Consider the following 113,842-nt stretch of genomic DNA (forward strand, 5'->3'; position numbering starts at 1 on the left):
TATCGCATTTGGTATGATGCGCCCCGCTTTACGCAATAACGATTCAGGCCATGGTGGGATTCCCGAGCGGCCAAAGGGAGCAGACTGTAAATCTGCCGTCACAGACTTCGAAGGTTCGAATCCTTCTCCCACCACCATCTGAATCTGCATTCGCGTAAGCCAGCCATATCCCAGGTGGGATTCCCGAGCGGCCAAAGGGAGCAGACTGTAAATCTGCCGTCACAGACTTCGAAGGTTCGAATCCTTCTCCCACCACCATCTCATGTAGTGCACCCTTTTCGCATACCGACATCTTATTCTCCTGTTCTGCGGGGGAGAGGGATGAGAACCTTCGATTAAGGTTCGGGTCGAGCTTTGCGAGACAACGCGCTTCAGCGCGGCCCGCAGGGTGAGGCGCAACGCGCCGAATTATCCTTCTCCCACCACCATCTCATATAGTGCACCCTTTTCGCATACCGACATCTTATTCTCCTGTTCTGCGGGGGAGAGGGATGAAAACCTTCGATTAAGGTTCGGGTCGAGCTTTGCGAGACAACGCGCTTCAGCGCGGCCCGCAGGGTGAGGCGCAACGCGCCGAATTATCCTTCTCCCACCACCATCTTCTGTAAAACACCCTATTTGCTTTCCGACATCTTTGTCTCCTGATATTTCGGGGAGAGGGATGAGAATCTTCGATCCGGCTTCCGTTATCCCTGCCCTTTCCTTTCTGCTGTAATTCTCCGCCTGTTCCGCCATGACTTTTTCAGCAAAAATCGCTACCATCTTCGCCCATCACTTGCTGAACAATGGTCGAACTCATGAAATTTGTTTCATTTAACATCAACGGCTTGCGTGCCCGTCCGCATCAGCTTCAGGCGCTCGTCGAACAGCATCAGCCCGATGTTATCGGTCTGCAGGAAACCAAAGTCCATGACGACATGTTCCCGCTGGAAGAGGTATCAAAGCTCGGCTATCACGTCTTCTATCACGGGCAGAAGGGCCACTACGGCGTCGCGTTGCTGACCAAAGCGCAGCCAGTCTCTGTCAGCCGTGGCTTCCCGGGTGATGACGAGGAGGCCCAGCGCCGCCTGATCACCGCTGAACTTCCCAGCCCGATAGGCGATATCACGGTCATCAACGGCTACTTCCCGCAGGGTGAAAGTCGCGACCACCCCACCAAGTTCCCTGCCAAAGAGAAGTTCTACCGCGATCTGCAGCGTCTGCTGACCGAGGATCTGCCTGCCGATAAGCCGGTGCTGATTATGGGGGATATGAATATCAGCAGCACCGACCTGGATATCGGTATCGGTGAGGAGAGCCGCAAGCGCTGGCTGCGCACCGGCAAGTGCTCTTTCCTGCCGGAAGAGCGTGAGTGGATGGACCGTTTGCTGGGCTGGGGTCTGGTGGATACGTGGCGTGAGCAGAATCCGGCGGTCGCCGATCGCTTCTCCTGGTTCGACTACCGGTCTAAAGGCTTCGATGACAACCGCGGACTGCGCATCGACCTGCTGCTGGCCAGCAAAAACCTGGCCGCGCACTGCGTGGAGAGCGGCATCGACTATGAGATCCGGCGCATGGAGAAGCCGTCTGACCACGCGCCTGTCTGGTCAACTTTCCGCTTTTAAGTAACGGTCGCGTGGCCGAACGCCACGCGATGATTATTTCACAATCTTCCAGATCAGATTGTTGGTACCCAGCGATTGCTCATCACGGGCACACTGCAGCAACACGCCTTCCGATTTCACCACCGCGCCTTCTGTATAGTTACGGTTTTCGAAGATGCAGCAGCGCAGACAGTCCGGCTGACGACGCTCTGCCTGCGTCCAGGCTTCCGGCGGCAGATCCACCACCACATCCGTGTTCGTCCCATTATTACCTGGTGGCATCGACTGATAACGGCCGTTAGCCTGCGCCAGCCCGCTCGCCAGCGACAGGGCCACGACCACTAAAACTGAATAACGCCTCATTCCGTCTCCTTTACTTTACGCCTGGTTTTGCGCACCGGACGTTTCTGTCCGGTGGACGGTAATCCCCGAAATGCATGCGCCGCAGGCTGCTGTCGCGCCTGCTGAATCAGGCCGGTCAGGGTCTGAACCAGCGGCTGCATAAAATCATCATAGCGGCACGCCTTTTCACTGATGCGCGTCAGTGTCGATTCCCACTGCGCCGTCATATCGGGACGCGCTGCCAGATCGGGCAGGGAGTGAATCAGGGCGCGTCCGGCCTCAGTTGAGTGGATATAACGCCCCTTTTTCACCAGGAAGCTACGACGAAACAGGAGTTCGATGATCCCCGCGCGTGTGGCTTCCGTTCCTAAACCATCGGTCGCACGCAGCACTTTCTTTAATTCTTTATCCTGAACGAAACGCGCGATGCCGGTCATCGCAGAGAGAATGGTGGCGTCGGTAAACGGCCGCGGCGGCTGAGTCTGCTTCGCCACTACTTCACCCCGCTCGCACAAGAGCTCATCCCCTTTGGCCACCACCGGCAGCGGCATCCCATCGTTCTCCTCATCCCGCTCTTTGTTGCCCAGCAGCGCGCGCCAGCCCGCCTCCGCCAGAAAACGCGCTTTCGCCACGAATTTTCCGCCCGCGATATCAAGATCGATGACACATTTGCGGAACACCGCATCCGGGCAGAACTGCATCAGATACTGCCGCGCCACCAGCGCATAAATCTGCTGTTCGTTTTCGGTGAGTTTTACCGCGCCGGATCGGGCGGTCGGAATAATGGCGTGGTGGGCATCCACCTTTTTATCATCCCAGCAGCGGTTCCGGCGATCGGCATCGAAATCGGCTGGCGGTGTTAGGGCAGACTGGTGCGACTGAATCGCCTTTAACACCGCATGACGGCCGGCAAAATGCTCTTCCGGCAGATAGCGGCTGTCCGAACGCGGATAGGTGATCAGTTTGTGGGTTTCATACAGGCGCTGACAGGTATCCAGCACCGTCTGCGCGCTAAGTCCGTAGCGTTTTGCCGCCTCAATCTGCAGGCTGGACAGCGAGAATGGCAGCGGCGCCACCTCATTTTCCCGCTTATCGCTGTAGGCAGAGACGATCGCAGGCTGGCCGGTAATGCGCGCCACCACATGGTCGGCCAGCGCCCGTTTCAGCAGACGACCCTCTTCATCCTGCCAGGGTTCACAGGCTTCGCTGGGGATCCAGCTGGCGACAAACCGGACACCCTCCGGCGTCACGATATGCGCTTTCACTTCAAAGTAATCTTTTGGCACGAAGTTCTCGATCTCTTCATCGCGCCGCACCACCAGTCCCAGCACTGGCGTCTGAACACGTCCCACCGACAGCACCCCGTCATAGCCCGCATTGCGGCCCAGCAATGTCCAGGCGCGGGTCATATTGATGCCGTAGAGCCAGTCTGCTCGGGCTCGCGCCAGCGCAGAGACGCAGAGCGGTATGAACTCGCGGTTTTCACGCAGCCGGTTAACGGCCCGGTCCACCGCCTGCGGGTTGAGATCGTTGATCAGACAGCGCTGCACCTTGCTGCGCTTTTCAGCCGACAGATTCAGGTAGTCGAGCACCTCATCCACCAGCAACTGCCCTTCCCGATCCGGGTCACCGGCATGTACCACTTCCGTGGCCTGCGCCAGTAATCCTTCGACCACTTTCAGCTGTTTTACCACTGAAGGGCGCGGCTGTAGCCGCCATTTCTCCGGGATGATCGGCAGATCGGCCAGCGACCAGCGCGCATAACGGCTGTCATAACTGTCAGGTTGCGCCTGCTCCAGAAGATGCCCCACACACCAGGTGACAATCTGATCGTTACCGCAGGCAATAAAGCCCTCACCGCGTCGATGCGGTTTTGGCAGCACATCTGCAATAGCACGCCCAAGGCTCGGTTTTTCCGCAATAAACAAACGCATTGAATCAGGTAATCCTTAACATCAGGGGTTACTCAGCGATAACCGGTTATCCACTGTCGGTTTGAATCCTGGCGCTATGTTAGCCTGGCAGGGACGCGGGTGTAAGCATGACGCACGGCCTTAGCGATCGTTCGCACAGGAACCGTGCAAACGGCAGGGGCAGACATCGTCCCTGCCGTTTGCTGCGGGCAGGTCAGAAGTAACGAACGAACGGCGCGGTGTCGGGCGGAAGAACCGTGGTGCTGGATTTCAGTTGCGGGGTCCCGAGATAGAGGAAGCCGACAATGGCATCCTGTTCGCGGCAACCGAACCCCTGTCGTACCCGCTCATCCTCGGTCCAGATACCGCTGCGCCAGATACCGTTAAAGCCCTGAGCGACCGCCGCCATCTGCATGGCCATAACGGCACAACTGGCAGAGGCAATCTGTTCCCAGCGCGGCACTTTGTGGTGCGCTTCGCAATGGGCCACGACCGTGATTATCATGGGCGCGCGGAACGGCGACTGACTCGCCTTGTTAATCCCCTTCTCATCCAGCTGTTGATCGCGTGCGGCCTGCTCCAGCAGCTGGCTCATCCGATCGCGTCCTTCGCCCTCGACAATAATAAAACGCCAGGGTTGCAGCGTGCCGTGGTCCGGGGCGCGCATACCTGCCCGCAGGATATTCTCCAGTGCGTCGCCCGCCGGGGCCGGTTCCGTCAGGCGTGAAGCCGAACGTCGGTTGACCAGTAACTCCAGTGCGTCCATGTTTCTCTCCCGATCTCTGTAATGTTGCCATTATCCTGGCACAGGCAGATTTTTTGTAACAGTACGCAGTGATTTCCTGCTGACTTTTAACACGCTGCTCTTTAGGATGAGCTCGTCGGGGAAGCCCGGGCCGCGCGGCGGCCACTTCCTGCTACATGAATATGGAGAGTCGGATGCGCACATTGTGGCGAATAATTGCAGGTCTGTTCCGCTGGAGCTGGCGGGTACTGAATTTTATCAGGGAATTCATTCTGAATATCTTCCTGATTTTTTTGATTGTGATAGGTGTCGGGATCTGGCTGCAGGTCAGCGGTTCCGGCGGCAGTTCAGCGCCGATTCAGCAGGGCGCGCTGAAGGTTGACCTCAGTGGTGTGCTGGTCGATAAACCCTCGGTCAGCAATCGCCTGAGTAAAATCGGTCGTCAGCTGCTGGGTGCCAGCAGCGACCGTCTGCAGGAAAATTCGCTGTTTGATGTGGTCGATGCGATCCGTCAGGCCAAAGATGACAGCAATATCAAAGGTATGGTGCTCGACCTGCGTGAGTTTGCCGGTGGCGATCAGCCATCGCTGCAATACGTTGGCAAGGCGCTGCGTGAATTCCGCGACAGCGGCAAGCCGATTTATGCCCTGGGCGACAGCTACAGCCAGGCGCAGTACTATCTTGCCAGCTACGCTACCCGCATCTATCTGTCGCCGCAGGGCACGGTCGATCTGCACGGTTTCGCCACCAACGGCCTCTACTACAAGACGCTGCTGGAGAAGCTGAAAGTCACCTCGCACGTCTTCCGCGTCGGCACATACAAGTCGGCGGTAGAGCCTTTCCTGCGTGACGATATGTCTCCGGCTGCACGGGATGCCGACAGCCGCTGGATCGGTCAGCTCTGGCAGAACTACCTGAATACGGTCGCGGCTAACCGCCAGATTACGCCGGAGCAGCTCTTCCCGGGCGCGGCGGCGATCATTGCCGGACTGAACGCGGTAAATGGGGATACGGCGCAGTATGCGCTGGATAACAAGCTGGTCGATGTGCTGGGGTCGCGTGCGTCGGCCGATCAGGCGCTTATCAAGACTTTTGGCCTGGATAAGCAGAGCAACGATTATCGCAGCGTCAGCATCTATGACTATCCGGTGAAACAGGCCGCCACGCAGCAGGATGGCAACATCGCGGTGGTGATGGCCAGCGGTGCCATCATGGATGGCGAAGAGACGCCGGGCAATGTCGGTGGCGACACCACGGCGGCACAGATCCGCGACGCGCGTCTCGATCCTAAGATCAAGGCGATTATTCTGCGCGTCAACAGCCCGGGCGGCAGCGTCACCGCGTCGGAAGCCATCCGCGAAGAGCTGGCGGCGGCGCAGGCAGCAGGCAAGCCTATCGTGGTGTCGATGGGCGGGATGGCCGCCTCCGGCGGTTACTGGATCTCCACGCCCGCCAGCTACATTGTGGCAAACCCCAGCACGCTGACCGGTTCGATTGGTATCTTTGGCGTGATCAATACGCTGGAGAACAGCCTGGACAGCATTGGTGTTCACACCGATGGTGTGGCGACCTCGCCGCTGGCGGATATCTCCACCACCAAAGCCCTGCCGCCGGAAGTTCAGCAGCTGATGCAGCTGACCATCGAAAATGGTTATCGCAACTTTGTCGGCCTGGTAGCGAAATCGCGTCATAAAACGCCGGAGCAGATTGATGCGATCGCGCAGGGCCACGTCTGGACCGGCAGCGATGCCAAAGCCAACGGTCTGGTCGATGCGCTGGGTGACTTCGATGATGCCGTGAAGAAAGCGGGCGAGCTGGCGAAAGTAAGTAAGCCACAGCTGAGCTGGTATCAGGATGACCCGAGCTTCCTGGATATGATGCTGGGTCAGATGAACGCCTCTGTACAGGCTATTCTGCCGGATACGCTGAAAGCCTGGCTGCCTGCACCGATGCTGGATGTGATGAGCGCGATGAAAGCGCAGCCGGGTTTCTCAGATCATCTGAACGATCCTCAGAACCGTTACGCCTTCTGCCTGAACTGCGGCGAAGTGCGATAAACCTTGCAGCCCGGCCGCTGGTCGGGCTGCTTTTCCCCGCTATTCCCCTTATACTGCGCCTTTTATGGCGAGTCTGAGTTCTCTAATGCAAAAGAAAAACATCTACGTAGCCTACACGGGCGGGACCATCGGTATGCAGCGTTCGGCGCAGGGCTATATTCCGGTCTCCGGACATCTGCAGGAGCAGCTGGCAAACATGCCAGAGTTCCATCGCCCCGAGATGCCTGATTTCACCATTCATGAATATCAGCCGCTGATCGACTCCTCCGATATGACGCCGCAGGACTGGCAGTCCATCGCCGAAGATATCCGGCAGAATTACGATCGCTATGATGGCTTTGTGATTCTGCACGGCACTGACACCATGGCGTTTACCGCTTCTGCGCTCTCTTTTATGCTGGAAAACCTGGCCAAGCCGGTGATCGTGACCGGTTCGCAGATCCCCCTGGCGGAGCTGCGCTCAGACGGTCAGCAGAATCTGCTGAACTCCCTCTATGTCGCTGCCAATTACCCGATCAACGAAGTGTCGCTGTTCTTCAACAACACGCTCTATCGCGGTAACCGGACCACCAAGGCGCACGCCGACGGCTTCAACGCCTTCGCTTCCCCTAACCTCTCCGCACTGCTGGAAGCGGGCATTCATATTCGCCGCCTGAATACGCCGCCCGCCCCGGCCGGCCAGGGTGAGCTGAAAGTGCATACCATTACGCCACAGCCGATCGGTGTCGTCACCATCTATCCGGGGATCTCCGCAGATGTCGTGCGTAACTTCCTGCGCCAGCCCGTTAAGGCGCTGATCCTGCGCTCCTATGGCGTCGGCAATGCGCCACAGAACAAAGAGTTTCTGGCGGAACTTCAGCAGGCCAGTGAGCGTGGCATTGTGGTGGTCAACCTGACCCAGTGTATCTCTGGCAAAGTGAACATGGGCGGATATGCCACCGGCAATGCGCTGGAACATGCCGGGGTGATCAGCGGATTTGATCTGACGGTGGAAGCCGCGCTGACCAAGCTACACTTTTTACTGAGTCAGGATCTCTCTGCCGATCAAATTCGCGCGAAGATGCAGCAGAACCTGCGTGGCGAACTGACTGAAGACTGACACGGAGCGACATGTAATGAAGCGGGCTCTTATCATTATTGATATTCAGAACGATTTCTGCCCGGGCGGCCCGATGGCTGTCCATGAGGGGGACCACACCGTTGAGGTGGCGAATCGTTACGCGCGGATGTTCCATGAGCAGGGTGAGTGCGTGCTGGCCTTACAGGACTGGCATCCGGCCAATCACGGCAGCTTTGCCTCCGTCTCCGGCGAGCCGGTCTACACGCTGGGCGAATTAAACGGTCTGGCTCAGATCTGGTGGCCCGATCATGGCGTTCAGGGATCGGCTGGCGCAGATTTCCATCCGGGTCTGGATCGCTCGCTGTTTGATGCCACGTTCCATAAAGGTCAGGATCAGGATGTCGACAGCTACAGTGCCTTTTTTGACAATGGCCATCGCCGCAAAACCGAGCTGGACAGCTGGCTGCGCGAGCGCGGGATTACCCATCTGGTGATGCTGGGTCTGGCGACCGATTACTGTGTGAAGTACAGCGTGCTGGATGCGCTGGAACTGGGGTATCACGTTGAGGTGGTTAAAGAGGGCTGCCGTGGCGTCAATCTGAATCCGGAAGACAGCGAGATTGCTTTTGCGCAGATGACCGCCCAGGGGGCCATTCTGATCTGATAAAAAAGCTGGCAGGAGGCCAGCTTTTTTTTCGCCATCAGTGCAGATGGATTCGGGTCACGTCGGAGTCGATACCGAACTCTTCCTTCAGCTCTTTTTTCGACTTCATGACCATCTCACCGCCCTTGCCAATAGTCATATGCTGGGGCGTATCGTTGTGCCTGGCCTGCCACATCATCACCAGCTGCAGGCAGTTGTCGCGCTGCTCCTGCGTCAGGGCCACGCCATCCGGCCATTTACCAATCTCAACCGCCGTGGCCAGCCGCTGGTAAACTTCCGGCGTCATCGACGCAAGCATTGCTTCGAGTTGCTCCTTCATTATTTTACCCTTTGGTCTGAACGCCTTGCTCATCGGTGAAATTCAGCGAGGCGGAGTTGACACAGTAGCGCTCGCCGGTCGGTTGCGGACCGTCCGGGAAAACATGCCCCAGATGCGCATCACAGCTGCCACAGCGGATTTCGACGCGCTGCATGCCATGGGAGTTATCTTCGATATAGCGAATCGCATCGTCACTGACCGGCTGGTAAAAGCTCGGCCAGCCACAGCCTGAATCATATTTGGTTTCTGAGAGGAACAGAGGCGCCTCGCAGACCAGGCAGTGATAGATCCCTTCCTGCTTGTTGTGCAGCAGTGCGCCGCTGTAAGGCGGTTCCGTTCCGCGATGCTGAGTCACGTAACGCTGCATTTCGGTCAGCTGCGCAATTTTTGCTTCGGGTGCGGTGTCTTTAGCCATTTTAAGATTCCGGGAAGTGCCATTCTGAAAAATTCGACTATTATTCTAACAAATGATCAACATAACCCGGGTCTTTTTTTGTGCTCACCCTTTCACGTCGTCGTCCGCTACGCGGATTTGTGACTTCGATCACCTTTTCTCCGGAGCATCCCTATATATTCGGCGATTGATTCAACGAAGCGCGATATCATTGGCGGCGCGCAAGCGGTTGCGCATCGAATAATTCCTCTCAGGCGAATTGATTTGTCGCAACAATTGACACGATTCCGCTTGACGCCTGGTAAGGTTTTTGTAATTTTACAGGCAACCTTTTATTCACTAACAAATAGCTGGTGGAATATATGACTATCAAAGTAGGTATCAACGGTTTTGGCCGTATCGGTCGCATCGTTTTCCGTGCTGCTCAGAAACGTTCTGACATCGAAATCGTTGCTATCAACGACCTGCTGGACGCGGATTACATGGCGTACATGCTGAAGTATGACTCTACTCACGGTCGTTTCGACGGCACCGTAGAAGTTCAGGATGGCGCACTGGTTGTGAACGGTAAGAAAATCCGTGTTACCGCTGAGAAAGATCCAGCCAACCTGAAGTGGGATGAAGTGGGCGTTGACGTTGTTGCTGAAGCAACCGGTATCTTCCTGACCGACGAAACCGCGCGTAAACACATCACCGCAGGTGCCAAGAAAGTCGTTCTGACCGGTCCATCTAAAGATGACACCCCAATGTTTGTTCGTGGTGCAAACTTCGACAAATATGAAGGCCAGGATATCGTTTCTAACGCATCCTGCACCACTAACTGCCTGGCTCCACTGGCAAAAGTAATCAACGACAAGTTTGGTATCGTTGAAGGTCTGATGACCACTGTTCACGCGACCACCGCAACGCAGAAAACCGTTGATGGCCCGTCTCACAAAGACTGGCGCGGCGGCCGCGGCGCATCGCAGAACATCATCCCTTCATCAACCGGCGCAGCGAAAGCAGTAGGTAAAGTCCTGCCAGAGCTGAACGGCAAGCTGACCGGTATGGCTTTCCGCGTTCCTACTCCTAACGTTTCCGTTGTTGACCTGACCGTGCGTCTGGAAAAAGCGGCCTCTTACAAAGAGATCTGTGCAGCTATCAAAGCAGCAGCAGAAGGCGAGATGAAAGACGTGCTGGGCTATGTTGAAGATGACGTGGTTTCCACCGACTTCAACGGCGAAGTACTGACTTCCGTATTTGATGCTAAAGCAGGTATCGCGCTGAACGACAACTTTGTGAAACTGGTTTCCTGGTACGACAACGAAACTGGCTACTCAAACAAAGTTCTCGACCTGATTGCACTGGTTTCTGCTAAATAAGGCAGCCAGACATCATTGAGAATAAGGGCGACTTCGGTCGCCCTTTTTTTGATCCGTACAGGAAGGAATCGCACATGCAAGACAAACTGTTTTCTCTGCCGGTGGTCACGCAGATCTCCCCTTACCTTTCGCAGCGTCAGGCTGGCGACCTGCCGACGATTGTGGTGAGCCATCCCAGGGTCCGGGCAGCCATTACGCTGCAGGGCGCGCATCTCATCGCCTGGCAGCCCAGCGGTGAAAAACCGGTGCTCTGGCTGAGCGACAGGAGCCTGTTCGCGCCGGGTAAGGCAATTCGCGGCGGAGTGCCAATCTGCTGGCCGTGGTTTGGCCCGGCAGGTGAACCAGCGCACGGCTTTGCCCGCACCCAGCCGTGGAAACTGACGGCTCACGATGAAAATGAAGAGGGTGTGATGCTGACGCTGGTGCTGGAGAGCAATCCCCAGACCCTGAAACTCTGGCCGTATGATTTCACCCTGATTGCCCGCTTCCGTCTGGGTCAGCATTGCGAAATCGAGCTGGAAGCCTATGGCGACTTCGAAGCGACAGCGGCGCTGCACAGCTACTTCACCGTCAGCGATATTCAGGGCGTTGAGGTCTCCGGGCTGGGCGACAGCTTCATCGATAAAGTCAATGATGGGCAGGTGGGCAGCAGCGACGGCAGACAGCGTTATCCGGGCAGAGTTGACCGCATCTTTACCGCTCCGCAGGATTGCACCGTCATCAATGACACCGAGGGTCAGCGCCAGATCGAAGTTTACCATCATCATCACAGTGACGTTGTCACCTGGAACCCGGGTGTGGAGCTCTCCTGCAGCATGGCCGACATGGCAAATGAAGGCTATAAAACTATGGTCTGTGTGGAAACCGCGCGTATCAGCAAGCCGTTGCGTAGTGCGGGTGAAAAACCGGCCCGGCTGGCCACCACCTTCCGCCTGAAGAAGAAAGCCGCAGCCAGCGATAAAGCAGGCAGCTAAACTATATCCAGCGGCACCCTGTGCTGCGGTGCTGGCCAGACACGATCGATGCTGGCCAGCTCCTCATCCGTCAGTATCACCCCCAGTGCCGCCGCATTGTCCTGAACGTGAGCGACTGAGCTGGCTTTGGGAATGGCGATCACCCCCTGCTGCCGAACGACCCAGGCCAGCAGGAGTTGCGCCACGCTGATGTCCTTTTGCTGTGCAATCTGCGTCAGACATGGATTGCTAAACAGCGATTCACGCAAGCGGCCTGCCTGAGCCAGCGGGCAATAGGCCATGACCGGCATCCCGCGCTGTTGACAGGCTGGCAACAGGTCAGACTCAATCCCGCGTGACGCGAGATGATAAAGCACCTGATTCGTCGCGCACTGATTGCCGTCAGGCTCATCCCACAGTTCCGCCATATCCTCATTATCGAAGTTCGAGACGCCCCAGTAACGGATCTTGCCCTGCTGCTGCAGGCGCTCCATGGCGCGCAGTGTCTCTTCCAGTGGAATGTTGCCTCGCCAGTGCAGCAGATAGAGGTCGAGGTAATCCGTCTGCAGGCGACGCAGACTGCGCTCGCAGGCGTCGATGGCATCCACTTCACCCGCGTTCCACGGATAGACCTTAGAGACCAGCAGCGCCTGCTCGCGACGTCCGCGCAGCGCCTCGCCGACCACCTCTTCAGCGCCGCCGTCCGCATACATTTCAGCGGTATCGATAAGCCGCAGTCCGCAATCAATCCCGGCCTGCAATGCCGTGATTTCAGCGGCACGCTGCGAGGCGGTTTCGCCCATATACCAGGTGCCCTGCCCAATCACCGGCAGCGCGTCGAATCCGGCAAAATTAATCGTGTTTCGCATTCTGCCCTCCCGCCCCATCACGAGGCCCCATAAAAGAACAGAGGGCCGTAAATGCCCTCTTTTAGTGCGTTATCAGAAGCTGTAGCTGACGCCCGTCCAGAGGGTCGCCTGCCCGCTCTTGTCGATCATCGGGCTGTCTTTGATTTCGCTGTCGAAGCGGGTATAGCGTCCGGTAATGCCGATGTTCCACTGTGTTGCAATCTGATAGCTGGCAGTCAGCTCAACATAAGGCGACCAGCTGTCATCCGGATTGTAGCGGCTGATACCGGTACGGGCGCTTTCATGTCCTGAAACGCCATAGTAGTAGCGGTTCTGATTGGCGCTGTTCCACATCGCACCGATACCCGGCGTCAGGCTGAAGTCGCCCAGCTGGAAACGATAGAGGTAAGTGAGGTCCCAGATCATGCCGTTGCTGTTGTTCAGGACATCACCCAGTAAGGCGGTGCGGAGAATCCCCCACTCTGCGGTGTGACGATAAGTCAGGCCGCCCATCAGCGTCATGCGGCGCTTATCCAGTCCTTTCATGTCACCCAGATCGTTGTCACTGGGTTTGTACTCCTGCGGCGAACCCAGCAGCGTCAGCGACAGCTGGTCCTGGGGATCCTTCCAGAGGTAGTAACCGCCCTGCAGGCTGCGAAACCAGAAGTTTTCGCCCTCATAGTTGATCACCGGAACCGGAAGATAACGGTCCTGACCACCACGATAAGGTGACTCAGCGTAGATGACTGATGCGCCCACAGAAAGCGGAGCGGCATTTGCCTGCGGCATCAGTAAATAACAGGGCAGAAGAGCAACAAGCGTCTTAAATTTGAATTGGTTCACAATTTATTCATTCCATAAATATAACAATCAAACAGGAAGTCTAACGGTTTTTCGCGGCTGGATTAACTTATATCGAAATCCTTTAAGGCGCTCACCAGATAAAGTGGCATTAAAGGTTAAAAACACGTTAAGTTAAAGCATCACCGATATGAACTCATCTCACAACAAACCAAATTACTTTTGAACACTCACCTTTTCACCCCAACTCATGGAGGAAATTTCCTAGAAGCCATCTACAGTTAGAAGTAACAGCAGAGATTTTGACCGAGCAGAGTAACCACAAACGTTGTGTATACCGATAAAAAAGATCAGGTTGGCATAAGGGTTGCTGTACTCAACAAAGAATATCTTCCGGGAGCTGCTACAAGCCTCTAATTACGCTCCTTACCTGTGCTAAAAACGAAAGGACGGGCATCGCTATGAATATATTCGATCACTATCGTCAGCGTTATGAAGCGGCCAAGGACGAAGAGTTCACACTGCAGGAATTTCTTGCCATCTGTAAGCAGGATCGCAGTGCATACGCCAACGCGGCAGAACGACTGTTAATGGCTATCGGTGAGCCGGTAATGGTCGACACTGCCCAGGAGCCACGCCTTTCCAGAATCTTTTCCAACCGTGTGATGGGACGCTATCCGGCGTTCGAGGAGTTCTACGGCATGGAGGAAGCGATTGAGCAGATCGTCTCCTACCTGAAACATGCCGCCCAGGGACTGGAAGAGAAGAAACAGATCCTCTATCTGCTGGGCCCGGTGGGTGGCGGTAAATCCTCCCTGGCGGAACGGCTGAAGTCGCTGATGCAGCGGGTGCCGATCTATGTGCTCAGTGCCGACGGCGAGCGCAGCCCGGTGAACGACCATCCGCTTTGCCTGTTCAACCCCCAGGAAGATGCGCATATTCTTGAAAAAGAGTATGGCGTGCCGCGTCGTTACCTGGGCACGATTATGTCGCCGTGGGCGGCGAAGCGCCTGCACGATTTCGGTGGCGATATTTCACGCTTCAAGGTGGTCAAGGTCTGGCCGTCGATTCTGGAGCAGCTGGCGATCGCCAAAACCGAACCGGGCGATGAGAACAACCAGGATATCTCTGCGCTGGTCGGCAAAGTGGACATCCGCAAGCTGGAAAATCATGCCCAGAACGACCCCGATGCCTACGGATACTCCGGTGCGCTCTGCCGCGCTAACCAGGGCATCATGGAATTCGTCGAGATGTTCAAAGCCCCTATCAAGGTGCTTCATCCGTTACTGACGGCGACTCAGGAGGGGAACTACAACGGAACCGAGGGGATCTCGGCGCTGCCGTTTAACGGCATTATTCTGGCGCACTCCAACGAATCTGAGTGGGTTACGTTCCGCAATAACAAGAATAATGAGGCGTTCCTGGACCGCGTCTACATTGTTAAAGTGCCTTACTGCCTGCGGGTCTCTGAAGAGATCAAAATTTACGACAAGCTGCTTGCCCACAGTGAGCTGGCGACCTCGCCCTGCGCACCCGGCACGCTGGAAACATTGGCACGCTTCTCTATCCTGTCGCGTCTGAAAGATCCTGAGAACTCCAGCATCTACTCCAAAATGCGGGTTTATGATGGGGAAAGCCTGAAAGACACGGATCCCAAAGCGAAATCCTGGCAGGAGTACCACGATTACGCCGGTGTGGATGAGGGGATGAACGGTCTTTCCACCCGCTTTGCCTTTAAGATCCTGTCGCGTGTATTTAACTTCGATCACGCGGAGGTGGCGGCTAACCCGGTGCATCTGTTCTACGTGCTGGAGCAGCAGATTGAACGCGAGCAGTTCCCGCAGGAGCAGGCAGAGAAGTACCTTGAGCATCTTAAAGGCTACCTGATCCCCAAATATGCGGAGTTCATCGGCAAAGAGATTCAGACTGCCTATCTGGAATCTTACTCTGAATATGGTCAGAACATCTTTGACCGCTATGTCACCTATGCCGACTTCTGGATTCAGGATCAGGAGTATCGCGATCCCGATACCGGACAGCTGTTTGACCGTGAGTCGCTTAACGCGGAACTGGAGAAAATCGAGAAGCCAGCCGGCATCAGTAATCCTAAAGATTTCCGTAACGAGATCGTTAACTTTGTGCTGCGCGCACGGGCACATAACAACGGTCGCAATCCGAACTGGACCAGTTACGAGAAACTGCGCACCGTGATTGAGAAGAAAATGTTCTCTAACACGGAAGAGTTGCTGCCGGTCATCTCGTTCAACACCAAGACCTCGACGGATGAGCAGAAAAAACATGATGATTTTGTCGATCGCATGATGGAAAAAGGCTATACCCGCAAGCAGGTTCGTCTGCTCTGCGAATGGTATCTGCGTGTGCGTAAATCGTCCTGATCAGAGTCTGTAAGCTTGCCGGTAAGTGATACCGGTCTGAAAGGTCGGGTTCGCCCGGCCTGCTTACAATGTAGTTTGGGGGAATACCATGGCCTATTTCATCGATCGCCGGCTTAACGGCAAAAACAAGAGCGCGGTTAACCGCCAGCGATTCTTGCGCCGCTACAAGTCTCAAATCAAGCAGTCGATTTCCGAGGCCATCAATAAACGCTCGGTGACCGACGTAAGCAGCGGTGAGTCTGTCTCGATCCCTATCGACGACATTAACGAGCCGATTTTTCATCAGGGCCGCGGCGGCAATCGCCATCGGGTCCATCCGGGCAATGACCATTTCGTTCAGAATGACCGCGTAGAGCGTCCGCAGGGTGGCGGCGGTGGCGGCGGCAGCGGCCAGGGCAACGCCAGTCAGGATGGTGAGGGTCAGGACGAATTTGTCTTTCAGATTTCCAAAGATGAGTATCTGGATCTGCTGTTCGAAGATCTGGCGCTGCCTAACCTGCGCCGCAACCAGCATCGCCAGATGAATGAGTACAAGACCCACCGTGCCGGTTTTACCTCGAATGGCGTGCCGGCCAACATCAGCGTCGTGCGTTCGCTGCAGAACTCGCTGGCGCGGCGTACCGCGATGACGGCGGGTAAACGCCGGATGCTGCATGAACTGGAAGAGACGTTGCAGGAAGTGCAGAAAAGCGAACCGGCCCGGCTGCTGGAGGAGGAGCGGCTGCGCAAAGAGATTGCCGAGCTGCGGGCGCGCATCGACCGGGTGCCCTTTATCGACACTTTCGATCTGCGCTACAAGAACTTCGAGAAACGCCCGGAGCCCTCCAGCCAGGCCGTAATGTTCTGTCTGATGGACGTTTCCGGCTCTATGGATCAGGCCACCAAGGATATGGCAAAACGCTTTTATATCCTGCTCTACCTGTTCCTGAGCCGCACCTACAAAAACGTGGATGTGGTTTATATCCGCCATCACACTCAGGCGAAAGAGGTGGATGAACAGGAGTTCTTCTATTCGCAGGAAACCGGCGGCACCATCGTCTCCAGTGCCCTGAAGCTGATGGATGAGGTGGTCAAAGAGCGTTATGACCCGGCGCAGTGGAATATCTATGCTGCTCAGGCGTCCGATGGCGATAACTGGGCCGACGATTCACCACTCTGCCATGAAATCCTGGCGAAGCAGATTCTGCCGGTGGTGCGTTACTACAGTTACATTGAGATCACCCGTCGCGCACATCAGACGCTGTGGCGCGAATATGAACATCTGCAGGCGACGTTCGATAACTTTGCGATTGAACATATTCGTGAGCCGGAAGATATCTATCCGGTATTTCGTTCGCTGTTTCATAAGCAGGCAACGGAGGCCTGACGCTGCAGAAGCGCTGAAACGCCTCACGGCGCGATCCGGGTCTGTGTGCACTGTGCGAAAACGTCATTTCTGGCGGCCGGATGCGGGCGATCTGAGCTCCGTGCTGCGTTGCTGAAGACAAAAGCGTCTCTCGCTTTGACAGGCTGTATCCCCTGAGCCGGTTTATCACCGGCTTTTTTTATCAGCCGAATAACCTGTTAAAACAGTCTCTTTTCCTCCACTTGCCTGCCAACCCCCTCATTCTTCACATTAATCTGATACCGCAATGGGTTAAGCAATTCGTATAATACGCATTTTCACAATGACAACTCCTTGATAAAACATTATCTTTCAGAGATAGCATGGATATTTGTCACCAGTTGCGCCTTCGCACTGTCATATCTCAGGAGACCGGGTTTGAACCACACTATTGTCTACAGTCTGTTTATCATCGGTTCCGTGCTGGTAGCATCGAGTATTTTGCTAAGTTCCTTCTCTTCCCGGCTGGGGATCCCGATTCTGGTGATCTTCCTCGCGCTGGGTATGCTGACCGGGGTGGATGGCATCGGCGGTATCGCCTTCGATAACTACCCGGCAGCCTATCTGATCTCAAACCTGGCGCTGGCCATCATCCTGCTGGATGGCGGAATGCGCACCAAAGCCAGCTCGTTTAAGGTGGCGCTCGGCCCGGCACTGTCGCTGGCGACCGTCGGCGTGATGATTACCGCCGGTCTGACGGGTGTAGTGGCCGCCTGGCTGTTTAACCTCGATATGATGCAGGGCTTCCTGATCGGCGCGATTATCGGCTCCACCGATGCCGCCGCCGTCTTTTCACTGCTGGGTGACAAAGGGCTGAATGAACGTGTCAGCTCCACTCTGGAGATTGAATCGGGCAGTAATGACCCGATGGCGGTCTTTCTGACCATCACCCTGATCGAGATGATCGAGCAGGGCCGCAGCGGCCTCGACTGGATGTTCTTGGTACATCTGGTGCAGCAGTTCGGTCTGGGTATCGTGCTGGGTCTGGGTGGCGGCTGGGCGCTGCAGCAGCTCATTAACCGCATCAGCCTTGCCGGGGGGCTCTATCCGCTGCTGGCGTTGAGCGGCGGGATACTGGTGTTCGCCCTGACAACGGTGTTAGAGGGCAGCGGCATTCTCGCTGTCTATCTGTGCGGCTTTCTGCTGGGCAACAGCCCGATTCGCAACCGTCACGGCATCCTGCAGACCTTTGACGGGATGGCGTGGCTCAGTCAGATTGGCATGTTCATCGTGCTGGGGCTGCTGGTGACGCCGTCCGATCTCTGGCACATCGCCCTGCCCGCGATGATCCTTTCGCTGTGGCTGATTCTGGTGGCGCGTCCGCTGTCGGTCTTTATCGGCCTGCTGCCGTTCCGCAGCTTCACCACCCGCGAACGGTTCTTTATCAGCTGGGTCGGCTTGCGCGGCGCGGTGCCGATCATTCTGGCGGTATTCCCGATGATGGCCGGATTAGAGAATGCCTCGCTCTATTTTAATATCGCCTTCTTTGTGGTGCTGGTCTCCCTGATGCTGCAGGGTACCTCGCTGGGCTTTGCTGCCAAAAAAGCCAAAGTGGTGGTGCCGCCGACCGCCTCGCCCATCAGCCGGATCGGTCTGGATATCCATCCGGAGAATCCGTGGGAGCAGTTTGTCTATCAGCTCAGCGCAGACAAGTGGTGTGTGGGCGCGGCCCTGCGCGATCTGCAGATGCCACGAGAAACCCGCATCGCCGCCCTGTTCCGTGACAATGTGCTGATGCACCCCAATGGCGGCACGCGGCTTAAAGAGAACGACGTGATCTGCGTCATCGGTCGTGAGCGCGACCTGCCTGCGCTGGGCAAGATGTTCAGTCAGACGCCGCCGGTTTCACTCGACCAGCGCTTCTTCGGCGACTTTATTCTGGATGCAGAGGCGCGTCTGCGTGACGTTGCGCAGATCTACGGCCTTGAGCTGGATGAGAGCACCAACGATCAGCAGTCGCTGGGGCAACTGGTGCTGGCGATGCTGGGCGGCGCGCCGGTCGTCGGCGACCAGGTTGAGTGGAATCAGCTGACGTGGACCGTTGCGGAGAAAGAGGATAACCGCATCGTTAAGATTGGTGTCCGTCCGGCTGAAGAGAAGGAATAATCCTAATCATTCAGTGACGTTATTTTCTGCTGATACGCTAAGCTTAATGCTCTGTGTCAGTAAAAAACGGGAGAAATGAATGGGACACGTCGTTAAAATTGGTCGTTATGAGATTGTTGATGCCGATCTTGACGGTGAGAACACCGACACCGTCAGTATCCCCTGCCATACCAATCCCGGCTTAATTACCCAACTCGACGGATGGGATCGCGATACCAGCGTGCCAGCCTGGATTGATGGGGAACCGGTGGATCTGCAAATCGGTCATTATGATAAACAGCAGGACCGCTGGATTTTAAAAAAACCTGCCTGAATTTTTTCATTACCGCCAGTCTGAAGTACTGGCGGTAATTCCTAAAAAGCGTCTTAAACGGTTTGGTTATAATTGACTGCACTCTTATTTTATCTCAATTAATCATCAGCTTAGCCATTTAAAACTTTAATCACTTTCGCGGTTTTCAGATTTTTTCCGTATTAACTCTGTCAAATATCTCCTGCATACTCATTCTCAATGCTGCAACATTTCGTGAGTACCATCACGCTTTAATCGTTATCTTTTTGCAGCTGTACTGGCTTGACTGACTGCACCAGCCTGAAAATGACTTTTTGAATTTTCAGCAGCCCACTCCTGAGCGCGTACCTGATTCTGATCAGGCCATCTTTTACTTAAGAAAGAGAGCAGGTTTTATGGCAAGTACATTGATAATGAATAGCCCGAGCCGCTCGTGGAGCGGCACGCGCAAAAATATCATCGTGAAATTCGCCCTGAGTTTTTCCGATCTGATTGCACTTAATCTGGCTTTGTTTTTATCTGCCGCCACAATACAGGGTATTTGGGGCGAGCTGGACACCTTTATTCCCCCGCATCAGATTGAATATCGTTTTATCGCGCAGTTTATTATGTCGGTGCTCTGTACCGGCTGGTTCTGGGTCCGTCTGCGCCATTACACCTACCGCAAACCTTTCTGGTTTGAGCTGAAAGAGATCGTCAAAACCTTATTTGTTTTCTCACTGCTCGACCTCGCGCTGATTGCCTTCTCGAAGTGGGACTTCTCGCGCATGGTGTGGGTCTTCAGCTGGACTTATGCGCTGCTGCTGCTGCCGCTGATGCGGGCGATGGTCAAACGCGCCATCAACAAGGCGGGCCAGTGGCAGAAAGAGACGATCATCATCGGTTCCGGCCGTAACGCCACCGAAGCCTATGCGGCGCTGCAGAGTGAAGAGATTCTGGGCTACAACGTGCAGGCGTTTATCTCGGTGGATGATGTTCCAGCTGAACAGAGTGTCAATGGCGTACCGGTGATCACCTGGAAAGATATTAACTGGCAGACCATCGACCGTGACAACGTGCAGTTTATCGTGGCCATGGAGTATGAGCAGCAGCCGATGCGCGACCGCTGGCTGAAGTTCCTCTCGAAGATGAACTGCCGATCGGTCTCCGTGATCCCGACGCTGCGCGGCGTGCCACTTTATGGCACCGACATGTCATTTATTTTCAGCCATGAAGTGATGATCCTGCGCGTCAGCAATAATCTGGCGAAGCACTCTTCTCGTTTCATGAAGCGCGCCTTTGATATCGTGGTGGCGTCGATGCTGCTGCTGTTCCTCGCTCCTGTCTTCGCCCTGCTCTGCTTTATGGTGAAGCGGGATGGCGGCAATGCGATCTATGGTCATGAGCGTGTCGGTCAGAACGGCAAAAAATTTAAGTGCCTGAAGTTCCGTTCGATGGTGACCAACTCCAGAGAAGTGCTGGAGAAGCTGCTGGCGACCAGCGAAGAGGCGCGCAGAGAGTGGGACAAAGACTTCAAACTGAAGAACGATCCGCGTATTACCGCCATTGGTGGATTCCTGCGTAAAACCAGCCTTGATGAGTTGCCGCAGCTGTGGAACGTTATTCGCGGTGAGATGAGCCTGGTCGGCCCGCGTCCGGTGATTGAAGCGGAGCTGGAGCGTTATGCCGGTGACGTGGATTATTACCTGATGGCTAAACCGGGCATGACAGGACTCTGGCAGGTAAGCGGACGAAACGACATCGACTACGATACCCGGGTCTATTTTGACTCCTGGTATGTGAAGAACTGGGCGCTCTGGACCGACGTCGCCATTCTGTTTAAAACCGCCGGTGTGGTGCTGCGCCGCGACGGTGCCTACTGAGTCTGACCCAGCGATGCCTGTTTACGGCAGGCATCGCACTTTCCGCACCCCTTTCCTCTATCTTTTTTGCCCCTGAATCATTACCCTTTGCGATCGTTTTTTAACAGACCGTTTACCCTCTGGTTGTTATGCAAAAATTTACTCTGCTTTTATTAAGCCTGGTGCTGCTGGCACCTTTAGGCATCGATCTCTATTTGCCCACGCTGCCGCAAATCGCGGTCGGGCTGAATACGCCGGTTACCCTGGTGCAGACCACCATTCCCCTGTTCCTGCTGGTGATGGGGCTGGGACAACTGGTCACCGGTCCGCTGGTGGATAACTACGGCCGTAAGCCGATCGCGCTGCTGGGCCTGGCGCTCTACATTACCGGCAGCGCCATCGCGGCAACCGCCACCTCTTTCCCGCTGTTTGTCATCGCCCGCCTGGTGCAGGGCTGTGGCGTCTGCTGCAGCGCGGTTGTGGCCTTCAGCGGCGTGCGTGACCGGCTCAGCGGGGATGATGCGGCCCGTGCCTATGGCTTTCTGAATGGTGCGCTGAATATCGTTCCGGCCCTGGCGCCGCTGCTGGGGGGCCTGCTGGCCAGCGCCTTCGACTGGCGCGCGCCCTTCTGGTTCCTCTGTGGCTACGGCGCGCTGATTACGCTGCTGGTGCTGATCTGGCTGCCGGAGACCCGCCCGGCGGATACCCTGCGCGTCAAAGGGTTGCCGGTTAAACAGTATGCCGCGATCCTGCGTCAGCCCCGCTTTCTGGCGTTTGCCTTTGCCAATGCCGGCGCCCTGGGTATGGTGCTGACCTATGTATCGCTGGCACCGCAGGTGTTGATGAGCGAAGGTGGCCTGACCCCAATCCAGTTCTCCTTTGCGTTTGGCGCGAACGGCTTCTGGATCATGTTTGTCAGCATGTTCGTCAACAAAGCGATTCGTAAAGCGGGACGCCCGTTCTGTCTGGCGATGGGTTTCCTGACCATGCTGCTGGGCGCGCTGCTGCTGGTGGCCGGTATGCAGATCTTTCCGGCCGCGCTGCAGACCCACTGGGCGCTCTATATGTTCCCGGTCGCCGTGGCGGTGGCCGGACTGGCCTTTACCGTGGGGCCTGCCACCAGCTATGCGCTGGAACCGTATCAGCAGCAGGCGGGCGTTGCGTCGGCCCTGCAGGGCTTTATTCAGATGGCAGGGGGTGCGGCAGGCAGCCTGATTATCGTGGCGCTGCCGGTGGCAGAGAAGCTCTCACTGAGCCTGATGATGCTGGTGGGTGCAGCGCTGGCGTTCATCGCCTGGCGCTGCAGCAGGAAGATGCGCGGCACGCTGACCGCGCTTAAATAGCCGTTACCGGCACGCGGGGGGCGAGCGCGCACATCAGCTCGTACCCTACCGTTCCGGCCGCTTTGGCGACCTGATCGATTTTGACCTGCTCGCCCCACAGCTCGACGGCAGAGCCGATGCCCGCCTGAGGACAGGGGGTCAGGTCCACCGTAATCATATCCATGGAAACCGCGCCCACCACCTGGGTCATCACGCCATCCACGCAGACGGGGGTGCCGGTTGGCGCATGACGCGGATAGCCGTCGGCGTAGCCACAGGCGACGACACCGATTCGCTGGGCACTGCTGGCCCGGTAGCGGTAGCCGTAGCCGACGCCATCACCCGCCTGAAGCTGCTGCACCGCGATAATCTCGCTGCTCAGGGTCATCACCGGCTGCAGGCCGCTGCCCGCGATATCCTGCCAGTCGCCGCTGGGCGAGGCCCCATAAAGCACGATGCCAGGGCGAATCCAGTCATAGTGCGCTTCAGGGTGCCACAGGGTACAGGCGGAGTTGGAGAGAGAACGCGGGCAGTTCAGCCCTTCGGCCGCCTGCTCAATGCGCTGCAGCGGGGCAATCAGCCCCTCGGGATTCTCCGCATCGGCAAAGTGTGCCATCAGCGTCATCTCACCCACGTTATTCAGCGCGCGCAGCTTCTGCCATGCGTTACTGACCTGTTCCGGGCGGAAGCCCAGTCGGTTCATGCCGCTGTTAACCTTGAGATAGATATCCACGGGCGCAGAGAGCCTGGCCGCGGCCAGCGCGTTGATCTGCCAGTTGCTGTGAACACTGGTTGTCAGGCGATAGCGGTCGATCAGCTGCAGATCGTCGGGATGAAAAAAGCCCTCCAGCAGCAGAATCGGTTTTTTCCAGCCCTGCTCACGCAGCTGTATCGCCTCTTCCATATTAAGCAACGCAAAGCCGTCGGTGGCAGACAACGCTTCGCGCACGCGATCTATGCCGTGGCCGTAGGCATTCGCTTTGACCACTGACCAGACGCGGGATGCGGGGGCTGCCTGGCGCACAATCGTCAGGTTATGACGTAACGCCTGCTGGTTAATGGTCGCGACAATCGGACGTGACATCTTCCTCTCCCTGAATACTTAACGAGTTGCGTTAGCGTTACGCAGCGGGGATGACGCCGCCGCGAAGCCGGGTAAGTAGCGGAACACCGCCAGGTCATCGGCAGCGATGGCGGGTTTTTTACCGGAGATGAGATCGGCCAGCAGCTGACCCGATCCACACGCCATTGTCCAGCCCAGCGTACCGTGACCGGTATTCAGGTAGAGGTTAGAGATGGGCGTGGCACCTACGATTGGCGTTCCGTCTGGCGTCATCGGGCGCAGGCCGGTCCAGAAACTCGCCTGTGCGACATGACCGCCTTCAGGATAGAGATCACTGACGACCATCTCCAGCGTTTCCCGCCGCGCTTCGGTGAGTCTGGTGTTAAAACCAACAATTTCCGCCATTCCCCCTACGCGGATGCGATCGTCGAAGCGGGTTACCGCCACTTTGTAGGTCTCATCCAGGATGGTTGACACTGGCGCCGCATCCGGGTTTTTAATCGGAATGGTCAGCGAGTAGCCTTTCAGCGGATAGACCGGAATGTCGATGACATTCTTCAGCAGCGCAGTCGAGTAGGAGCCAAACGCCACCACGTAGCTGTCTGCTTTAACGATCTCGTCGCCGCACTTCACGCCATAGATGCGGTTGCCATCGCGCAGCAGGTGGTCAACGGTGGTGTTATAGCGGAAGATCACGCCCGCCTCTTCGGCCATCTTCGCCAGCCGCTGTGTAAAGAGCTGGCAGTCGCCGGTTTCATCGTTAGGCAGGCGCAAGCCGCCCGTGAGCTTATGCCGGGTCGCCGCCAGCGCCGGTTCAACGCGCGACAGCTCGTGCGCCTCTAACAGCTCATAGGGCACGCCCGCATCACGCAGCACGGCAATATCCTTGCTGGCGCTGTCGAACTGCTGCTGGGTGCGGAAGAGCTGCAGCGTGCCGCCCTGACGGCCCTCATAGGCGATGCCGGTTTCACTGCGCAACGCTTTCAGGCAGTCACGGCTGTATTCGGCGATCCGCACCATCCGGCTTTTGTTCTGCTGATAGTGGTTGATGTCGCAGTTGCGCAGCATGTGCCACATCCACTCCAGCTGGAAACTGCTGCCATCCAGCCGGATAGCCAGCGGCGCATGACGCTGGAACATCCATTTCACCGCCTTCAGGGGTACGCCGGGGGCCGCCCAGGGGGCCGCATAGCCCGGTGAGATCTGTCCGGCATTACCCGCACTGGTTTCCATCGCCGCCGCAGGCTGACGATCGATAACGGTAACCTGATGTCCGGCACGGGCCAGATACCAGGCGCTGGCCACACCGACTACCCCACTTCCAAGAATGACAACGTGCATAGCTCCCCCACCCGACCTCTAAAAGCATAATTCACTGTTCAAATGATGATAACCAGCGGATTAACACAGCGGATATCACCCCGGAATTTCATCTTCTATTTCACATCTTTTTTACTTTTCAGGTAACTGAAATCTTATGGCACGGCTCATTTCAGCAATTTATGCGTCTTAATCCTTAAATGCAGAAATAAATGACAACAAACGCAGTGAAATCTGCCTGTTTCAGGAGAATCCTTCAACCCCATACATTCTGCTTATAAACAGGATGATATTCCGTGATCGGCGCCATAGCCCGGATGAAAAACGGTTAAATATGCCTTTGCTTCTATCTGAATGATTTTGTGCCAAAGATTTCGTTTGAGTTCGCATTTCGGATAGGCGACAGTGGGCTATCATTGTTGTGTTCGCCTAGTTTTTTTGGGTTCCCTTTTTCAGGACGAAGCCTTAAATAACCAGAACGGGTTGTCTCTCGGGTCAGCCGGTTTGCAAACAAGAGGTGCGCTATGACGATAATCTTTGACGAAGCCATCAGAGACAGCAAACGACTCAACGACGGACCAGACTGGACATTCGAACTGCTGGATGTCTATTTAGCCGAGATCGACCGGGTCGCAAAACTCTACCGGCTGGATACCTACCCGCACCAGATCGAAGTCATTACCTCTGAACAGATGATGGATGCCTATTCCAGCGTAGGTATGCCGATCAACTACTCTCACTGGTCATTCGGTAAAAAGTTTATCGAGACCGAGCAGCGTTACAAACATGGGCAGCAGGGCCTGGCCTATGAAATCGTCATTAACTCCAATCCCTGCATCGCCTATCTGATGGAAGAGAACACCATGACCATGCAGGCGCTGGTGATGGCGCATGCCTGCTACGGTCACAACTCATTCTTTAAAAATAACTATCTGTTCCGCAGCTGGACTGACGCCGGATCGATCGTTGACTACCTGCTGTTTGCGAAAAATTACATCAGCGACTGCGAAGAGCGCTACGGCGTTGAAGAGGTCGAACGCCTGCTCGACTCCTGTCACGCCTTAATGAATTATGGCGTCGATCGCTATAAACGCCCGCAGAAAATCTCTCTGCAGGAGGAGAAGGCGCGGCAGAAGAGCCGTGAAGAGTATCTGCAGAGTCAGGTAAATACGCTCTGGCGCACGCTGCCGCGCCGTGAGAAAGAGGCGGTGCCCTTTGAAGCTGCGCGCTATCCCTCTGAGCCGCAGGAAAACCTGCTCTACTTTATGGAGAAAAACGCCCCGCTGCTGGAGCCGTGGCAGCGCGAGATCCTGCGCATCGTGCGCAAGGTCAGCCAGTATTTCTATCCCCAGAAACAGACTCAGGTGATGAACGAGGGCTGGGCCACCTTCTGGCACTACACCATTCTTAATCACCTCTACGATGAGGGTAAAGTGTCGGAACGCTTTATGATGGAGTTCCTGCACAGCCACACCAACGTCGTTTATCAGCCGCCCTATAACAGTCAGTGGTACAACGGCATCAATCCTTACGCATTAGGCTTTGCCATGATGCAGGACATCAAGCGTATCTGTCAGTCGCCGACGGAAGAGGATCGCTACTGGTTCCCGGATATCGCCGGATCCGACTGGCTGGAAACGCTGCATTTCGCCATGCGCGAGTTCAAGGATGAGAGCTTCATCAGTCAGTTCCTCTCGCCGAAGGTGATGCGCGATTTCCGTCTCTTCACCGTACTGGACGATGACCGCAATAACTACCTTGAAATCGCCGCGATCCACGATGAGGCAGGCTACCGGGCCATTCGCCAGCAGCTCTCGGCCCAGTACAACCTGAGTAATCTGGAACCCAATATTCAGGTCTATAACGTCGATCTGCGTGGCGACCGCTCACTGACGCTGCGCTATGTGCCGCAGGGCCGCACGCCGCTGGATAAGAGCCGTCGCGAAGTGCTGAAGCATGTTCATCGCCTGTGGGGATTTGATGTGATACTCGAACAGCAGAATGAGGATGGCAGCGTCGAGCTGCTGGACCGCAATCCGCCACGCGGCGTTGCACTCTGAAGAGATAAAAAAAACCGGACGCGAAGTCCGGTTTTTTTTAACGTTTGTTGCCGAGATCGTCAGGCAGGTTCTTCTGCATGCTGTGCCAGATCTCACCGCTGCGGCGGCCATAGTTACGCACCACCTCAACAATCTCATCCTGCCCTGGCGAGGTGTCGCACAGCGCCAGCAGCTTCAGATAGAAATCACGCGCCACCTGTCGGGCTTCAGGGTTGGAAAAGTAGTGGCGACCCACGCGCGTATAGAGACCTTTCAGCCCATTCAGGATCAGGCCGTAAATCGGGTTGCCTGAGGCAAAGGCCAGGCCCCGGAAGACCCGATAGTCGAGTTCAGTATAGGCATCCGCCTGGTCGGCGACTGCGCTGACCGTTTCCAGCACTTCACGCGCTTTATCGGGATGGTGGCGCAGGGCCCGGCTGATAAAGATCGATGAAATGTTACTGCGCACCGACAGCAGGTTGTCGATCAGCACCGGCACGCTGTCGTGATCGAGACGGGCCAGGGTTTCCAGGATGTTCAGCCCGGACGTTTCCCAGAAGTCGTTTACCCGCGTTGGCTTACCGTGCTGGATCGTAAGCCAGCCATCGCGCGCCAGGCGCTGCAGCACTTCACGCAGTGTGGTGCGCGTCACCCCAATCAATTCAGAAAGCTCACGCTCAGCAGGAAGAATCGACCCGGGCGGAAAGCGACTGTTCCAGATGCTTTCAATAATATACTCTTCAGCAAATCCCGCTGGACTCTGAGCCTTTATAACCATAGCAATGTGTTCTCGTTGCTTTTCTAATCATGATGGGCACTCATCATACCAGACGCCCTATAGCGGATATAGCCTGCGTCACCATTAAAACCGGGCGCGGGCGCATATTTCAGACTGGCCGTCAGCCAGCGCGACGGCCAATGGCGGCGGCCTTGCTGGCTGCCGCGCGCCGCCTGTCGCCACCAGTGAATGTCCGCTTCGGCCTTTGCGGCGTCTCCCCCTGTAACCTGCGCTGGATCAGCATCAGGTTATGTTTACACACGATTTTTCCCTGGCTGTGGCTGGTTTGCCTGCGCTTTTGGTTTACACTGCGTGGCATTCACGTTTACAGGGAATGCAATATGTTGAGATATCTGAATCGCTGCTCACGCGGTCGCGGTGCCTGGTTATTACTGGCCCTGACTGCGCTGGCGCTGGAGTTGGCGGCGCTCTTTTTTCAGCACGTCATGGGTCTGAAACCCTGCGTGATGTGCATCTATGAGCGGAATGCGCTGTTCGGAGTGCTGGGCGCGGGGCTGGCGGGGGCGATTGCGCCGAAATCGCCGTTGCGCCTGGGGGCGCTGGCGCTCTGGATCTACAGCGCCTGGGAAGGTCTGCGCCTCGCTTATGAACACACCATGATTCAGCTGCATCCAAATCCTTTTACCACCTGCGATTTTGCGGCCCGCTTTCCCGGTTTTCTGCCGCTCGACAGGTGGCTGCCGTCGGTCTTTCTGGCCAGCGGTGACTGCGCAGAACGCAGCTGGACGTTTCTGACGCTGAGTATGCCGCAGTGGATGATTGTAGTGTTTGCCGGCTATCTGCTGGTGGCGGCGCTGGTCCTGATTGCGCAGCCCTTCAGACCGAAACAGCGCGACCTCTTTGGCCGCTGACAGAAAAAAGGCTGCCCGAGGCAGCCTTTTTTTCATCCTTCCGCGTTTACGACACTCAGCCGTTGCGGTCGGGCCGATCAATGATGTGATCTTCCCAGTCGCGCACTTCACTTTCCCGCACCGCGATATAACGCACCGAAATGCGCTGGGCATGCATAGCGCTTTTCGAACCGGCACGCAGCGGATGCCAGGCCGGAAGCGGTTTGCCCTCGCCCAGCAGCCGGTAAGCACAGGTGCGCGGCAGCCAGTCAAAAGTGGTCAGATTTTCGCGGGTGAGCTTGATGCAATCCTCTTCTAACTCGAAGCGGCGCTCATAGTTGCGGCACTGGCAGCTTTTGATGTTGAGCTGATTACAGGCGACGTTGGTGAAGTAGATCTCATCCGTGTCGGCGTCCTGTAACTTGTTCAGGCAACACTGACCGCAACCATCACACAAGGATTCCCACTCCTCATCGCTCATTTGTGCCAGGCGTTTGTGTTGCCAGAAAGGGGTATCAGTCATGATGATTGTCCGGGTTGTGCCTGAAACGCACCTTATAAAGCCTCTGCCGCAGTGATGCAAGTGTTTAGAGTACGCGTGTGCTGATGCCGTGGCCCGCTAATGAGACCTCCAGCTGATCCCCGGAACGCATCGGGCCGACCCCTTCCGGCGTGCCGGTCAGGATCACATCGCCGGCGCGCAGCGTAAAGTAGTGGCTCATATGAGCAATCAGCGGCAGGATTTTATGGATCATATCCGCAGTGGTGCCCTGCTGGCGGACCTCGCCGTTAACCAGCAACTTAAGCTCACTGTTCTGCGGGTCACCACTGAACCCGGCGGCCGGAATAAACCCGGAGATGGGACAGGCATTATCAAAGCCTTTGGACTTCTCCCACGGCTGACCCGCTTTTTTCAGTCCGGCCTGCAGGTCCCGCAGCGTCAGATCCAGCGCCACACCATAACCTGCGATAGCCTGAGCCACATGCGCTTCGGTAGCCTGCTTCAGGGTGGCACCGATCAGCACCGCCAGTTCTACTTCATGGTGAACGTCGCCAAAGCCGTCGGGAATCGAGAGCGGCTGGCGCAGATCACACAGCGCAGTTTCCGGTTTAATGAAGATAACGGGTTCAGTCGGCGTTGCACTGCCCATCTCTTTAATGTGTTTTGCGTAGTTACTGCCGACGCAAACCACTTTGCTGACCGGAAAATCTATCAGAGCGCCTTGCCAGTTCCGATGCTGATACATGCTCATCCCCTGTTCAGGTTAGGTGTGATGCCAGCGTTGCTGGCGGATTGATGTTTGCCTGTGAGCTGATCGAAATGCCAGCCTCATGGCGTGATAATAAGATCCTTTTAACGGTCCGGGGGGTAGAATTTGTCAATAAGCGTAAACAGGGGCGCATAATCGCTGAAGTTTCGACCAATCCGGGAGGGAATTCAGGCGAAAAATTTAAGAAGCGGAGAAAACAGATAAGCTGCGCCGTCTATTTTGCGCAGCCTTAAAGTCATATTATCCTGGCAGCATCGCGCTGAGAGGATTTATATTTACAGATGAATCTGAGTTAAACTTTTTTATCAGCCTGTAAATGAATTTTTAGCAGACTTTCGATTGGTGGAGGAAGCTGTAAATAATAGCCCTGTTCACTCAATCCCTGCTTAACTTTATTGATATCCGCATTAGCCAGTCTGTCGCGGCCCTCCAGCTTCAACACCATTGCCAGCTGGGGCTTGCCAAATCCTTTCAGCAACGCTTCAGGAACGCGCGAAAAATCGTCCTTTTTTTCAACATAGAGATAAGTCTGGTCACGTAACGGGCTTCTGTAGATCACACAAAACATATTTTTTACTCGAATTAACCGGCGTTGAGGCTTGTCTGAATATAGCTGTAACTATAACATGCTTGCAGAACTTCGAATATTCACCGTAAGCGCATAAACGATGATTTTATCATCGCCTGGCTGACGGTAGTGAAAACAGGACTGAGTCGGGACTGATGTCGCAAACGCCAATCGAATTTAAAGGTAGCAGTTTCACCCTGTCTGTCGTCCATCTGCATCACCATGACCCTGTGGTGATCCGCAAGGCACTCCAGGACAAGATTGACCAGGCGCCAGATTTCCTGAAGAACGCTCCGGTGGTGCTTAACGTCGCCACACTGAGTGCAGATGTTAACTGGAAGCAGCTACAGCAGGCGATTCTTGCCACCGGTTTACGCATTGTCGGCGTGAGCGGCTGTAAAGATGATGCCCTGAAACGCATTATCGTCCGGGCCGGCCTGCCGGTACTGGCTGAAGGTAAAGAGGCCCGGCCGCGCAGTGAAGCGCCCGCCCCTGCGCCTGCACCGGTTCCTGAACCCCAGCCTGTGATGGCTGAAGCCGTCGCCGCCAAAACCCGCATCGTGAATACCCCGGTGCGCTCAGGCCAGCAGATTTATGCGCGTGACGCTGACTTAATCGTCACCAGCAGCGTCAGCGCCGGGGCCGAACTGGTCGCCGATGGCAACATTCATATTTATGGCATGATGCGCGGCCGTGCGCTGGCAGGCGCCAGCGGTGACCGCAACTGCCAGATTTTCTGTACCCATCTGGCCGCCGAGCTGGTCTCGATTGCCGGGGAGTACTGGATCATGGATCAGATCCCGCAAGAATTTTTTGGTAAAGCTGCGCGCCTGTGCCTGCAGGATGGCGCGCTGACTATCCAGACACTTAATTAGGCCCCTTTTCTTTTGTTAAGGAAATCAACATTTATGGCACGCATTATTGTAGTTACATCCGGTAAAGGGGGCGTTGGTAAGACCACGTCAAGCGCGGCCATCGCCACCGGTTTAGCGCAGAAAGGCAAAAAGACGGTTGTGATCGACTTTGATATCGGTCTGCGTAACCTGGATCTGATCATGGGCTGTGAACGCCGTGTGGTCTATGACTTCGTTAACGTCATCCAGGGCGATGCCACGCTGAACCAGGCACTGATTCGCGACAAACGCACTGAGCAGCTCTACATCCTGCCTGCGTCACAGACCCGCGATAAAGATGCGCTGACCCGTGAAGGTGTTGAAAAAGTCCTGAACGACTTAGCCGCAATGGAGTTCGATTTCATCGTCTGCGACTCACCGGCGGGTATCGAAACCGGTGCGCTGATGGCGCTCTACTTTGCCGATGAAGCCATCATTACCACCAACCCGGAAGTCTCCTCTGTTCGCGACTCCGACCGTATTCTGGGCATCATCTCATCTAAATCCCGTCGCGCTGAAAACAGTCAGGAGCCGGTAAAAGAGCATCTGCTGCTGACCCGTTATAATCCTGGCCGCGTAAGCCGTGGCGACATGCTGAGCATGGAAGATGTGCTGGAGATCCTGCGCATTCCGCTGGTCGGTGTGATCCCTGAAGATCAGTCAGTCTTGCGCGCCTCTAACCAGGGCGAGCCGGTGATCCTTGACAGTGAGTCAGATGCTGGCAAAGCCTATGCCGATACCGTTGAACGGTTGCTCGGTGAAGTTCGTCCCTTCCGCTTTATCGAAGAAGAGAAGAAGGGTTTCCTGAAACGCCTGTTCGGGGGATAAACCATGGCATTACTTGATTTCTTTTTATCCCGGAAGAAGAACACTGCCAATATAGCCAAGGAAAGGCTGCAGATTATCGTGGCAGAACGGAGAAGGGGCGACAGTGAGCCCCACTATCTTCCGCAACTTAAGCGCGACATTCTGGAAGTGATTTGCAGATATGTAAAGATTGACCCGGAAATGGTGACGGTGCAGCTGGATCAGAAAGGGGATGATATCTCCATTCTGGAGCTGAACGTCACGCTGCCGGAAACGGATGACGTGACGAAATGACGCTGACCGTTTCCTGAATTTCCCCTGCGCTCTGGCAGGGGAAATTTTATCGGTCAGACATCCGCCAGAATGGCATCAATGCCAGGCTTCAACAGTTCGCCCCGCCATCCGGTGAGTAACTCCGGCTGACGTCCCTGTGGCTTCAGGCCCCAGTGCTGGCTGAGAACCTGATTGATCTGACGGCGTGACGCCAGCAGTTCCTGACTGAACCCACTCTGCTCACTCACCTGCTGCACCAGTGCTTTTACTGCTTTAAACACCTGCTTATAGTGCGGATGATCGATCAGATTACCCAGCGGTGCGGGTAATTCACTCTCGTCCAGCGCCGCAGCGTCGGCGACCAGCGCCACCAGCGTTTTGCCGTGGAAACGAATCTCATGTCCCGACAGCCCCAGATGGTCCAGCTCGCCCAGTGAGCCAGGCATAAAGCGGGCGACCTTCCAGAGATGCTCTTCGCGCACCACAAAATTGACCGCCATATCCTTTTCACGCGCCAGCTTCAGACGCCAGGCCGCCAGCCGCTGTAATGCCGCCAGCTGACGGGGGCGCAGCTGCCAGGCATTGGTGATATCCCGCCAGGCATCATCCGGTACAACCGTGTCGAGACGGCGCTGACAGAGGTTTTCGCACTCGCTGAGCGCCGCTGCCATATTACCGGCAGCCTCAGTATTCGCCATCAGTTGACGGGCAATCGGCAGCAGATAGTGGACATCTGCTGCTGCATAGGCGCACTGACGCTCGGTCAGCGGACGCGCCAGCCAGTCTGTGCGTGATTCACTTTTATCAAGCTCAACCTGGGTGAAATGGGCCACCATGGCGGCAAAACCCCATGAGAGTGGCTGGCCGGAGAAGGCTGCCAGAATCTGGGTGTCGATCATCGGCGTCGGCAGAACGCCGAAGCGGTGCAGGAAAACTTCCAGATCTTCCCCGCCGGCATGCAGGAATTTGGTGACGCGCGTATCCGTTAAGAGTTCGATAAAGGGTGACCAGTCACGGATATTCAGCGGATCAATCAGCACCAGTTGCTGATCGTCAAACAACTGGATCAGACCCAGCTGAGGATAGTAAGTGCGGGTACGGACAAATTCGGTATCCAGTGCCACCGCCGCGTGCTGGCGCGCTTTCTGACACACGTCTGCCAGTTGATCATCCTGGTCGATAAGGGAATAGTTCACGTCTGATTTTCACCGCAGCCAACAACGCGCGGCGCTCCATGTTAAACACAATAAAAACGCCGGACATGCCGGCGTTCAACCTCAATTCAGTCCTGCTTCAGCGCCCGGACTTTGCCTCGTCGCGCAGTTCACGTCGCAGTATCTTGCCAACGTTGGTTTTAGGCAATTCATCCCGGAACTCGATGATCTTCGGCACTTTGTAACCGGTCAGCTGACGGCGACAGTGGTCGAGCACCTCCTCTTTTGTCAGCGAGGGATCTTTTCTGACGATGCAGACTTTCACCGCTTCGCCCGAGAGATCGCTGGGCACGCCAATCGCCGCCGCTTCACGTACTTTAGGATGTTGCATCAGCACATCTTCGATCTCATTCGGGTAGACATTAAAGCCTGACACCAGAATCATATCTTTTTTGCGGTCGACGATGCGAATAAAGCCTTCCTCATCAACGGTAACAATATCACCGCTGTGGAGCCAGCCATTTTTCAGCACCTCGGCCGTGGCCTCGGGGTGCTGCCAGTAACCCAGCATCACCTGCGGACCGCGGATGCAGAGCTCGCCCGGTTCACCCGGTGGCACCTCATTACCGGCATCATCCAGAATCAGGACATCGGTAGAAGGCACCGGCAGGCCGATACTGCCGGTGTGACAGCTGATGTCATAGGGATTGACCGACACCAGCGGCGAACACTCGGTCAGGCCATAACCCTCCAACAGATAGTGCCCGGTGAGCTTTTCCCAGCGCTCAGCCACCACTTTCTGCACCGCCATTCCGCCGCCCGCAGAGAGACGCAGCGTGGAAAAATCGAGTTTATTAAACTGCTCATCGTTGAGGAGCGCGTTAAACAGCGTGTTCACGCCGGTGATGGCGGTAAAGGGCACCCTGCCCAGCTCTTTGACAAAGCCGGGGATGTCGCGCGGATTGGTGATCAACAGGTTCTGACCGCCCAGTTCCAGGAACAGCAGGCCATTCACGGTGAGTGCAAAGATGTGATACAGCGGCAACGCGGTGACCACAAACTCTTTGCCATCGCGCAGCATTTTGCCATAGGTCGCCCGGGTCTGCTCAATGTTCGCCTGCATGTTGCGATGGGTCAGCATCGCCCCTTTGGCAACGCCAGTGGTGCCGCCGGTATACTGGAGGAAGGCGAGATCGTCATTGGAAACCGTCGGACGCTGATAAGGCAGCGCGGCCCCACTCTCCAGCACCTGACGAAACGAGATGGCGCCCGGCAGATGGTATTTTGGCACCAGCTTTTTCACATATTTGACGACAAAGTTTACCAGTGTGGCTTTAAGCGGGGCCAGCTGATCGCCCATCCGGGTCAGAATGACGTGGCGAACCGGGGTTTCTGCCACCACTTTTTCCAGCGTGTGGGCAAAATTGGAGACGATAACGATGGCGCTGGCGCCGCTGTCATTAAGCTGATGCTTCAGTTCACGCGGCGTATAGAGCGGATTGACGTTGACCACGACCATGCCCGCACGCAGCACGCCAAACAGGGCCACCGGATACTGGAGCAGGTTAGGCATCATCAGCGCCACCCTGTCTCCGGCTTTCAGGCCCAGCTGTTGCTGGAGATAGGCGGCAAACGCGCGGCTCTTCTCCTCCAGCTGGCGAAACGTCATTTTCTGACCCATGTTCAGAAAGGCGGGTTGATCGGCGTAGCGTTTTACGGCCTGCTCAAACAGATCGACCAGAGAAGTATAACGATCTGCACTTATTTCGGCAGGCACATCTGCCGGGTAGCGTTTCAGCCAAACCTTATTCAAGGATCCACCCCGATAATTATGTTGTATTTCCATCGCTGCCTCAGCCAATCTGGTTTGTTAACAATATTTTAACTGATTGTACCAGTTTGCCTGTTTCGGCATGTTGAGGTTGCGAAGTCCATCACTAAATTTCGTGCTGATAAAACAGACAAATAAAAAGCCCGGCTGCGAGCACCGCGACCGGGCTGAATAAAGACGATGTTCACACTTACTCGGTCAGGATAGTCTGCACCTCTGTCGGGCCGGTATTCATCATGCCCCAGTAAGGATTAGGCCCCCAGTAGCCCCCGCGATGGCGGGTAGGCCCATACCAGATCCAGGGATCCACAGGCTGAGGCGGCGCCATCACCTGCTGCGTCAGCCGCCAGCGCTGATAGCCGCGCACATCGATGACCACGAATTTATAATCCGCCTCTCCGATTTTGCCCTGCTCGGTGCCCTTCAGCGTGCCCAGCACCGTAACATACTGATTACGGACATCCACCGGATCGACAAAACCGTGGATGTCGGCAAAGATCCGGCCAACTGACGCCGCCCCCAGACGCGGTCTGGCGCTGTCATCCAGCGGCTGAGCCGCAATCTCCAGCCGGGTTTTGCCATTCAGATTGGTAACATTGACTACCTTGCCGCCAAAGCGCGACTCCTGCCCGACAAACAGCGACGGATCGCTCATCACCCGCAACAGATCCTGTTGCGGCTGCGGCGAACTGCCCTGCAGCGTGTCAGGAATAGAGACACAACCGGTTAACGCCAGCACGCAGGTCAGCAACAGACCTGAAAGCCCTTTACCACAGATTGACGACATAGAGATTCTCCCATCAGGTAAAGATTAGACTGGACGCATAACAATAAGTTGCGTCTCTTTTACCGGCCAGGTAACTTTTTCCAGGCGACCTCATTGCGCAGATAGGTCGGCTCTGCCGTTTCCGGCAGACACGTTTCACCACGGGCCAGCGCCAGGGCGGCCAGCGGCAGCATATCCTCTGCGGCAGGCAGGGCTACGTCGCTGGCGCTGAGCGTCAAAGAATGGCCCTGCTGAAGCCCCGGATAAGCCTGCCAGCCGGTGCCTGCGGTCATCCATTGGCCGGACAGCGCCTGCATGCGTGCCAGCGCCGCCTCCGGTGAGAGCACGCTTTCGGTGGCCTCGCCCTGCCAGACGCCCTGCTCATCGCGCTGATATTCGGCCCAGTAGACCTCCCCCATGCGCGCATCAATCGCGGTTAACACCCGCGTGGCACCGTGCAGACGCCATGCACCTTCCGCCAGGGTTGCCAGAGTAGAGACGGCGATCATCGGCAGAGCGGCACCCAGTGCCAGGCCTTGCGCAATCCCAATCCCGATTCGTACACCGGTAAAACTGCCGGGACCACGGCCAAACGCCAGCGCGTCAAGATCGGTCAGTTCCAGCCGCTGCGCCAGCAGCAGCTCCTCGACCAGCGGCAGAATGCGCTGGGTGTGATCGCGCGGGGCGATCTCAAATCGGGCATCCATCTGTTGCTGATTCAGCAAAGCGGCTGAACAGGCTTCTGTTGCCGTATCCAGCGCTAAAATTCGGGCTGACATGACTACCTCAGAAGAAAGAAAAACGGCGCGCATCTTAGCACAGAATTACGCGTCTGGTTCGGGTTGCTGGCGGATAAAGGCGATGGCGCGGGCGATATCCCGGGTACGCGGCGTGGGCGGCAGGCTGTTGAGAAACAGTGCACCATAGGGCCGCGACACCAGCCGCTGATCGCAGATCACCAGCACACCGCGATCGTTCGTGTCGCGGATCAGGCGTCCCACCCCCTGCTTCAGGGTGATCACCGCATCCGGCAGCTGCACGTCGGCAAAAGGGTCGCCGCCGCGGATACGACAATCTTCCATCCTCGCCTTCAACAGCGGATCTTCCGGTGAGGTAAAGGGAAGCTTGTCGATGATCACCAGCGACAGCGCATCGCCGCGCACGTCCACGCCCTCCCAGAAGCTGCTGGTCGCCACCAGCAGAGCATTGCCCTTCTCAATAAATTGTTTCAGCAACTGGCCTTTACTGGTTTCACCCTGCACCAGTACCGGCAGCGTCATTGAGGCGCGAAACTCTGCGGCCAGCTCGCGCATCATCAGGTGCGAGGTGCAGAGAAAGAAACAGCGGCCTTTGTTGGCGTCAATCAGCGGCTTCATCATCGCGGCCAGCTGGCGCGCGCCACCAGGCCGGTTCGGTTCCGGCAGATTACGCGGCACGCAGAGCAGCGCCTGCTTCGCAAAGTCGAACGGGCTGTTGAGGATCAGGCTCTTCGCTGCATTGACCCCCAGCCGTTCGGCGAAGTGCGCCATGTTCTCGTCGACCGCCAGCGTTGCAGAGGTAAAGATCCATGCGGCCTTGCGGTTGTCCATCACTTCACGGAAGCGTTCCGCTACCGAAAGCGGCGTGAGCGCCAGGATAAAGTGGCGTGAGGTGCATTCATACCAGTAGCTGTAGCCCGGCTCGTTAATTGCCCGCAGCCGTTTCAGCCGCCCACGATAGAGCGCGGCCCGCTCAAAGGCGGCATCCAGCAGGGCCGATCGGCCCAGCGACAGTTTGATGACGTCGTAGCAAAGCTCAAGCGCGTCATCCAGCAGCGTGAACATGCGCAGAATCGCGTTATCGCTCAGCAGTTCGCGCAGATTACCGCGAAAGCCGGGATCGCCTAATGCCAGCCGGAAATCCTGCGCGCACTGCGCCAGCCGGTCTGCCGATTTCTGCAGCTGCCGGGCATCACGCACTTCGGTGCGGTAGGCGGTAATAATGTCTTTGGCCAGATCGAGTAACTGGCGGCTGGAGAGTTGCTGACCAAAATAGTGGCTGGCGATATCGGGCAGCTGATGGGCTTCGTCGAAGATCATCACATCCGCTTCGGGGATCAGTTCACCAAAGCCCCCCTCCTTTACCACTAAGTCGGCAAGGAACAGATGGTGGTTAACCACTACGACATCGGCGTCCATCGCACGCTTTCGCGCTTTGACCACAAAACACTCTTTGTAACGCGGACAATCGGTGCCGAGGCAGTTATCGTTGGTGCTGGTGACCAGCGGCCAGACCGGGCTGTCTTCGGTTACGCCTGCGCAGCTGCTGATGTCTCCATCTTCCGTCTGCGACGACCAGCTTCGCAGCGTCACCAGGTCGGTCAGCGCCTGAACAGTGAGATCGCCTCCCGCCATCGACTGCTGTTCCAGCCGTTCCAGGCAGAGATAATTTGAGCGCCCCTTCAGCAGGGCGGTTTTACCCGTGAACTTCAGCGCGCGGGTCATGGTGGGCAGATCGCGGCCATAGAGCTGATCCTGCAGCGCTTTGGAACCGGTGGAGACAATCACTTTTTTACCGGCCCGCAGAGCGGGCGCCAGATAGGCATAGGTTTTGCCAGTGCCAGTGCCGGCTTCCACCACCAGTTCACCCTGCTGTTTTACGGCTTCTGAAACCGCCTGCGCCATCTCACGTTGTGCTTCGCGCGGCCTGAAACCTGCGATCGCCTGCGCCAGGGCGCCATCCACTGCAAAATCGTCTGCCACATACCCTCACAAAGAACGGCAAAAACACTGTAATTATGTCAGTATTGCCATAACAAAGCAAAATAGAGGTTTTTCAACAGATTAGGCAATTATGGCAGAAACAAGCGGGCCCTTGAACCGCTTCGCGGAAACAAAAAGGCGGCACATGGCCGCCTGAGGATATGGGCTTCCTGCCAAAGCACCGGGTTAGGGCTTACTCGACGATCATGCGGCCGTTAAGGTGCTGCAGCGGACGATTGTTGGTGGTTTTCAGAGCCCGCTTAAAGGCGTCGAGCTGGGCCTGCGAGAGTGTGACCGGCTGCTTCATCACCAGCCAGCGGATGCCTTCGCTGCAGGGAGGCGTGGTCAGCGAACCGCTGAAACGATAATAGTGCAGGTCTTCCGGGAAGAGCTCGCGCAGATCGACCTGACGATTGATGCTGACCTGCTGATTCTCCTTTTTCGGCATCGCGTCAATCAGGGGAGTCAGCGCCGGGTTCTCTTTGCCGACTTCAAACATCACCGCGACTACGGCCAGGTCGCCATCCTCTTTGCTGTGAACAAAATGGGCTTCCAGCGGAAAGGTATGTCCATTGATCTGGTTTTCACCGGGCGTGTGAAAATGATACTGACGCAGAGTGAACTTTTCACCGTCCAGAATAAAGTCATCTTCATGATCGACGGTAACCTGAATAGTGTGGCCATTATTAATGACTTTTTCCGCCGACGCCTGATAAGCCAGATTCAGGGGCTGCAGATGCCCCTGTATGGGATCTTTAATATTTATGGGCGACTGCGCCTTTCCTTCGTGGCAGAGGTGAAAATCGCTGCTCAGTTCACTCCAGTGCTCCGGCCCTGCTTTGCCTTCGTAGCTCCAGTGCGGCTCTGCTGCGCTGGCGACACCCATGGACGACAGCGCGATGATCAGACTTAACCGTGTTAATCGTTTCATTTTTATCCCTGCTGATAAGCTAATGTTCGGCAGCGATAATATTCCGCGCCCTTTTATATCAGCAAGGTGACAAAATGCGATCGTTCACCTTCTTCAGGAATAATGAGTTTACTATTTTTATCGATGTTAATTTAATTAACATTCTCGTTTTATCATTATTCAGAATTAAATGGCCGGTGTGGTCCGGGCGCTGAATATGTCCGTTAACGATTAAATGCCAGAGTATTTTTCAGAAGCTGAAGGAAAAAAGAAACCGCAAAACGGGCGTTTTGCGGTTTATCTGTCACGCCGAAGAGACGGGCGGCCCGTTCCCGGTTAGCAGATCAGACATCCTTTTCCAGCGGATCCTCTTCCTCATCCTCTGCGTCATCTTCAGGATAGATCTCAGCATCATCTGGCAGGGGTTCATCGTAATCAGGACGTTCAGACATAATTACCTCCGGTGATAAATAGCAGTGCTGCTATTTCAGATGAGCATAGTTAACCGGCACGCCCCGCCGCACAATTTCCGCCTGAAGTGTGAGCCGGGCTTAAGATCGCTGTAAGAGCGTGAAAAGGTTCAAACGGCTCTGCGTTAATGGTGTATGTAGAGCGCGCCCGCCAGCATAATGATGAAGAGCACAGCAAACGTTATTACTCCCTGCCGGGTGCCTTTGGATAACCCCACAAAGGCCGCGATAACAATAAAGAGCAGCGTCAGTGCGCCCGCCATCACCCAAAACAGATACTGCGTATTCGCCATGTGTTCATCCTCATTCTGTGGCGCTATCTTTTGATTGATTTATAACATTTTTCAGCCCGTCCTGCCGGAGTTTCACCGCAGACAGCGGCTGATTGCGCGATTTGCAGACGTGCGCCCGGTCTGACGCCCGCCATGGCGCGGCGGACAGTGTGATGCAGTTATCAAATGCAGATGAACGCCGCGAGGAAACTAACACCCGGATTATACTAATCAAATCAGCTGACCGTTGGGATGTGGCACCTGCTGGCTGATGTGCCGACACTGGCTTAACGTTGCCTCAGGCACTGTTAAGCAGATGGCCTTAACCCGACTGCCTGACTCAGGCGGAGGAATGTGATGAACTATTTCCGCATCGGCTCTCTCGCCGGCGTGCTGCTGCTCTGCGGCTGCCAGGCCCCCACGCCCGACCAGGCTCGTCAGCAGGCACCGCTCTTTCAGGGCCAGAGCACCCGAACCGCCCCCCAGCTCAGCGACTGTATCTATCGCGGCTGGTCCACCACGACAGTCATTGCCAGCGATAACACTACCCACACTCAGCCCAGAGGCAGTGACATCAGCGTTTACACCTGGGAGGATTCTATTTTTGCGGATATCACCCCTCAGCGGAAAGGATCGGAGGTGAAATATTTCACCACGTTCAGGATGGCGCCTCAGGTGATGGCGGACAGGCAGGCAATCGTTCAGCGCTGCCTGCGGGCGTAAAGGGTGACAGCGGTGTCAGGAGTGTGCCAGGCTAATGCGCAAATAACGAGGGAGAAACCGATGAGCATTACCCGCATTGATCCGGAACACCGCATGTCCGAGGCTGTCATTCATAACGACACCATCTACTACACCAGCGTGCCAGAAAACCTGGACGCCGATGCCGAAGCACAGACAGCGAATGCGCTGGCCGTCATTGATGCGATGCTGACGCGCCTGGGCAGCGACAAAAGCAAAATCCTGGATGCAACGCTGTTTCTGGTCGATAAAGCCGACTTCCCTGCGATGAACCGCGCCTGGGACGCCTGGGTCTCGCCGGATAATGCGCCGGTGCGCTGCACGGTTCAGGCCGGACTGTTGAATCCGAAATATAAAATCGAAATTAAGATTATCGCGGCCCGTTAACCGCGCCGGGCGTTATTCCTCTTCGTTTTCATCATCTTCGTCGTCGAATAGCGCCCGAATCTGTTCACCCGTATGGCTCTCACGAATTTCCTGCGCCACCTGGGCGATCGCCTGGCCGCTCGTCAGCCCGCCAGCCATTAATTCCTGAATGCGTTCGACGGCCTGTTGCTGCTGCTCATGAGAGAGCGCCGGTAATCCTGTTATCATGTTCTACTCCTGCGTTGGGGCTGACAGTATCCCACGCCGAACTAACAGGTGCCAGTCAGGAAAAAATATGTCAGTCTGACCGCCTCTTTGCCTGCTGATTTCTCTGCACGATGATTGTTGAAACCCTGACGCTTGATTACACCCCGGATGCGCTGATACAGCGCTTCGCGCCCCTTTCCTCTCTGCCGTGGGCGATGCTGCTCTCCTCCGCGCAGGCCAGCCACAGCGACAACCGCTTTGATATTCTGACCGCAGACCCGCGTGCGACGCTGGTTACCCGGGGAGCCACCACCACTATCAGCGACCGGAACGGCAGCCGCGACTCCACCGCCGATCCGCTGCTGCTGGTTCAGCAGCAGTGTGATGCACTCGGCGTCACGCCGGTGACCAGCGAAGCTTTACCGTTTCAGGGCGGGGCGCTGGGCCTGTTCGGTTACGATCTGGGCCGCCGGTTTGAATCCCTGCCGCAGCACGCCGAGGCCGATCTCACCACGCCGGACATGGCGGTGGGGATCTACGACTGGGCGCTCATTGCCGATCACCACCAGCAGACGCTGACGCTGGTGGCGACAGAAAACGTAGCGGCGCGGGCCGCCTGGCTGACAGCCTGGCCCGCGCGCAAAACCGTACCCTTTTCACTGACCAGCCGCTGGCGTTCCAATCTGAGCTATGCCGACTACGCCGCACGCTTCGACCGGGTACAAGCCTACATTCAGGCGGGCGACTGTTACCAGGTCAACCTGGCCCAGCGTTTTCAGGCGGGCTATCAGGGGGATGAGTGGCAGGCGTTTACCCGGCTGAATGCGGCCAACCGCGCGCCGTTCAGTGCGTTCCTGCGTCTGCCTGGCAGTGCGATCCTCAGCCTGTCGCCCGAGCGTTTTCTCTCCCTGAATCAGAAACAGATCGAGACCCGACCGATAAAAGGCACCCGGCCACGTTGCAGCGATCCCGTCGCCGATGCGCAACAGGCCGAGGCGCTGCGCAATGCCGGGAAAGATCGCGCCGAAAACCTGATGATTGTCGATCTGCTGCGCAACGATATCGGCCGCGTCGCCGTTCCCGGCTCGGTGACGGTGCCGGAGCTGTTTGTGGTTGAGCCTTTCCCGGCGGTTCATCATCTGGTGAGCACGGTGCGGGCGCAGCTGCCTGCAACCCTGCAGGCCACGGATCTGCTGCGCGCCTGCTTCCCGGGCGGATCGATAACCGGCGCGCCCAAAATCCGGGCGATGGAGATTATTGATGAACTGGAGCCGCAGCGGCGCAATGCCTGGTGCGGCAGTATCGGCTATCTCAGCCTCTGCGGAAGGATGGATACCAGTATCACCATCCGCACGCTGATCGCCGAGGGGCAGCAGATCTACTGTGCCGCGGGAGGCGGGCTGGTGGCCGACAGCGATCCGGCGGCGGAATATCAGGAGACGCTCGACAAAGTGAGCCGGATTTTACCGGCACTGGAACAGACCGGAGGCGCCGTTGGCCCTGACGCTTGAGATCTTCCGCAGCCGTTTTCTGTTGCAGCAGCCTGCCCGCAGCACGCAGCGCCTCTCCGGACGCCATGCCGCAGTGCTGGTGCCGGTGGTGGCGCGGCCTGAGCCGGGCCTGCTGCTGACGCAACGCTCGCATGCGCTGCGTAAACATGCCGGGCAGGTGGCCTTTCCCGGCGGGATGCAGGATGCCACCGACGCCTCGCTGATCGCCACCGCGCTGCGCGAGGCGCAGGAAGAGGTGGGGCTGGACCCGCAGCAGGTCGAGGTGCTGGGCGCGCTGCCTGCCGTAACCAGCAGTACCGGTTTTCAGGTCACGCCGGTGCTGGGGATTATTCCGGCCGGTCTGCGCTTGACCCTGAATCCGGAGGAGGTCAGCAGCGCCTTTGAGATGCCGCTGGCCGAGGCATTACAGCTCAGCCGCTACAGCGCGCTGGAGATCAACCGGGCGGGCGTGCGCCATCCGGTCTGGCTGTCACGGTACCAGGATTATCTGGTCTGGGGCATGACCGCCGGGATTATCCGTTCGCTGAGCACACAGATCGCTTTCTGATCCTGTCCGGGCGCGATAGCCCTGCCCCGTCAGTTCTCTGCCGGTTTACGCTATAATTTTTTCTACTGGTTTTAATAAGTTTATTTCATGCGAAAAGCTGCTCTTTTCCGGTGCATGACCTTTACTATTAGCGCCATAAACTGCCGCGGCAGACTGATAATAATTGTGAGGAGTGTCACCTGTGATTAGTGTTTTCGACATGTTCAAAGTGGGCATCGGCCCCTCAAGTTCGCATACTGTCGGCCCGATGAAAGCGGGTAAACAGTTTGTGGATTTGCTCAGCGAACAGGGAAAGCTGCAGGAGGTGACCCGGATCGCCGTGGATGTCTATGGGTCGCTCTCCCTGACCGGTAAAGGCCACCACACGGACATCGCCATTATTATGGGTCTGGCGGGCGAATCACCGGATACCGTAGACATCGATGCGATCCCCGCCTTTATCAAGGATGTGGAACAGCGTGAGCGGCTGCTGCTGGCAAAAGGCGCGCATGAGGTGGACTTTCCGCGCGAAGGCGGCATGGTGTTCCGCAGTGAGAACCTCTCCCTGCATGAGAACGGCCTGCGCCTGCTCGCGTTTGCGGGCGACCTGCTGATCCTGTCAAAAACCTACTACTCGGTGGGCGGCGGTTTTATTGTCGATGAAGAGCACTTCGGCCAGTCGGCGCTGGATGAGGTCTCTGTTCCCTGGCCGTTCCACTCCGCCAAAGATCTGCTGGCTCACTGCCGCGAAACGGGCCTGTCGCTCTCGGGCCTGGTCATGAAGAACGAACTGGCGCTGCACAGCCGTGATGAGATTCAGGCCTATTTCGCCACCATCTGGCAGACCATGCAGGCCTGTATCGATCGCGGCCTGAATACCGAAGGTGTGCTGCCTGGCCCGCTGCGGGTGCCGCGCCGCGCCGCCTCGCTGCGTCGTCTGCTGACCTCCTCCACCAAACACTCCAGCGATCCGATGATCGTCATCGACTGGATCAATATGTTTGCGCTGGCCGTTAACGAAGAGAACGCTGCGGGTGGCCGGGTGGTGACGGCTCCGACCAACGGCGCCTGCGGCATCGTGCCTGCGGTGCTGGCCTACTACGATCACTTTATCGAGCCGGTCACGCCCGATATCTTCCTGCGCTATTTCCTTGCCTCAGGCGCGATTGGCGTGCTCTATAAAATGAACGCCTCCATCTCTGGTGCCGAAGTGGGCTGCCAGGGTGAAGTCGGTGTCGCCTGCTCAATGGCGGCAGCCGGTCTGGCCGAGCTGCTGGGTGCCAGCCCGGAGCAGGTCTGTGTGGCCGCCGAGATCGGCATGGAGCATAACCTGGGGCTGACCTGTGACCCGGTGGCGGGTCAGGTGCAGGTGCCCTGCATTGAGCGCAACGCGATCGCCTCAGTGAAAGCGATCAACGCGGCGAGAATGGCGCTGCGCCGCACCAGTGAACCACGCGTCTCGCTGGATAAGGTTATCGAAACCATGTATGAAACCGGCAAAGATATGAACGCCAAATATCGTGAAACCTCACGCGGCGGGCTGGCAATCAAGGTTCAGTGCGATTAACGCCCCCAGCGGTTTAAATAACGCGCAAACATAATAAAATCCGTATCCTGCGCTATCTCAGCGCAGGATTACACGGTAGAGTGATTTCCGCGCAGCCGTCCGGCTTGCCCTGCTTTCCAGACCCGCTTTTCTGCATTACGGCCTCAGTTCTGGCCTGACCGTGCCGATACTCATCCCGTTGTGTTGCTTTTTTCTGGCTTTAGGGAAGGTGGAAACTGATGTTGATGGCCCAGCAATATGTTGGACAATTCAGACGCAAGCGTTTGCTGATCGCGCTGATGATCGCCACCCTGGTGCTGATTCTGACGCTGGCATTCCGCTATATCGAAGAAAAAGCGCGCATCGAGCAGCAGGCGATGGATTTTGCCGACAAGGCGATAATGCGGTTCGACCGGATGTTCTCCCCGCTGGAGGTGTCAGCCAGTAATATGCTGGGGCTGGTTGGCGTGCCCTGCCAGGATGTTCGCTTTCCGCTCATTGAGAAGATCTCCTCGCTGCAGACGGTGCGGGCGATTCTGCTGGTCGATAACGATATGCTCTACTGCTCCAGTATCTATGGCCCGCGCACGATCCCCTTTGGAGAGACCTACCCCGACCTGGCCTTTAACGGCCAGCGCATGACGCTCTCTACCGATCGCTATCTGCTGAAAGGGTCACCGATACTCCTGCTGTGGACGCCCAGGAGTCTGGATAACCGCTCCGGCATTCTGCAGGCTATCAATATCGAAATGATGAGCAACTACCTGCTGGAGCCGGAGCTGCCCTGGGTGGAGCGCGCCGTCTTCAACGTCAATGGTCAAAGCCTGGAGTATGGCAATCCATTGATTGAGGCCACGGTGCCGGCAGATGATGAGGTGAGCTACGAGCAGGAATCACTGCGCTATCCCTTCAGCCTGACGCTCTATGGCCCCTCTCCGACCCGGCTGGCGCTGGCGACGCTGCCTTCCCAGCTGCCGCTGGCGCTGCTGCTGAGCCTGCTGGTCGGCTACATCGTCTGGCTGGCCACCGCGAACCGCATGAGCCTGAGCTGGCAGATCAGCTACGGCATTACCGCGCGCGAGTTTATGGTCTACTGTCAGCCGCTGATTAACAGCAAAAGCGGCGAGTGCGACGGCATCGAGTTACTGCTGCGCTGGCACAATGCCCGCCAGGGCTGGATAGCGCCGGATCTCTTTATTCCGCTGGCCGAGCGGCAGAACCTGATTAAACCCCTGACGCGCTTTGTGCTGGCTGAGGTGGTCAGCGCGTTACCGCAGTTGCCCGACGATCCCGACTTTCATATTGCCATTAACGTGGCGGCCAGCCATTTCCGCGATCGGGCCATTCTGGAGGATCTGCAGACGCTCTGGTGGCCCGCGACGCCTGTGCCGAAACTGGTGGTGGAGCTGACCGAGCGGGATGCGTTGCCGGTCGTGGATCAGTCGGTGATTTCCCAACTGCATGATATCGGCGTGCGGCTGGCGATCGATGACTTCGGCACCGGCCACAGCTCGCTCTCCTATCTGAAAGATCTCCATCCCGATGTGCTGAAAATCGACAAGATTTTCACTGCGGCCATCGGCACAGACGCGATTAACGCCACGGTGACGGATATGGTGATCTCGCTGGCGCAGCGTCTGAATATCAGCCTGGTGGCCGAGGGGGTCGAAACCGCCGAGCAGGCGGCCTACCTGCGCGAGCGCGGCGTGGATCATCTTCAGGGCTACTATTATGCCCGACCGATGCCGCTGGCGGATTTCCCGGCCTGGCTGGCCGCGCATCAGGCCGATGTCCGGCCCTGAGTCCGCGACCGCGCAGGCGACGGACAAAAAAACAGCCGCGGCGGTGAGGCAGCGGCTGTCAGAGAAGTTCAGCGTGGCAGATTAACGCTGCCGCAGACGATTACCCCTCTTCATCTTCATCGTATGGCTTGTCTTTGGTGACGCGCACCAGATCGATACGGTAGTCGGTCGCCTCGATAATCTGGAAGTGCAGCGGCGTAATATCAATCACATCGCCAGGCAGGGGTAACTGCCCTTTCTGGGCAATCAGCAGGCCCGCCAGAGACGCGTGATCTTCGGCCGGATCGACCAGTTCATGGAAGTCGAGCAGCTGCTGCAGCGAGTGCAGGTCAGTGCCGCCTTTGACCAGCCAGCCGTCGCCATCTGCAATGATATCGGGCGTTTCATCCTCATCCGGGAATTCCCCGGCAATCGCCTCCAGCACATCCAGCGGAGTAATCAGCCCCTGCACCACGCCAAACTCGTTGGTAACGATGACAAAACTGCCCCGGGCGCGACGCAGCACGCCGAGCAGGTTGATCGGGTCCAGCGTTTCCGGTACCACAATAGTCGGGGTACTGGCCGCAAAGGCCGCCACATCCATCCCATGATCCAGCGCCACCAGCAGCTCTTTGGCGCGCACGACGCCGACAATCTCATCCAGCTCGCCCCGGCAGACCGGGAACAGGCTGTGCGGCGTATCGAGCAGCTGCATGCGGATCTCATCAACGGGACGGTTCGCATCAACCCACGAGATTTCACCGCGTGGCGTCATGATGCTGCGAATCGAACGTGACGCCAGCGTCAGCACGCCGTTAATCATATAGCGCTCTTCGTCCTTAAACGCCTCCTGCGGCATCGCTTCCGCCAGCGCCACCTCTTCGCTGGATCCGCTGTTGTTGTTGCTGGCGGTCTGGGCGCGGTTGCGGCCGCCCATCAGGCGCAGAATCGCTTCGGCGGTGCGCTCACGCATCGGGCGATTCGACTGATGGCGGATAAAGTTGCGTCGGGCAATCTGGTTAAACAGCTCGATCAGAATTGAGAAGCCAATAGCCGCGTAGAGGTAGCCTTTAGGAATATGGAAACCAAAGCCTTCTGCCACCAGCGACAGACCGATCATCAGCAGGAAGCTCAGGCAGAGCACCACCACGGTCGGATGCGCGTTGACAAAGTTGGTCAGCGGTTTCGACGCCAGCAGCATCACACCCATCGCAATCACCACGGCAGTCATCATCACCGGCAGATGGTTCACCATTCCCACCGCCGTGATCACGGCATCCAGCGAGAAGACAGCGTCCAGCACCACAATCTGTGTCACCACGGCCCAGAAACTGGCGTAGCCGCGATTGCCGGAACCCTCAAGCTGTCGGTTCTCCAGCCGCTCATGCAGTTCCATTGTCGCCTTGAACAGCAGGAACAGGCCACCCGCCAGCAGGATCAGATCGCGGCCCGCAAAGCTGAAACCGCCTACGCTGAACAGCGGTGTCGTCAGCGTCACCATCCAGGAAATCAGCGACAGCAGGCCCAGACGCATCACCAGCGCCAGCGACAGACCAATCAGGCGCGCTTTGTCACGCTGCTTTGGCGGCAGCTTGTCGGCCAGGATGGCGATAAAGACCAGGTTGTCGATGCCGAGAACAATTTCCAGCACCACCAGCGTCAGTAAACCCGCCCAGATTGAGGGGTCGAATAAAAATTCCATTATTTATGACTCCAGAACAGGGATCCAGACGAGCCGGGACGTATCAGCGCAGCAAAGCGTGACATCGGGATAGTCGGGAAAACGTGGAAAACGCCGTAAGGCGAGAGGTGACGCGCCAGCAGGCGCAAAGAACAGATTAAGCGACGTCGGTGACGATCCATAAGGTGGGCTGATGCCCGTTACTCCTGAGTAATAAACAGAAGGTTAATGTATCAGTTCGGAAAACGGCGTCAAAAAATTTTCTCATTTTTACAAACTGTAGCAGAGATGATCGGCCACATAGAAAAGCGCACGGTTTCCGGCAGCGGGTAAATAACAGACAGGCATCACATCATTTATTTTTTCGCTCACTAAAATAAGCCCCGACTTCATGGCTTTTACCAACGCAATTCCCTTTTTTCGACGCGATACCTGACTGTTGAGACAGCAGGTTAACGCGATATCAAAGCAAAATTCAAAACCGTTCATCCCCCAGATGAGCATCTCTGGCATAAGGAGGTAGCAGGTGACCATAGCAATTGTCATTGGTACACACGGCTGGGCAGCGGAACAACTGCTGAAAACAGCAGAAATGCTGTTGGGCGAGCAGGAGAATGTCGGCTGGATAGATTTTGTGCCCGGTGAAAATGCTGACACGCTGATTGAAAAATATCAGGCAAGGCTGGCAGAACTCGATACCGGCCAGGGGGTGCTGTTTCTGGTCGATACCTGGGGCGGCAGCCCGTTTAACGCAGCCAGCCGGATCGTGGTGGACCGGCCACAGTATGAGGTCGTGGCCGGGGTCAATATTCCGATGCTGGTTGAAACGCTGATGGCGCGCGACGATAACCCATCCTTTGAGGCGCTGGTCGCCGTGGCGGTTGAGACCGGTCGCGAGGGGGTAAAAGCCCTGAAAGCTCCCGACGCGGCGCCCACCCGCGTCGAACCGGCCGTGGCCGCGCCTCCGGTAAAACCGATGGCACCGGGCGATCATATGAAGATCGGTCTGGCGCGGATCGATGACCGCCTGATCCATGGACAGGTCGCGACACGCTGGACCAAAGAGACTAACGTCCAGCGCATTATCGTCGTCAGCGATGAGGTGGCTAACGATCAGGTGCGTAAGACCCTGCTGACCCAGGTCGCTCCGCCGGGCGTGACGGCACATGTGGTGGATGTCGATAAGATGGTGCGGGTGTGGAACAACCCGAAGTATGGTCAGGATCGCGTCATGCTGCTGTTTACCAATCCCACCGATGTCGTGCGGGTGGTGGAACAGGGTGTTGAGATTAAATCCGTCAACATCGGCGGGATGGCATTTCGTCAGGGAAAAACGCAGGTCAATAACGCGGTTTCGGTCGATGAAAAAGATATCGCCGCCTTCCGCAAACTTAACGAGCGCCATATCGAACTGGAAGTCCGCAAAGTTTCCAGCGACCAGAAACTGAAGATGATGGATTTGATCGCGAAAATGAATGCGTAAAAGGCGCCTGCGTTTCCGGGTGCATTACCATTATCCTGCTGAGGACACGACGTATGATGGAAATAACCTCGCTACAGATTATTTTGATTTTTATCGTTGCCTGTATTGCCGGGATGGGGTCGATTCTGGATGAGTTCCAGTTTCACCGTCCGCTGGTCGCCTGCACTCTGATCGGTATCGTGCTGGGGGATATGAAAACCGGCATCATTATCGGCGGTACGCTGGAGATGATCGCGCTGGGCTGGATGAACATCGGGGCCGCCGTGGCGCCGGATGCCGCCCTCGCCTCGATTATCTCGACCATTCTGGTTATCGCGGGCGGTCAGAGCGTCGGAGCCGGTATCGCGCTGGCGATCCCGCTCGCCGCCGCCGGACAGGTTTTGACGATTATCGTGCGGACGCTGACCGTCGCCTTCCAGCATGCGGCGGACAAAGCGGCCGAAAAAGGCAATCTCACGGCCATCTCCTGGATCCATGTCTCAGCCCTGCTGCTGCAGGCAATGCGTATCGCCATCCCGGCCCTGATCGTGGCGATTTCTGTCGGCACCAGCGCGGTGCACGCCCTGCTCAGTTCAATCCCGGAAGTGGTGACCAACGGGCTGAATATCGCGGGCGGCATGATTGTGGTGGTCGGTTACGCGATGGTGATCAACATGATGCGCGCGGGCTACCTGATGCCCTTCTTCTACCTGGGCTTCGTGACGGCGGCTTTCACCAGCTTCAACCTGGTGGCGCTGGGCGTGATTGGCGTGGTGATGGCAGTGCTCTACATCCAGCTCAGCCCGAAATATAACCGTGCGGCGGGTGCGCCCGCCGCTGCCGCGACCCCAAACGATCTCGATAACGAACTCGATTAAGGAACAGGTGAGCACATGGTCGATATAACCAAAGTCGAAAAGAAACTGACACCCGGCGATGTCCGCGCCGTTTTTCTGCGCTCCAACCTGTTCCAGGGTTCATGGAACTTTGAACGTATGCAGGCGCTGGGCTTCTGCTTCTCAATGGTGCCGGTGATCCGCCGTCTCTATCCTGAGAATAATGAGGCGCGTAAACAGGCGATTAAACGCCATCTGGAGTTCTTTAACACGCATCCTTATGTGGCCGCGCCGGTGCTGGGCGTCACGATGGCGATGGAGGAGCAGCGGGCCAACGGCGCGGCCATCGACGATGGGGCGATTAACGGCCTGAAGGTCGGGCTGATGGGACCGCTGGCCGGGGTGGGCGATCCCATCTTCTGGGGCACGGTGCGACCGGTCTTTGCCGCGCTGGGGGCCGGTATCGCCATGAGCGGCAGCCTGCTGGGTCCGCTGCTGTTCTTTGTGCTGTTCAACCTCGCGCGCCTGCTGACCCGCTACTACGGTGTGGCCTATGGCTACCGCAAAGGGATCGATATCGTCAGCGACATGGGCGGCGGTTTCCTGCAGAAACTCACGGAGGGCGCCTCGATCCTGGGGCTGTTTGTAATGGGGGCGCTGGTTAACAAGTGGACGCACGTTAACATCCCGCTGGTGGTGTCACGCATCACCGACTCGACCGGTAAAACCACAGTAACCACGGTGCAGTCGATTCTCGATCAGCTGATGCCGGGCATCGTGCCGCTGCTGCTCACCTTCGGCTGCATGTGGCTGTTGCGCCGTAAGGTGAATGCGCTGTGGATTATCGTCGGCTTCTTCGCCATCGGTATCTTCGGTTACTGGATAGGCCTGCTCGGTCTGTAATCTTATCCCGCCGGGTACGCCACCACCCGGCGGCTGGCAGGATGAGCCGGGCCATACCCGGCTGATCCCGCCCTGTCTGAGGCCGCTGTCATGTCTTTAACCGATGCGCTGATCGCGCTCTGTATTGCCGCCCTGCTGCTGTTTGCGATTTATGATGAGGCGATCCTGCCCCGCCGTCGTGGTCCGACCCGGTTAAGGGTGACGCTGCGGAGACGGCATAAAATCGACAGCCTGATTTTTATCGGGCTGCTGCTGATGCTGCTCTGGAATAATCTCAGCCATCAGGGCCCGCCGCTCACCACCTCCCTGCTGATGGTACTGAGTTTTCTGGCGTTCTGGCTTTTCTGGCTGCGTAAACCCACGCTACTGATGAAGAACGCGGGACTGTTTTACGCCGGTGTCTGGGTCGATTACCGGCGGATTCAGGGCATGAATCTTTCTGAGGATGGCATTCTGGTGGTGCAGCTGGAGCAGCGCCGGCTGCTGATTGCCGTGCAGCAGCTCGACGATCTGGAGCGCATCTACCATACGCTGGTGGAGGCGCGTTAGTCGCGCTGCCAGAGTGTCAGGCTGAAGTCTGCATCGCAGCTGAACTGCTCACTCTGTTGCAGGGTCTGCCAGACCGCTTCACGCGCACGCCAGGCGAACGGCGTCATCTGCAGCAGGGTTGTCGCGGCCGCGCCCGTCAGCGCCATCGGGTAGCGCAGCGCATGCTGAGCCCGCTGGCGGAAACCGGGATAGGATTTCTGTTCCGGCACATGCAGCTGCACTTCACGATAGATCAACGCCTTAAACTGCTGCAGATGGTGCGGGCCGGGTGTGACGGTCAGCACCAGCCCCCCCGGCTTCAGTACGCGCGCCAGCTCGGCTTCATTGCAGGGCGCATAAATCCGCACAATCGCATCCAGCGATCCATCGGCAAAAGGTAAGCGCTGGCTGGAGGCGACACAGAAACGTACCGCCGGATAGCGCTTTGCCGCCAGCCGGATCGCTGTTCTGGCGACATCCAGCCCATAGATCGTTGCCGCCTCACCGGCGGCTTCGGCCAGCGCGGCGGTGTAGTAACCCTCGCCGCAGCCGATATCCAGAAGGCGGCACGCAGGCTGCTGGAGTACGGACGCGAGCAGCGTGACGACCTGCTCCCGCAGCGGCTGATAATAGCCTGCCTCAAGAAATTCCCGTCTCGCCTGCATCATCTCTGCACTGTCACCCGGTTCCCGCGACCGTTTATGCTGAACGGGTAGCAGATTGACATACCCTTCTTTCGCCTGGTCAAACTGATGGCGATTTTCACAGCACCAGCTGCGTTCTTTCAGGGTGAGAGAAGTGTGACAAAGAGGGCAAATCAGGGACATAAGGTGCTCCGGCATCAGATAACGCGGCGCAGTGTAACCTTATCATTTCCGCATCGGAAGCATAAAGAAAGCCCCGGCTATGCAGCCAGGGCTTTAAAATTCCAGGTCAGGGTGCGATGCACCGGGCTGGCATCGGATCAGATAGCAGTGACGTTAACAGCTGCCGGGCCTTTCTGGCCATCCTGAATTTCAAACTCAACGCTCTGGCCTTCAGCCAGGGTTTTGAAACCATTGCCCTGGATTGCAGAGAAGTGTACGAACACATCTTTGCTGCCGTCTGCAGGGGTGATGAAGCCAAAACCTTTAGACTCGTTGAACCACTTAACCTGACCTTTAATCTTTGCCATTTTGCAAATTCCTTTAGATGTTTATTAAGCCCGAAGGCTGTCTTACAGAAAAACCAGAGACATTACTGCATGAGGCACTAATTAAGGTTCGGCAAGGAAGCGGTATTCAACGTCAACGTCTTTACTCGTACTTCTTTACTGAAGATGCCATGCATAAACAGAACTGTACCTCGTTTAACCCACGAATTGTTATCACATATCCCAAAAATAATGGCAAGCCATTTTTAATGCCTCAGCGAGGCTGCGCACACAATTGACGTCAGGCTCACATTGCCTGTTCAGAGAGGTGGACAAAACGCGGTGTGAATAATGCTCTGCCGCGGCCAGCCCCCTTTTTAACGCGCGGTTTCCGGCGCTAACCTGATGGATACCATAAGAAATAAATATTGCATAAATATGGCAGAGGCAGAATGAATAAGCAGAGCGGCACCCATGTCTGTTATGTGAAATCAGCCGTCAATCCTGTACAGCGACGCTTATTTCGTACAGGTAACACTTTTTTTGCACCAAAAGCAGGAGCCAGACATAAGCACTGCTCCAAATAAAAGCAACGGCATCCTTTTTACTTATTAAGAATTTAACTTTCGATTTGAAAAAATTGATGCCGGATAAAAAAATGCTGGCTTTTATTTGCCCGCCAGGCTTTAGGACGTTTCCTGGGCAGCGTTATTCAGACGGCGGCTTTCCCCTATTCGCCACGGCGCGAAGTCGCCGTTACGCTCATGCGCCCGGTACAGCCCCTGCGCCAGTTCCTGCGGAGGGGCATCCAGCGACTCATCGGCCAGTTCGAAAACCCCCCAGTGGATGGGCAGCGTCAGCGGCCTGCCGGCCTTCTGCCACAACGCCACCGCCTGATCCGGGTCCATATGCTGCCCGGCCATAAACCAGCGCGGCGCATAGGCACCAATGGGCAGCGCAGCCAGCGTGAACGGCCCCAGCCGGGCGATGATCTCCGCGAGGCTGTCGCTGTAGCCGCTGTCGCCGGAGAACCAGAAACGGCAGGCGGCTGAGCGCACTACCCAGCCGCACCAGAGTGAGCGGTTACGGTCAAAGGGCGTCCGCATACTCCAGTGACGCGCCGGTACGGCATCGATGTGCAGTTCGCCGAGCGTGATCGACTGCCACCAGTCGAGCTGATGCACCTCTCTGACGCCGCGCGCCCTGCACCACTTCGCCAGCCCCAGCGGCACAACAAAGGTCGCCTGCGGAAATCGGCGGACAATCGCCTTCACCGTCGATCGATCCAGATGATCGTAATGATTGTGTGAAATCAGCACCACATCAAGACGCGGCAGATCGGCGATGCTGAGCGGCGCGGGCGTTTTCCGCTGCGGACCGGCAAAGGGCAGCGGTGAGGCGCGGGAAGAGAGCACCGGATCGATCAGGATATAGCGCTGGCTGAGGCGCAGCAGCACGGCGGCATGGCCGAGCCACCAGATACGATCGTCGCTGCCGCTGAGATCGGCAGGCTGCCACCACTCCCGGACAAAAGCCGCGTAGCCCTGCCGGGGCGGCAGCGGCAATCCCCCGGCTTTACGCTCACGGCGCCAGCGCTTCAGATCGCCTGGCTGCCGCAGATCCGGTTCAGGATTCGAGAAGCCCTGAGGCGTATGGTGCGCTTTGCGGCTGTCGTACCACGGATTTTTCCAGGCCATCCCGCCTCCCTGCTGTGATTATCGCTCCGGGATTAACCGGATAAAGTCGCGCTTCTCCCGATCGTCATCGGTTTTTTTTGGCTCTGCGCCTGGCTGCATCTCAATCAGCCGACGCAGCAGCTGATTTTGTTTCTTCTGCTCTTCGAGCAGCGACTCCAGTAACCGGATCTGTTCACCGGCGCGCACGCTGGCCCGGTTAACAAAGAACCAGGCGATAAACGCCACAATCACCATGATGACCAGCAGGCCATAACTGACCAGCGATCCCGAATTTGCGGCTAACTCATTCATAACTGCCTCGTAAAACTAAGTGGAAATACCAGAACATCACAGCCGCCTATTCTACCTGTCGGCACTGCAAAAGATAATGGGGCGAACAGCAATGCAGAATTTGCCGTTTCAGTTATCTCTGATCGATTCCGCCAGAAAAGCCGGGCATGCTGATATCATTATACCCGGCGGCACCCTGTGCGGCGCTGAGCTATCTTTCACAAGGAGACTTCATGAAACTGTTTATTCGCGCAACAGGCCTGCTGGCGGTGATCTGGCTGGCGATGCTGTTTACGGGTTACGGAGTGCTGACCGGCAGTACGAAGAATGCGGCCGGGCTCGGCCTGCAGTGCAGTTACCTGACCGCGCGCGGCGTGATCAGCGCACAGTATCTGCACACCGACAGTGGCGTAGTGGGCGTCACGGATTGTCCGCTGCTGAAGAAAAGCGGCGAAGTGATCGACAATTAACGACAGGCGGGCCGGATGGCCCGCTTTTGCTCAGAACGGATAGTCGTGGTAGCCCATCTCTGCAGAAAGCGTGCGCGCCGCCCGGTGCAGCATATTGACATAGTCCTGACGGGCATCCTCTGAGAACCGGATAGTGGGAAACGAGATACTGAGGCCGGCAATCACCACGCCAAAACGGTCAAACACCGGCACAGCGAGGCAGCGTAACCCCTCTTCCTGCTCTTCATTATCTTCGCCATAGCCCTGCACCCTGACCTGATCCAGCACCGCCAGCAGTGCTTCTGCGCTTAGCAGGGTATTGGCGGTGCTGCGCCTGAACTCCACTTCCCGCAGGATCTCATTCACTTCGCTGCGATCGCGCCATGCGAGCAGGACCTTGCCGATGGCGGTGGTGTGAAGCGGATTACGGCGGCCAATGCGCGAATACATACGCAGATTATAGAGCGAGTCGATTTTGTGGATGTAGACAATGCTGTCCTCTTCCAGCGCGCCCAGATGAATAGTCTCTCGGGTCAGGCGCGAGAGCTCACGCATCTGCACATCGGCGCTGCGGATTAAATCGACGTTCTGCAGTGCCTTCGCGCCCAGTTCAAACAGCTTCAGCGTGAGGGAGTACTTTTCGCTCTCGCCCTCCTGGGTGACGTAGCCCAGCGACTTCATGGTCTGCAGAAAACGGTAGACGGTGCTTTTTGACATCATCACACGCTGCGCGAGCTCGGTAATACCGTGATCGCGCTCTTCACCCAGCGCCTGCAGAATGCCAAACACTTTGAGAACCGAAGAGACCGAATCGGGCTGTTTATCATTTTCTGCAGAGGACATCGCGCACCTTGTTAAGCTGTTTCAAAAAAAATGGAACGAACCGTCAGTATAGAGGGAGGCCCCGCAGGGCAGCAATCCTTTAACCATTAAGTCATATTTTAAGACAGTTTTTATTTACCGCATCGCTGCATTTCCCGGCTAACTTGATTAGCATGATGATATTCACCCTCTTTAGTAGTTAACTTATGACCCCTTCTCCCCCGCAGGATGGCTTACCCACGGCGCAGCGCTACAAGGCGATTGTCACCATCGCCCTCGGCCTGACGATGGCGGTGCTGGATGGCGCGATTGCCAACGTCGCGCTGCCGACGATTTCGCGTGAGCTGAACGCCAGCCCGGCGCAGTCGATCTGGATTGTGAATGCTTATCAGATAGCCATTATTGTCTCACTGCTGTCGCTCTCGTTTCTCGGCGACATGCTCGGTTACCGTCGCGTCTATCAGGCGGGCCTTGCGCTATTTATCGTCACCTCGCTGTTCTGCGCCTTCTCGACTTCACTGACGATGCTGACCTTCGCCCGCGTGCTGCAGGGGCTGGGCGGCGCGGCGCTGATGAGTGTGAATACGGCGCTGATACGCATTATCTATCCGCAGCGCTATCTGGGGCGCGGCATGGCGATCAACTCGCTGGTGGTGGCGGTCTCCACGGCGGCTGGCCCGACGGTGGCGGCCGCCATTCTGTCGGTGGCGAGCTGGAAATGGCTGTTTCTGATTAACGTGCCGCTGGGGGCCGTGGCGCTCTGGCTGGCGCTGCGCACCCTGCCGGATAACCCGCAGAAGGCGACCACCCAGAAATTCGACGTGCCCAGCGCCATCATGAACGCGCTGTTCTTTGGGCTGATCATCTCTGCCCTGAGCGGGTTTGCTCAGGGTCAGCGTCATCTGCTGGTGCTGGCGGAAGTCGTGGCGCTGCTGATTATCGGCGGGTTCTTCATCCGGCGTCAGCTGAACATGGCGGTGCCACTGCTGCCGGTGGATCTGCTGCGCATTCCGGTTTTCAGCCTGTCGATGGGCACCTCAGTCTGCTCCTTCTGCGCGCAGATGCTGGCGATGGTTTCCCTGCCCTTCTTTCTGCAGAACGTCCTGCAGCGCGGTGAGGTGGCGACGGGGTTACTGCTGACGCCGTGGCCGCTGGCGACGATGGTGTTTGCGCCGATTGCGGGCCGGCTGATTGAGCGTTTTCACGCCGGGCTGCTGGGCGGAATCGGCCTGGCCATGTTTGCCCTGGGGCTGTTCCTGCTCGCCTGGCTGCCGGCTAATCCCACCGATGGCGATATCATCTGGCGCATGATGCTGTGCGGTGCCGGGTTTGGCCTGTTTCAGTCGCCCAACAACCATACCATCGTCACCTCGGCACCCCGCCATCGCAGCGGCGGCGCCAGCGGCATGCTGGGCACCGCGCGCCTGCTGGGACAGAGTATGGGCGCGGCGCTGGTTGCGCTGATGTTTAATCTGTTTGATGAGCGGGGTACGCATGCGTCACTGCTGCTGGCGGGCAGTTTCGCCGCTGTCGCGGCACTGGTCAGCGTCTCGCGCATGACGCAGAGTCGCGCCTGACGGTGGCAAAACAAAAAGGCGACCCGGAGGTCGCCTTTTTTATGCTGCTGAGCACTATTTCAGATACTGACCGCTGCGCAGGGCTTCAATACGTTTGTCCAGCGGCGGATGCGACATAAACAGCTCGCTGAAGGATTTCCCTTTGCCGTTGATACAGAACGCCATCATGCTGCTGGGCTCCTGCGGTTCGTAGCTGGTTTTCAGGCGCTGCAGGGCCGCAATCATCTTCTCGCGTCCCACCAGCTTCGCTGAACCGGCGTCGGCGTGGAACTCACGGTGACGGGAGAACCACATGGTGATGATGCTGGCGAGAATACCAAACACCAGTTCCAGCACCATTGATACCGCAAAATAGACCAGCGGGTTACCGTTGCTGCTCTCTTCATCATCGCGGTTGCCGGACATAAAGCCCGCTGCGATCTGCGCCAGAATCCGTGACACGAAAATCACGAAGGTATTCACCACACCCTGAATCAGCGTCATGGTGATCATGTCGCCATTTGCGATGTGCGACACTTCATGCGCCAGCACCGCTTCCGCTTCGTCGCGACTCATGTTCTGCAGCAGACCGGTCGAGACAGCGACCAGCGAGGCGTTACGTCGCGCCCCCGTGGCAAAGGCGTTGATGTCAGGGGCGTGATAGATCGCCACCTGCGGCATCGCAATGCCCGCCTGCCGGGCCTGACGGCCAATGGTTTCCATCAGCCAGCGCTCGGTTTCGTTGCGTGGCTGTTCAATCACTTCACCGCCAACCGATCGCAGCGCCATCCACTTCGACATCAGCAGTGAAACAAACGCACCGCCGAAGCCAAACAGACCTGCCATAATCATCAGGCCCTGAACACTGCTTGACTGGATCCCTGTCAGGCTGAGAATCAGCCCGAATACCAACATCACAGCCAGGTTGGTCATCAGGAAAAGAGCAATACGCATCATTTTGGTTAATCTTCCTCAGTAGTTCACGCGCCTATACGCGGATCCATATCCTATGAGCATTGTGCTGGTTTTCAAGCAACCTTAACGTTTAAGTGCCTAAAAAGACATAACTTTACATTCTGACACGTCTGAAGCCGGGACCGGCATTCCGGCGGCTTTCGGCGCGCTAATCCCGGATTACCGGAAACTTTTTCAGCTGCAAAAAAAAGCACCGCTGAGCGGTGCTTTTGCGGACAACAGCGGGTTATTTCGCCGCCGGTGCTTCTGGCTGGGCTTTCTCCAGCTGCGCAAGATCGTTGGCGATCTTCACCGTCTCATCGAGGTAAGGATCGGGCTCTTTATAATCTTTCGGCAGCTCATCCAGGTTTTTCAGCGGTTTTTTGCCTTCGGCCTGGTAGCGCGCGTTGATACGTTCCAGACGTGACGCATCATCTTCGCGATTCTCTTTCTCGCGCTGCGCCAGGTTCAGCGACACGATGTTGCGTTTATCCTTCATGGCATTGAAACGTGCAATATCCTTCATGATGTACTGGAACTCGCGATCCTGAGCGATACGCTCAGCATGCTGCTTCGTCAGCTGCGCAACCAGCGGTTTAATATCACCGGTTTTGACATAGGTTGCAGCCTTGATGCTGTCCCACGGCAGGGCGTTGTCCTCAAATTTCTCACCGGTTTCCGCCGCTTCCACGCCGGTTGGCATCAGCAGATCGGGCGTGACGCCTTTACGCTGGGTGCTGCCGCCGTTGATGCGATAGAACTTCTGAATGGTGTAGGAGACGGAGCCTAACGCCGGCCACTCCGGACGCAGCATCTGGTCGTAGATACGATTCAGCGAACGATACTGCTGAACGGTGCCTTTACCAAAGGTCGGTTCGCCGACAATCACCGCACGGCCATAATCCTGCATGGCGGCTGCGAAGATCTCAGAGGCGGAGGCGCTGAAGCGATCGACCAGCACCACCAGCGGACCTTTGTAGTAGACTACGCCGTCGTTGTCGCTGTCTTCACGCACACGACCGTTGTTGTCGCGAACCTGCACTACCGGACCACTCGGAATAAACAGCCCGGAAAGTGACACGGCTTCGGTCAGTGCGCCACCGCCGTTGGTGCGCAGATCGATCACCACGCTGTCAACGTTCTGCTTCTGCAGTTTCTGCAGCTGCACTTTCACGTCATCGGTCAGACCGACATAGAAGCCCGGGATATCCAGCACGCCCACTTTCTGCTTGCCGACATTTTTAACGCTCATTTTTACCGCGCGATCTTCCAGACGGATCTTTTCGCGCGTCAGCGTTACGGTACGGGTTTTGGTGCCCTTACCGGCAGGCAGGATCTCAAGGCGCACTTTGCTGCCCTTCGGTCCTTTGATTTTGGCGACGACATCATCCAGACGCCAGCCGATCACATCTTCCATCGGCTTGCCGGGCTGACCCACGCCGACGATGCGATCGCCTACCGTGATGGCTTTGCTTTTCGCTGCCGGGCCGCCTGCGACCATCGAGTTAATGACGGTGTAGTCATCATCCATCTGCAGCACGGCACCGATCCCCTCCAGGGAGAGGCTCATTTCGGTGTTAAACTGCTCGGTGTTACGCGGCGACAGATAACTGGTGTGCGGATCGATTTCGCGGGCAAAGGCGTTCATCACCAGCTGGAAAACGTCTTCGCCATTGCTCTGAGCCAGACGACGGATGGCGAAGTTGTAACGCTTAGTCAGAACGTCGCGGATCTCCTTATCATCTTTGCCCGCCAGCTTCAGACTCAGCTGATCATATTTCACCTTGGCATCCCAGAGCGCGTTGAGTTCCGCTTCATCTTTCGGCCACGGGGCTTTTGCGCGATCAATGTCGATAGTGTCATTGCCGCTGAAATTCATCGGACGCGCCAGCACCGTCAGCGCATACTGATAGCGCTCGAAACGGCGTTTCTGCGCCAGATTATAGAGGTCGTAAAAGAGATCCAGCTTGCCGCTGCGCAGCTCATCGCCAACGGTCCCTTTCTTGCTGGCAAACTGCGCCACATCTGACGCCAGCAGCACATTGTGGCTGTAGTCGAGCATGTTCAGATAGCGATCGAAAATCTTCGCTGAAAAGTTCTGATCCAGGTCGAACTGACGGTAGTGGGAACGGGTGAAGCGCGAGGTTACGCGCTCACTGACCGTAGGGTCCTGCGGGTCTTCATGAAGCTGGGGGATCTGATCGGCGCGCGTGATGTTCTCTGCGCCGAAGGCAGGGCCTGCTAACAGCAGGCCCGCAATAAGTCCAACTCTTAAAAGGGTGTTCATGCCGGGGTTAGCCTCCGTTTCAGAACTGCAAATGTTCTGCGCGCACAATCATTGCCATGCCGGAAGCGAGCTGGACCCGAACGCCGTCTTTCGATACTTCCAGAACGGTGGCGTCCATCGCACTTTTGCCTGCTTTAACTTTAATACTCTGGCCGGGTTGCAAAGTTGAGGTATCAGTGATGGGTTTGGCTTCCTGCTCCGGACGCGGAGCGGGCTTGCGATGTTGTGAAGCGGTCGCACGCGGTGCCGTGTTCTGAGGACGCGGTTTACGCGGTGCATCGCCTTCTGCAGGCTTACGCGCGGCCGGCTTGCGTGGACGACGCGGTGCTGCGCCCTCTTCGCTCTCGCCTGCTTCACGACGTGCGGCACGCTGCTGATCGCGCTGCGCCTGAACGCGCGCTTTGGCTTCTTCGAGCTGCTTGCGTGCATGCTCAACGTGCTGCTCGTCCAGCACGCCACAGGCGTTGCCGTCGAGATCGACACGAATCGCACCGGCTTTGATGCCGTAAAGGTAACGCCAGCTTGACGTATAGAGACGCAGCGCAGAACGCAGCTGTGTTTTGCTCAGACCCATTTCGCCCTGAACACGCTCGACCAGATCCTGAAAGATACCGATTTTGAGCGGACGCGCTTCACCTTCAGCGCTAAAGCAGTGCGGAAAACGCTCCGCCAGAAACGTGATGACTTCTTTACTGCTATTCAACTTAGGTTGATTTTCCATGAAATTTCCTGATTACAACGGGTTTGCCGACCAGCGCAGGCATGAACAGGCGACATTATAATGACAACATCGCTAAATGCCATGTGATCCAGTCGATTAGCTGCGTGTCAGCTGCAGATATTTTTCTAAGTCGCTGTTCGCAAGCACTTCACAAAGCCCATCAGTCAGCGTGACCAGGCCCGATTCGTCGTCGCTGTCAAAGCGATTGAACACTACGCTGTCAATGTCCAGCACCCCAACCACAGTGCCATTCACTTTCAGAGGAATCACAATTTCAGCATTGCTGGCTGCGTCGCAGGCGATGTGGCCCGGGAAAGCATGCACATCATCCACGCGTTGCACTTTTTCTTCTGCCAGCGCCGTGCCACACACACCTTTACCGACCGGAATACGCACACAGGCGATTTTGCCCTGGAACGGGCCCAACACCAGCGTATCGGCTTCCGTCAGCAGGTAGAAACCTGCCCAGTTCACGCCTTCGAGACGTTCGTACAGCAGCGCGCTGAAGTTTCCCATTGCGGCGAGGAACGCCGTTTCTCCCGCCAGCAAGGCGCGCATATCGCGATTCAAATCGGCGTAAAAGGCAGTTTTGTTCATTATTTAACCATTACCAATGACATCTGAACGGAGCAACTGAGACCGTTCGTTAAAAATAAGTTTTAAATATCCAGAGCCACAAGGTGAATCATAGCGTTAGTTGCTATACCCTTAGCATTCTGTGGATCGAAGCGTGATGCCCGAGACAGGCACACAGACAATGTCTTGACGACCAATAATAGTTACTTCTGAAGAGCGAAGACTGCCTCACCCTATGAAAATTCACGCTATCAGCCAGACATTGCCTCACGCACGTTATCAGCGTTGTCCGCAATGCGATACCCTTTTTTCCTTACCGGATGTGAAATCGCATCAGTCGGCTTACTGCCCGCGCTGCCATGCTGAGATTCTCAGCGGTCGAGACTGGTCCATGACCCGCCTGATGGCGATGGCCGCCACCATGATTGTGTTAATGCCCTTTGCCTTCTCGCTGCCGCTGGTCGATATCCGGCTGCTCGGTATGCGCATCAACGCCAGCGTGCTGGAAGGCGTCATCCAGATGACCCAGCAGGGTGATGTGCTGACCGCCTCAATGGTAGCGTTCTGTACTATCGGCGCGCCCGTGACGCTGGTCGTCGGCATCTGTTACCTCGGCATCGGGCGGCGTCTGGGCATGAACCTGCGGCCTGTGCTGCTGATGCTTGAGAAGCTCAAAGAGTGGGTGATGCTCGATATCTACCTGATCGGTATCGCCGTGGCGTCCATTAAAGTCCAGGACTATGCTTCGCTGGAGATTGGCTACGGGCTGGCGGCTTACATTGCCCTGACGGTGCTGAGTGTGCTGACGCTGATCCACCTGAATATGGAGCAGTTGTGGGAACACTTTTACCCGCAGCGGCCGGGAAATATGGCCCGTGACGCGATGCAGGTCTGCCTGAACTGCCACCATACCGGCCTGCCCGACGCCCGTGGCCGCTGTCCGCGCTGTCACACCCCGCTCGACTTCCGGCGTCGTCACAGCCTGCAAAAATCCTGGGCCGCGCTGATCGCCTCGATTGTGCTGTTGATCCCCGCCAACCTGATGCCCATCTCGGTGGTCTACGTCAACGGGTCGCGCCGCGAGGATACGATCTTCTCCGGCATCCTGTCGCTGGGGGAAGGCAATGTACCGGTGGCCGCGATTGTGTTTATCGCCAGTATTCTGGTGCCCTTTACCAAGGTACTGGTGATGCTGACCCTGCTGCTCAGCATTCATTTTCGCTGTGAACAGGGGCTCAGAACCCGCATCCTGTTACTGCGGTTCGTGACCTGGGTCGGCCGCTGGTCGATGCTCGATCTGTTTGTCATTTCGTTAACCATGTCGCTGGTCAACCGCGACCAGCTACTGGCTTTTACCATGGGACCGGCGGCGCTGTTTTTTGGCGCGGCCGTTATCCTGACCATTATGTCTGTTGAGTGGCTGGACAGCCGCCTGCTCTGGGATGCACATGCAACAGGAAACGCCGACTACACCGACTAACGCCACGCTGCGCAATAAGCGTAAAATTTCGCCCTTCTGGCTGCTGCCAATTATTGCGATGTTGATCGCCTGCTGGCTGCTCTGGACCAATTACCAGGAGCGCGGCACCACCATCACCATCAATTTCCAGACGGCGGATGGTATCGTGCCGGGCCGCACCCCGATTCGTTATCAGGGTGTGGAAGTGGGCACCGTGCAGGGCATTAATCTCAGCGACGATTATCGCAGCATTCAGATCAAAGCGAGCATCAAGAGCGATATGCGTGACGCGCTGCGCGAAGATACGCAGTTCTGGCTGGTGACGCCGAAAGCCTCCCTGGCTGGCGTATCGGGACTGGATGCGCTGGTGGGGGGTAACTATATCGGGATGATGCCGGGTAAAGGCAAACCCCGCGACGCGTTCACTGCGCTGGATACGCAGCCGAAATACCGGGTCAATACCGGCGAACTGCTGATCCACTTACATGCGCCCGACCTGGGATCGCTCAGCACCGGGTCACTGGTCTACTACCGTAAGATTCCGGTGGGCCGGGTCTATGACTACAACATTAACAGCAAGACCGACGGCGTTGCGATCGATGTGCTGATCGACCGTCGTTTTGTCAATCTGGTGAAAACCAGCAGCCGCTTCTGGAACGTCTCGGGCGTCAACGCCGACGTCAGCCTGAGCGGCGCAAAGGTTCAGCTGGAGAGTCTGGCGGCGCTGGTGAATGGCGCTATCGCCTTTGACTCACCCGAGGGCGCACAGGCGGCGAAGTCGGAACAGCACTACCGGCTCTATCCCGATCTCGCCCACAGCCAGCGCGGAGTGCTGATCACCCTGGATCTGCCCGACGGCAGAAACCTGAAAGCGGGCAGTACGCCGCTGATCTATCAGGGGCTGGAGGTCGGTACGCTGACGAAACTCAACCTGCAGGATGGCGGTAAAGTCACCGGCGAGCTGACCATCGATCCTTCGGTGGTCGGCCTGATGCGCAGCGGCACCCGGATTGAGATGCACAGCCCGAAAATCAGCCTGACCGATACCAGTCTCAGCGCACTGCTGACCGGCAATACGCTGGAGCTGGTGCCGGGCGAAGGCGAGCCGCAGCAGCACTTTACCGTGCTGGCGTCGAATGAAACCCTGCTGCAGAAGCCGAATGTTCTGACGGTCAGACTCAGCGCACCGGAGAGCTATGGCATCGACCAGGGTCAGCCGCTGATGCTGCACGGTATGCAGATTGGCCAGGTGATGTCGCGTTCGCTGGATGAGAATGGCGTGAATTTCGTGGTGGCGGTCAACCCGGAGAATCGCAACCTGGTGCACGGCGACAGTAAATTCATCGTTAACAGCCGCCTCGATGTGAAGTTTGGTCTGGATGGGATGCAGGTGTTAGGTGCCAGCGCCCGTGAGTGGGTCGATGGTGGCATCCGGCTGGAGCCGGGCAAAAAAGGCGCGCCGAAAAGTGCCTATCCGCTGTTTGCCGACGCGGAAAAAGCGGATGAAGGCATTACTGGCGATGCCCCCTCTACGACGCTGATGCTGACGGCGAACAGCCTGCCTGACGTGCAGGCCGGTTCGGTGGTGCTCTACCGCAAATATCAGGTCGGTGAGATCGTGAAAGTGACGCCGCGCGCCGACGCCTTCGATATCGCCGTGCATATTAAACCGGAGTATCGCAAACTGCTGACCAGCGAAAGCGTTTTCTGGGCCGAGGGCGGCGCGCGCGTCAGCCTGAACGGCAGCGGCCTGACCGTGCAGGCGTCTCCCCTGAACCGGGCGCTCAAAGGGGCGATCAGCTTTGACAACATGAGTGGTGCACAGTCGGCTAAAGGGGCTAAACGGGTGCTCTACTCCTCTGAAACGGCGGCCCGCGCGGTCGGCAGTCAGATTACGCTGCATACCTATGACGCCAGCAAACTCTCGGCCGGGATGCCGATCCGCTATCTGGGAATTAACGTCGGCCAGGTTGAGTCGCTGTCGTTGAGCAAAGATAACAATCAGGTGGTGGCGAAAGCGGTGCTCTACCCTGAGTACGTCAACGACTTTGCCCGTCTGGGCAGCCGCTTCTCGGTCGTCTCCCCTGAGATTTCCGCCACCGGCGTGAATCATCTGGAGACGCTGCTGCAGCCCTATGTCAACGTCGATCCCGGCAAAGGGAACGCCGCGCGTTCGTTTGAGCTGCAGGAGAGCACGATCACCGATTCGCGTTACCTGAATGGTCTGAATATCTATGTGGATGCCACCGAGGCGGGCTCGCTGTCGCTGGGTACGCCGGTGCTGTTCCGCGGGGTGGAAGTGGGCACCGTGACCGGCACCTCGCTGGGAAATATGGCGGACCGCGTACAGATCGCCCTGCGCATCAGCAAGAAGTATCAGCATCTGGTGCGTAATAATTCAGTGTTCTGGCTCGCCTCCGGCTACAACCTCGACTTCGGCCTGGTGGGCGGCGTGGTGAAAACCGGCACCTTCCAGCAGTTTATCCGTGGCGGCATCCAGTTTGCGACGCCGCCGACGGTGCCGCTGGCGCCGCAGGCGAACCCGGATAAGCACTTCCTGCTACAGGACGAAGCGCCGAAAGAGTGGCGCAACTGGGGAACCGCGATTCCATCGCCGCGCTGAGCATACCTGGGATGGCGTCTTTTGCATCTATGCGAAAGGCGCATGCTCCCTGAGCGTTCACGTTATTCACTCTCAGACGGGCAGCCTCGCTGCCCGTTTGCTTTCCGCGTGATACACTGCCGCCTTTGCCTTAACTGGAATATGCCCGTGTCAGATGCTTCTTCACGTTTCCCCGCCGAGTTTCTCTCTTTAATGCGTCAGAGCCTGCCCGACGAGGCAAGCTTCGACCAGTTTATTGCCATCAGCCAGCAACCGCTGCGCCGCAGCCTGCGCGTCAACACCCTGAAGATCAGCGTGCCTGACTTCCTGGCGCTGACGGCTGACTATGGCTGGCAGCTGACGCCGGTGCCGTGGTGCGAAGAGGGCTTCTGGATCAGCCGGGAGGATGAGAGCCTGCCGCTGGGCAGCGTGGCTGAACATCTCAGCGGCCTCTTCTATATTCAGGAAGCCAGCTCCATGCTGCCGGTAACTGCGCTGTTCGATGCGCAGCCCGACGTCAGCGCCGTGATGGATATGGCCGCCGCACCGGGTTCGAAAACCACCCAGATCGCTGCGCGGATGAATAACAAGGGGGTGATCCTGGCGAATGAGTTCTCCTCCAGCCGGGTGAAAGTTCTGCACGCCAACATCAGCCGCTGCGGCGTCAGCAACAGCGCGCTGACCCACTTTGACGCACGGGTGTTTGGCCCGGCGCTGCCGGAACAGTTTGACGCCATCCTGCTGGATGCGCCCTGTTCAGGCGAAGGGGTGATCCGCAAAGATGCCGACGCGCTGAAAAACTGGACGCTGGCCAGCACCGAAGAGATTGCCGGGACGCAGCGCGATCTGCTCGACAGTGCGTTCCATGCCCTTAAACCGGGGGGCACGCTGGTCTACTCCACCTGTACCCTGAATCCGATCGAGAATCAGCAGGTGATCGGCTGGCTGCTACAGCGTTATCCCGGCGCAGTTGAGGTATTACCGCTGGATGAGCTGTTTCAGGGCGCGGATCAGGCCGCAACGCCGGAAGGCTATCTGCATGTCTTCCCGCAGATTTTTGACAGCGAAGGCTTCTTCGTGGCCCGCCTGCGTAAAACCGCGTCGGTCGCGCCTCTGCCCTCACCGGGTTATAAGGTTGGCAAGCTGCCCTTTTCTCATCTCAGCCGCAAACAGGAGAGTGAGATTATCGCCGCTGCCGCTGCGGTCTCCCTGAAATGGGATGCGTCCCTGACGCTGTGGCAGCGCGACAAAGAGATCTGGCTCTTTCCAGACGCCGTCACGCCGATGCTGGGTAAGGTCCGTTTTTCACGTATCGGCCTGAAGCTGGCCGAAACCTTTGCAAAGGGTTATCGCTGGCAGCATGAGGCGGTGGTGGCACTGGCGCAGCCTGATACCGCCCGGCGTTTTGAACTCACGGCGGCAGAGGCGGAAGAGTGGTATCGCGGCCGGGATATCTACCCGGAAACGGCACCGGCCAGCAATGAGATGATTGTGACCTATCAGCAGCAACCGCTGGGGCTGGCAAAGAAAGTGGGCAGCCGGATTAAGAACAGCTATCCGCGGGAACTGGTGCGCGACGGACGCCTGTTCCGTTAGTCGTAAACCAGAACCGGAAAGCCTGCCGGTTTGTGCTGAAGGCAGGCTGGTCGCGTGTGAATGCGGTGGCGGGCAGAGCACGGAGAACAGGCGTCGGGCCTCTGTCGTTACCCTGACGCACACACAGCCGCCGCGCAATAGTGACACTGTCACGCGAAAACCCGGTTTATCGCTGCATCCCCCACCGTTCATCCCGGCGTGTACTCCGTGTAGAGTCAGTAAGGCCTGCCGTGTCAGGCTGGGTCGCGGCCCTGTTCACGCGTTTTCGCCGGGAATGCTGCCAGCTTTTCCGCCGGACGCACCGGACGCCGCACCAGCTCGCCGCCACAGTTGGGGCAACGGTGGGCGAGTTGTTCAGCACAGGTCACACAGAAGGTGCATTCAAACGAGCAGATGTGAGCCGCCAGCGAAGATGGCGGCAGATCGCCGTCGCAGCGTTCACAGTTGGGGCGAAGTTCCAGCATACTCTCTCCTGAAAATGTTATATCCGATCCGCAAGGTCAGATGTCTGGTTTAGCGACCGACAGCCTGGGGCGGTCGCCCCGCCGATCAGCGTGCGACCGGACCGCAGCTAGGGGTGTCGCTTCTCCTCGTCTGCGTCCGCAGAGCGAGCCTCGTAATCAACGTTGTCAGCCATCATATCGTTATCAGCCAGGTCATCATCGATAAAGCTACTTCTGGCTAACGCATCATCTGCAACCTCTTCACCGCTCTCCGCTTCCGGCTCCTGGCCCCCCATCGACGCCTGGATCACCTCCTCTTCCAGCGTCGGGATCAGGGCGGCGCCCAGCGGCGAGGTCGCCAGACTGTCCGGCATCACCACGTGAGGCAACGGCACTTCGGTTGTGGGCAGCGGACGTGGCGCTCGGGTGTAGCTCAGCCCGCCAATCACCAGCGCGCAGAGGGCAAAGAAGAGATAGAGCATATTGCTGCCCAGCGGCTGCATCAGCGCGCCGACCAGCAGCGGCCCGATACTGGCCCCGATGCCAAACGCCATCAGCAGGCAGGCGGTTAACGACACGCGCCGTTCGGCGGCCACCTGGTCGTTGGCCAGCGCCACCTGTAACGGATAGAGCGCAAACTGCATCATGCTGGCGGCAAAGGCAATGCCGATCATCCAGTGGAAGGTCAGATGCGGCAGCACCACCAGCGGCACGCAGGCCACCGCAAACAGCACCGCGATCAGGAAGAGCAGCCGCTGACGGTCGAAGCGGTCAGAGAGCCAGCTCAGCGGAAACTGCGACACCAGCCCGGCAAAAATCGTCAGGCTCATGAAATAACCGGTCTGGCTGGTGGTAAAACCTTTGCTGCTGGCATAGACCGGCGCCAGGCCGTAGAAGGCGCCGATCACCATGCCGGTGACCAGCGTGGCGCTCAGCAGCCGGGGAATGGTGCGCAGAAAATAGCCCAGCTCCATCGGCGCTGGCGTCATCGGTCTGACGTGGGTGCGGGTTGTGAGTGCGATGGGCACCAGACAGAGAGCGAAACAGAGCGCGACAATCAGCAGCGTACTGACCCCGAAGCCGGTCTGCAGACTCAGCACCACCTGGCCGCCACTCAGGCCGAGATAGGTGGCGACCATGTATAAGCCAAAAATCATGCCGCGCTGGGAGGATTCCGCCTGGTCGTTGAGCCAGCTCTCCAGCACCATATACTGACACATCATACAGAGGCCGATAATCAGGCGCAGAAAGACCCACAGCAGCACCACGTCCGTCAGCCCGTGACCGATCACCGAGGCCGTGATGATCCCGGCGCAGGCAACATAGGCGCGGATATGGCCCACGCGGGCGATCAGGTTATGGCCGACCTTGCCGCCGATCACCAGCCCGATATAATTCGCCGCAATGATGGCACCAATCATCGCGCCGTTAACCTGCTCGCTGGCCAGCCGCAGCGACACATAGGTGGTCAGCAGACCGGAACCGAGCAGCATCAGCAGCGTGGTGGTGTACAGCGGCAGAAACGTACTGAAAATTTTTCCCATGGGACTCCCTGTCTGCAACGTCTGGCATCGAATCAGTCACGCCTGACTATAGCCGATTCCGGCAGCCGCCGGAGTCAGCCACGGCGTTGCGGCCAAAAAAAAAGCCCGCCAGCGCTAAGCTGACGGGCCTGGGGTCAGGCGCTCGGGAAACTGATGTTACTGCCCGGCGCTTCACGGTTGAGATGGATGAAGTTCAGGTGTCGTTCGTACTGATCGAGAATATCGATGATCACCTGCTCTTTGCTGTAGTCCATCAGGTCGTTGCCCTGACTGCCCTCCAGCAGGAAGGTTTCCAGCCGGTAGTAGGTCGATTTACCGCTGCGGGCGCGATAGGTAAAGCCCGGAATGGAGTACTGCTGCGGCCAGACCTGATAGATAAAGTCCTGCTCCTCGCCCAGATGGACACGCAGATCCAGATAGCCGATCGGGTTAGCCTCATCCGGCGCAACACTCTCCAGCGACACCCGGCCATCACGCAGTTCCAGTTCTTTCGCCACCTCCTGCATCGCCGGGAAGATGGTCTTCTCCATCATCTGCTGAGTGTAGCGCGAGCCAGGGTAGTTCATCAGGCGCGACAGACGTTTCTTCCAGGTCAGACGGTCGGTGGCATGCGCCAGATAAGGCGCGGTGTCACGCGTGGCGCTGGCCCGGCGGTGGTCTTCAATCTTCAGCGATTTAAACAGACCCGCCATCACGAAGAAGATCACAAAGCTGAACGGCAGTCCCATGATAACCGTGGTGTTCTGCAGGGCCGTAATCCCGTTGGTCATCAGCATGCTCAGCGTCAGTACGCCGATCGCCACCGACCAAAAGATACGCAGCCAGTTAGGCGCATCGCTGTTGATGTCTTTAAGCCGCGAGGTGAAGTTACCCAGCACCAGCGAGCCGGAGTCGGCCGAGGTAACGTAGAAAAGCATCCCGGTAATGGTGGCAATTGAGGCGCTGAGTTTAAACGCCGGGTACTGCGCCAGCAGGCTGTAGAAGCCGCGTTCCGCATGCGCCATCACTTCCTGCGCAAAGCCCGCGTTACCGTGGATGATCTGATAGAGCGCCGCGTTACCAAACACCGACAGCCACAGCAGCGTAAAGGTGAACGGAATGATCAGCGTGCCCAGCACAAACTCACGGATGGTACGGCCACGGGAGATACGCGCCAGGAACAGGCCGACGAACGGCGACCAGGCAACCCACCAGGCCCAGAAGAAGAGCGTCCAGCTGTTCATCCACTGCGTTGGCCGGTCGAAGGCAAAGGTGTTCAGCGTCATGCCCATGAAGCGGTTGATGTAATCGCCCACGTTCAGCACCAGCGCATTCAGCAGGAACTCGGTGTTGCCGAAGAAGAGTACAAACAGGATCAGGCCCAGCGCCATGATGACGTTCAGCTCGGAGAGGAAACGGATCCCCTTATCCACGCCCGACGTCACCGAGATGGTGGCGATCACCACGGAAAGCACGATCAGCGCCGTCTGCGCCGTCAGGCCTTCCGGCACATCGAACAGCACTTTCAGGCCGTAGTTAAGCTGCACCACCCCTATCCCTAATGTGGTAGCGATACCGAAGATGGTGCCGATGACCGCCGCGATATCCACCGTGTGGCCGATCGGTCCATAAATGCGTTTACCGAAGATGGGATAGAGCGCCGAACGAATGGTCAGCGGCAGATTATAGCGGTAGCTGAAGTAGCCCAGTGCGATGCCCATCAGGGCATACATCGACCAGCCGGTCAGCCCGTAGTGGAACAGCGTCCAGACCATCGACTGGCGGGCGGCCTCCAGGGTCTGCCCTGCGCCCTCCGGCGGCTGCATGTACTGCGTCACCGGTTCGGCGACCGAGAAGAACATCAGGTCGATGCCGATCCCGGCGGCGAACAGCATCGCCGACCAGCTGAGCACGCTGAATTCGGGTTTGGAGTGCTCCGGTCCGAGCTTGATGGAGCCAAAGCGTGAGCAGGCCATGTAGAGCACGAAGACGATGTAGAGCGTGGCAGCCAGCATGTAATACCAGCCGAAGGTGGCGGAAACCCAGTTGACCGCCTTAAGGATCCAGCTCGCGGCCACTTCACTGTAGAGAATCGTCACGAGTGAAAACGTCAGAATCAATCCGGCAGAGGTATAAAATACAACGGGATTGAGTCTGTCTTTTTCACCGGCAGGTGGATTATTCATCGATTACCTCTGGTTAATGTCCTGAAAATACGCAATGGATACGTTGTGCCGCCCCCGGTTGACGGGCCGTGCGGCTATGTTTCTATCTGTGACTTCCTGTTAAAGCTTGCAGCAAACGAGTCTATTTTAGCACTCAATGCCGTTTCGCTTACGCTACATTTAAAGAACAGCATCCTAACAAGTTTTCTTTTTATATTGAACGTACAATCAAAAAAAGTTTTAATAGGGGCTCGATTTGAGGGTGGAGCGGGAGCTATGCCAAAGGTAGGGATGCAGCCGATACGACGTCGGCAACTGATTGATGCGACCCTGAGCACGATTAATGAAGTCGGGATTAATGATGCCACGATTGCCCAGATCGCCCGTCGGGCGGGCGTCTCAACCGGCATCATCAGTCACTATTTCAAAGACAAGAACGGATTGCTGGAAGCCACGATGCGTGATGTCACGCGTCAGTTGCGGTTAGCGGTACTGGCGCGGCTGCAGCCGCTGGCCAATGCCTCTGCAGAACAGCGGCTGTGTGCCATCGTCGACGGTAACTTTGACGAAACGCAGGTGCACACCGCCGTGATGAAAGCCTGGCTCGACTTCTGGTCGAGCAGTATGCATCAGCCCCAGCTTAACCGCCTTGAGCGGGTCAGCAGCCGGCGGCTCTACTCCACGCTGGTGGTTGAGTTCCGTCGTGAACTGCCGCTGGAAACGGCCCGCCTGGCCGCACATGGTCTGGCCGCCCTGATCGACGGTCTGTGGCTGCGCGCCGCGCTGAGTGGGAAACCCTTCAGCCCGGTTCTCGCCCGTACACTGACCACTCAATTCATCCGTCAGCAACTGGCTGGCGAGCGCGAATAACGGAAGGAGAAAACATGTCCCGATTTACCGAGCAGAAACTCTACATCGATGGCGCTTATGTTGCCGCAGCGTCTGGCGAAACGTTCCAGACGATTAACCCGGTCAACGGCGACGTACTGGCAGAGGTTCATGCCGCCGGCCAGGAAGATGTCGATCGCGCCGTTGCTGCCGCCAGAAAAGGCCAGAAAGTCTGGGCCGCGATGACCGCGATGGAGCGTTCGCGCATCCTGCGTCGCGCCGTGGACATTCTGCGCGAGCGTAACGACGAGCTGGCCGAGCTGGAGATGCTCGACACCGGTAAGCCTTTCAGCGAAACCGCCAGCGTGGATATCGTGACCGGCGCAGACGTGCTGGAGTATTACGCGGGCCTGGTTCCGGCGCTGGAAGGTCAGCAGATCCCCCTGCGTGATACCTCCTTTGTCTATACCCGTCGCGAGCCGCTGGGCGTGGTCGCCGGGATTGGCGCCTGGAACTACCCGATTCAGATCGCCCTGTGGAAATCTGCGCCTGCGCTGGCCGCCGGTAACGCAATGATCTTCAAACCCAGCGAAGTCACGCCGCTCACTGCCCTGAAACTGGCGGAAATCTACACCGAGGCGGGCCTGCCGGATGGCGTCTTCAACGTCCTGCCGGGCATCGGTTCGGTCACGGGCCAGTTACTGACAGAGCATCCTGGCATCGACAAAGTCTCATTCACCGGCGGCGTCGTCAGCGGTAAAAAAGTCATGGCCAATGCGGCCGGCTCAACGCTGAAAGACGTCACGATGGAGCTGGGCGGCAAATCACCGCTGATCATTTTTGATGATGCCGACCTCGATCTGGCTGCCGACATCGCGATGATGGCGAATTTCTACAGCTCCGGCCAGGTCTGCACCAACGGCACCCGTGTCTTTATTCCGGCCAGACTGCAGGCCGCATTTGAGGCGAAGATCAGCGAACGCGTGGCCCGCATTCAGGCTGGCGATCTGCGCGATCCGGCGACCAACTTCGGCCCGCTGGTCAGCTTCAGCCATCGTGACAACGTGATGCGTTACATCGAATCCGGCATCGCCGAAGGCGCGCGTGTCCTGTGCGGCGGCAAACGTCTGACCGGTGGTGAGTTCGACCAGGGTGCGTGGGTTGCGCCGACCGTCTTCACCGACTGCCGCGATGAGATGAAGATTGTGCGTGAAGAGATCTTCGGACCGGTGATGTCGATCCTGAGCTACGAAAGCGAAGAGGAAGTGATCCGCCGCGCCAACGACACCGAATTCGGTCTGGCTGCGGGTCTGGTGACTCAGGATCTCAACCGGGCGCACCGCGTCATTCATCAGATTGAAGCGGGTATCTGCTGGATCAATACCTGGGGCGAATCCGCGGCAGAGATGCCGGTGGGCGGCTACAAGCACTCCGGTATCGGCCGCGAGAATGGCCTGATGACGCTGCAGAGCTACACCCAGGTCAAGTCAGTTCAGGTTGAGCTGACCCGTTTTCAGTCAGTCTTTTAATCCCTTAACCTGAGGAACGACGAATGGAATATGATTACATCATTATTGGAGCCGGATCCGCAGGAAATGTGCTGGCAACCCGCCTGACCGAAGAGAGCAACGTGAGTGTCCTGTTGCTGGAAGCGGGCGGCCCGGACTACCGTTTTGATTTTCGCACCCAGATGCCTGCGGCCCTGGCCTTCCCGCTTCAGGGAAAACGCTATAACTGGGCCTATGAAACCGAGCCAGAGCCCTACATGAATAACCGCCGCATGGAGTGTGGCCGCGGTAAAGGCCTGGGCGGTTCATCGCTGATTAACGGCATGTGTTACATCCGTGGTAACGCAATGGATCTCGATGGCTGGGCCGAGGCGCCCGGTCTGGAGCACTGGAGCTATCTGGACTGCCTGCCTTACTACCGTAAAGCGGAAACCCGCGATATCGGCCCCAACGATTTCCACGGCGGTGATGGCCCGGTGTGCGTCGCAACCCCGAAAGCGGGCAACAACGTTCTGTTTGAAGCGATGATTGAGGCGGGCGTGCAGGCGGGTTATCCGCGCACGGACGACCTGAACGGCTATCAGCAGGAAGGTTTCGGTCCGATGGACCGCACCGTCACCCCGAACGGTCGCCGCTCCAGTACCGCACGCGGCTATCTCGATATGGCAAAAGGCCGTGCGAACCTGAAGATCGTGACGCACGCCACCACCGACCGCATTGTCTTTGAGGGCAAGCGCGCAGTCGGCGTCGAGTATCTGCAGGGTGACAGCAACACCATTAACAAAGTGACCGCACGACGCGAAGTTCTGCTCTGCGCCGGGGCAATCGCCTCTCCGCAGATCCTGCAACGCTCCGGCGTAGGTTCACCGGAACTGCTGAAGCAGTTCGACATCCCGCTGGTGCACGATCTGCCGGGCGTGGGTGAGAACCTGCAGGACCATCTGGAGATGTATCTGCAGTATGAGTGTAAAGAGCCGGTCTCTCTCTACCCCGCACTGAAGTGGTGGAACCAGCCGAAAATCGGCGCGGAGTGGATGTTCAACGGCACCGGCATCGGTGCCAGCAATCAGTTTGAAGCGGGTGGATTTATCCGCAGCCGCGAAGAGTTCAGCTGGCCGAACATTCAGTATCACTTCCTGCCGGTGGCAATTAACTACAACGGCTCCAATGCCGTTGATGCGCACGGTTTCCAGTGTCACGTCGGTTCAATGCGCTCGCCAAGCCGCGGCCATGTCCGCCTGAAGTCACGCGATCCACGTCGTCATCCGGCGATTCTGTTCAACTACATGTCGCATGAGCAGGACTGGCATGAGTTCCGTGATGCAATTCGTATTACCCGCGAGATCATTAATCAGCCTGCGCTGGATAAGTATCGTGGCCGTGAAATCAGTCCGGGACTGGATTGCCAGACCGATGAGCAGCTGGATGAGTTCGTGCGTAATCACGGCGAAACTGCCTACCACCCGTGCGGCACCTGTAAGATGGGTAACGACCCGATGGCCGTTGTGGATGGCGAAGGCCGTGTACATGGGCTGCAGGGCTTACGCGTGGTGGATGCGTCAATTATGCCGCTGATCATCACCGGAAACCTCAACGCCACGACCATCATGATCGGTGAGAAGATTGCCGATATGATCCGTGGACGTGAGCCGCTGCCACGCAGTACGGCGTCCTACCATGTCGCGGGTGATGCGCCGGTCCGCACTGCCCCACAGCGCGCCAGCTAAAGCGTTACGGCGTCACTTAATGACTGCCGGGCACCTTTGCCCGGCATTTTTTTACCTTTAAACAAATCTTTCACCACCCCTTCCATCCATAGCGTATCTGACCCTGATCGGCGTCAAATAAAGCTTTTTATTACGTTGCTACCGACATCAACAGAATGATATAAATTCGCCACCTGTTTAACCGGAGGCCCTCTTCGTCCACTGATGAGAAGCAACAACGTGGATGCGTCGTGAATGTTATGCGTGAAATGTTCAACTCACCGATCCTGATCTCCCCTGCCCGCCTTTCTGGCTGGAATGCTGCCGAGCAGCACTGGCGCAACGCCCTTTAGTTCCTCTCTGCTTCGACAAATTTCTGCGCCTGTCTGCACCCTGAGCGGTGTCGCGGGTTGTGTTTATCGTTGCCGGAGAGCTTTTATGCACGCCTGGATTTTACTGTCACTCGCTATTGTCACCGAAATAATGGGCACCCTGTTGATGAAATGGTCCAGCCTCAACGGCAGCCATATGGGGTACCTGATGATGCTGGGCCTGATCGCCTGTTCCTATATTCTGCTGAGTTTTGCTATTAAACGTATCGCCTTGGGGGTCGCCTATGCCCTGTGGGAAGGGATTGGCATCCTGCTGATTACCCTCTTCAGCATGCTGCTGTTTGAGGAGTCGCTGTCACTCCTGAAGGTCTGCGGACTGATGACCCTGACTGGCGGCATCATCCTGATCAAGACCGGCACCTGTTCATTAGCGGGGGTGAAGCATGAACCTCGCTGATTTCAGCCATGTGGGCTGGCTGGCGCTGGCGATTGTGCTGGAGATCACCGCCAATATATTCCTTAAATATTCTGATGGATTTAAGAAACCCCTGCATGGCCTGCTGTCGCTCTGCTGTGTCCTGCTGGCATTCAGTGCGCTCGCTCAGGCGGTAAAAGGCATCGATCTGTCGATCGCCTACGCTGTCTGGGGCGCTTTCGGAATTATCGCTACGGTCGGGGCGGGCTGGATATTGTTTAATCAGCGGCTGAACCCAAAAGGCTGGGCGGGCCTGACCCTGCTGCTGGCCGGAATGCTCCTGCTGAAGCTGGCCTGATCGGGGTTTTCAGTCATTTAATCTGCTTAAGGATGTGCCTCTGCGCATCCTTATCTTCCTGTGCTTTTTTCATGCCGTTACGGTTGATTTCACCACCGATCCGTGGTCGGAATTTTCTCACTTTTGTAAAGGGCCGTTTACATAACTCCCGCCTTAGGGCTTAGTGAGCGCCAGAAACGGAATGACACGAGGAAGAATTATGTCTGCCACACGCGGCTGGTCCACCGAGCTGGAGGGATTGCGCGGCCTTGCCTCTCTCTGGGTGCTGGTTGGCCACATCAGCTTACTGATCCATTGCCATATCACGCTTATTTCATCGCCTGGCATCGGGGTCGATCTGTTTATTCTGCTGTCAGGCTATCTGATGGCAAAAAACTACGTTGAGCGCCAGCAGAAAGAGCCGTGGCAGCGTGCAGAGACCATCAAAACGTTCTGGATCCGCCGCTTCTTTCGCATCGCCCCGCTCTACTATCTGCTGTTAATCATCGCCCTGATTTACGGCCCGTGGTTCGGTGAAATGCGCGACACCATTGCTCATTTTTATTCCGGCACCGCGACAGAATCCTCGCGTTACAGCGACCAGTCGCTGGCGAATATCCTGACCCACTTCAGTTTCCTGTTCGGCCTGCTGCCGGAATATGGCTTTAACACCGTGCTGCCTGACTGGAGTATAGGACTGGAGATGCAGTTCTACCTGCTGTTCCCCTTTATCATGCTGCTTACGCTGCGCCTGGGCTATGCGGCCTCACTGACTGGCATCATGGCACTCTGCTGCGCCGGGCGTTATCTGCTGGCGGAGTATTATGAGGCGTTCGAGATGCCCTCAATGATCCTGATAAAGCTGCACATGTTCCTGGCCGGTATGCTGCTGGCGGAAGCCGTCCGCCGGAAATCTTTGCTCTACGTCGCCTTTGCGCTGCTCGGTCCGGTCGCCAGCGTGGCAATGGGGATGGGTGTGATCAAACTGCAGGTGATTATGGAAGCGCTGATGATTGTGGGGATGGCGGCGATTTTGTGGCAATACCCGCAGGGCAGCCTGAGGGCAACGCTTATCGCCCTGCCGCGCAAGCTGCTGAACAACCGCCTCAGCACCTGGCTGGGCGACGTGTCGTTCTCGGTCTATCTGCTGCACCTGCTGATTGTTATCCCGATGATTGCGCAGTTGCTCAACCACACGGACATTGAGTTTAAGAGTGATATGACGCGCTTCCTGATTGTCTGCGTTTGCGCGATTCCGCTGACCTATGCGCTGGCCTCGCTGCTCTATAAGTATGTCGAGAAGCCGGGTATCCGGATGGGCAAGCGCGTGCTGAAGCCGAAACTGGCTGAGCAGGCGCAGTGAGTAAGCTGGCTCTTCTTAACCAAGCCCCAGACGGGGCTTTTTTTACGGCCCCTGTTTATCAATTCCTCTGCACAGAAACCCGCATGCCCGCTGGGGTGAACTACACTTTCCCGGTTAGCAATCTGACCCAGAGGAGAGAACATGAGCATTCAGCATCTGCTGTTGTCGAATGACGGTGGCGCGGTGATCGTTGACGCAGAACAACTTGAAAGTGAACTGGTGATTCCGCCCCACCTGCAGACCCTGGGTGGCGGGGAGGCCGACAGCAACACCGGTCATCGTGTGGCGGTCACGAAGCACTACTGTAAAGGACGATACTATGCCGTTGCCCTCGATCGCCACGCGGCCAGCAATGAAATCGATGATGTGATCGATCTGCTGCACCCTGCCCCGCTGGATTAGCCTTCATCAGGCAGACATCGTGCCGTTTTTGCTGCCATCCGGCGAAAGCCGGAATGGGGCTTACCTGTTCAGAAAAGGATAAATAGTATGGAAAAGAAAAAATGGTTTGTTTCCTACGTGATTAAGCCCGAAGGCGAAAACCATGTTACCACGCACGCTTTTATAGAAGGCGACAATGTCGAAGAGGCGCTGGAAGCCTTTATGTTTGAGACGAAAAAGAGCCTGTCTCTGGATACTGAAGAGCTGACACTCCTTTCGGTCAGTCTGGTGTAGATACGTTGTAACCTCGCGATGGCGGGGTTTTTATTTTTCAGCGGCAGGAACAAAAAGATTCAGCTCTTTGCGCCCATACGATAGTTCATGCATATCGCTGAATCTGAAAGCTATGCTGCAGTTCAGACCTCATTTTTCCTGCGGTGAAAACTTGCCGTCAGGGGCAAAAATATTTATCAGAATTATGTTTACGTCGTTTTCCCTGGTGCTGCATTCAGTTACTTAGTGGGATAAGGCCAGGCGTGATCCATCCCGGTCGATGACATCAGACCGGTTACCGCCAGGTACGCCAGCAATAGTACAAACAGCACAATTGCCGCCATTTCAATGGATTTGAAAAAATGGTGCTTCGCCATAAATAACCCTCCTTCAGATGTGTGTAATCAGACTTCCACCTTTAAATTAGAATGTTACCGGTAAAGTTCAAGTAAAAATCACATCATGAAACATAAAGCAGATCTTATTAATGCTTCTGCGTAATGATTTTCAGCGCGTCAGGAATAGCGGACCTGACGAATCAGGCACAAAAAAGCCCGCACCAGGCGGGCATCTGCTTTTAACCGGGGGCCTTATTCCGTCGTCTGGCCGCTAAAATCGATCACCATCCTGCCGCGGATTTTTCCCTGAACCATCTCATCGAAGATGGCATTAACCTCGCCAATCTTCCTTTTTGTTACTTTCGGCACCACTTTGCCTTCTGCGGCAAACTGGAATGCTTCAGCCAGATCGTTACGCGTGCCGACCAGCGATCCCACCACCTGAATTCCGTCGAGGACCAGACGCGGGATATTCAGGCTCATCGCTTCCGGTGGCAGCCCGACGGCGACGACCCGTCCGCCGGCCCTGACGGCATCCACCGCCGAGTTAAAGGCCGCTTTTGCTACGGCCGTGACCACAGCCGCATGCGCCCCACCTGTTTTCTCCTGAATGAAGCGTGCCGCGTCTTCGCTGGCCGAATTAACCACCAGATCGGCACCCATCTCTTTCGCCAGAGCCAACTGCCCGTCACTGACGTCAACCGCAATAACCTTCGCGTTGAAGACGTTTTTTGCATACTGCAGAGCAAGGTTTCCCAGTCCGCCCAGGCCATAAATAGCCAGCCACTGACCCGGTTTTACCTCAGAGACCTTCACCGCCTTATAAGTGGTGACCCCGGCACAGGTCACGCTGCTGGCAGCGTAGGGATCAAGACCTTCTGGCACTTTGACCGAGTAATCGGCCACCACGATGCACTCTTCCGCCATGCCGCCATCCACCGTATAACCGGCATTGACGACTTCACGGCAGAGCGTTTCATTACCGGAGTTGCAATATTCGCAGTGTCCGCAGCCTTTGAAGAACCAGGCGACGCTGGCCCGATCGCCCGGCTTTAACGAGGTAACATCGGGGGCAACCTCTTCCACAATACCGATCCCTTCATGACCCAGCGTCACGCCGGTCTTATCACCGAAATCACCGTTCTTCACGTGTAAATCGGTGTGGCATACGCCGCAGCATTCCATCCTGAGCCGGGCTTCACCGGTTTTGAGAGGGCGCAGCGTCTTCTCAACCACTTCAACCTGATGTTCACTGGTAGCAATTGCTGCTTTCATAAACGTTCCTCCATTTGATTGGGCATTCAGAATAAGCCAAACGGAGATGATGACAAGATGACGGATAAGCTTCAGATGCGAGACTGGCGACGTTGTTTTTTACTTTTGCGAGCGGGGTCGGCTTTCAGGGGTGAATTAATAAAGTGACACTTTACGAAGGCGAAACAGGATAAAGCGGGAAACAACTATCTGCCTGGTAAGAATACTGTTAACAGTGAAAATCGTGTGGCTTGATTTAAACAGTGAAAAAAGGGGCAATAAAATGCCCCTGTCGCCGGATGAGAATGGATGGCAGATTAAGGCTGCCAGCGATGGATGCCACCATCAGAAGGTGGTCCCATATGCTGAGCGGCACTGCCCGGTGCCGGCGGTGGTCCCATGTGCTGAGAAGCACTGTCCGGTGCTGGCGGTGGCCCCATGTGCTGTGAAGCAACATTGACAGGGGACGCCGGGCCATACTCATTCCAGCTCTGCGCAGAATGATGGTGATGATGCCAGCCAGACGCCGGACCATAGTGACCCGGTTCGGCCATAACGCAACCTGACATTGAGACACTGCCCAATGCGACAATCAGACACGGAATAATTTTTTTCAAGAACATAACCTATCCTGATTTAATATGACCCCGTCAGGTTACGACTGCCTTTTTATACGGTGAGTAAACGTCTCAGCTCGTCCGGGGCCTCTTGCGAAGTAGATTGATCTGGGTCAAATTTGGGAGTCTTCTATCGCATATCGATTTAAGGTTTGTCTGATGCGGCTTACTCAGCGTGTGCTAATGAGTGGCAATCAAATCAGAGGCTTTATGATTTGAAGCCCTTTTTGTTATTAGCTTTACGCCATACTTTTACAGCACTGACAATTTTATCGGGTGTTGCGTCTTCATCTTCGCAATAAAAGATGAGGTCAGAACCATCAGGATGTTCACTCACTGAGATGAAATTTTCCAGCAGCGTGTTCTGATAAGCTTCTCCACCCTTTGCGCTACAGATTTCACTGACAAGCCGGGTGAACTCTGCTTCTGTATATTCCTGAAGCTTGAACTTTAATTTCATTTCATTTCAACCTCTGCTTCATTTGGTGTGCTTCTGTCTGATGCCTGAGTGGTGATACTGAGGACAACAGGATGTACATTAACTCGTTTATTTATAAATAGGTCATTGATGTCAAACGCCAGCAAAAAAAGACCGAACACTAACAACAAACATCAAAAAATCAATTAGTTGTTTAGGGATATGGCAATAAAGTGGCGATTGCGGATTTCACTTAACTAGCCTGCTAGCACGCCATATCCACTTGGCGTTATATCACTCTATGTCGTTTGATGAGTTTCGCAGATTCAATCAGCCTCATAGCAGCAGAGAGATTAGTAAATGCCAAAAATGCCCCTGCAAATAGAGTGTACAATGTTAGACCAATTTTAGCTAAGGCAGATAAATGACTTATCTTTTCCAGAAATACAGTTGGCAAAAATGCACCGCTAAATATAGGCATCAACAATATAATCGCGCCAAGTGCATATAGTAATATTCTAAAGCAAAAAATAAATGAAAAATAAATCATATTGCCATGTCTTTTCTTCTTCCAAAAGAAAGAAAGCGGTTCAGTGTTAATATTCAACAACCCGCGACATTTAACAAAAAGATCAATATCCTTGGTTGGATTTTCACTCTTAACCAAAGCTTTTCGTTGAGTTAAATTTAAAAAGCTTTCTTTTGTAATCGCAGCATAACCATACTCCACGGCTAAGCGCTTAAGATCTTCATCCTCAGTAATTTTATAAAGATCATAGCTCAATTTACTTAACTTCTCTCTTTCCTCAAAAATTCTTTTCTTAGTTAGGAATAAGTCTTTACATGCAGTAAAAACTGCTACCAAAGCGAGAATAATTGGCAATGCGATTTTGACAAATGTTTCAATTATTTCTGACATAATACATCTCCTTGTTTTGAATATTATCTTGCTTCCATCAATCCAACCCACTCGTTTGGATCTATAGCTTCGCCTGTTTCTCGAATGATGATTTCACCTTCGACCCTGTCGAGCCTGAATGTCTTGAATTTACGTGAAAGATGACAATAACCTTCTAAATACTCACCATCAAAGCTTTTAACATCGACGTCTCGAAAACTGCTTTCGCCTTTACTATTTACATATGAAAAAGCGACGTTTTTGATTTCTGCATCTTTGCCTTTTGCATGGTTAACAGAGCGATACTTGCCTGGCTCACTCTTTTTACTGGGTAAATCAAAATCTCTTACAGCATCAGCATGACCGCTTAGTATATCTTTGTTATTCTTAGGTGCTTTATAATTTCGATTGCCATACCAAACAACAAATGTACCGACCATCATCATAATTATCGCGATCGGAACTGAATCAGATGGCGAAACTGCCAGACCGGCAGCTGTTAAGAAATACCATGAAGAAAAAACAGATTTACCAACTTTCTTACCAACACTTTGTTGCTTGATACAAATGCTGCGAATGGACCAGATTGCTAAAAGAAAACCCAAAATTGCAAAAATCATATCCATGATTGATCCCAAGTTAAAATTTACAATCCATCGTTAAAACCACCTGCGCCAGATATTGCCTGGCCTGAAAAGCCCTGATTAAAAATCCCGGTTACAACGGAGGTTTAGATGGAATTTTTTAATACAGGCATGTCTAATTCTGCCATTCAATCATGTCATCAAGCCGCTTCAGAATGTCAGGAAAATAGCTTTCGTTAAGGCTGAAGTCACCTTTAACCTGAACGCTGTCGGCGTGTGGTTCGGGGCGGAGATCAAACTCCACTATAACACCATCTTTACCCGTAACTTTTCTGATAACCATATTGAGTTGGCCGCGTTCGCTGCGAAAATTAAAAGGTTTTAATTCACGCTGCGTGATGATTGCCTGGTAATGTGCGAAAAACTCATCCTTTAAGATCTTTAGCTCCCCGATGGTAAATTCAGTTTGAAACTGCATTTTAAGGCCGCTAACAGAGAATTCAATCCAGGACTGGATCCAGTCCCATAGATGGCCAACCGGGTCAGCCTCATCGTCTGGGATTCTTTCAAAAGGAGAAATCACAAATGTGAAATCTTCATTGCGCAAATCAAACATACAAGTTTTCCAGTCAGTTAATCCGTGTATTTAAAATGTGATATCGTCCAGTCTGACTCACGCACGACGACTTCGAGTGTGTATTGTTTATACTCATATTCCATTGTTTGCTTATTAAAGCGTAGTTTAAACATTCTGGTCTCATATCTGAACATACCTTCACCTTTACGGGGATCTGCCATCCGCTTACCAAAACGAATCGCTCTTTCCTGAATCTGCAAGGGGACATACCGACTGGGTTCAAGCATATGTCTTGCTGCTGTTTCGGTCATTTTCAGGTTGCGCGCATGCAGCCCGATTTTAAGCCGCCCTCGCAAAAGAGATATGGTCCCTTGACTGATTCTGGCTGTAATAGCCGTGCGCGCGCCTGACTCAAACAAAACTCGACCAGTGCGAAGAATACGGAAAACACCAAACGCAAATAATGCAATATCAGTGGGATCAATCAGTGGTGTTTCAAGCGGCACTTCTTCCAGCCTGACAAAATGTCCCTGCACATCGTAAATCTGCCATAAGCCCGGAGCCTGTGCCACCGTGTAACCGATACACATACCGCTGGTTTCATCAGTTACGGGCTTTGCATTTCGGGGTAAGTGGCTGGGGCGAAGCTCAAAAAATTCCCCCTGAGGCAATCTTGATTCAAAGGTGTAATACCGCCCTGGTTCCTGTCTTTCTGTCATCCCTGAAATCATTCTCGTTCCCTCTTTTTCTTCGTTGTGACTGTTTTATAGTGCCACAGCAATATAAAACGATCATTAGCCGGTAATTGTCCGGCCAGCCATAAGCCCCCATCAGATGCAGCGCTAAACCCGACCTGACACCCTGCGCACACCCTCAAAACGAAGTACTTATCATCAACATGCAGGCCGCTGTCGGCAAGACAGGCAAAAAAGGTTGGCTCGTCAATGTGCTACAGGTCATTGCTGACCAGTCAAAGCCTGTAACCCTCGTCGTGCGCGTTGCTGAAGGTACCGACGAAGCCGAAACAACATCAAATCAATCAAAACCCAGATGAGCCATGTACTGCACCATAGCTTTGCCAGTCACTTTATGATGGCCGATGGAAATATCATTGTGCTGCAGCGTATTCTCGGGCATTTCAATATCAGGGGGACAATGGGTTATGCGCACTTCGCACCTGACCATCCTGAAGATGCAATTCGCTGGCATTGATGGCGAAGAAAAATGGCGACAAAGTGGCGGCACAGAGTCCAGCAGAGTAGAACAGAAAGTAACAGGGTGGCATTTAACGCTGTGATTTTAATATAAGATTTTTTTTAAATGCCAGCCAAAAAAAGACCGAATACGATTCCTATATTCGGTCCAGGGAAATGGCTCTCAGGGAGCCGTGCGCTAAAAGTTGGCATTTATGAAGGCGGTGACGCCTTGCCATTTAAGGTTAGATCAGCGCGGGGGAAATGCCAGTAAGCGGAGGGCAAGAGGCCATAAACCGGACCAGTTTGTGATCGCAACGGCAAAAAAGATCAGGCGCAGCGGGCTGCCGCACCCGATGGGCCTATTTACCGCACAGTGCCTGGGTGCGCTCGATAATCGGCTGCAGACTCATCATCTGGCCCGGATGCGCTTTATCTTCGCTCTGAATCACGCTGATTGGCTGCGCTTTCACCTGTTTGTTCTTAAACAGCTGGTCTGCGATGTCGTTCAGCGGATATTGCATCAGGGTGCTCGGATTGATGGCAAACAGCGCCCCATCTTTCTCGCAGGTCAGCATCACCTCTTCACGATTGAAGGGCCACTTCTCCTTGCCAATCTCAAAGCGGCTGACGGTAATGATTTGTGCCGCCAGCGCCTGGCCGCAGAGGGATAACAACAGGATTGCGGGGACCACTTTCTTCAGCAACATAACGACCCTTTTCTCTCTTAACAATTTCAGGCTGGCGACAGCGTGGCAAAAACGCTGACCAGCCCAACCACTCCGCACGCCAGCAGCAGTTCAAGCTGCGTCATGCGAATAAATTTCTGCTGCGTTCCGCTGCCCGCCAGACGAAAGCGCGGAACCAGCCAGTAACGGTTAAACAGCGCCACGCCGACCATCAGGGCAACCAGCAATACTTTGCACAGCAGCAATTCAATATAGCGCGAATCCTGCCAGGTCAGCGGCCAGCCCGCGATCATCAGGCTATTGATGACGCCGCTCAGCAACGTCAGTGCCACCGCCAGATGCCCGTAGCGTGAAAACCGCATCATGGTGCGGATAGCATCGGTGCGGCGATCGATGTGACGCGCCTCACCCATCAGCAGCAACAGGGGCAGTAATCCCCCCGCCCAGAATGCGGACGCTATCAGATGCAGCGCATGGTTGAACGGCTGCAGCACGCCGGGCCAGCCATCGCGCATCGCGGCGTGCCCAATCAAGGCCATCGCAACCAGTTGCAGCACGCCCGCCAGCAAGAGCAGTTGAGAGCGAATGCTGCCGGTCACGAACAGTGCGCCAGCGGCCAGCAGGCTGAACAGGATCTCGCCCTGCCAGACTCTACCAAAATGGGTGCCGAGCACCGCCAGCCAGATATCGGCGTCAGCCAGATGTGTACTGTCACCGCTCATCAGCACATTCTGACAGGCCAGCATCGCCAGCGCGCTGACCAGCGCCAGCCAGACACTTCCTCTTATCAGCGGAAAGAGTCGCTGCGCCAGTTGCGGGCGATAACGCCGGGGTGCCAGCAGCGCGCAGTAACAGGCGCTGCCCGTCAGCAGCATCACGGCGGCGAAGTGCAACGCCCGCAATACTATCCAGAGGGTAGTCACCGGCCTTACTTCACGCTGAAGCGATAGCGTCCTGCCGTTTTATGCCCATCGACCGACAGAACATGCCAGTTAACCTGGTAATCTCCCGCCTTCAGCGGCTGCGGCAGCCCGACAATCAGCTGCTTTTTCTGGTCAGCGGCCACGCGGGCTTTATCGGTGGCAACGGGCTTCTGATGGCTGTCCAGCAGCGTCACGCCACTAAAGGCCGCTTCGATATCTTCGCTGAAATTCAGCGTCAGGGTATCGGGGGAGGATGACACCTGCGCGTTGTCAGCAGGGACTGAGGAGCGAAGATGCGCGTGGGCCGCGGCCAGCGAGCTGAATGCCATTGCACCGGCGGCCATCAGTACCGTAACCACCCGGGAAATACGTATTTTCTGCATAAGATCATCCTTTTAACCGCTGCCAGGGCGACAAACAGTGCAAAAGGATACGCTGCTCTATTTGCACTGTCGAGGCCAGCGATGCGATCCTTAATCCTTGATTCAGACCGGCGAAAACATTACTTTTGCCCGCTATATCCAGGAGAAAATTATGAGCCATAACCTTGCCCGACTGCCCCAGGAAGAGAAAGACAAAATCAATGTCGATTTGGCGGCCGCGGGCGTGGCGTTTAAAGAGCGCTATAACATGCCGGTGGTTGCCGAAATGGTTGCGCAGGAGCAGCCCGAAGCACTGCGCGACTGGTTCCGTCAGCGCCTGATGCACTATCGCCAGGCGTCACTCAGCCTGTCGCGCCTGCCTTATGAACCGAAGATGAAATCATGATGTTTCGCGTTATCGATACCGAAACCTGCGGCCTGCAGGGCGGTGTGGTCGAAGTCGCCTCTGTGGATGTGGTGGACGGACAGATTGTTAATCCCATGAGCGATCTTATCCTGCCCGACCGTCCGATCAGCCGGCAGGCGATGGCGGTGCATCGCATTACCGAAGCGATGGTGGCCGGTAAACCGACCATCGAAGAGGCGATCCCACGCTATTACGGCAGTGCTTTTTATGTGGCGCATAACGCCAGCTTTGACCGCCGGATGCTGCCGGAGATGTTCGGTGAATGGATCTGCACGATGCAGCTGGCGCGTCAGCTCTGGCCGGGCATTAAATATGGCAACCAGGCGCTGCGCCATTCGCTGAAGCTGGATGTGACGCCCCCTGCCGATCTGCATGCCCACCGCGCACTCTATGACTGCTATGTCACGGCGGCGCTGCTGATCCGCATCATGGAGACCTCGGGCTGGAGCGCGTCGGAAATGATTGTCCGTTCACAACCGGCAGCCCAGCGCGACGACATCCTGCCGTTCGGCAAATATCGCGGACAGGCAATCGCGGTGATTGCCCGCAAGGATCCGGGCTACCTGAAGTGGGTGCTGGATAATGTCACCGATCTGCGCCCGCCATTGCGACAGGCGCTACGAAAATACCTGACCGAGCCTCAGTAATCCTGGGCTGGCGGCAACGTGCCCTGCGCCAGCCCCAGCAGGAAGGTATATTCCATCGCAATCCCCTCGTAAGCTTTGTAGCGTCCCGACTTACCGCCGTGCCCGGCATCCATGTCGGTGCAGAGCAGCAGCAGGTTATTGTCGGTTTTCAGCGACCTCAGCTTCGCCACCCATTTCGCTGGCTCCCAGTACTGCACCTGCGAATCGTGCAGTCCGGTGGTGACCAGCAGATGCGGATAGGCTTTCGCCTCCACGTTGTCATAAGGGCTGTACTGACGGATGTAGCGGTAGTACGCCGGATCGTTGGGATTCCCCCACTCGTCATACTCGCCGGTCGTCAGCGGGATCGACTCATCGAGCATTGTCGTGACCACATCCACAAACGGCACCTGCGCCACGACCCCGTGAAACTGCTGGGGTGCAAGGTTAATCACCGCGCCCATCAACAGGCCGCCCGCGCTGCCGCCCATCGCATAGAGCCGTTCAGGATGGCCGAAGCCGCGCGCCACCAGCGCCTCTGTCACCTCAATAAAATCGGTGAAGCTGTTCATTTTGTTGAGCAGGCGGCCACCGTCATACCACTGCTGCCCCAGCTCGCCGCCGCCACGCACCTGGATAAGCGCATAGACAAAGCCGCGATCCAGCAGGCTCAGGCGGCTGACGCTGAAATCGGCGTCCATGCTGCTGCCGTAGGCACCGTAGCCATAGACCAGCATCGGGTTCTGTCCCGGCTGATAATGTTTACGGTGATAGACCAGCGACACCGGGACTTCAGTGCCGTCGCTGACTTTGATCCAGTGATGTTCGCTTTTGTAATCGTCTGCGTTAAAACCTTTTACCGCGCTCTGTTTCAGGATGCGCCGTTCGCCGGTGTCCATATCCAGCTCGAACAGCGTGGTCGGCGTCGTCATGGATGAGTAGCCGTAGCGCAGTTTGCTGGTGCGCGGCGAGGGGTTGTAGGCCAGCCAGGTGACATAGGTCGGATCGTCAAAGGCGATGCCGCTGGTTTCGCCGCTGGCCCAGTTGATCTGCCGCAGGCTGGTTAAGCCACGCTGACGCTCCTCCACCACCAGCCAGTCGCGGAACAGCTGAAAATCTTCCATTACCACCGATTCCCGCGCCGGGATCAGCGTCTCCCAGCGCGACTCATCCAGATAACGGCTGCGGTAGAGCCCGAAGTTTTTGCCTTCCCGGTTAGAGCGAATAAAAAACTGGTGATCGTAATGGTCGATGCTGTACTCATGACCGCGACGGCGTGGCAGAAAGACATGCGGCAGCGCATCGGGAAAGTTCGCGTCAATCAGCTGAATTTCGCTGGTGTTGGTGCTGTAGAGCGCGATCAGGATGAACTGCTTGGAGGTGCTCTTATGCACGCTGAGATGATAGGTATCATCCTGCTCTTCATAGACCAGCTGGTCATCCGACTGCGGCGTGCCCAGTTCATGACGCCAGACCTGATAGGAGAGCAGGGTCTGCGGATGCTTGCGCACATAGTAGACGGTGCGCGAATCGTTACCCCAGGCAAAGCTGGAAGAGGCGTTGCTCAGCACCTCAGGATACCAGCTGCCACTCTCCAGATTGCGGAAGCGGATGCCGTACTGACGTCGCGACAGAAAGTCTTCCGCCAGCGCCATCAGACGATTGTCCGGGCTGATATGCAGCGCGCCCATGGTGTAGAACTCGCTGTGCGAGGCTCGCTGGTTGGCGTCCAGCAGCAGGCTCCACTCCCCGGATTCGTCGCTCGCGGCGGGCTGACGGTAATAGGCCGGATATTCGTTACCGCTCTGATAGCGGCTCTGATAGCGGTAGCCATTTTTTACATAAGGCACCGAGTGATCTTCCGGGGGCAGCCGATCGATGATCTCTTTTAATACCCGATCCTGCAGCGGCTGCTGCGACGACATGATCTGTTTGCCGTAATTGTTCTCGGCGCGCAGGTAATCAAGGACTTCGCTGTTTTCACGTTTGTCGTCGCGCAGCCAGTAGTAGTTATCAATGCGCGTCTCGCCGTGCAGCGTCATCTCATGAGGAATTTTTTTTGCGATGGGAGCTTTCATCCATCTCTCTCCGTGAACGTCATGATCTTTAAGCGTAACACTTCAGCAGCCGGAAGCCAGAGGCGGGATAGCAGGGTTACGCTGGCGGGGGCGATAGCCTGCCCCGCCAGCGGTTGGTCAGCGGAAATTAACCGGCGGGGAGTCGGGCTTTCTCTTCATTGAGATCCTGCTGAATGCCGTCGCGGACATCCTGCGGGATTTTCAGGGCGTCGCCCAGCGCAGAGAGATAGCTGCGCTCCATAAAGTGATCGATGTCGATAGCTGCACAGCTCAGGAAATAGAGCTCCAGCGCCTCCTCCTCATTTCTGACATCGGCGGCCAGCCACTGCGGGTCGAGCGGGCGGTTCATCGCCCTCTGGATCAGCTGTTCCGCCTCCTGACCGTAGCCGGACTGATGAATATTCTGTTCGATGGCGGCGCGCTCCTGATCGTCAATGTGCCCGTCGCTTTTGGCGGCAAACACCAGCGCCGTGACCAGGCGTTCAGCTCGTTTATCGATCGGCGTCTGCGCCACCCCAAAGTCAGGTTCGTTCTGGTGCGCTTCGCTGACCCGCTGCTTATATTTGCTCCACAGCACTGCGCCTGCGGCGGCCCCACCGCCAATTATCAGGGCTTTGCCACCATATTTCGTCAGCAGCTTTCGCGACGATTTACTGGCGACCAGCATCCCGGCCAGACCGCCCAGCGCACCGGGCGCGAGCATATCGCTTAAGCTGCCGCCCGCTTTACCCTCGCCCTTTTTTGCCAGCACGGACTGAATCTGTTGCAACCAGTTAGTCATCATCCACTCCTTTTACAGTGTCAGCCTGCTATCCTGGCGAAACGGATGTCAGGAAACGTCAGAGCGGGAAAAGTAAGGCAAACGGCAGGGTGACCAGGCCGAAGGATGAGAACGCAAACGTTTTCGTTTATACTGCGGCCGAATTCTGACTGCTTAGGTGAATGTATGACAACTCTCGGAACCGCGCTGCGCCCGGCAGCGACGCGCGTGATGTTATTAGGTTCAGGTGAACTGGGAAAAGAGGTGGCGCTGGAGTGTCAGCGTCTGGGGGTAGAGGTGATCGCGGTGGATCGTTACGCCGATGCGCCAGCGATGCACGTCGCGCATCGCAGCTATGTGATCAATATGCTCGATGGCGCAGCCCTGGCCGCGCTGATTGCAGAAGAGAAACCTGACTTTGTCGTACCGGAAATCGAGGCGATCGCCACCGATATGCTGGTTGAGCTTGAGCAGCAGGGTCAGCGCGTCGTGCCGACCGCCCGTGCCGCCCGGCTGACGATGAATCGCGAGGGCATCCGTCGTCTGGCCGCCGAAGAGTTATCCCTGCCGACCTCCCGCTACTGCTTTGCCGACAGCAAGGCGAGCTTCGATGACGCCGCCGCCGGAATCGGCTTCCCCTGTATCGTGAAGCCGGTCATGAGTTCATCCGGAAAAGGCCAGAGCTTTATCCGCGACGCCAGCCAGCTTGATCAGGCGTGGGAGTATGCGCAACAGGGTGGCCGCGCCGGTGCCGGTCGCGTCATCGTCGAAGGCGTGGTGAATTTCGACTTTGAGATCACCCTGCTGACCATCAGCGCGGTTGACGGCATTCATTTCTGTGCGCCGATTGGTCACCGTCAGGAGGATGGCGACTATCGCGAATCCTGGCAGCCGCAGCAGATGAGCGATGTGGCGCTGCAGCGGGCGCAGGATGTGGCCGCGCAGGTGGTGAAGGCGCTGGGCGGCTATGGCCTGTTTGGCGTTGAGCTGTTCGTCTGCGGTGATGAGGTGGTCTTCAGCGAAGTGTCGCCACGTCCTCACGACACCGGAATGGTGACGCTGATTTCGCAGGATCTGTCAGAGTTTGCGCTCCACGTCCGGGCATTTCTCGGTCTGCCGATTGGCGGGATCCGCCAGTATGGTCCGTCCGCGTCCGCCGTGATCCTGCCGCAGCTGACCAGCCAGAACGTACAGTTTGTGAATGTGGAAGCGGCGCTGGGCGCGGGTCTGCAACTGCGCCTGTTCGGTAAGCCGGAGATCAGCGGGCAGCGTCGTCTGGGCGTTGCGCTGGCCAGCGGTGACAGCACCACTCAGGCGATTGCGCGTGCGGTTGCCAGCGCAGCGGCGGTCACCGTTCAGGGGTAACGGTGTGCGGTGAGCCGAAGCTCACCGCCATCACTTACTTCGCGCCCTCGACCGCTTCGCGGGCCAGGCGGGTGATGCGATCCCAGTCGCCCGCTTCCAGCGCGTCGTTTGGCACCAGCCAGGAGCCGCCGATACACAGTACGCTTTTCAGCGCCAGATAGTCGCGGTAGTTCGCAGGCGAGATACCGCCGGTCGGGCAGAAACGCACCTGCGGGAAAGGTCCGCCAATCGCCTGCAGCGCCTTCACCCCGCCATTCGCTTCCGCCGGGAAAAACTTGAACTCGCGCAGACCGTAATCCATGCCGGTCATTAATTCAGAGACGGTGCTGATCCCCGGGATCAGGGGAACCGGTCCCTCGACGGCGGCTTTCAGTAACGATTCGGTCACGCCAGGGCTGATGACAAACTGTGCACCCGCGTCGGTAACTTCCTGCAGCTGCTGCGGGTTGATGACCGTGCCCGCGCCCACGATCGCCTCCGGCACCTCTTTGATCATCGCACGTAAGGCATCCATGGCGACGGGCGTGCGCAGCGTGACTTCCAGCACTTTAACGCCGCCCGCCACCAGCGCCTTCGCCATCGGCACCGCATGTTCCAGTTTATTGACAACGATGACCGGCACCACAGGTCCGGTGGTCAGAATCTGTTCAGCACTCATTTTCCAGTTTTTCATCAGTTCCCCTTGCTTGATAACACCGGGATTGCGGCCCGGTCATGGAGCATCCGCTCCTGCCCTGTAAGTTGCGTCACTACCATACATGATCCCCTTCCTGAGCGTCTATCATCCTGCCGCCATTTTGAAACAGCAGTTCACTTTTCTCTCTCCGGCGGGCTGACGCAGGGCGAAAAAAAAGCCCGCGTTGCGGGCTTCATCATGACGTGGGTTATTCAAACTCGTTCCACGAGCGACCATCGCGGGTGATCATCGCGACCGAGGCCACCGGGCCCCAGGTGCCCGCCTGATACGGTTTGGAGGAGTCGCCATCGGCAGCCCAGGCGTTGATAATGGAATCCACATAGGTCCATGCGGCTTCCACCTCATCACGGCGGACGAACAGCGCCTGAATACCCCGCATACTCTCCAGCAACAGACGCTCGTAGGCATCAGCCAGATGTGACTGGTTAAAGGTCTCGGAGTAGCTCAGGTCCAGCTTGGTGGTCTGCAGTTTGTGCTTATGATCCAGACCCGGCACTTTGTTCAGGATTTCGATATCCACCCCTTCATCCGGCTGCAGACGGATCGTCAGCTTGTTCTGCGGCAGCTCAGAGTAGGAATCCTTGAACAGGTTCATCTCCGGGTTTTTGAAGTACACCACGACTTCGGAGCATTTGGTCGGCAGACGCTTACCGGTACGCAGGTAGAAGGGTACGCCCGCCCAGCGCCAGTTGTCGATATCCACCCGAATCGCCACAAAGGTCTCCGTTGAGCTGGACTTATTGGCCCCCTCTTCTTCCAGGTAGCCCGGCACTTTTTTACCCTGCACGAAGCCCGCGGTGTACTGACCACGAACGGTTTTCTCGCGCACGTTGGTCTGGTCGATACGGCGCAGCGAGCGCAGCACTTTGACTTTCTCGTCACGGATGCTGTCGGCGCTGAGATCGGACGGTGGTGACATGGCGATCATGGTCAGGATCTGCAGCAGGTGGTTCTGGATCATGTCGCGCATCTGACCCGCTTTGTCGAAGTAACCCCAGCGGCCTTCGATCCCCACCTCTTCTGCCACGGTGATCTGCACATGGTCGATGGTGCGGTTATCCCAGTTGTTGACGAAGATAGAGTTAGCAAAGCGCAGCGCCAGCAGGTTCAGCACGGTCTCTTTGCCAAGATAGTGGTCGATACGGAACACCTGGCTCTCATCAAAATATTCGCCAACGCTGTCGTTGATCTCCTGCGACGTTTCCAGTGAGGTGCCCAGCGGCTTCTCCATGACCACACGCGCCGGCTTCGCATTCAGCTTCGCGGTGCCCAGCCCCTGACAGATCGCGCCAAAGGTGCTTGGCGGCATCGCAAAGTAGTTAATGGTGGTGCGGTTCTTCTGGTCCAGCATCTTGCCCAGTTTCGGGAAGTGCGTGGTGTCGTTGACATCGAGGTTGCAGAAGTCGAGACGATTGCTGAGTTTGTCCCACAGCGCTTCGTCAATCTTCTCCTTCATGAAGGTTTCCAGTGCTTCACGTACCACTTTGGTGTATTCCGCTTTGTCCCACTCAGCACGGCCCACCCCAATGATGCGGGTTTCAGCGTGGATCTGACCCGCTTTCTCTAACTGATACAGTGAAGGCAACAGTTTACGGCGTGCAAGATCGCCTTTGGCACCGAAAATCACCAGATCGCATGCCTGGGCTGTTTGTGTTACCGCCATTTTCCTCTCCTCATTGCAGGATAGTCCGGTGGGGATGCATCCTCTGCCACCGGGTCCAGGTTATTATTTTACTGAGCACACTCTACTTTTTTCCCCGCGCCAGGTAAACCGACTCGCCGGGTCAACCGCATTAACTCTGTACCGGATAAGCGCAGTGCGTGTGATGACCCGTGCGGATGGCCGTTTTTTTCTGTTTCTGCTGGTGTCAGGAAATCTGACGCGGGTCAAAGTATCTCAAATCAGCAGCCAATCGGCTTGTCCGCCGTTGCGCTTGCCGGGTGCTGACGCGATATAGTCTCTGTTATTCCGCAGCGACGACAGTGATAATTGAAATTGATAAAAGTGATGATGGTCATTGCCTTATGAATATGCTGGAAAAGATTGAGGCGCAGTTCGCTGCGCTGAGCAAAGCGGAACAGAAAGTCGCCCGGCAGATTCTGGCCGCGCCACAGGCAGCGATGCACTCCAGCATTGCGACGCTGGCGCGGGAAGCCTGCGTCAGCGAACCCAGCGTGAATCGCTTCTGCCATCGGCTGGGCGCACGCGGCTTTCCCGACTTCAAACTGCATCTGGCGCAGAGCCTGGTAACAGGCAGCAGCTGGGTCAGCCGGGGCGTGGCAGACGATGATGACGCAGAGAGCTATAGCCACAAAATCTTCGACTCGGCGCTGGCCGGGCTGCAGCAGGTGCGGGATCAGCTGAACAGCGTCCATCTGCAGCAGGCGGTCACCCGGCTGGCGCAGGCCGACAAACTCGCCTTTTTTGGTCTGGGTGCTTCCGGCGTGGTGGCGCATGACGCTTTTACAAAGTTTCTGCGCTTTAATCTGCCGGTCATCTGGTCGGACGATATTGTGATCCAGCGCATGAGTTGCATAAATAGTCGAGCCGGTGACGTTTTTGTTCTCATTTCGCATACTGGGCGCACAAAAAATATGATAGAACTGGCTCGCCTGGCCCGTGTAAACGGTTCCACCGTTATTGCCATCACCTCTCCCGATTCACCCCTGGCCCGTGAAGCAGCGATCGCTTTAGTGCTTGATGTACCGGAAGATACTGATGTCTATTTGCCGATGGTATCGCGCCTGGCCCAGCTGACCGTGATCGATGTTCTGGCGACCGGTTATACCCTGGAACGGGGAGCGCCCTTCCGGGAAAACCTGAAACGCGTGAAAGAAGCGTTGAAAGCGTCGCGTTACGAAAAGCCCACACTGCGGGAAGAGGATGAGCAGCAAAAAAATTAACATCACATTTACAATGTGAGTCGTATCACAACCCGTCGATCATATAGAATAGATAACCATGTTGTGTCCTCTCACCGGGACACGCTTAAATGTTTACGGAGTCCTCGATGTCAAGACGTCTCAGAAGAACCAAAATCGTTACAACCCTCGGCCCGGCAACCGATCGTGATAATAACCTCGAAAAAATCATCGCAGCTGGCGCGAACGTTGTACGACTCAACTTCTCTCACGGCACACCGGAAGATCATCAGCTACGTGCCGATAAAGTGCGCGAGATCGCCGCAAAACTGGGGCGCCATGTCGCCATCCTCGGTGACCTGCAGGGCCCGAAAATCCGCGTGTCGACCTTTAAAGAAGGCAAAGTTTTCCTGAATATCGGCGACCGTTTCCTGCTGGATGCCAGCCTGGGTAAAGGCGAAGGTGATAAAGAGCGCGTCGGTATCGACTATAAAGGGCTGCCGGAAGATGTGGTGCCGGGCGATATCCTGCTGCTGGATGATGGCCGCGTGCAGCTGAAAGTGCTGGAAGTTCAGCAGATGAAGGTTTTCACCGAAGTGACCGTAGGTGGCCCGCTGTCGAACAACAAAGGCATTAACAAGCTGGGCGGCGGTCTGTCGGCGGAAGCGCTGACTGAGAAAGATAAGGCGGATATCATCACCGCTGCGAAGATTCAGGTCGATTATCTGGCCGTCTCCTTCCCACGCTGTGGCGAAGATATGAACCTGGCACGCCGCCTGGCGCGCGAAGCGGGCTGTGACGCGAAGCTGGTCGCTAAAGTGGAACGTGCCGAAGCGGTCGCGACGCAGGAAGCGATGGATGACATCATTCTGGCCTCCGACGTGGTGATGGTGGCGCGTGGCGATCTGGGCGTTGAAATTGGCGATCCGGAACTGGTCGGCATCCAGAAAGCGCTGATCCGCCGCGCCCGTCAGCTCAACCGCACCATCATTACTGCTACCCAGATGATGGAGTCGATGATCACCAATCCGATGCCTACCCGTGCCGAAGTAATGGACGTGGCGAACGCCGTGCTGGATGGCACGGACGCGGTCATGCTCTCCGCGGAAACCGCAGCGGGCCAGTATCCGGCGGAAACCGTCTCGGCGATGGCGAAGGTTTGCCTGGGCGCAGAGAAGATCCCCAGCGTTAACGTCTCCAAGCACCGTCTGGATGTACAGTTCGACAACATCGAAGAGGCGATCGCGATGTCCTCGATGTACGCCGCGAACCATCTGCAGGGCGTCACAGCGATCATCACCATGACCGAGTCGGGCCGTACCCCGCTGATGACCTCACGCATCACATCGGGCCTGCCGATTTTTGCCATGTCACGCCATGAGCGCACGCTGAACCTGACCGCGCTCTACCGTGGCGTTACGCCGGTCTTCTTCGACAGCAACAACGATGGTGTCGCAGCGGCCCACGATGCGGTTAACCTGCTGCGCGACAAGGGCTTCCTGGTGTCCGGTGATCTGGTCATCGTGACGCAGGGTGATGTGATGGGTGCGACCGGCACCACCAACACGTCGCGTGTACTGCGAGTGGATTAATTGAGCCCGGGTTGACAGTGTCAGTGTAGAATCAATAACGCGACTGCCTGGCAGTCGCGTTTTCTTTTCTGACAAGGAGGCCAGATGGCCCGTTTTCACCCCATCAGCCAGCTTACCGGCCGAATTTTGCTCTTCCCTCTGGCGTTAGTGCTGTTCGAATTTGCCACCTATATTGCGCATGACATGATCCAGCCGGGTATGCTGATCGTCACCCGCGAATTTTCCGTCGGCCCGGAATGGGTCTCTACCTCCCTGACCGCCTATCTGATTGGCGGCGTGGTGCTGCAATGGCTGCTCGGCCCCCTCTCTGATAAATATGGCCGTCGTCCGGTGATGCTCTCCGGCATCCTCTTCTTTGCCGTTGCCTGCATCCTGACCCATTGGGTCAGCTCGATTGAAGAGTTTGTCACTCTGCGCTTTATTCAGGGCATCAGCCTCTGCTTTATCGGCGCGGTGGGTTATGCGGCGATTCAGGAGGCATTTGATGAGGCACTCGCGGTGCGCATGATGGCGCTGATGGCCAACGTCGCGCTGCTGGCTCCGCTGGCTGGCCCGCTGGCCGGTGCCGCCTGGCTCACCCTGGGCAGCTGGCGCAGCATGTTCTGGCTGTTTGCCGCCTGCAGCGTGGTGGCGTTTGTGGTGCTCTGGCGCGTGATGCCGGAAACCGCCGGCGACCGCAGTCACTCTATCGCCCTGCCCAATCTGGCACGTAACTATGGGCGGCTGATGAAAGATCGGCTGGTGATGTCCGGCTCCTTTGCCATCGGGCTGGTATTTATTCCGATCCTGACCTGGGTGGCGCTTTCCCCGGTCATCCTGATGCATGACGAGGGATTATCCCGCATGCAGTATGCTCTGCTGCAGCTGCCGGTATTTATGGCGATGATTGCGGGCAACCTGACGCTGAGTAAGCTGGCGGGTCGGGTGCCGATTGAGCGGCCGGTGATCTTCGCCGCCTGGCCGATTCTGATCGGCCTCACACTGGCGCTGGTGGCGAGCCTGCTCAACAGCCACGCCTGGCTGCTGGTGACGGCCGGGCTGAGCCTCTACGCCTTTGGCGCGGGGATGGTCAACGCCGGGCTCTATCGCCTGACACTCTACGCCAGTCAGGAAGGTAAAGGCAGCGTGGCGGCAATGCTGGGGATGATCAGTATTCTGACGCTGGCGGTGGGGATTGAACTGGCAAAGAGCGGTTACTTCAGCGGCGGTATGCTGTGGTTCTGCCTGATTAACTTTATCAGCGGCGTGCTCTGGTTCGGGCTGGTGAAGCTGTTTATGCGCGAGCGTAAACGCCGCAGCACGCTGGAGGCGTTGTAACACTGCGCACAGCGTGGTGTGACGGGCGTAGAGGACGGGAGGCCAGGGAGACAGCGTCAGCTCCGTGGCCGGCACGCTCTCCTGTTCTCTGCGTTTCTGGTTGTTCGCCGGACGCGGTCGACTGAGCGAGAATAAAAAAGGCCGCTTATGCGGCCTTTCTGCTATTTGCGCGGATAGAGCTCTTTGCGCGAATAGGGTTCGATATCACCCTCTTTGCGGGTCTTGAGCAGCTTCAGTATCCAGGTGTACTGCTCGGGATGCGGACGGACAAACACCTCCACTTCCTCATTCATCCGGCGCGCCAGCTGGCGATCGTCGGCTTCCAGCAGGTCATCCATCGGCGGACGCACATAGATCTCAAGTTTATGTGTTTCGCTGTTATAGACCGGGAACAGCGGCACCACGCGGGCGCGGCACACCTTCATCAGTCGGCCGACTGCAGGCAGCGTCGCTTTGTAGGTCGCGAAGAAATCGACAAACTCGCTGTGCTCTGCGCCGTGGTCCTGATCGGGCAGATAGTAGCCCCAGTAGCCCTGCCGAACCGAGCTGATGAAAGGTTTAATCCCGTCATTACGGGCATGCATCCGGCCGCCAAAGCGACGACGCGCGGTGTTCCAGGCGTAGTCCAGCAGCGGGTCACTCTGATTGTGGAACATCGCGGCCATTTTCTGGCCTTCTGACGCCAGCAGCATGGCGGGAATATCCACCGCCCAGCCGTGTGGCACCAGGAAAATCACATTCTGCTGGTCGGCCTTCATCTGATCGATGATCTCGCGGCCGTGCCACTCCACCCGCTCACGGATGCGCGCCGGATCGCGCAGAACCAGCTCGGTCATCATGGTCATCGCCTGCGGCGCGGTCGCAAACATCTCATCGACCACCGTGGCACGCTGCGCCTCGCTGAGTTCCGGCAGACAGTAATAGAGGTTAATCAGCGCACGGCGACGTGCCCCTTTTGCCAGCTTACCGGCAAAGCGGCCTAAACGGCCCAGCAGCGGATCACGTACTTTTGGCGGCAGATAAGCCAGTCCGGCCAGCGCACCAATTGCCAGCCAGCTGCCCCAGTATTTAGGTTTCAGAAAAGAACGTTCAAAAACGGGAATAAATTCAATGTTATTTTTTTTACGGGTTTCCATGCACTCGCCTCAAGCAATGAGCGGCTAATGATAGTGACCACCTGAAAATTTGCAATCATCCTGCGCCAGATAGCAAAAAACCGACGGTAAACCGTCGGTTTTCTGGCGAGCTGACGAATCTGCTTACTTCAGGCCGAGCTGAGGCAGCCAGGATTTCACCTGGGCCAGATAATCGCTGCGCGCTTTGCCCGTCAGACCTTCCATACGTGGAAGTTTAGCTGTTAACGGGTTCACCGCCTGATTATTGATCCAGATTTCAAAATGTAGGTGCGGCCCGGTTGAGCGTCCGGTGTTTCCTGACAGACCAATTCGGTCGCCACGCTTCACCTTCTGGCCAGGCTTCACCAGCACTTTCTTCATATGCATATAGCGCGTCATGTACTGACGGCCATGACGAATCGCCACGTAGTTGCCGGCAGCACCGCCATTTTTCGCCACGACGATCTCGCCATCCCCCACGGCCAGTACCGGCGTGCCGATTGGCAGGGCAAAGTCGACGCCTTTGTGTGGCGCAATACGCCCGGTGACCGGATTAAGACGACGCGGATTAAAGTTCGATGAAACCCGATACTGCTTCACGGTCGGGAAACGCATAAAGCCACGCGCCAGACCGGAACCGCTGCGGTCGTAGAACTTGCCATCTTCGGCACGGAAGGCGTAGTAGTCTTTACCACCGCTGCGCAGGCGGACGCCCAGCAACTGGCTCTGCGCACTCTTTCCATCCAGCATTTCGCGTGACATCAGTACGCTGAACTGGTCGCCTGCACGGAGCTTACGGAAATCCATCTGCCACTGCAGCGCCTTAATGACACTGCTGGCTTCGGCACCTGTCAGCCCGGCACGCTGCGCGCTGGCCGCGAAACTGCCACGCACTTCGCCCTGCATCACGCTGTTACGCCACTCACCCTTCTGCATCTCGGCGCTCATCGTAAAGCCGCCTTTCGGGTTGCGCTCATAAGTGCGGGTTTCGCGGCGGGAGATCTCCCAGCTCAGGGTTTTCAGGCCGCCATCATCATCCAGCGTCCAGCTCAGTTGCTGACCGACCTGCAGATTACGCAGATCGCGATCGCTCACCACCAGCGCATTAATGTCGCCAATGTCGATGCCATACTGATTCAGGGCACTGCTGAGCGTGTCACCGGAGGAGACGGTATAGTCGTGGACGCCTGCGGTGTCCGGCACGTCGGTGTCGACATCATCTGCTGGCAACTCTTCGTCCGGTTCCGGTGTGCTCTGATCGATTGGCTCACTGGCTTCCGGCAGCAGCGTACGAAGTTCGTTTTTATCCAGGTCGATGGTTTTGACGACAGGCGCCACGTCATCGGTGGGATGGTAAACATAAGGCCGCCAGACAGCGACGGCCAGAGTAACAACGGTTAATGAACCCAGCATAACGCGGTGGGGGCGCGGCAAATTGTTAAATGCGAGGGCGACAGAGCGGGCTATCTGCTGCACTTTTACCTATTCCTCATGCTCCTTTCAGGCAGCTTTCATACTGGCTCGACAGTTGTGAGAGGAATTTCACATAGCTGTCTTTGGCTAAGCTGATGTCTGTGCCCAGGGGGTCGAGCGTGCCTTTACGCACCTGCGTTCCGCGGGCAACAGCATCGATGACTGCTGGCCTGAATTGTGGCTCAGCAAAGACGCAGACCGCCTTTTGCTCAACCAACTGTGTTCGTATCTGGTGTAAACGCTGAGCGCCCGGTTGAATTTCAGGATTTACGGTAAAGTGCCCGGCAGGCGAGAGACCGTACTGTTTTTCAAAATATGTGTAAGCGTCGTGAAAAACGAAATATCCTTTATTTTTAACCGGAGCGAGTTGTGCGCTGACGCGTTTGTTCGTGTCTGCCAACGCTACCTCAAACTGCTGGAGGTTGGCGTCAAGTTTGGCTTTATCTTGCGGCATAAGTTCCAATAATTTTCCATGGATTGCAACCGCAGTCTTACGCGCAATCTCTGGCGACAACCACAGGTGCATATTAAACTCGCCATGATGATGGTGATGAGCCTCAGCCGCCTGTTCTTCAGATTTTTCCGCTGCGTGCTCATCTTCATCTTCACCGCCGCTAATCAATAACGGTTTTACGCCGTCGATGTTCACCATGGCGAGATTTTTCTGTGCCGGCAGTTCGGCCACCGATTTGGCCATAAAGGCTTCCATTTCCGGCCCGACCCAGACGACTAAGTCTGCGTTTTTTAAGCGTTTTGCATCAGAGGGACGCAGGGAGTAGTCATGCTCAGAGGCCCCGTCCGGCAGCAGCACTTCGACCGGCGTTACCCCGTCCGCAATGGCGGAAGCGATGAAGCCGACCGGTTTGATGGATGCCACCACGGCAGAGTGTGCGGGAAGGCTTAACAAAGCGGTAACGGATAAAGCCGATAAGGCGAAAATTGCGCCCTTTTTATTATGTAACATATTGCGTCATTCCATCGTGACCATGAAGTGGAATGTGATATTATAACATTCGAAATTCTGTGCAACCTGTAAATACTATGACCTCACTTGTCACGCTCGAAAACGTTTCGATAAAATTTAACCAGCGTAATGTGTTGTCAGGCGTCAGCCTGGCCTTGCAGCCTGGTCGCATTCTCACCCTTCTGGGCCCCAATGGTGCCGGAAAATCCACCCTGGTCCGCGTTGTGCTTGGCCTGCTCGTCCCGGGGAGCGGCACTGTTCAGCGTCTGCCCGGCCTGCGTGTCGGCTATGTTCCTCAGAAACTGCACATCGACCCGACCCTGCCGGTTACGGTTGAACGCTTTATGCGTCTGACGCGGGGCAGTAAAAGCGCCGATATCCTGCCCGCCCTGAAGAGGGTGCAGGCGGGCCATCTGCTCCATTCACCATTGCAGAAGCTCTCGGGTGGCGAAACCCAGCGAGTGCTGCTGGCGCGTGCGCTGCTGAATCAGCCTCAGCTGCTGGTACTGGATGAACCGACTCAGGGCGTGGATGTGAACGGTCAGGTTGCGCTCTATGACCTGATTAATCAGCTGCGCGTTGAGCTGAACTGCGGCGTGCTGATGGTCTCCCACGACCTGCACCTGGTGATGGCGAAAACCGACGAAGTTCTCTGCCTGAACCATCACATCTGCTGTTCCGGCACGCCCGAGGCGGTCTCACAGCATCCGGAGTTTATCGCGATGTTCGGCCCGCGCGGTGCACAGGAGCTGGCGATCTATCGTCACCATCATAATCACCGTCACGACCTTCAGGGACGTATCGTTTTACGCAAAGGACAGGGTTCATCATGATTGAGTTGTTATTACCGGGCTGGATTGGCGGCGTGATGCTGGCGCTGGCGGCCGGCCCGCTGGGTTCGTTTGTGGTCTGGCGCAAGATGTCCTACTTTGGCGATACGCTGGCGCACGCCTCGCTGCTCGGCGTAGCCTTTGGCCTGCTGCTGAACGTGAACCCCTACTACGCGGTGATTCTGGTGACCGTCTGCCTGGCGCTGGGGCTGGTCTGGCTGGAGCGTCGTCCGCATCTGGCTATTGATACCCTGCTGGGGATTATGGCGCACAGCGCCCTGTCGCTGGGCCTGGTGGTGGTCAGCCTGATGAAGAACGTGCGTGTGGATCTGATGGCTTATCTGTTTGGCGATCTGCTGGCGGTGACGCCGGACGATCTCTGGATGATGGGCGGCGGCGTAGTTGTCGTGCTGCTGGTGATGGCGTGGCAGTGGCGTGCCCTGCTGTCGATGACCATCAGCCCGGAACTGGCCCAGGTCGATGGCGTGAATATTCAGCGCACCCGGCTTATCCTGATGCTGGTCACGGCGCTGACCATCGGGGTGGCCATGAAGTTTGTCGGCGCGCTGATTATCACCTCACTGCTGATCATCCCGGCCGCAACCGCCCGCCGTTTCGTGCGTTCGCCGGAAGGCATGGCGGCTACCGCCGTGATTATCGGGGTGATAGCCGTCACTGGCGGCCTTACCTTCTCCGCCTTCTATGACACCCCCGCCGGTCCGTCCGTGGTGCTCTGCGCCGCCATCCTGTTCATCATCAGCATGGTGCGCAAACCGGCGATGTAACTACTCTTCGCGCGTGATGCCGAAGTGACGGTAAGCATGCTGCGTGGCAAGACGGCCACGCGGCGTGCGCTGAATGAATCCCTGCTGAATCAGGAAGGGTTCAATCACATCTTCGATGGTTTCGCGCTCTTCACCGATCGCGGCCGCGAGGTTATCCAGCCCCACTGGCCCGCCCATAAACTTGTCAATGATCGCCAGCAGCAGCTTGCGGTCCATGTAATCGAACCCTTCGCTGTCGACGTTAAGCATATCGAGCGCGCTGCAGGAGACCTCACCGCTGAGATCGCCATTGGCCCGCACCTCGGCAAAGTCGCGCACCCGGCGCAGCAGGCGGTTGGCGATACGCGGTGTGCCGCGTGCACGGCGGGCAATCTCCAGCGCCCCGTCGTCACTCAGCGCCAGGCCGAGGCAGGCGGCGCTGCGGCCCACGATGTGCTGCAGATCTTTTACCTGATAGAACTCCAGCCGCTGGACAATGCCAAACCGGTCGCGCAGCGGCGACGTCAGCGAGCCTGCACGGGTCGTGGCACCGATCAGGGTAAACGGCGGCAGGTCGAGCTTGATCGAGCGCGCAGCGGGCCCTTCACCAATCATGATGTCCAGCTGATAATCTTCCATCGCCGGATAGAGCACCTCTTCCACCACCGGTGAGAGGCGGTGGATTTCATCGATAAACAGCACGTCATGCGGTTCGAGGTTGGTCAGCATTGCGGCCAGATCGCCCGCCTTCTCCAGCACCGGACCTGAGGTGGTGCGCAGATTGACGCCCATCTCATTGGCTACGATGTTCGCCAGGGTGGTTTTTCCCAGCCCCGGCGGCCCGAAGATCAGCAGATGGTCGAGCGCATCGCCACGCAGCTGCGCCGCCTTGATGAAAATCTCCATCTGCTCACGCACCTGCGGCTGACCGACATACTCGTTCAGCAGTTTCGGACGAATGGCGCGGTCGATTAACTCTTCTTCGTTAACGCTGGCAGCAGAGACCAGACGGTCGGCTTCAATCATGACTTACCTCAAATGGCGGCGCGGAGTGCTTCGCGGATCAGCGTTTCGCAATCCGCATCCGGTCGACCGACTTTACTGATCATACGGCTCGCTTCCTGCGGTTTATAACCCAGGGATACCAGCGCTGCAACCGCTTCGGATTCGGCGTCGTTCGTTTCCGGCTCCGGACCCGGCGTGGTGAGGGTAAAGGCAGAGTCGCCGCCAAACAGGTCGCCATGCATCCCCTTGAAGCGGTCCTTCATCTCTACCACCAGGCGCTCAGCGGTCTTTTTACCGACGCCCGGCAGTTTCACCAGCGAGGCGATCTCCTCTTTCTCCACCGCCGTGACAAACTGCTGCGCCGACATGCCGGAGAGGATCGCCAGCGCCAGCTTGGGCCCGACGCCGTTGACTTTAATTAACTCGCGAAACAGCGCGCGCTCCTGCTTGCTGTTGAAACCAAACAGCAGCTGGGCATCTTCACGCACCACGAAGTGGGTAAAGATCACCGCTTCCTGCTGAAGGTCAGGCAGCTCATAAAAACAGGTCATGGGCATGTGAATTTCATAGCCTACGCCGTGTGCCTCAAGCAGCACCAGTGGCGGCTGCTTTTCCAGAATATTGCCCCGTAAACGACCTATCACCTGAATGCTTCCTTAACTGACGAATGTGGCGGATTTTATAACATAAAAAAGGCTGGATGAATATCCAGCCTGAGAGTCAGCCCTGCGCGTGTGTTGCTAACCTGAGCGTAATCGCCCGCGCGTCAGCACCAGCTTGCTGTCACTCATCCGCGCTGCGTTCTGAGCGACGTGGCAGTGCGTGATGGCAATCGCCAGCGCATCGGCGGCATCCGCCTGGGGGTTGGCGGGCAGCTTGAGCAGGGTTCGCACCATGTGCTGCACCTGACTTTTTTCGGCGCTGCCGATGCCGACCACGGTCTGTTTAACCTGACGGGCGGCGTACTCAAATACCGGCAGATCGTGGTTCACCGCGGCCACAATGGCGGCCCCGCGCGCCTGGCCCAGCTTCAGCGCCGAGTCAGCATTCTTCGCCATAAACACCTGTTCGATGGCGAAGAAATCGGGTGAAAACTGCGTGATGATTTCGCAGACGCCCGCGTAGATCAGCTTCAGTCTGGCGGGCAGCTCGGCGGTATTGGTGCGGATACAGCCGCTGCCCAGATAGGTGAGCTGGCGGCCGGTCTGACGGATAACGCCATAACCGGTGATGCGTGAGCCGGGATCGATACCCAGGATAATCGACATTACGCCTCTCCGGTTAACGTGATGACAGCAGACGCCATTACAGCGTTTCCGCCACCTCGTCTGAGATTTCACCGTTGTGGTAAACCTCCTGCACATCGTCGCAATCTTCCAGCATGTCGATCAGACGCAGCAGTTTTGGTGCTGTTTCTGCATCCATTTCCGCTTTGGTGGTCGGGATCATCGACACTTCGGCGGTATCGGCTTTCAGGCCAGCCGCTTCCAGCGCATCACGCACCGTGCCCATCTCTTCCCAGGCGGTGAACACATCGATCGCGCCGTCGTCATAGCTGACAACATCTTCGGCGCCCGCTTCCAGTGCCGCTTCCATCACCGCATCCTCATCCTGACCCGGCGCATAGGAGATCACACCCCGTTTGTTGAACAGATAGGCGACCGAGCCGTCTGTGCCGAGGTTGCCACCGGTTTTAGTGAAGGCGTGACGCACTTCGCCCACGGTACGGTTACGGTTGTCGCTGAGGCATTCGATCATGATGGCAGAGCCGCCCGGACCGTAACCTTCATAGATGATGGTTTCCATGTTGGCGTTGTCTTCGCCGCCCACGCCACGGGCGATAGCGCGATCCATGGTGTCACGCGTCATGTTATTCGCCAGCGCCTTATCCATTGCGGCACGCAGACGCGGGTTTGAGCCCGCATCACCACCGCCCAGCTTGGCGGCCGTCACCAGTTCACGAATGATTTTGGTGAAGATTTTGCCGCGCTTGGCGTCCTGTGCTGCCTTGCGGTGTTTGGTGTTTGCCCACTTACTGTGTCCAGCCATTTCTCTTTTCTCCGATCTTTTACAGGGTGCAGACTCTCTGCGCTGCGGACTGCGCCTCCGGCCCGGCTCTTACAGGATCTGCCTGTATGCCCGATAAGGGCGTCCCTGGCGGGGCGAGCTTCGTGAATCGTGCGCTGACGACGTCACGCTGGCGGCGGACAACCTCGCGGCACCGATTACGCCTGACTGTTTAAAAGCCTGGTGCAGTCCTGTTAAAACTCACCATATTAATAAAATTTACGCGACCGGCCGCCGGAAAAGCGGGCGGTGGCGCGCATTCAGGCAAATTCTTCAATTGCCTGGCGGTTACTCCATGATCGGGTTAATGCTGCTGCCTCCGCCGCCGCCAGCCAGCGAAACGCCAGATGTTCGGTCAGCGTGATATCACGCTCCTGCGGCAATTGCAGGCGAAACCAGTGCTCGTGATTATGGGTGACGCCCGGCGCGTAGCGATGACGGAAATGGGGGAAGATTTCAAAGTCAATCTGACGCTGACAATCCTCCATCTCCAGCCGCTCAGCCACGACGTCGATGCCGACCTCTTCATTCACTTCACGACACGCGGTCGCCAGCGGCGACTCCCCCGGTTCCAGGCTGCCGGTCACCGACTGCCAGAACGAGGGATCGTCACGCCGCTGCAGCATTAACACCCGGCCAGTATCCCGCGCCGAAATCACGACCAGCACTGAAACCGGGTGTTTGTAGCCCATTATTTGTTCTCGAGCTTTTCTTTTTTCACGACCTGAATGCCCAGCTCCAGCAGAGAAGCGGGGTTCGCTTCGCTTGGTGCTTCGGTCATCATGCAGGCCGCTGCCGTGGTTTTCGGGAAGGCGATAACGTCACGGATGTTGTCGGTGCCGGTCAGCAGCATGGTCAGGCGATCCAGACCAAAGGCCAGGCCCGCATGTGGAGGCGTACCGAACTTCAGCGCGTCCAGCAGGAAGCCAAACTTCTCGCGCTGCTCGTTCGCTTCAATCCCCAGAATGCTGAAGACCGTCTGCTGCATTTCGCCGTTGTGGATACGCACGGAACCGCCACCGACTTCGTAGCCGTTGATCACCATGTCGTAGGCGTTAGCCACGGCCCGGGTCGGATCGGCGGCCAGCTCTGAGGCGCTCATCTCTTTCGGCGCGGTGAACGGATGGTGCATCGCCGCCAGACCGCCCTCTTCGTCCTCTTCGAACATCGGGAAGTCAATGACCCACAGCGGTGCCCAGGCGTTCTCGTCGGTGATGCTGAGATCGCGGCCCACTTTCAGGCGCAGCGCGCCCAGGGCGTCAGCCACCACTTTGGCACGGTCGGCACCAAAGAAGATGATATCGCCATCCTGCGCGCCGGTGCGGCTCAGGATGCCTTCGACGATCTCCGCGTTCAGGAACTTAGCGACCGGGCTCTGCACGCCTTCAAGGCCGTCAGCACGGACATTGACCTTCATCCATGCGAGGCCTTTTGCGCCATAAATTTCGACGAACTTACCGTACTCATCAATCTGCTTGCGGCTCAGCTGCGCACCGGCAGGCACACGCAGCGCGGCTACACGGCCTTTGGCATCGTTCGCCGGGCCAGAGAAGACCTGGAACTCCACGTTTTTCAGCAGGTCGCCCACGTCCACCAGCTCCATCGGGTTACGCAGATCGGGCTTATCGGAACCGTAGCGATGCATCGCTTCCGCAAAGGTCATCTGCGGGAATTCACCGAGGTCAACGCCCTGCACGTCCTGCCACAGGTTGCGGATTAAACGCTCCATGATTTCACGCACCTGAGGCGCGGTCATGAAGGAGGTTTCGACGTCGATCTGGGTAAATTCTGGCTGACGGTCAGCACGCAGATCTTCATCGCGGAAACATTTAACGATCTGATAGTAGCGGTCAAAACCGGACATCATCAGCAGCTGCTTGAAGAGCTGCGGTGACTGCGGCAGCGCGTAGAATTTACCTTTGTGAACCCGGCTCGGCACCAGATAGTCACGCGCGCCCTCAGGGGTCGCCTTGGTCAGCATCGGGGTTTCGATATCCAGGAAACCTTCGTCATCCATAAAACGACGGACAAAGCTGGTGATTCTGGCGCGGGTTTTCAGGCGCGTCACCATCTCAGGACGACGCAGGTCCAGATAGCGATATTTCAGACGCGCTTCTTCGCTGTTGGTCTGGTTAGAGTCCAGCGGCAGTGGCTCAGAGCGGTTGATGATAGTCAGCGCCTGGGCGAACACTTCCACTTCACCGGTCGCCATGTCGCTGTTTTTATTCTTCTCATCACGCGCACGCACGGTTCCGGTGATCTGGATGCAGAATTCGTTACGCAGTTCAGAAGCCAGCTTAAACGCGTCCTCACGATCGGGATCAAAAAACACCTGCACGATGCCTTCGCGGTCGCGCATATCGATAAAAATCAAACTGCCCAGATCGCGACGGCGGTTTACCCAGCCGCAGAGCGTGACTTGCTGACCCACATGAGACAGATTGAGCTGTCCGCAATATTCTGTACGCATAACACTATCCTTTTAACTTCGCCGCTGCAGCTGACAGCATCCAGCCGCGTTGCCTTATGTGATGCTGTCGCAAAAATGGCGGCTATTATAATGGAAAAAGGCAGGCAGGATAAGCAGATCCACGCCAAAGCGCCGATTTCCCCTGTGCATTTGCCCCTCAGCCCGACGCTGGAGGATAATGGGCTATCTTAACCTGTCGTCAGGAGCACGCGTGACACTTCGTATTGGCCTGCCTCAGTGGCAGCATTCACACTGGAAACGCTGGGGTATCGGCAGCCTGGCGGATTATGCCCGCTATTTCCACTGTGTGGAGGGAAATACCACGCTCTATGCGCTGCCCAATGCTGAAACGGTGATGCGCTGGCGCGACATGACGCACGAGGCGTTTCGCTTCTGCTTTAAGTTTCCAAACACCATCAGCCATCAGGCAGCACTGCAACACAGCGACGATCTGCTGACCGATTTTCTGCGCCTGATGGAGCCACTGGCCGATCGTATCGGTCAGTACTGGCTGCAGCTGCCGGCCAGCTTCTCACCGGCGGAGCTGGAGGCGCTCTGGACGTTTCTGGATAGCCTGCCGCGCCGTTTTCACTACGGCGTCGAGGTTCGCCATCCGGCATTCTTTGCCAAGGGTGAGGCGGAGCGGGCGCTGAACCGGGGTCTGCTGGCGCGCGGCGTCAACCGCGTGATGCTCGACAGCCGCCCGGTACACGCCTCTACCTCGCAGAGTCCGGCCGCGCTGGTCGCGCGTTCTCAGAAGCCCCGCGTGCCGCCGCACGCCCTGCGCACCGGATCGCAGCCGATGGTACGCTTTATCGGCAGTGACAGCGTGGAAGAGAGCGTGCCGCTGTTTCAGATCTGGCATGACAAGCTCATGGCGTGGCAGCAGCAGGGCGATGTGATGCTGTTTCTGCATACGCCCGATATGGGCCAGGTTTTTCCGCTGGTGCAGGCACTCTGGCCGCAGCTTCAGCAGATCGACCCCGGCATCGGCAACGGACCTGACTGGCCGCAACAGAGCTCACTGTTTTGATGAGACAACAGGACAGCGCCCGATCCGCTGGCTAGAATAACCACTTTACCCTGAGTGACAGGAGTCACGATGATTAGCGCATTATATGTGGTGCTGGGTGCAATACTGGTGATGAAATTTACGCTGGATGTGGTGCGTTATCGTCGTTTCTATCATGTGGCCTACGGCGACGGTGGCTATCACGACCTGAAAATGGCCATTCGTATTCACGGCAATGCCATCGAAACCGTTCCGCTGGCGCTGCTGCTGCTGGTCATGATGGAGATGAACGGCGCTGATATCTGGATGGTGCATCTCACCGGTCTGCTGTTTTTCATCAGCCGTCTGCTGCACGCCTGGGGTTTACGCAGCAGCGCGATGGCAGGCCGCAAATATGGCATGATGCTGACGCTGTTTTCACTGTGTGGCATGGTCATTTTTAACCTGATCTACCTGCCGTGGGAGCTGGTCCTGACGCTGCATTGAGCCAGCCGGGGTTAAGGGGTGCAGCCCGCCCCACTTTCTGCCAGAATAGCGCCCTTTCCGTCGTCTCTTCGGATTTTCGATATGTCTGACCGCGATCAACTTTTCTCAGCGCCCATTGCAAAACTGGGCGACTGGACCTTTGACGAGCGCGTTGCTGAAGTCTTTCCTGACATGATTCAGCGCTCGGTGCCGGGCTACTCCAATATCATTTCGATGATTGGTATGCTGGCTGAACGTTTTGTCACCCCGGACAGCCAGGTTTACGATCTGGGCTGTTCGCTGGGCGCGGCGACCCTGTCGGTGCGCCGCAATATTCATGTGCCGGGTTGCCAGATCATTGCCGTGGATAACTCTCCGGCGATGGTCGAACGCTGCCGTCGTCATCTGGATGCCTTCCGCGCTGACACGCCGGTCACGGTGCTGGAAGCGGATATCCGCGATATTCCCATCGAAAATGCCTCGCTGGTGGTGCTCAACTTTACGCTGCAGTTTCTGGAGCCGCCTGCCCGACTGGCGCTGCTGCAGAAGATCTGGCAGGGACTGAAACCGGGTGGCGCGCTGGTGCTGTCGGAGAAGTTCAGTTTTGAAGATGCCGATGTCGGCGAACTGCTGTTCAACATGCACCACGACTTCAAGCGCGCCAACGGCTACAGCGAACTGGAGATCAGTCAGAAGCGCAGCATGCTGGAAAATGTGATGCTGACGGACAGCGTTGAAACCCATAAAGCCCGCCTGAAACAGGCCGGTTTCCCGCACGCCGAACTCTGGTTCCAGTGCTTTAACTTTGGTTCACTGGTGGCGTTGAAATGATCGACTTTGGCCGTTTTTATCAGCAAATCGCCGTGGGTCCGCTGGCGAAGTGGCTGGAGGTATTACCGGCGCAGATCAGCGAATGGCAGCGTGAAAACCTGCATGGACACTTCCGTGACTGGTACAAGTCGCTGGAGTATCTGCCGCTGCTGGAACCGCAGAAGCTCGACCTGCTGCACAGCGTGACCGCCGACCGCGATGACATCAGCGATCGTCATCGTCAGGGCATAGAAAAATTACTGCGCAACCTGATGCCGTGGCGCAAAGGCCCCTATTTCCTCTATGGCACCCATATCAATACCGAATGGCGCTCAGACTGGAAGTGGGAGCGCGTGATTCCGCACATCTCCCCGCTGGCGGGCCGGACGGTGCTGGATGTCGGCTGCGGCAGCGGCTATCACATGTGGCGGATGATTGGTGCAGGCGCCCATCTGGTGGTCGGCATCGACCCGATGCAGCTGTTCCTGGTGCAGTTCGAAGCGGTGCGCAAGCTGCTGAATGACGATCGCCGGGCGCATATGCTGCCGCTGGGGATCGAGCAGTTACCGGCGCTGCAGGCCTTTGACACCGTTTTTTCGATGGGGGTGCTCTATCACCGCCGTTCTCCGCTGGATCACCTGCTGCAGCTGAAGAATCAGCTGGTGAGCGGCGGCGAACTGGTGCTGGAGACGCTGGTCATTGAGGGGGAGGTTAACCAGGTACTGGTGCCGGGCGAGCGTTATGCACAGATGCGCAACGTCTTCTTTATCCCCTCCGCCGATGCCCTGAAGAGCTGGCTGGAAAAAAGCGGGTTTGTCGATGTCCGCATCGTCGATTTCGCCCGCACCACCACCGAAGAGCAGCGCCGTACCGACTGGATGACCAGCGAGTCACTGGCGGAATTCCTCGATCCCGACGATCCCGCCAAAACGATTGAGGGCTATCCCGCGCCCCTGCGTGCCGTGCTGGTCGCCACTAAACCTTAAGGCCTTAGCGGCGAGACAATGCCAGTTTCGCCGCAAAACCAATAAACACGCAGCCGGTCAGGCGATCCATCACCTTCAGGACCGACGGTTTCCGCAGATGACCGGCGAAATAGTGGCTGCCCGCAATCAGCGCCGCATTCCAGATCAGTCCCAGCAGCATATGCGCCAGCGCCATCAGGCTGCACCAGAGCGCCACTGACGCGCCCGCCGGAATAAACTGCGGCAGGAAGGTAACATAAAACACGCCCACTTTCGGGTTCAGCAGATTTCCCGTTAATCCCCGCATAAAGCAGGCCAGATAGCCCTGCGGCCTGGCCGCTGCCTCATCTTCCGCTGTCACCGGCTCCTGACGCGGGTTGAGCAGCAGCCGGATCCCCAGATAGAGCAGCCAGGTTGCGCCAGTCCACTTCAGCAGGTTATAGGCGAGTTCAGA

The 113,842-nt window shown here is 56.8% G+C and carries 112 protein-coding genes, 2 tRNA genes, 2 other RNA genes and 2 pseudogenes (1 of these 118 cut by a window edge); 58 read left to right on the top strand and 60 right to left on the bottom strand.

Annotated elements, in window-relative coordinates; translation table 11 throughout:
• The first annotated feature begins 52 nt into the window (after positions 1-52).
• The 5 genes from AB1748_RS11905 to xthA all read left to right on the top strand — a co-directional run bounded on the left by AB1748_RS11905 (position 53) and on the right by xthA (position 1,604).
• Positions 53-137 (top strand) — tRNA-Tyr (locus tag AB1748_RS11905).
• Positions 138-173: 36 nt separating this feature from the next.
• Positions 174-258, top strand: a tRNA-Tyr gene (locus AB1748_RS11910).
• Between the two features lie 42 nt (positions 259-300).
• A non-coding RNA gene (locus AB1748_RS11915) (RtT sRNA) lies at positions 301-428 on the top strand.
• Between the two features lie 42 nt (positions 429-470).
• Positions 471-598, top strand: a non-coding RNA gene (locus tag AB1748_RS11920) — RtT sRNA.
• A gap of 199 nt (positions 599-797) precedes the next feature.
• Complete coding sequence (xthA, locus tag AB1748_RS11925) at positions 798-1,604, top strand: exodeoxyribonuclease III (RefSeq protein WP_111142072.1); 807 nt, start codon at positions 798-800, stop codon at positions 1,602-1,604.
• Between the two features lie 33 nt (positions 1,605-1,637).
• Here the strand turns inward: xthA and AB1748_RS11930 are convergent, their stop codons facing one another.
• From AB1748_RS11930 to AB1748_RS11940, 3 genes are all read right to left on the bottom strand, one after another.
• Positions 1,638-1,946 (bottom strand): YnjH family protein, encoded by a 309-nt coding sequence (locus tag AB1748_RS11930; RefSeq protein WP_111142073.1) that lies wholly within the window; start codon positions 1,944-1,946, stop codon positions 1,638-1,640.
• Entirely contained in the window at positions 1,943-3,859 is a 1,917-nt protein-coding gene (locus tag AB1748_RS11935; protein WP_111142074.1) for a DNA topoisomerase III, read from the bottom strand. Before AB1748_RS11935 ends, AB1748_RS11930 begins: the two co-directional genes overlap by 4 nt.
• A gap of 193 nt (positions 3,860-4,052) precedes the next feature.
• Positions 4,053-4,604 (bottom strand): NAD(P)H nitroreductase, encoded by a 552-nt coding sequence (locus AB1748_RS11940; protein WP_111142075.1) that lies wholly within the window; start codon positions 4,602-4,604, stop codon positions 4,053-4,055.
• Positions 4,605-4,777: 173 nt separating this feature from the next.
• On the opposite strand from AB1748_RS11940, the gene sppA reads away from it, so the two are divergent.
• From sppA to pncA, 3 genes are all read left to right on the top strand, one after another.
• Positions 4,778-6,640, top strand: a complete 1,863-nt coding sequence (gene sppA / locus AB1748_RS11945; RefSeq protein WP_367395535.1) for a signal peptide peptidase SppA — start codon at positions 4,778-4,780, stop codon at positions 6,638-6,640.
• Between the two features lie 85 nt (positions 6,641-6,725).
• Positions 6,726-7,739 (top strand): asparaginase, encoded by a 1,014-nt coding sequence (gene ansA, locus AB1748_RS11950; RefSeq protein ID WP_111142077.1) that lies wholly within the window; start codon positions 6,726-6,728, stop codon positions 7,737-7,739.
• A gap of 16 nt (positions 7,740-7,755) precedes the next feature.
• Entirely contained in the window at positions 7,756-8,364 is a 609-nt protein-coding gene (gene pncA / locus AB1748_RS11955) for a bifunctional nicotinamidase/pyrazinamidase (protein ID WP_111142078.1), read from the top strand.
• 37 nt (positions 8,365-8,401) lie between these two features.
• On the opposite strand, the gene AB1748_RS11960 is transcribed toward pncA, so the two are convergent.
• Together AB1748_RS11960 and msrB are read right to left on the bottom strand one after the other, a co-directional pair.
• Positions 8,402-8,683 (bottom strand): YeaC family protein, encoded by a 282-nt coding sequence (locus AB1748_RS11960; RefSeq protein WP_111142079.1) that lies wholly within the window; start codon positions 8,681-8,683, stop codon positions 8,402-8,404.
• Between the two features lie 4 nt (positions 8,684-8,687).
• Positions 8,688-9,098, bottom strand: a complete 411-nt coding sequence (msrB, locus tag AB1748_RS11965; protein ID WP_288361828.1) for a peptide-methionine (R)-S-oxide reductase MsrB — start codon at positions 9,096-9,098, stop codon at positions 8,688-8,690.
• A gap of 341 nt (positions 9,099-9,439) precedes the next feature.
• On the opposite strand from msrB, the gene gapA reads away from it, so the two are divergent.
• Together gapA and AB1748_RS11975 are read left to right on the top strand one after the other, a co-directional pair.
• Complete coding sequence (gene gapA, locus AB1748_RS11970) at positions 9,440-10,438, top strand: glyceraldehyde-3-phosphate dehydrogenase (protein WP_111141837.1); 999 nt, start codon at positions 9,440-9,442, stop codon at positions 10,436-10,438.
• 74 nt (positions 10,439-10,512) lie between these two features.
• Entirely contained in the window at positions 10,513-11,412 is a 900-nt protein-coding gene (locus tag AB1748_RS11975) for a D-hexose-6-phosphate mutarotase (RefSeq protein WP_367395536.1), read from the top strand.
• On the opposite strand, the gene AB1748_RS11980 is transcribed toward AB1748_RS11975, so the two are convergent.
• Positions 11,409-12,260 (bottom strand): aldo/keto reductase, encoded by an 852-nt coding sequence (locus tag AB1748_RS11980; RefSeq protein ID WP_367395537.1) that lies wholly within the window; start codon positions 12,258-12,260, stop codon positions 11,409-11,411. The genes AB1748_RS11975 and AB1748_RS11980 overlap by 4 nt on opposite strands.
• Positions 12,261-12,332: 72 nt before the next feature.
• Positions 12,333-13,082, bottom strand: coding sequence for a MipA/OmpV family protein (locus AB1748_RS11985; RefSeq protein ID WP_111141831.1), 750 nt, complete (start codon positions 13,080-13,082; stop codon positions 12,333-12,335).
• Positions 13,083-13,501: 419 nt separating this feature from the next.
• On the opposite strand from AB1748_RS11985, the gene yeaG reads away from it, so the two are divergent.
• The 6 genes from yeaG (at position 13,502) to AB1748_RS12015 (ending at position 22,402) form a co-directional block, all read left to right on the top strand.
• Positions 13,502-15,436: a protein kinase YeaG gene (yeaG, locus tag AB1748_RS11990; RefSeq protein ID WP_111141829.1), complete on the top strand. Its 1,935-nt coding sequence runs from the start codon at positions 13,502-13,504 to the stop codon at positions 15,434-15,436.
• A gap of 88 nt (positions 15,437-15,524) precedes the next feature.
• On the top strand, positions 15,525-16,802 hold the full coding sequence (locus AB1748_RS11995) for a YeaH/YhbH family protein (RefSeq protein WP_111141827.1): 1,278 nt from the start codon (positions 15,525-15,527) through the stop codon (positions 16,800-16,802).
• 396 nt (positions 16,803-17,198) lie between these two features.
• Positions 17,199-18,926: a potassium/proton antiporter gene (locus tag AB1748_RS12000; RefSeq protein ID WP_293771088.1), complete on the top strand. Its 1,728-nt coding sequence runs from the start codon at positions 17,199-17,201 to the stop codon at positions 18,924-18,926.
• Positions 18,927-19,005: 79 nt separating this feature from the next.
• Positions 19,006-19,239 (top strand): DUF1480 family protein, encoded by a 234-nt coding sequence (locus AB1748_RS12005; RefSeq protein ID WP_111141824.1) that lies wholly within the window; start codon positions 19,006-19,008, stop codon positions 19,237-19,239.
• Positions 19,240-19,613: 374 nt separating this feature from the next.
• Positions 19,614-21,080 (top strand): undecaprenyl-phosphate galactose phosphotransferase WbaP, encoded by a 1,467-nt coding sequence (gene wbaP, locus AB1748_RS12010; protein WP_111141822.1) that lies wholly within the window; start codon positions 19,614-19,616, stop codon positions 21,078-21,080.
• 128 nt (positions 21,081-21,208) lie between these two features.
• A complete protein-coding gene (locus tag AB1748_RS12015; RefSeq protein ID WP_293771091.1) occupies positions 21,209-22,402 on the top strand; it encodes a multidrug effflux MFS transporter in 1,194 nt (397 codons plus the stop codon).
• Here the strand turns inward: AB1748_RS12015 and dadX are convergent.
• Both dadX and AB1748_RS12025 read right to left on the bottom strand, forming a co-directional pair.
• Positions 22,395-23,465, bottom strand: coding sequence for a catabolic alanine racemase DadX (gene dadX, locus AB1748_RS12020; protein ID WP_293771093.1), 1,071 nt, complete (start codon positions 23,463-23,465; stop codon positions 22,395-22,397). The genes AB1748_RS12015 and dadX overlap by 8 nt on opposite strands.
• An 18-nt stretch (positions 23,466-23,483) precedes the next feature.
• Positions 23,484-24,785: a D-amino acid dehydrogenase gene (locus tag AB1748_RS12025; RefSeq protein WP_111138886.1), complete on the bottom strand. Its 1,302-nt coding sequence runs from the start codon at positions 24,783-24,785 to the stop codon at positions 23,484-23,486.
• A gap of 503 nt (positions 24,786-25,288) precedes the next feature.
• On the opposite strand from AB1748_RS12025, the gene AB1748_RS12030 reads away from it, so the two are divergent.
• On the top strand, positions 25,289-26,824 hold the full coding sequence (locus AB1748_RS12030; RefSeq protein WP_111138885.1) for a SpoVR family protein: 1,536 nt from the start codon (positions 25,289-25,291) through the stop codon (positions 26,822-26,824).
• 37 nt (positions 26,825-26,861) lie between these two features.
• Here AB1748_RS12030 and fadR read toward each other — a convergent pair whose 3' ends face one another.
• Positions 26,862-27,581, bottom strand: coding sequence for a fatty acid metabolism transcriptional regulator FadR (gene fadR, locus AB1748_RS12035; protein ID WP_111138884.1), 720 nt, complete (start codon positions 27,579-27,581; stop codon positions 26,862-26,864).
• Between the two features lie 341 nt (positions 27,582-27,922).
• On the opposite strand from fadR, the gene dsbB reads away from it, so the two are divergent.
• Positions 27,923-28,453 (top strand): disulfide bond formation protein DsbB, encoded by a 531-nt coding sequence (dsbB, locus tag AB1748_RS12040; RefSeq protein ID WP_367395538.1) that lies wholly within the window; start codon positions 27,923-27,925, stop codon positions 28,451-28,453.
• 55 nt (positions 28,454-28,508) lie between these two features.
• Here the strand turns inward: dsbB and AB1748_RS12045 are convergent, their stop codons facing one another.
• From AB1748_RS12045 to AB1748_RS12055, 3 genes are all read right to left on the bottom strand, one after another.
• On the bottom strand, positions 28,509-28,955 hold the full coding sequence (locus AB1748_RS12045) for a YcgN family cysteine cluster protein (RefSeq protein ID WP_111138883.1): 447 nt from the start codon (positions 28,953-28,955) through the stop codon (positions 28,509-28,511).
• Between the two features lie 64 nt (positions 28,956-29,019).
• On the bottom strand, positions 29,020-29,679 hold the full coding sequence (locus tag AB1748_RS12050; RefSeq protein WP_111138882.1) for a fumarylacetoacetate hydrolase family protein: 660 nt from the start codon (positions 29,677-29,679) through the stop codon (positions 29,020-29,022).
• A gap of 316 nt (positions 29,680-29,995) precedes the next feature.
• Positions 29,996-30,271, bottom strand: coding sequence for a YcgL domain-containing protein (locus tag AB1748_RS12055; protein WP_111138880.1), 276 nt, complete (start codon positions 30,269-30,271; stop codon positions 29,996-29,998).
• Positions 30,272-30,426: 155 nt separating this feature from the next.
• On the opposite strand from AB1748_RS12055, the gene minC reads away from it, so the two are divergent.
• From minC to minE, 3 genes are read left to right on the top strand one after another with little or no spacing between them, the layout of a single operon-like run.
• Complete coding sequence (gene minC / locus AB1748_RS12060) at positions 30,427-31,146, top strand: septum site-determining protein MinC (protein ID WP_111138879.1); 720 nt, start codon at positions 30,427-30,429, stop codon at positions 31,144-31,146.
• A 33-nt stretch (positions 31,147-31,179) separates the two neighbouring features.
• A complete protein-coding gene (gene minD, locus AB1748_RS12065) occupies positions 31,180-31,992 on the top strand; it encodes a septum site-determining protein MinD (RefSeq protein ID WP_111138878.1) in 813 nt (270 codons plus the stop codon).
• A 3-nt stretch (positions 31,993-31,995) separates the two neighbouring features.
• Positions 31,996-32,265 (top strand): cell division topological specificity factor MinE, encoded by a 270-nt coding sequence (minE, locus tag AB1748_RS12070; protein ID WP_111138877.1) that lies wholly within the window; start codon positions 31,996-31,998, stop codon positions 32,263-32,265.
• A gap of 53 nt (positions 32,266-32,318) precedes the next feature.
• Here the strand turns inward: minE and rnd are convergent, their stop codons facing one another.
• The 7 genes from rnd to AB1748_RS12105 all read right to left on the bottom strand — a co-directional run bounded on the left by rnd (position 32,319) and on the right by AB1748_RS12105 (position 40,409).
• Complete coding sequence (rnd, locus tag AB1748_RS12075) at positions 32,319-33,440, bottom strand: ribonuclease D (protein ID WP_111138876.1); 1,122 nt, start codon at positions 33,438-33,440, stop codon at positions 32,319-32,321.
• Positions 33,441-33,537: 97 nt separating this feature from the next.
• Positions 33,538-35,211 (bottom strand): long-chain-fatty-acid--CoA ligase FadD, encoded by a 1,674-nt coding sequence (gene fadD, locus AB1748_RS12080; RefSeq protein ID WP_146240824.1) that lies wholly within the window; start codon positions 35,209-35,211, stop codon positions 33,538-33,540.
• Positions 35,212-35,419: 208 nt separating this feature from the next.
• Positions 35,420-36,016: a Slp family lipoprotein gene (locus tag AB1748_RS12085; protein ID WP_111138874.1), complete on the bottom strand. Its 597-nt coding sequence runs from the start codon at positions 36,014-36,016 to the stop codon at positions 35,420-35,422.
• A gap of 59 nt (positions 36,017-36,075) precedes the next feature.
• Complete coding sequence (gene tsaB / locus AB1748_RS12090) at positions 36,076-36,774, bottom strand: tRNA (adenosine(37)-N6)-threonylcarbamoyltransferase complex dimerization subunit type 1 TsaB (protein ID WP_111138873.1); 699 nt, start codon at positions 36,772-36,774, stop codon at positions 36,076-36,078.
• A 45-nt stretch (positions 36,775-36,819) separates the two neighbouring features.
• Positions 36,820-38,736: an ATP-dependent DNA helicase gene (locus tag AB1748_RS12095; protein ID WP_367395539.1), complete on the bottom strand. Its 1,917-nt coding sequence runs from the start codon at positions 38,734-38,736 to the stop codon at positions 36,820-36,822.
• 193 nt (positions 38,737-38,929) lie between these two features.
• Positions 38,930-39,667 carry a carbonic anhydrase gene (locus tag AB1748_RS12100; RefSeq protein WP_111138871.1) on the bottom strand — a complete coding sequence of 246 codons (738 nt, stop codon included), beginning with the start codon at positions 39,665-39,667 and terminating at the stop codon, positions 38,930-38,932.
• A 574-nt stretch (positions 39,668-40,241) separates the two neighbouring features.
• A complete protein-coding gene (locus tag AB1748_RS12105; RefSeq protein ID WP_179895566.1) occupies positions 40,242-40,409 on the bottom strand; it encodes a hypothetical protein in 168 nt (55 codons plus the stop codon).
• Positions 40,410-40,745: 336 nt separating this feature from the next.
• Between AB1748_RS12105 and AB1748_RS12110 the strand changes: the two genes are divergently transcribed.
• Both AB1748_RS12110 and AB1748_RS12115 read left to right on the top strand, forming a co-directional pair.
• Positions 40,746-41,111, top strand: coding sequence for a hypothetical protein (locus tag AB1748_RS12110; RefSeq protein WP_111138870.1), 366 nt, complete (start codon positions 40,746-40,748; stop codon positions 41,109-41,111).
• A gap of 60 nt (positions 41,112-41,171) precedes the next feature.
• Entirely contained in the window at positions 41,172-41,516 is a 345-nt protein-coding gene (locus AB1748_RS12115) for a RidA family protein (RefSeq protein ID WP_111138869.1), read from the top strand.
• A 12-nt stretch (positions 41,517-41,528) separates the two neighbouring features.
• On the opposite strand, the gene AB1748_RS12120 is transcribed toward AB1748_RS12115, so the two are convergent.
• Positions 41,529-41,723, bottom strand: coding sequence for a YoaH family protein (locus AB1748_RS12120; RefSeq protein WP_111138868.1), 195 nt, complete (start codon positions 41,721-41,723; stop codon positions 41,529-41,531).
• 110 nt (positions 41,724-41,833) lie between these two features.
• Between AB1748_RS12120 and pabB the strand changes: the two genes are divergently transcribed.
• The 4 genes from pabB (at position 41,834) to AB1748_RS12140 (ending at position 47,087) form a co-directional block, all read left to right on the top strand.
• Positions 41,834-43,213, top strand: coding sequence for an aminodeoxychorismate synthase component 1 (gene pabB, locus AB1748_RS12125; RefSeq protein ID WP_367395540.1), 1,380 nt, complete (start codon positions 41,834-41,836; stop codon positions 43,211-43,213).
• Positions 43,197-43,760 (top strand): CoA pyrophosphatase, encoded by a 564-nt coding sequence (locus AB1748_RS12130; protein ID WP_367395541.1) that lies wholly within the window; start codon positions 43,197-43,199, stop codon positions 43,758-43,760. The genes pabB and AB1748_RS12130 overlap by 17 nt, the downstream gene beginning before the upstream one ends.
• Positions 43,761-43,941: 181 nt before the next feature.
• A complete protein-coding gene (locus AB1748_RS12135) occupies positions 43,942-45,306 on the top strand; it encodes an L-serine ammonia-lyase (protein ID WP_111138865.1) in 1,365 nt (454 codons plus the stop codon).
• A 218-nt stretch (positions 45,307-45,524) separates the two neighbouring features.
• Positions 45,525-47,087: an EAL domain-containing protein gene (locus AB1748_RS12140; RefSeq protein WP_367395542.1), complete on the top strand. Its 1,563-nt coding sequence runs from the start codon at positions 45,525-45,527 to the stop codon at positions 47,085-47,087.
• 100 nt (positions 47,088-47,187) lie between these two features.
• On the opposite strand, the gene AB1748_RS12145 is transcribed toward AB1748_RS12140, so the two are convergent.
• Both AB1748_RS12145 and AB1748_RS12150 read right to left on the bottom strand, forming a co-directional pair.
• Positions 47,188-48,768 (bottom strand): transporter associated domain-containing protein, encoded by a 1,581-nt coding sequence (locus AB1748_RS12145; RefSeq protein ID WP_367395543.1) that lies wholly within the window; start codon positions 48,766-48,768, stop codon positions 47,188-47,190.
• Between the two features lie 249 nt (positions 48,769-49,017).
• A complete protein-coding gene (locus tag AB1748_RS12150; protein WP_367395544.1) occupies positions 49,018-49,293 on the bottom strand; it encodes a hypothetical protein in 276 nt (91 codons plus the stop codon).
• Between AB1748_RS12150 and manX the strand changes: the two genes are divergently transcribed.
• The 4 genes from manX (at position 49,274) to AB1748_RS12170 (ending at position 52,497) form a co-directional block, all read left to right on the top strand.
• Positions 49,274-50,230, top strand: a complete 957-nt coding sequence (manX, locus tag AB1748_RS12155) for a PTS mannose transporter subunit IIAB (RefSeq protein ID WP_367395545.1) — start codon at positions 49,274-49,276, stop codon at positions 50,228-50,230. The two genes, AB1748_RS12150 and manX, sit on opposite strands and share 20 nt — an antisense overlap.
• Before the next feature lie 56 nt (positions 50,231-50,286).
• Positions 50,287-51,087: a PTS mannose/fructose/sorbose transporter subunit IIC gene (locus tag AB1748_RS12160; RefSeq protein ID WP_111138889.1), complete on the top strand. Its 801-nt coding sequence runs from the start codon at positions 50,287-50,289 to the stop codon at positions 51,085-51,087.
• Between the two features lie 15 nt (positions 51,088-51,102).
• On the top strand, positions 51,103-51,948 hold the full coding sequence (locus tag AB1748_RS12165; RefSeq protein ID WP_111138860.1) for a PTS mannose transporter subunit IID: 846 nt from the start codon (positions 51,103-51,105) through the stop codon (positions 51,946-51,948).
• 90 nt (positions 51,949-52,038) lie between these two features.
• Positions 52,039-52,497, top strand: coding sequence for a DUF986 family protein (locus tag AB1748_RS12170; protein WP_293771160.1), 459 nt, complete (start codon positions 52,039-52,041; stop codon positions 52,495-52,497).
• On the opposite strand, the gene rlmA is transcribed toward AB1748_RS12170, so the two are convergent.
• From rlmA to AB1748_RS12190, 4 genes are all read right to left on the bottom strand, one after another.
• Positions 52,494-53,303 carry a 23S rRNA (guanine(745)-N(1))-methyltransferase gene (gene rlmA, locus AB1748_RS12175; protein ID WP_111138858.1) on the bottom strand — a complete coding sequence of 270 codons (810 nt, stop codon included), beginning with the start codon at positions 53,301-53,303 and terminating at the stop codon, positions 52,494-52,496. The genes AB1748_RS12170 and rlmA overlap by 4 nt on opposite strands.
• Positions 53,304-53,440: 137 nt before the next feature.
• Positions 53,441-53,650, bottom strand: a complete 210-nt coding sequence (gene cspE / locus AB1748_RS12180) for a transcription antiterminator/RNA stability regulator CspE (protein ID WP_003852684.1) — start codon at positions 53,648-53,650, stop codon at positions 53,441-53,443.
• Positions 53,651-54,294: 644 nt separating this feature from the next.
• Positions 54,295-55,305: an MBL fold metallo-hydrolase gene (locus tag AB1748_RS12185; protein WP_367395546.1), complete on the bottom strand. Its 1,011-nt coding sequence runs from the start codon at positions 55,303-55,305 to the stop codon at positions 54,295-54,297.
• Between the two features lie 18 nt (positions 55,306-55,323).
• On the bottom strand, positions 55,324-55,596 hold the full coding sequence (locus AB1748_RS12190) for a YebO family protein (protein ID WP_111138856.1): 273 nt from the start codon (positions 55,594-55,596) through the stop codon (positions 55,324-55,326).
• A 212-nt stretch (positions 55,597-55,808) separates the two neighbouring features.
• Between AB1748_RS12190 and AB1748_RS12195 the strand changes: the two genes are divergently transcribed.
• A complete protein-coding gene (locus tag AB1748_RS12195; RefSeq protein WP_111138855.1) occupies positions 55,809-56,045 on the top strand; it encodes a YobH family protein in 237 nt (78 codons plus the stop codon).
• A gap of 30 nt (positions 56,046-56,075) precedes the next feature.
• Here AB1748_RS12195 and kdgR read toward each other — a convergent pair whose 3' ends face one another.
• The gene (kdgR, locus tag AB1748_RS12200; protein WP_111138854.1) at positions 56,076-56,867 is read right to left on the bottom strand and encodes a DNA-binding transcriptional regulator KdgR; all 792 of its coding nucleotides are present in this window, start codon (positions 56,865-56,867) and stop codon (positions 56,076-56,078) included.
• A 185-nt stretch (positions 56,868-57,052) separates the two neighbouring features.
• On the opposite strand from kdgR, the gene AB1748_RS12205 reads away from it, so the two are divergent.
• Positions 57,053-58,423: an MFS transporter gene (locus tag AB1748_RS12205; protein WP_111138853.1), complete on the top strand. Its 1,371-nt coding sequence runs from the start codon at positions 57,053-57,055 to the stop codon at positions 58,421-58,423.
• A 54-nt stretch (positions 58,424-58,477) separates the two neighbouring features.
• Here AB1748_RS12205 and htpX read toward each other — a convergent pair whose 3' ends face one another.
• From htpX to AB1748_RS12225, 4 genes are all read right to left on the bottom strand, one after another.
• Positions 58,478-59,359, bottom strand: coding sequence for a protease HtpX (gene htpX / locus AB1748_RS12210; RefSeq protein ID WP_111138852.1), 882 nt, complete (start codon positions 59,357-59,359; stop codon positions 58,478-58,480).
• A 244-nt stretch (positions 59,360-59,603) separates the two neighbouring features.
• Positions 59,604-61,643 carry a carboxy terminal-processing peptidase gene (gene prc / locus AB1748_RS12215; RefSeq protein WP_293771177.1) on the bottom strand — a complete coding sequence of 680 codons (2,040 nt, stop codon included), beginning with the start codon at positions 61,641-61,643 and terminating at the stop codon, positions 59,604-59,606.
• 19 nt (positions 61,644-61,662) lie between these two features.
• Positions 61,663-62,364: an RNA chaperone ProQ gene (gene proQ / locus AB1748_RS12220; protein ID WP_111138850.1), complete on the bottom strand. Its 702-nt coding sequence runs from the start codon at positions 62,362-62,364 to the stop codon at positions 61,663-61,665.
• Positions 62,365-62,460: 96 nt separating this feature from the next.
• Positions 62,461-62,961 (bottom strand): GAF domain-containing protein, encoded by a 501-nt coding sequence (locus tag AB1748_RS12225; RefSeq protein ID WP_111138849.1) that lies wholly within the window; start codon positions 62,959-62,961, stop codon positions 62,461-62,463.
• 214 nt (positions 62,962-63,175) lie between these two features.
• Between AB1748_RS12225 and yebS the strand changes: the two genes are divergently transcribed.
• The 3 genes from yebS to rsmF all read left to right on the top strand — a co-directional run bounded on the left by yebS (position 63,176) and on the right by rsmF (position 68,597).
• Positions 63,176-64,420, top strand: a complete 1,245-nt coding sequence (gene yebS, locus AB1748_RS12230; protein ID WP_293771180.1) for a membrane integrity lipid transport subunit YebS — start codon at positions 63,176-63,178, stop codon at positions 64,418-64,420.
• Positions 64,389-67,022, top strand: a complete 2,634-nt coding sequence (locus AB1748_RS12235) for an MlaD family protein (RefSeq protein WP_367395547.1) — start codon at positions 64,389-64,391, stop codon at positions 67,020-67,022. The genes yebS and AB1748_RS12235 overlap by 32 nt, the downstream gene beginning before the upstream one ends.
• A 147-nt stretch (positions 67,023-67,169) precedes the next feature.
• On the top strand, positions 67,170-68,597 hold the full coding sequence (gene rsmF, locus AB1748_RS12240) for a 16S rRNA (cytosine(1407)-C(5))-methyltransferase RsmF (protein ID WP_367395548.1): 1,428 nt from the start codon (positions 67,170-67,172) through the stop codon (positions 68,595-68,597).
• A gap of 233 nt (positions 68,598-68,830) precedes the next feature.
• Here the strand turns inward: rsmF and AB1748_RS12245 are convergent, their stop codons facing one another.
• From AB1748_RS12245 to AB1748_RS12255, 3 genes are all read right to left on the bottom strand, one after another.
• The gene (locus AB1748_RS12245; RefSeq protein ID WP_111138845.1) at positions 68,831-69,061 is read right to left on the bottom strand and encodes a DUF1272 domain-containing protein; all 231 of its coding nucleotides are present in this window, start codon (positions 69,059-69,061) and stop codon (positions 68,831-68,833) included.
• A gap of 107 nt (positions 69,062-69,168) precedes the next feature.
• Positions 69,169-70,584: an MFS transporter gene (locus AB1748_RS12250; protein WP_367395549.1), complete on the bottom strand. Its 1,416-nt coding sequence runs from the start codon at positions 70,582-70,584 to the stop codon at positions 69,169-69,171.
• A 134-nt stretch (positions 70,585-70,718) separates the two neighbouring features.
• A complete protein-coding gene (locus AB1748_RS12255; protein WP_111138843.1) occupies positions 70,719-72,749 on the bottom strand; it encodes a choline transporter in 2,031 nt (676 codons plus the stop codon).
• A gap of 255 nt (positions 72,750-73,004) precedes the next feature.
• Between AB1748_RS12255 and betI the strand changes: the two genes are divergently transcribed.
• The 8 genes from betI (at position 73,005) to AB1748_RS12295 (ending at position 79,892) form a co-directional block, all read left to right on the top strand.
• Positions 73,005-73,598: a transcriptional regulator BetI gene (gene betI / locus AB1748_RS12260; protein WP_293771193.1), complete on the top strand. Its 594-nt coding sequence runs from the start codon at positions 73,005-73,007 to the stop codon at positions 73,596-73,598.
• A 14-nt stretch (positions 73,599-73,612) separates the two neighbouring features.
• The gene (gene betB, locus AB1748_RS12265) at positions 73,613-75,085 is read left to right on the top strand and encodes a betaine-aldehyde dehydrogenase (protein ID WP_367395550.1); all 1,473 of its coding nucleotides are present in this window, start codon (positions 73,613-73,615) and stop codon (positions 75,083-75,085) included.
• Between the two features lie 23 nt (positions 75,086-75,108).
• Positions 75,109-76,791 carry a choline dehydrogenase gene (gene betA, locus AB1748_RS12270; RefSeq protein WP_111138840.1) on the top strand — a complete coding sequence of 561 codons (1,683 nt, stop codon included), beginning with the start codon at positions 75,109-75,111 and terminating at the stop codon, positions 76,789-76,791.
• Between the two features lie 417 nt (positions 76,792-77,208).
• Positions 77,209-77,559, top strand: a complete 351-nt coding sequence (gene mdtJ / locus AB1748_RS12275) for a multidrug/spermidine efflux SMR transporter subunit MdtJ (protein ID WP_367395551.1) — start codon at positions 77,209-77,211, stop codon at positions 77,557-77,559.
• The gene (mdtI, locus tag AB1748_RS12280) at positions 77,546-77,875 is read left to right on the top strand and encodes a multidrug/spermidine efflux SMR transporter subunit MdtI (protein ID WP_111138838.1); all 330 of its coding nucleotides are present in this window, start codon (positions 77,546-77,548) and stop codon (positions 77,873-77,875) included. Before mdtJ ends, mdtI begins: the two co-directional genes overlap by 14 nt.
• A gap of 199 nt (positions 77,876-78,074) precedes the next feature.
• Positions 78,075-79,217 (top strand): acyltransferase, encoded by a 1,143-nt coding sequence (locus AB1748_RS12285; protein ID WP_288491759.1) that lies wholly within the window; start codon positions 78,075-78,077, stop codon positions 79,215-79,217.
• Between the two features lie 141 nt (positions 79,218-79,358).
• Positions 79,359-79,619 carry a hypothetical protein gene (locus AB1748_RS12290; RefSeq protein WP_111138836.1) on the top strand — a complete coding sequence of 87 codons (261 nt, stop codon included), beginning with the start codon at positions 79,359-79,361 and terminating at the stop codon, positions 79,617-79,619.
• An 87-nt stretch (positions 79,620-79,706) separates the two neighbouring features.
• The gene (locus AB1748_RS12295) at positions 79,707-79,892 is read left to right on the top strand and encodes a hypothetical protein (protein ID WP_111138835.1); all 186 of its coding nucleotides are present in this window, start codon (positions 79,707-79,709) and stop codon (positions 79,890-79,892) included.
• A 218-nt stretch (positions 79,893-80,110) separates the two neighbouring features.
• Here the strand turns inward: AB1748_RS12295 and AB1748_RS12300 are convergent, their stop codons facing one another.
• From AB1748_RS12300 to AB1748_RS12335, 8 genes are all read right to left on the bottom strand, one after another.
• Positions 80,111-80,248: a hypothetical protein gene (locus AB1748_RS12300; RefSeq protein WP_199559971.1), complete on the bottom strand. Its 138-nt coding sequence runs from the start codon at positions 80,246-80,248 to the stop codon at positions 80,111-80,113.
• A gap of 213 nt (positions 80,249-80,461) precedes the next feature.
• Positions 80,462-81,484: an alcohol dehydrogenase AdhP gene (gene adhP, locus AB1748_RS12305; protein ID WP_293771268.1), complete on the bottom strand. Its 1,023-nt coding sequence runs from the start codon at positions 81,482-81,484 to the stop codon at positions 80,462-80,464.
• Positions 81,485-81,780: 296 nt separating this feature from the next.
• Positions 81,781-82,086, bottom strand: coding sequence for a hypothetical protein (locus AB1748_RS12310; protein WP_146240822.1), 306 nt, complete (start codon positions 82,084-82,086; stop codon positions 81,781-81,783).
• A gap of 202 nt (positions 82,087-82,288) precedes the next feature.
• Positions 82,289-82,540, bottom strand: a complete 252-nt coding sequence (locus AB1748_RS12315) for a bacteriocin immunity protein (protein ID WP_111138833.1) — start codon at positions 82,538-82,540, stop codon at positions 82,289-82,291.
• 247 nt (positions 82,541-82,787) lie between these two features.
• Positions 82,788-83,417 carry a hypothetical protein gene (locus tag AB1748_RS12320; RefSeq protein ID WP_367395552.1) on the bottom strand — a complete coding sequence of 210 codons (630 nt, stop codon included), beginning with the start codon at positions 83,415-83,417 and terminating at the stop codon, positions 82,788-82,790.
• Between the two features lie 23 nt (positions 83,418-83,440).
• Positions 83,441-84,022, bottom strand: coding sequence for a hypothetical protein (locus AB1748_RS12325; protein ID WP_367395553.1), 582 nt, complete (start codon positions 84,020-84,022; stop codon positions 83,441-83,443).
• Positions 84,023-84,155: 133 nt separating this feature from the next.
• Positions 84,156-84,596, bottom strand: coding sequence for a hypothetical protein (locus AB1748_RS12330; RefSeq protein ID WP_111138831.1), 441 nt, complete (start codon positions 84,594-84,596; stop codon positions 84,156-84,158).
• Positions 84,597-84,613: 17 nt separating this feature from the next.
• Positions 84,614-85,288, bottom strand: a complete 675-nt coding sequence (locus AB1748_RS12335) for a hypothetical protein (protein WP_367395554.1) — start codon at positions 85,286-85,288, stop codon at positions 84,614-84,616.
• A 152-nt stretch (positions 85,289-85,440) separates the two neighbouring features.
• Here AB1748_RS12335 and AB1748_RS12340 point away from each other — a divergent pair.
• A pseudogene (locus AB1748_RS12340) lies at positions 85,441-85,593 on the top strand (phage tail protein); the annotation flags it as partial.
• An 11-nt stretch (positions 85,594-85,604) separates the two neighbouring features.
• Positions 85,605-85,819: pseudogene (locus tag AB1748_RS12345) on the top strand (hypothetical protein); the annotation flags it as partial.
• 293 nt (positions 85,820-86,112) lie between these two features.
• Here the strand turns inward: AB1748_RS12345 and AB1748_RS12350 are convergent.
• From AB1748_RS12350 to copC, 3 genes are read right to left on the bottom strand one after another with little or no spacing between them, the layout of a single operon-like run.
• A complete protein-coding gene (locus AB1748_RS12350; RefSeq protein ID WP_111138829.1) occupies positions 86,113-86,460 on the bottom strand; it encodes a YebY family protein in 348 nt (115 codons plus the stop codon).
• A 26-nt stretch (positions 86,461-86,486) separates the two neighbouring features.
• Positions 86,487-87,362, bottom strand: a complete 876-nt coding sequence (gene copD, locus AB1748_RS12355) for a copper homeostasis membrane protein CopD (protein ID WP_293771284.1) — start codon at positions 87,360-87,362, stop codon at positions 86,487-86,489.
• Positions 87,363-87,367: 5 nt separating this feature from the next.
• Entirely contained in the window at positions 87,368-87,745 is a 378-nt protein-coding gene (gene copC, locus AB1748_RS12360) for a copper homeostasis periplasmic binding protein CopC (protein ID WP_367395555.1), read from the bottom strand.
• Between the two features lie 151 nt (positions 87,746-87,896).
• On the opposite strand from copC, the gene AB1748_RS12365 reads away from it, so the two are divergent.
• A complete protein-coding gene (locus AB1748_RS12365; protein ID WP_111139805.1) occupies positions 87,897-88,130 on the top strand; it encodes a DNA polymerase III subunit theta in 234 nt (77 codons plus the stop codon).
• The gene (gene exoX / locus AB1748_RS12370) at positions 88,127-88,798 is read left to right on the top strand and encodes an exodeoxyribonuclease X (protein ID WP_199560001.1); all 672 of its coding nucleotides are present in this window, start codon (positions 88,127-88,129) and stop codon (positions 88,796-88,798) included. The genes AB1748_RS12365 and exoX overlap by 4 nt, the downstream gene beginning before the upstream one ends.
• Here exoX and AB1748_RS12375 read toward each other — a convergent pair.
• Both AB1748_RS12375 and AB1748_RS12380 read right to left on the bottom strand, forming a co-directional pair.
• On the bottom strand, positions 88,792-90,855 hold the full coding sequence (locus tag AB1748_RS12375; RefSeq protein WP_367395556.1) for a prolyl oligopeptidase family serine peptidase: 2,064 nt from the start codon (positions 90,853-90,855) through the stop codon (positions 88,792-88,794). The two genes, exoX and AB1748_RS12375, sit on opposite strands and share 7 nt — an antisense overlap.
• Before the next feature lie 127 nt (positions 90,856-90,982).
• Positions 90,983-91,636, bottom strand: a complete 654-nt coding sequence (locus AB1748_RS12380) for a tellurite resistance TerB family protein (RefSeq protein WP_111139772.1) — start codon at positions 91,634-91,636, stop codon at positions 90,983-90,985.
• 165 nt (positions 91,637-91,801) lie between these two features.
• Between AB1748_RS12380 and purT the strand changes: the two genes are divergently transcribed.
• Positions 91,802-92,980 carry a formate-dependent phosphoribosylglycinamide formyltransferase gene (gene purT, locus AB1748_RS12385; protein ID WP_293771295.1) on the top strand — a complete coding sequence of 393 codons (1,179 nt, stop codon included), beginning with the start codon at positions 91,802-91,804 and terminating at the stop codon, positions 92,978-92,980.
• Between the two features lie 34 nt (positions 92,981-93,014).
• Here the strand turns inward: purT and AB1748_RS12390 are convergent, their stop codons facing one another.
• Positions 93,015-93,653: a bifunctional 4-hydroxy-2-oxoglutarate aldolase/2-dehydro-3-deoxy-phosphogluconate aldolase gene (locus tag AB1748_RS12390; RefSeq protein WP_111139773.1), complete on the bottom strand. Its 639-nt coding sequence runs from the start codon at positions 93,651-93,653 to the stop codon at positions 93,015-93,017.
• Positions 93,654-93,864: 211 nt separating this feature from the next.
• Positions 93,865-95,340, bottom strand: coding sequence for a glucose-6-phosphate dehydrogenase (zwf, locus tag AB1748_RS12395; RefSeq protein WP_111139774.1), 1,476 nt, complete (start codon positions 95,338-95,340; stop codon positions 93,865-93,867).
• Positions 95,341-95,702: 362 nt separating this feature from the next.
• Here zwf and hexR point away from each other — a divergent pair, with 362 nt between their 5' ends.
• From hexR to AB1748_RS12410, 3 genes are all read left to right on the top strand, one after another.
• Positions 95,703-96,581, top strand: coding sequence for a transcriptional regulator HexR (hexR, locus tag AB1748_RS12400; protein WP_293771301.1), 879 nt, complete (start codon positions 95,703-95,705; stop codon positions 96,579-96,581).
• A 107-nt stretch (positions 96,582-96,688) separates the two neighbouring features.
• Positions 96,689-98,131, top strand: a complete 1,443-nt coding sequence (gene pyk, locus AB1748_RS12405; RefSeq protein ID WP_111139775.1) for a pyruvate kinase — start codon at positions 96,689-96,691, stop codon at positions 98,129-98,131.
• A gap of 84 nt (positions 98,132-98,215) precedes the next feature.
• On the top strand, positions 98,216-99,448 hold the full coding sequence (locus AB1748_RS12410; RefSeq protein ID WP_111139776.1) for an MFS transporter: 1,233 nt from the start codon (positions 98,216-98,218) through the stop codon (positions 99,446-99,448).
• A gap of 161 nt (positions 99,449-99,609) precedes the next feature.
• Here AB1748_RS12410 and lpxM read toward each other — a convergent pair whose 3' ends face one another.
• The 3 genes from lpxM to znuA form a co-directional block, all read right to left on the bottom strand.
• Complete coding sequence (gene lpxM / locus AB1748_RS12415; protein ID WP_111139777.1) at positions 99,610-100,584, bottom strand: lauroyl-Kdo(2)-lipid IV(A) myristoyltransferase; 975 nt, start codon at positions 100,582-100,584, stop codon at positions 99,610-99,612.
• Between the two features lie 123 nt (positions 100,585-100,707).
• Positions 100,708-102,039, bottom strand: coding sequence for a murein DD-endopeptidase MepM (gene mepM, locus AB1748_RS12420; protein WP_111139778.1), 1,332 nt, complete (start codon positions 102,037-102,039; stop codon positions 100,708-100,710).
• Positions 102,040-102,052: 13 nt separating this feature from the next.
• Entirely contained in the window at positions 102,053-103,000 is a 948-nt protein-coding gene (gene znuA, locus AB1748_RS12425) for a zinc ABC transporter substrate-binding protein ZnuA (RefSeq protein WP_111139779.1), read from the bottom strand.
• A gap of 77 nt (positions 103,001-103,077) precedes the next feature.
• On the opposite strand from znuA, the gene znuC reads away from it, so the two are divergent.
• A complete protein-coding gene (gene znuC / locus AB1748_RS12430; protein ID WP_111139780.1) occupies positions 103,078-103,833 on the top strand; it encodes a zinc ABC transporter ATP-binding protein ZnuC in 756 nt (251 codons plus the stop codon).
• A complete protein-coding gene (gene znuB, locus AB1748_RS12435) occupies positions 103,830-104,615 on the top strand; it encodes a zinc ABC transporter permease subunit ZnuB (protein WP_293771312.1) in 786 nt (261 codons plus the stop codon). Before znuC ends, znuB begins: the two co-directional genes overlap by 4 nt.
• Here znuB and ruvB read toward each other — a convergent pair whose 3' ends face one another.
• The 6 genes from ruvB to aspS form a co-directional block, all read right to left on the bottom strand.
• On the bottom strand, positions 104,616-105,620 hold the full coding sequence (ruvB, locus tag AB1748_RS12440; protein WP_111139782.1) for a Holliday junction branch migration DNA helicase RuvB: 1,005 nt from the start codon (positions 105,618-105,620) through the stop codon (positions 104,616-104,618).
• Positions 105,621-105,628: 8 nt separating this feature from the next.
• Complete coding sequence (gene ruvA / locus AB1748_RS12445; protein WP_111139783.1) at positions 105,629-106,243, bottom strand: Holliday junction branch migration protein RuvA; 615 nt, start codon at positions 106,241-106,243, stop codon at positions 105,629-105,631.
• A gap of 96 nt (positions 106,244-106,339) precedes the next feature.
• Positions 106,340-106,867, bottom strand: coding sequence for a crossover junction endodeoxyribonuclease RuvC (gene ruvC, locus AB1748_RS12450; protein ID WP_111139784.1), 528 nt, complete (start codon positions 106,865-106,867; stop codon positions 106,340-106,342).
• Positions 106,868-106,904: 37 nt separating this feature from the next.
• On the bottom strand, positions 106,905-107,648 hold the full coding sequence (locus tag AB1748_RS12455; RefSeq protein ID WP_111139785.1) for a YebC/PmpR family DNA-binding transcriptional regulator: 744 nt from the start codon (positions 107,646-107,648) through the stop codon (positions 106,905-106,907).
• A gap of 278 nt (positions 107,649-107,926) precedes the next feature.
• Entirely contained in the window at positions 107,927-108,358 is a 432-nt protein-coding gene (gene nudB, locus AB1748_RS12460; RefSeq protein WP_367395557.1) for a dihydroneopterin triphosphate diphosphatase, read from the bottom strand.
• On the bottom strand, positions 108,358-110,136 hold the full coding sequence (aspS, locus tag AB1748_RS12465; RefSeq protein WP_367395558.1) for an aspartate--tRNA ligase: 1,779 nt from the start codon (positions 110,134-110,136) through the stop codon (positions 108,358-108,360). Before aspS ends, nudB begins: the two co-directional genes overlap by 1 nt.
• 211 nt (positions 110,137-110,347) lie before the next feature.
• On the opposite strand from aspS, the gene AB1748_RS12470 reads away from it, so the two are divergent.
• The 4 genes from AB1748_RS12470 to cmoB all read left to right on the top strand — a co-directional run bounded on the left by AB1748_RS12470 (position 110,348) and on the right by cmoB (position 113,409).
• On the top strand, positions 110,348-111,169 hold the full coding sequence (locus AB1748_RS12470) for a DUF72 domain-containing protein (protein ID WP_367395559.1): 822 nt from the start codon (positions 110,348-110,350) through the stop codon (positions 111,167-111,169).
• A gap of 69 nt (positions 111,170-111,238) precedes the next feature.
• Positions 111,239-111,634, top strand: coding sequence for an MAPEG family protein (locus tag AB1748_RS12475; protein ID WP_111139788.1), 396 nt, complete (start codon positions 111,239-111,241; stop codon positions 111,632-111,634).
• A gap of 81 nt (positions 111,635-111,715) precedes the next feature.
• On the top strand, positions 111,716-112,444 hold the full coding sequence (gene cmoA / locus AB1748_RS12480; protein ID WP_111139789.1) for a carboxy-S-adenosyl-L-methionine synthase CmoA: 729 nt from the start codon (positions 111,716-111,718) through the stop codon (positions 112,442-112,444).
• Positions 112,441-113,409, top strand: a complete 969-nt coding sequence (gene cmoB / locus AB1748_RS12485; RefSeq protein ID WP_111139790.1) for a tRNA 5-methoxyuridine(34)/uridine 5-oxyacetic acid(34) synthase CmoB — start codon at positions 112,441-112,443, stop codon at positions 113,407-113,409. Before cmoA ends, cmoB begins: the two co-directional genes overlap by 4 nt.
• A gap of 4 nt (positions 113,410-113,413) precedes the next feature.
• On the opposite strand, the gene AB1748_RS12490 is transcribed toward cmoB, so the two are convergent.
• Positions 113,414-113,842, bottom strand: partial view of a LysE family translocator gene (locus AB1748_RS12490; protein WP_367396345.1) — the 3' portion only. The gene runs 198 nt beyond the window's last position; only the last 429 of its 627 coding nucleotides appear in the window; the start codon falls outside the window, past its right edge; the stop codon is at positions 113,414-113,416.

It is taken from the genome of Pantoea sp. Ep11b (genome assembly GCF_040783975.1).
In the GTDB taxonomy this organism is placed as follows: Bacteria; Pseudomonadota; Gammaproteobacteria; order Enterobacterales; family Enterobacteriaceae; genus Pantoea.

Coding starts and splice junctions, on each gene's coding strand:
- xthA (WP_111142072.1), top strand. CDS start 798: ATGAAATTTGTTTCATTTAACATCAACGGCTTGCGTGCCCGTCCGCAT.
- AB1748_RS11930 (WP_111142073.1), bottom strand. CDS start 1,946: ATGAGGCGTTATTCAGTTTTAGTGGTCGTGGCCCTGTCGCTGGCGAGC.
- AB1748_RS11935 (WP_111142074.1), bottom strand. CDS start 3,859: ATGCGTTTGTTTATTGCGGAAAAACCGAGCCTTGGGCGTGCTATTGCA.
- AB1748_RS11940 (WP_111142075.1), bottom strand. CDS start 4,604: ATGGACGCACTGGAGTTACTGGTCAACCGACGTTCGGCTTCACGCCTG.
- sppA (WP_367395535.1), top strand. CDS start 4,778: ATGCGCACATTGTGGCGAATAATTGCAGGTCTGTTCCGCTGGAGCTGG.
- ansA (WP_111142077.1), top strand. CDS start 6,726: ATGCAAAAGAAAAACATCTACGTAGCCTACACGGGCGGGACCATCGGT.
- pncA (WP_111142078.1), top strand. CDS start 7,756: ATGAAGCGGGCTCTTATCATTATTGATATTCAGAACGATTTCTGCCCG.
- AB1748_RS11960 (WP_111142079.1), bottom strand. CDS start 8,683: ATGAAGGAGCAACTCGAAGCAATGCTTGCGTCGATGACGCCGGAAGTT.
- msrB (WP_288361828.1), bottom strand. CDS start 9,098: ATGGCTAAAGACACCGCACCCGAAGCAAAAATTGCGCAGCTGACCGAA.
- gapA (WP_111141837.1), top strand. CDS start 9,440: ATGACTATCAAAGTAGGTATCAACGGTTTTGGCCGTATCGGTCGCATC.
- AB1748_RS11975 (WP_367395536.1), top strand. CDS start 10,513: ATGCAAGACAAACTGTTTTCTCTGCCGGTGGTCACGCAGATCTCCCCT.
- AB1748_RS11980 (WP_367395537.1), bottom strand. CDS start 12,260: ATGCGAAACACGATTAATTTTGCCGGATTCGACGCGCTGCCGGTGATT.
- yeaG (WP_111141829.1), top strand. CDS start 13,502: ATGAATATATTCGATCACTATCGTCAGCGTTATGAAGCGGCCAAGGAC.
- AB1748_RS11995 (WP_111141827.1), top strand. CDS start 15,525: ATGGCCTATTTCATCGATCGCCGGCTTAACGGCAAAAACAAGAGCGCG.
- AB1748_RS12005 (WP_111141824.1), top strand. CDS start 19,006: ATGGGACACGTCGTTAAAATTGGTCGTTATGAGATTGTTGATGCCGAT.
- wbaP (WP_111141822.1), top strand. CDS start 19,614: ATGGCAAGTACATTGATAATGAATAGCCCGAGCCGCTCGTGGAGCGGC.
- AB1748_RS12015 (WP_293771091.1), top strand. CDS start 21,209: ATGCAAAAATTTACTCTGCTTTTATTAAGCCTGGTGCTGCTGGCACCT.
- dadX (WP_293771093.1), bottom strand. CDS start 23,465: ATGTCACGTCCGATTGTCGCGACCATTAACCAGCAGGCGTTACGTCAT.
- AB1748_RS12025 (WP_111138886.1), bottom strand. CDS start 24,785: ATGCACGTTGTCATTCTTGGAAGTGGGGTAGTCGGTGTGGCCAGCGCC.
- AB1748_RS12030 (WP_111138885.1), top strand. CDS start 25,289: ATGACGATAATCTTTGACGAAGCCATCAGAGACAGCAAACGACTCAAC.
- fadR (WP_111138884.1), bottom strand. CDS start 27,581: ATGGTTATAAAGGCTCAGAGTCCAGCGGGATTTGCTGAAGAGTATATT.
- dsbB (WP_367395538.1), top strand. CDS start 27,923: ATGTTGAGATATCTGAATCGCTGCTCACGCGGTCGCGGTGCCTGGTTA.
- AB1748_RS12045 (WP_111138883.1), bottom strand. CDS start 28,955: ATGACTGATACCCCTTTCTGGCAACACAAACGCCTGGCACAAATGAGC.
- AB1748_RS12050 (WP_111138882.1), bottom strand. CDS start 29,679: ATGTATCAGCATCGGAACTGGCAAGGCGCTCTGATAGATTTTCCGGTC.
- AB1748_RS12055 (WP_111138880.1), bottom strand. CDS start 30,271: ATGTTTTGTGTGATCTACAGAAGCCCGTTACGTGACCAGACTTATCTC.
- minC (WP_111138879.1), top strand. CDS start 30,427: ATGTCGCAAACGCCAATCGAATTTAAAGGTAGCAGTTTCACCCTGTCT.
- minD (WP_111138878.1), top strand. CDS start 31,180: ATGGCACGCATTATTGTAGTTACATCCGGTAAAGGGGGCGTTGGTAAG.
- minE (WP_111138877.1), top strand. CDS start 31,996: ATGGCATTACTTGATTTCTTTTTATCCCGGAAGAAGAACACTGCCAAT.
- AB1748_RS12085 (WP_111138874.1), bottom strand. CDS start 36,016: ATGTCGTCAATCTGTGGTAAAGGGCTTTCAGGTCTGTTGCTGACCTGC.
- tsaB (WP_111138873.1), bottom strand. CDS start 36,774: ATGTCAGCCCGAATTTTAGCGCTGGATACGGCAACAGAAGCCTGTTCA.
- AB1748_RS12100 (WP_111138871.1), bottom strand. CDS start 39,667: ATGAAACGATTAACACGGTTAAGTCTGATCATCGCGCTGTCGTCCATG.
- AB1748_RS12105 (WP_179895566.1), bottom strand. CDS start 40,409: ATGGCGAATACGCAGTATCTGTTTTGGGTGATGGCGGGCGCACTGACG.
- AB1748_RS12110 (WP_111138870.1), top strand. CDS start 40,746: ATGAACTATTTCCGCATCGGCTCTCTCGCCGGCGTGCTGCTGCTCTGC.
- AB1748_RS12115 (WP_111138869.1), top strand. CDS start 41,172: ATGAGCATTACCCGCATTGATCCGGAACACCGCATGTCCGAGGCTGTC.
- AB1748_RS12120 (WP_111138868.1), bottom strand. CDS start 41,723: ATGATAACAGGATTACCGGCGCTCTCTCATGAGCAGCAGCAACAGGCC.
- pabB (WP_367395540.1), top strand. CDS start 41,834: ATGATTGTTGAAACCCTGACGCTTGATTACACCCCGGATGCGCTGATA.
- AB1748_RS12140 (WP_367395542.1), top strand. CDS start 45,525: ATGTTGATGGCCCAGCAATATGTTGGACAATTCAGACGCAAGCGTTTG.
- AB1748_RS12145 (WP_367395543.1), bottom strand. CDS start 48,768: ATGGAATTTTTATTCGACCCCTCAATCTGGGCGGGTTTACTGACGCTG.
- AB1748_RS12150 (WP_367395544.1), bottom strand. CDS start 49,293: ATGACAATTGCTATGGTCACCTGCTACCTCCTTATGCCAGAGATGCTC.
- AB1748_RS12160 (WP_111138889.1), top strand. CDS start 50,287: ATGGAAATAACCTCGCTACAGATTATTTTGATTTTTATCGTTGCCTGT.
- AB1748_RS12165 (WP_111138860.1), top strand. CDS start 51,103: ATGGTCGATATAACCAAAGTCGAAAAGAAACTGACACCCGGCGATGTC.
- AB1748_RS12170 (WP_293771160.1), top strand. CDS start 52,039: ATGTCTTTAACCGATGCGCTGATCGCGCTCTGTATTGCCGCCCTGCTG.
- rlmA (WP_111138858.1), bottom strand. CDS start 53,303: ATGTCCCTGATTTGCCCTCTTTGTCACACTTCTCTCACCCTGAAAGAA.
- cspE (WP_003852684.1), bottom strand. CDS start 53,650: ATGGCAAAGATTAAAGGTCAGGTTAAGTGGTTCAACGAGTCTAAAGGT.
- AB1748_RS12185 (WP_367395546.1), bottom strand. CDS start 55,305: ATGGCCTGGAAAAATCCGTGGTACGACAGCCGCAAAGCGCACCATACG.
- AB1748_RS12190 (WP_111138856.1), bottom strand. CDS start 55,596: ATGAATGAGTTAGCCGCAAATTCGGGATCGCTGGTCAGTTATGGCCTG.
- AB1748_RS12195 (WP_111138855.1), top strand. CDS start 55,809: ATGAAACTGTTTATTCGCGCAACAGGCCTGCTGGCGGTGATCTGGCTG.
- kdgR (WP_111138854.1), bottom strand. CDS start 56,867: ATGTCCTCTGCAGAAAATGATAAACAGCCCGATTCGGTCTCTTCGGTT.
- AB1748_RS12205 (WP_111138853.1), top strand. CDS start 57,053: ATGACCCCTTCTCCCCCGCAGGATGGCTTACCCACGGCGCAGCGCTAC.
- htpX (WP_111138852.1), bottom strand. CDS start 59,359: ATGATGCGTATTGCTCTTTTCCTGATGACCAACCTGGCTGTGATGTTG.
- prc (WP_293771177.1), bottom strand. CDS start 61,643: ATGAACACCCTTTTAAGAGTTGGACTTATTGCGGGCCTGCTGTTAGCA.
- proQ (WP_111138850.1), bottom strand. CDS start 62,364: ATGGAAAATCAACCTAAGTTGAATAGCAGTAAAGAAGTCATCACGTTT.
- AB1748_RS12225 (WP_111138849.1), bottom strand. CDS start 62,961: ATGAACAAAACTGCCTTTTACGCCGATTTGAATCGCGATATGCGCGCC.
- yebS (WP_293771180.1), top strand. CDS start 63,176: ATGAAAATTCACGCTATCAGCCAGACATTGCCTCACGCACGTTATCAG.
- AB1748_RS12235 (WP_367395547.1), top strand. CDS start 64,389: ATGCAACAGGAAACGCCGACTACACCGACTAACGCCACGCTGCGCAAT.
- AB1748_RS12245 (WP_111138845.1), bottom strand. CDS start 69,061: ATGCTGGAACTTCGCCCCAACTGTGAACGCTGCGACGGCGATCTGCCG.
- AB1748_RS12250 (WP_367395549.1), bottom strand. CDS start 70,584: ATGGGAAAAATTTTCAGTACGTTTCTGCCGCTGTACACCACCACGCTG.
- AB1748_RS12255 (WP_111138843.1), bottom strand. CDS start 72,749: ATGAATAATCCACCTGCCGGTGAAAAAGACAGACTCAATCCCGTTGTA.
- betI (WP_293771193.1), top strand. CDS start 73,005: ATGCCAAAGGTAGGGATGCAGCCGATACGACGTCGGCAACTGATTGAT.
- betB (WP_367395550.1), top strand. CDS start 73,613: ATGTCCCGATTTACCGAGCAGAAACTCTACATCGATGGCGCTTATGTT.
- betA (WP_111138840.1), top strand. CDS start 75,109: ATGGAATATGATTACATCATTATTGGAGCCGGATCCGCAGGAAATGTG.
- mdtJ (WP_367395551.1), top strand. CDS start 77,209: ATGCACGCCTGGATTTTACTGTCACTCGCTATTGTCACCGAAATAATG.
- mdtI (WP_111138838.1), top strand. CDS start 77,546: ATGAACCTCGCTGATTTCAGCCATGTGGGCTGGCTGGCGCTGGCGATT.
- AB1748_RS12285 (WP_288491759.1), top strand. CDS start 78,075: ATGTCTGCCACACGCGGCTGGTCCACCGAGCTGGAGGGATTGCGCGGC.
- AB1748_RS12290 (WP_111138836.1), top strand. CDS start 79,359: ATGAGCATTCAGCATCTGCTGTTGTCGAATGACGGTGGCGCGGTGATC.
- AB1748_RS12295 (WP_111138835.1), top strand. CDS start 79,707: ATGGAAAAGAAAAAATGGTTTGTTTCCTACGTGATTAAGCCCGAAGGC.
- AB1748_RS12300 (WP_199559971.1), bottom strand. CDS start 80,248: ATGGCGAAGCACCATTTTTTCAAATCCATTGAAATGGCGGCAATTGTG.
- adhP (WP_293771268.1), bottom strand. CDS start 81,484: ATGAAAGCAGCAATTGCTACCAGTGAACATCAGGTTGAAGTGGTTGAG.
- AB1748_RS12310 (WP_146240822.1), bottom strand. CDS start 82,086: ATGTTCTTGAAAAAAATTATTCCGTGTCTGATTGTCGCATTGGGCAGT.
- AB1748_RS12315 (WP_111138833.1), bottom strand. CDS start 82,540: ATGAAATTAAAGTTCAAGCTTCAGGAATATACAGAAGCAGAGTTCACC.
- AB1748_RS12320 (WP_367395552.1), bottom strand. CDS start 83,417: ATGTCAGAAATAATTGAAACATTTGTCAAAATCGCATTGCCAATTATT.
- AB1748_RS12325 (WP_367395553.1), bottom strand. CDS start 84,022: ATGGATATGATTTTTGCAATTTTGGGTTTTCTTTTAGCAATCTGGTCC.
- AB1748_RS12330 (WP_111138831.1), bottom strand. CDS start 84,596: ATGTTTGATTTGCGCAATGAAGATTTCACATTTGTGATTTCTCCTTTT.
- AB1748_RS12335 (WP_367395554.1), bottom strand. CDS start 85,288: ATGATTTCAGGGATGACAGAAAGACAGGAACCAGGGCGGTATTACACC.
- AB1748_RS12350 (WP_111138829.1), bottom strand. CDS start 86,460: ATGTTGCTGAAGAAAGTGGTCCCCGCAATCCTGTTGTTATCCCTCTGC.
- copC (WP_367395555.1), bottom strand. CDS start 87,745: ATGCAGAAAATACGTATTTCCCGGGTGGTTACGGTACTGATGGCCGCC.
- AB1748_RS12365 (WP_111139805.1), top strand. CDS start 87,897: ATGAGCCATAACCTTGCCCGACTGCCCCAGGAAGAGAAAGACAAAATC.
- exoX (WP_199560001.1), top strand. CDS start 88,127: ATGATGTTTCGCGTTATCGATACCGAAACCTGCGGCCTGCAGGGCGGT.
- AB1748_RS12375 (WP_367395556.1), bottom strand. CDS start 90,855: ATGAAAGCTCCCATCGCAAAAAAAATTCCTCATGAGATGACGCTGCAC.
- AB1748_RS12380 (WP_111139772.1), bottom strand. CDS start 91,636: ATGACTAACTGGTTGCAACAGATTCAGTCCGTGCTGGCAAAAAAGGGC.
- purT (WP_293771295.1), top strand. CDS start 91,802: ATGACAACTCTCGGAACCGCGCTGCGCCCGGCAGCGACGCGCGTGATG.
- AB1748_RS12390 (WP_111139773.1), bottom strand. CDS start 93,653: ATGAAAAACTGGAAAATGAGTGCTGAACAGATTCTGACCACCGGACCT.
- zwf (WP_111139774.1), bottom strand. CDS start 95,340: ATGGCGGTAACACAAACAGCCCAGGCATGCGATCTGGTGATTTTCGGT.
- hexR (WP_293771301.1), top strand. CDS start 95,703: ATGAATATGCTGGAAAAGATTGAGGCGCAGTTCGCTGCGCTGAGCAAA.
- pyk (WP_111139775.1), top strand. CDS start 96,689: ATGTCAAGACGTCTCAGAAGAACCAAAATCGTTACAACCCTCGGCCCG.
- AB1748_RS12410 (WP_111139776.1), top strand. CDS start 98,216: ATGGCCCGTTTTCACCCCATCAGCCAGCTTACCGGCCGAATTTTGCTC.
- lpxM (WP_111139777.1), bottom strand. CDS start 100,584: ATGGAAACCCGTAAAAAAAATAACATTGAATTTATTCCCGTTTTTGAA.
- znuA (WP_111139779.1), bottom strand. CDS start 103,000: ATGTTACATAATAAAAAGGGCGCAATTTTCGCCTTATCGGCTTTATCC.
- znuC (WP_111139780.1), top strand. CDS start 103,078: ATGACCTCACTTGTCACGCTCGAAAACGTTTCGATAAAATTTAACCAG.
- znuB (WP_293771312.1), top strand. CDS start 103,830: ATGATTGAGTTGTTATTACCGGGCTGGATTGGCGGCGTGATGCTGGCG.
- ruvB (WP_111139782.1), bottom strand. CDS start 105,620: ATGATTGAAGCCGACCGTCTGGTCTCTGCTGCCAGCGTTAACGAAGAA.
- ruvC (WP_111139784.1), bottom strand. CDS start 106,867: ATGTCGATTATCCTGGGTATCGATCCCGGCTCACGCATCACCGGTTAT.
- AB1748_RS12455 (WP_111139785.1), bottom strand. CDS start 107,648: ATGGCTGGACACAGTAAGTGGGCAAACACCAAACACCGCAAGGCAGCA.
- nudB (WP_367395557.1), bottom strand. CDS start 108,358: ATGGGCTACAAACACCCGGTTTCAGTGCTGGTCGTGATTTCGGCGCGG.
- aspS (WP_367395558.1), bottom strand. CDS start 110,136: ATGCGTACAGAATATTGCGGACAGCTCAATCTGTCTCATGTGGGTCAG.
- AB1748_RS12475 (WP_111139788.1), top strand. CDS start 111,239: ATGATTAGCGCATTATATGTGGTGCTGGGTGCAATACTGGTGATGAAA.
- cmoA (WP_111139789.1), top strand. CDS start 111,716: ATGTCTGACCGCGATCAACTTTTCTCAGCGCCCATTGCAAAACTGGGC.
- cmoB (WP_111139790.1), top strand. CDS start 112,441: ATGATCGACTTTGGCCGTTTTTATCAGCAAATCGCCGTGGGTCCGCTG.